The sequence below is a fragment of the Marinobacter sp. SS8-8 genome (assembly GCF_030540945.1).
Lineage (GTDB): Bacteria > Pseudomonadota > Gammaproteobacteria > Pseudomonadales > Oleiphilaceae > Marinobacter.
The window spans coordinates 172,177-262,991 of record NZ_JASSVN010000004.1; the positions used below are offsets into that span (position 1 = coordinate 172,177).

Annotated in this window: 78 protein-coding genes, 3 tRNA genes and 1 pseudogene (1 of these 82 running past the window's edge); 27 read left to right on the forward strand and 55 right to left on the reverse strand. The window is 56.1% G+C overall.

All coding sequences use genetic code 11. The annotated features are described in order from the left end of the window. The 4 genes from QPL96_RS06300 to QPL96_RS06315 all read left to right on the forward strand — a co-directional run. Positions 1–436 carry the 3' portion of a hypothetical protein gene (locus QPL96_RS06300; RefSeq protein WP_303286366.1) on the forward strand. 1,187 nt of this gene lie to the left of the window's left edge, so only the last 436 of its 1,623 coding nucleotides appear in the window; its start codon lies beyond the left edge, outside the window; its stop codon occupies positions 434–436. Between the two features lie 88 nt (positions 437–524). Then, positions 525–1,784: a glycosyltransferase family 4 protein gene (locus QPL96_RS06305; protein ID WP_303286368.1), complete on the forward strand. Its 1,260-nt coding sequence runs from the start codon at positions 525–527 to the stop codon at positions 1,782–1,784. Beyond that, positions 1,784–2,683: a hypothetical protein gene (locus QPL96_RS06310; protein WP_303286369.1), complete on the forward strand. Its 900-nt coding sequence runs from the start codon at positions 1,784–1,786 to the stop codon at positions 2,681–2,683. The genes QPL96_RS06305 and QPL96_RS06310 overlap by 1 nt, the downstream gene beginning before the upstream one ends. Before the next feature lie 29 nt (positions 2,684–2,712). Next, complete coding sequence (locus QPL96_RS06315; protein ID WP_303286370.1) at positions 2,713–3,639, forward strand: glycosyltransferase family 2 protein; 927 nt, start codon at positions 2,713–2,715, stop codon at positions 3,637–3,639. A gap of 39 nt (positions 3,640–3,678) precedes the next feature. Here QPL96_RS06315 and QPL96_RS06320 read toward each other — a convergent pair whose 3' ends face one another. The 4 genes from QPL96_RS06320 to QPL96_RS06335 form a co-directional block, all read right to left on the reverse strand. Beyond that, positions 3,679–4,632, reverse strand: coding sequence for a UDP-glucuronic acid decarboxylase family protein (locus QPL96_RS06320; RefSeq protein WP_303286371.1), 954 nt, complete (start codon positions 4,630–4,632; stop codon positions 3,679–3,681). A gap of 87 nt (positions 4,633–4,719) precedes the next feature. After that, the gene (locus QPL96_RS06325; protein ID WP_303286373.1) at positions 4,720–5,757 is read right to left on the reverse strand and encodes a Gfo/Idh/MocA family protein; all 1,038 of its coding nucleotides are present in this window, start codon (positions 5,755–5,757) and stop codon (positions 4,720–4,722) included. Then, positions 5,754–6,791: a methyltransferase domain-containing protein gene (locus tag QPL96_RS06330; RefSeq protein WP_303286374.1), complete on the reverse strand. Its 1,038-nt coding sequence runs from the start codon at positions 6,789–6,791 to the stop codon at positions 5,754–5,756. Before QPL96_RS06330 ends, QPL96_RS06325 begins: the two co-directional genes overlap by 4 nt. A gap of 2 nt (positions 6,792–6,793) precedes the next feature. Beyond that, positions 6,794–7,873, reverse strand: a complete 1,080-nt coding sequence (locus QPL96_RS06335; protein WP_303286376.1) for a Gfo/Idh/MocA family protein — start codon at positions 7,871–7,873, stop codon at positions 6,794–6,796. Between the two features lie 153 nt (positions 7,874–8,026). On the opposite strand from QPL96_RS06335, the gene QPL96_RS06340 reads away from it, so the two are divergent. From QPL96_RS06340 to QPL96_RS06370, 7 genes are all read left to right on the forward strand, one after another. Beyond that, on the forward strand, positions 8,027–9,031 hold the full coding sequence (locus tag QPL96_RS06340; RefSeq protein ID WP_303286377.1) for a Gfo/Idh/MocA family protein: 1,005 nt from the start codon (positions 8,027–8,029) through the stop codon (positions 9,029–9,031). A 30-nt stretch (positions 9,032–9,061) separates the two neighbouring features. After that, positions 9,062–9,970 carry a hypothetical protein gene (locus QPL96_RS06345; RefSeq protein WP_303286378.1) on the forward strand — a complete coding sequence of 303 codons (909 nt, stop codon included), beginning with the start codon at positions 9,062–9,064 and terminating at the stop codon, positions 9,968–9,970. Between the two features lie 53 nt (positions 9,971–10,023). Next, complete coding sequence (locus QPL96_RS06350; protein WP_303286379.1) at positions 10,024–11,148, forward strand: glycosyltransferase family 1 protein; 1,125 nt, start codon at positions 10,024–10,026, stop codon at positions 11,146–11,148. A gap of 37 nt (positions 11,149–11,185) precedes the next feature. Then, entirely contained in the window at positions 11,186–12,052 is an 867-nt protein-coding gene (locus tag QPL96_RS06355) for a glycosyltransferase (protein ID WP_303286381.1), read from the forward strand. A gap of 72 nt (positions 12,053–12,124) precedes the next feature. Then, positions 12,125–13,147, forward strand: coding sequence for a glycosyltransferase family 2 protein (locus QPL96_RS06360; RefSeq protein WP_303286383.1), 1,023 nt, complete (start codon positions 12,125–12,127; stop codon positions 13,145–13,147). 84 nt (positions 13,148–13,231) lie between these two features. After that, on the forward strand, positions 13,232–13,876 hold the full coding sequence (locus QPL96_RS06365) for a polysaccharide deacetylase family protein (RefSeq protein WP_303286384.1): 645 nt from the start codon (positions 13,232–13,234) through the stop codon (positions 13,874–13,876). Between the two features lie 184 nt (positions 13,877–14,060). Beyond that, positions 14,061–15,431, forward strand: a complete 1,371-nt coding sequence (locus QPL96_RS06370; RefSeq protein ID WP_303286386.1) for a hypothetical protein — start codon at positions 14,061–14,063, stop codon at positions 15,429–15,431. A gap of 39 nt (positions 15,432–15,470) precedes the next feature. On the opposite strand, the gene QPL96_RS06375 is transcribed toward QPL96_RS06370, so the two are convergent. The 15 genes from QPL96_RS06375 to prpD form a co-directional block, all read right to left on the reverse strand. After that, positions 15,471–16,487, reverse strand: a complete 1,017-nt coding sequence (locus QPL96_RS06375) for a glycosyltransferase (RefSeq protein WP_303286387.1) — start codon at positions 16,485–16,487, stop codon at positions 15,471–15,473. A gap of 2 nt (positions 16,488–16,489) precedes the next feature. After that, positions 16,490–17,716 (reverse strand): sugar-transfer associated ATP-grasp domain-containing protein, encoded by a 1,227-nt coding sequence (locus QPL96_RS06380; protein WP_303286388.1) that lies wholly within the window; start codon positions 17,714–17,716, stop codon positions 16,490–16,492. After that, a complete protein-coding gene (locus QPL96_RS06385; RefSeq protein ID WP_303286390.1) occupies positions 17,716–19,047 on the reverse strand; it encodes a phenylacetate--CoA ligase family protein in 1,332 nt (443 codons plus the stop codon). Before QPL96_RS06385 ends, QPL96_RS06380 begins: the two co-directional genes overlap by 1 nt. Continuing rightward, positions 19,044–20,198 (reverse strand): glycosyltransferase, encoded by a 1,155-nt coding sequence (locus QPL96_RS06390; protein WP_303286392.1) that lies wholly within the window; start codon positions 20,196–20,198, stop codon positions 19,044–19,046. The genes QPL96_RS06385 and QPL96_RS06390 overlap by 4 nt, the downstream gene beginning before the upstream one ends. Next, positions 20,195–21,337 carry an acyltransferase gene (locus QPL96_RS06395; RefSeq protein WP_303286394.1) on the reverse strand — a complete coding sequence of 381 codons (1,143 nt, stop codon included), beginning with the start codon at positions 21,335–21,337 and terminating at the stop codon, positions 20,195–20,197. Before QPL96_RS06395 ends, QPL96_RS06390 begins: the two co-directional genes overlap by 4 nt. A 14-nt stretch (positions 21,338–21,351) precedes the next feature. Then, positions 21,352–22,140 (reverse strand): bifunctional 2-polyprenyl-6-hydroxyphenol methylase/3-demethylubiquinol 3-O-methyltransferase UbiG, encoded by a 789-nt coding sequence (locus QPL96_RS06400; protein WP_303286396.1) that lies wholly within the window; start codon positions 22,138–22,140, stop codon positions 21,352–21,354. 3 nt (positions 22,141–22,143) lie between these two features. After that, the gene (locus QPL96_RS06405; RefSeq protein ID WP_303286398.1) at positions 22,144–23,301 is read right to left on the reverse strand and encodes a glycosyltransferase family 2 protein; all 1,158 of its coding nucleotides are present in this window, start codon (positions 23,299–23,301) and stop codon (positions 22,144–22,146) included. After that, positions 23,298–24,197 (reverse strand): XrtA system polysaccharide deacetylase, encoded by a 900-nt coding sequence (locus tag QPL96_RS06410; protein ID WP_303286399.1) that lies wholly within the window; start codon positions 24,195–24,197, stop codon positions 23,298–23,300. The genes QPL96_RS06405 and QPL96_RS06410 overlap by 4 nt, the downstream gene beginning before the upstream one ends. Before the next feature lie 26 nt (positions 24,198–24,223). Beyond that, entirely contained in the window at positions 24,224–25,546 is a 1,323-nt protein-coding gene (locus QPL96_RS06415) for an outer membrane beta-barrel protein (protein ID WP_303286400.1), read from the reverse strand. Positions 25,547–25,550: 4 nt separating this feature from the next. Next, a complete protein-coding gene (locus QPL96_RS06420) occupies positions 25,551–26,465 on the reverse strand; it encodes a polysaccharide biosynthesis protein (RefSeq protein ID WP_303286402.1) in 915 nt (304 codons plus the stop codon). Further along, a complete protein-coding gene (locus tag QPL96_RS06425; RefSeq protein ID WP_303286404.1) occupies positions 26,465–27,991 on the reverse strand; it encodes an XrtA system polysaccharide chain length determinant in 1,527 nt (508 codons plus the stop codon). The genes QPL96_RS06420 and QPL96_RS06425 overlap by 1 nt, the downstream gene beginning before the upstream one ends. Before the next feature lie 60 nt (positions 27,992–28,051). Continuing rightward, positions 28,052–28,696: an XrtA/PEP-CTERM system exopolysaccharide export protein gene (locus tag QPL96_RS06430; RefSeq protein ID WP_303286405.1), complete on the reverse strand. Its 645-nt coding sequence runs from the start codon at positions 28,694–28,696 to the stop codon at positions 28,052–28,054. A 59-nt stretch (positions 28,697–28,755) separates the two neighbouring features. Next, the gene (locus tag QPL96_RS06435; protein ID WP_303286406.1) at positions 28,756–30,168 is read right to left on the reverse strand and encodes a TIGR03013 family XrtA/PEP-CTERM system glycosyltransferase; all 1,413 of its coding nucleotides are present in this window, start codon (positions 30,166–30,168) and stop codon (positions 28,756–28,758) included. Positions 30,169–30,379: 211 nt separating this feature from the next. Further along, on the reverse strand, positions 30,380–31,105 hold the full coding sequence (locus QPL96_RS06440; RefSeq protein ID WP_303286407.1) for a PEP-CTERM sorting domain-containing protein: 726 nt from the start codon (positions 31,103–31,105) through the stop codon (positions 30,380–30,382). 147 nt (positions 31,106–31,252) lie between these two features. After that, positions 31,253–32,737 carry a 2-methylcitrate dehydratase gene (gene prpD, locus QPL96_RS06445; protein ID WP_303286408.1) on the reverse strand — a complete coding sequence of 495 codons (1,485 nt, stop codon included), beginning with the start codon at positions 32,735–32,737 and terminating at the stop codon, positions 31,253–31,255. Between the two features lie 627 nt (positions 32,738–33,364). Here prpD and QPL96_RS06450 point away from each other — a divergent pair. Together QPL96_RS06450 and QPL96_RS06455 are read left to right on the forward strand one after the other, a co-directional pair. Then, positions 33,365–34,987, forward strand: coding sequence for an FAD-binding oxidoreductase (locus QPL96_RS06450; RefSeq protein WP_303286409.1), 1,623 nt, complete (start codon positions 33,365–33,367; stop codon positions 34,985–34,987). A gap of 116 nt (positions 34,988–35,103) precedes the next feature. Further along, entirely contained in the window at positions 35,104–35,919 is an 816-nt protein-coding gene (locus QPL96_RS06455) for a PEP-CTERM/exosortase system-associated acyltransferase (RefSeq protein WP_303286410.1), read from the forward strand. 109 nt (positions 35,920–36,028) lie between these two features. Here QPL96_RS06455 and QPL96_RS06460 read toward each other — a convergent pair whose 3' ends face one another. The 8 genes from QPL96_RS06460 to QPL96_RS06495 all read right to left on the reverse strand — a co-directional run bounded on the left by QPL96_RS06460 (position 36,029) and on the right by QPL96_RS06495 (position 46,397). Next, positions 36,029–36,883: a THxN family PEP-CTERM protein gene (locus tag QPL96_RS06460; RefSeq protein WP_303286411.1), complete on the reverse strand. Its 855-nt coding sequence runs from the start codon at positions 36,881–36,883 to the stop codon at positions 36,029–36,031. 312 nt (positions 36,884–37,195) lie between these two features. After that, positions 37,196–37,501: an XRE family transcriptional regulator gene (locus tag QPL96_RS06465; RefSeq protein ID WP_303286412.1), complete on the reverse strand. Its 306-nt coding sequence runs from the start codon at positions 37,499–37,501 to the stop codon at positions 37,196–37,198. Positions 37,502–37,558: 57 nt separating this feature from the next. After that, complete coding sequence (prpF, locus tag QPL96_RS06470; RefSeq protein WP_303286413.1) at positions 37,559–38,737, reverse strand: 2-methylaconitate cis-trans isomerase PrpF; 1,179 nt, start codon at positions 38,735–38,737, stop codon at positions 37,559–37,561. A gap of 174 nt (positions 38,738–38,911) precedes the next feature. Then, entirely contained in the window at positions 38,912–41,509 is a 2,598-nt protein-coding gene (gene acnD / locus QPL96_RS06475) for a Fe/S-dependent 2-methylisocitrate dehydratase AcnD (RefSeq protein ID WP_303286414.1), read from the reverse strand. A gap of 85 nt (positions 41,510–41,594) precedes the next feature. After that, the gene (prpC, locus tag QPL96_RS06480; RefSeq protein ID WP_303286415.1) at positions 41,595–42,725 is read right to left on the reverse strand and encodes a 2-methylcitrate synthase; all 1,131 of its coding nucleotides are present in this window, start codon (positions 42,723–42,725) and stop codon (positions 41,595–41,597) included. Between the two features lie 184 nt (positions 42,726–42,909). Further along, positions 42,910–43,797, reverse strand: coding sequence for a methylisocitrate lyase (gene prpB, locus QPL96_RS06485; RefSeq protein ID WP_303286416.1), 888 nt, complete (start codon positions 43,795–43,797; stop codon positions 42,910–42,912). A gap of 157 nt (positions 43,798–43,954) precedes the next feature. Next, a complete protein-coding gene (locus QPL96_RS06490; protein ID WP_303286417.1) occupies positions 43,955–44,635 on the reverse strand; it encodes a GntR family transcriptional regulator in 681 nt (226 codons plus the stop codon). Positions 44,636–45,221: 586 nt separating this feature from the next. After that, positions 45,222–46,397 (reverse strand): ShlB/FhaC/HecB family hemolysin secretion/activation protein, encoded by a 1,176-nt coding sequence (locus QPL96_RS06495; protein ID WP_303286418.1) that lies wholly within the window; start codon positions 46,395–46,397, stop codon positions 45,222–45,224. Between the two features lie 367 nt (positions 46,398–46,764). Here QPL96_RS06495 and galU point away from each other — a divergent pair, with 367 nt between their 5' ends. Next, positions 46,765–47,601, forward strand: a complete 837-nt coding sequence (gene galU / locus QPL96_RS06500) for a UTP--glucose-1-phosphate uridylyltransferase GalU (RefSeq protein ID WP_303286419.1) — start codon at positions 46,765–46,767, stop codon at positions 47,599–47,601. An 18-nt stretch (positions 47,602–47,619) separates the two neighbouring features. On the opposite strand, the gene QPL96_RS06505 is transcribed toward galU, so the two are convergent. Next, entirely contained in the window at positions 47,620–47,856 is a 237-nt protein-coding gene (locus QPL96_RS06505) for a hypothetical protein (protein ID WP_303286420.1), read from the reverse strand. Positions 47,857–48,146: 290 nt separating this feature from the next. Here QPL96_RS06505 and QPL96_RS06510 point away from each other — a divergent pair, with 290 nt between their 5' ends. The 6 genes from QPL96_RS06510 (at position 48,147) to QPL96_RS06535 (ending at position 61,450) form a co-directional block, all read left to right on the forward strand. After that, the gene (locus QPL96_RS06510) at positions 48,147–49,220 is read left to right on the forward strand and encodes a hypothetical protein (protein WP_303286421.1); all 1,074 of its coding nucleotides are present in this window, start codon (positions 48,147–48,149) and stop codon (positions 49,218–49,220) included. 103 nt (positions 49,221–49,323) lie between these two features. After that, positions 49,324–50,412 carry a hypothetical protein gene (locus tag QPL96_RS06515; protein ID WP_303286422.1) on the forward strand — a complete coding sequence of 363 codons (1,089 nt, stop codon included), beginning with the start codon at positions 49,324–49,326 and terminating at the stop codon, positions 50,410–50,412. Positions 50,413–50,565: 153 nt separating this feature from the next. Next, positions 50,566–51,516: a DMT family transporter gene (locus QPL96_RS06520; RefSeq protein ID WP_303286423.1), complete on the forward strand. Its 951-nt coding sequence runs from the start codon at positions 50,566–50,568 to the stop codon at positions 51,514–51,516. Between the two features lie 55 nt (positions 51,517–51,571). Beyond that, positions 51,572–51,648: transfer RNA gene (locus tag QPL96_RS06525), tRNA-Val, on the forward strand. A gap of 329 nt (positions 51,649–51,977) precedes the next feature. After that, positions 51,978–52,943: a universal stress protein gene (locus QPL96_RS06530; RefSeq protein WP_303286424.1), complete on the forward strand. Its 966-nt coding sequence runs from the start codon at positions 51,978–51,980 to the stop codon at positions 52,941–52,943. Beyond that, positions 52,943–61,450, forward strand: coding sequence for a glucoamylase family protein (locus tag QPL96_RS06535; protein WP_303286425.1), 8,508 nt, complete (start codon positions 52,943–52,945; stop codon positions 61,448–61,450). The genes QPL96_RS06530 and QPL96_RS06535 overlap by 1 nt, the downstream gene beginning before the upstream one ends. 42 nt (positions 61,451–61,492) lie before the next feature. Here QPL96_RS06535 and QPL96_RS06540 read toward each other — a convergent pair whose 3' ends face one another. From QPL96_RS06540 to dapA, 5 genes are all read right to left on the reverse strand, one after another. Next, positions 61,493–62,500, reverse strand: a complete 1,008-nt coding sequence (locus QPL96_RS06540; protein WP_303286426.1) for an NAD-dependent epimerase — start codon at positions 62,498–62,500, stop codon at positions 61,493–61,495. 29 nt (positions 62,501–62,529) lie between these two features. Beyond that, complete coding sequence (locus QPL96_RS06545; RefSeq protein ID WP_303286427.1) at positions 62,530–63,264, reverse strand: TIGR04219 family outer membrane beta-barrel protein; 735 nt, start codon at positions 63,262–63,264, stop codon at positions 62,530–62,532. A gap of 32 nt (positions 63,265–63,296) precedes the next feature. Continuing rightward, positions 63,297–64,010: a phosphoribosylaminoimidazolesuccinocarboxamide synthase gene (gene purC, locus QPL96_RS06550; RefSeq protein WP_303286429.1), complete on the reverse strand. Its 714-nt coding sequence runs from the start codon at positions 64,008–64,010 to the stop codon at positions 63,297–63,299. Between the two features lie 45 nt (positions 64,011–64,055). Next, on the reverse strand, positions 64,056–65,057 hold the full coding sequence (gene bamC / locus QPL96_RS06555) for an outer membrane protein assembly factor BamC (protein WP_339750310.1): 1,002 nt from the start codon (positions 65,055–65,057) through the stop codon (positions 64,056–64,058). Between the two features lie 131 nt (positions 65,058–65,188). Continuing rightward, on the reverse strand, positions 65,189–66,067 hold the full coding sequence (dapA, locus tag QPL96_RS06560; RefSeq protein WP_303286430.1) for a 4-hydroxy-tetrahydrodipicolinate synthase: 879 nt from the start codon (positions 66,065–66,067) through the stop codon (positions 65,189–65,191). A gap of 74 nt (positions 66,068–66,141) precedes the next feature. On the opposite strand from dapA, the gene QPL96_RS06565 reads away from it, so the two are divergent. Beyond that, complete coding sequence (locus tag QPL96_RS06565; RefSeq protein ID WP_303286432.1) at positions 66,142–66,609, forward strand: peroxiredoxin; 468 nt, start codon at positions 66,142–66,144, stop codon at positions 66,607–66,609. A gap of 7 nt (positions 66,610–66,616) precedes the next feature. On the opposite strand, the gene QPL96_RS06570 is transcribed toward QPL96_RS06565, so the two are convergent. Both QPL96_RS06570 and QPL96_RS06575 read right to left on the reverse strand, forming a co-directional pair. Next, entirely contained in the window at positions 66,617–67,696 is a 1,080-nt protein-coding gene (locus tag QPL96_RS06570; protein WP_303286434.1) for an AI-2E family transporter, read from the reverse strand. Positions 67,697–67,712: 16 nt separating this feature from the next. Next, positions 67,713–67,940, reverse strand: coding sequence for a sulfurtransferase TusA family protein (locus QPL96_RS06575; RefSeq protein ID WP_303286436.1), 228 nt, complete (start codon positions 67,938–67,940; stop codon positions 67,713–67,715). A gap of 165 nt (positions 67,941–68,105) precedes the next feature. On the opposite strand from QPL96_RS06575, the gene QPL96_RS06580 reads away from it, so the two are divergent. Then, entirely contained in the window at positions 68,106–69,584 is a 1,479-nt protein-coding gene (locus QPL96_RS06580; protein WP_303286438.1) for a M48 family metalloprotease, read from the forward strand. Here QPL96_RS06580 and nadA read toward each other — a convergent pair whose 3' ends face one another. The 14 genes from nadA to aspS form a co-directional block, all read right to left on the reverse strand. Then, on the reverse strand, positions 69,585–70,646 hold the full coding sequence (nadA, locus tag QPL96_RS06585; protein ID WP_303286439.1) for a quinolinate synthase NadA: 1,062 nt from the start codon (positions 70,644–70,646) through the stop codon (positions 69,585–69,587). It abuts the gene before it with no gap. A gap of 115 nt (positions 70,647–70,761) precedes the next feature. Then, positions 70,762–70,837: transfer RNA gene (locus QPL96_RS06590), tRNA-Lys, on the reverse strand. A gap of 69 nt (positions 70,838–70,906) precedes the next feature. Then, a tRNA-Lys gene (locus QPL96_RS06595) sits at positions 70,907–70,982 on the reverse strand. 85 nt (positions 70,983–71,067) lie between these two features. Beyond that, on the reverse strand, positions 71,068–71,814 hold the full coding sequence (gene ybgF, locus QPL96_RS06600) for a tol-pal system protein YbgF (protein ID WP_303286440.1): 747 nt from the start codon (positions 71,812–71,814) through the stop codon (positions 71,068–71,070). A 16-nt stretch (positions 71,815–71,830) separates the two neighbouring features. After that, positions 71,831–72,400: a peptidoglycan-associated lipoprotein Pal gene (gene pal, locus QPL96_RS06605; protein ID WP_303286441.1), complete on the reverse strand. Its 570-nt coding sequence runs from the start codon at positions 72,398–72,400 to the stop codon at positions 71,831–71,833. A gap of 67 nt (positions 72,401–72,467) precedes the next feature. Further along, a complete protein-coding gene (gene tolB / locus QPL96_RS06610) occupies positions 72,468–73,781 on the reverse strand; it encodes a Tol-Pal system beta propeller repeat protein TolB (RefSeq protein WP_303286443.1) in 1,314 nt (437 codons plus the stop codon). 16 nt (positions 73,782–73,797) lie between these two features. After that, positions 73,798–74,778 carry a cell envelope integrity protein TolA gene (tolA, locus tag QPL96_RS06615; protein ID WP_303286479.1) on the reverse strand — a complete coding sequence of 327 codons (981 nt, stop codon included), beginning with the start codon at positions 74,776–74,778 and terminating at the stop codon, positions 73,798–73,800. Between the two features lie 79 nt (positions 74,779–74,857). Next, positions 74,858–75,304, reverse strand: coding sequence for a protein TolR (tolR, locus tag QPL96_RS06620; RefSeq protein ID WP_303286444.1), 447 nt, complete (start codon positions 75,302–75,304; stop codon positions 74,858–74,860). Positions 75,305–75,350: 46 nt separating this feature from the next. Further along, positions 75,351–76,040, reverse strand: a complete 690-nt coding sequence (gene tolQ / locus QPL96_RS06625; RefSeq protein WP_303286446.1) for a protein TolQ — start codon at positions 76,038–76,040, stop codon at positions 75,351–75,353. 3 nt (positions 76,041–76,043) lie between these two features. Beyond that, on the reverse strand, positions 76,044–76,505 hold the full coding sequence (gene ybgC / locus QPL96_RS06630; RefSeq protein ID WP_303286448.1) for a tol-pal system-associated acyl-CoA thioesterase: 462 nt from the start codon (positions 76,503–76,505) through the stop codon (positions 76,044–76,046). Next, positions 76,498–77,529, reverse strand: a complete 1,032-nt coding sequence (gene ruvB, locus QPL96_RS06635) for a Holliday junction branch migration DNA helicase RuvB (protein WP_303286450.1) — start codon at positions 77,527–77,529, stop codon at positions 76,498–76,500. The genes ybgC and ruvB overlap by 8 nt, the downstream gene beginning before the upstream one ends. Before the next feature lie 146 nt (positions 77,530–77,675). After that, positions 77,676–78,305, reverse strand: a complete 630-nt coding sequence (gene ruvA, locus QPL96_RS06640) for a Holliday junction branch migration protein RuvA (protein ID WP_303286451.1) — start codon at positions 78,303–78,305, stop codon at positions 77,676–77,678. A 30-nt stretch (positions 78,306–78,335) separates the two neighbouring features. After that, positions 78,336–78,863 (reverse strand): crossover junction endodeoxyribonuclease RuvC, encoded by a 528-nt coding sequence (gene ruvC / locus QPL96_RS06645; RefSeq protein WP_303286453.1) that lies wholly within the window; start codon positions 78,861–78,863, stop codon positions 78,336–78,338. An 81-nt stretch (positions 78,864–78,944) separates the two neighbouring features. Continuing rightward, a complete protein-coding gene (aspS, locus tag QPL96_RS06650; protein ID WP_303286454.1) occupies positions 78,945–80,753 on the reverse strand; it encodes an aspartate--tRNA ligase in 1,809 nt (602 codons plus the stop codon). A gap of 338 nt (positions 80,754–81,091) precedes the next feature. On the opposite strand from aspS, the gene fabR reads away from it, so the two are divergent. Next, on the forward strand, positions 81,092–81,724 hold the full coding sequence (gene fabR / locus QPL96_RS06655; protein ID WP_303286455.1) for an HTH-type transcriptional repressor FabR: 633 nt from the start codon (positions 81,092–81,094) through the stop codon (positions 81,722–81,724). On the opposite strand, the gene QPL96_RS06660 is transcribed toward fabR, so the two are convergent. The 6 genes from QPL96_RS06660 to QPL96_RS06685 form a co-directional block, all read right to left on the reverse strand. Beyond that, entirely contained in the window at positions 81,721–82,155 is a 435-nt protein-coding gene (locus tag QPL96_RS06660; RefSeq protein WP_303286456.1) for an HIT domain-containing protein, read from the reverse strand. The genes fabR and QPL96_RS06660 overlap by 4 nt on opposite strands. Positions 82,156–82,186: 31 nt before the next feature. After that, positions 82,187–83,530, reverse strand: coding sequence for a UDP-glucose/GDP-mannose dehydrogenase family protein (locus QPL96_RS06665; RefSeq protein WP_303286457.1), 1,344 nt, complete (start codon positions 83,528–83,530; stop codon positions 82,187–82,189). A gap of 27 nt (positions 83,531–83,557) precedes the next feature. Continuing rightward, on the reverse strand, positions 83,558–84,553 hold the full coding sequence (galE, locus tag QPL96_RS06670; protein ID WP_303286458.1) for a UDP-glucose 4-epimerase GalE: 996 nt from the start codon (positions 84,551–84,553) through the stop codon (positions 83,558–83,560). A 9-nt stretch (positions 84,554–84,562) separates the two neighbouring features. After that, entirely contained in the window at positions 84,563–85,063 is a 501-nt protein-coding gene (tadA, locus tag QPL96_RS06675; protein WP_303286459.1) for a tRNA adenosine(34) deaminase TadA, read from the reverse strand. A gap of 140 nt (positions 85,064–85,203) precedes the next feature. Beyond that, a complete protein-coding gene (locus QPL96_RS06680; RefSeq protein ID WP_303286461.1) occupies positions 85,204–87,117 on the reverse strand; it encodes a cation-translocating P-type ATPase in 1,914 nt (637 codons plus the stop codon). After that, complete coding sequence (locus tag QPL96_RS06685; RefSeq protein ID WP_303286462.1) at positions 87,117–87,518, reverse strand: metalloregulator ArsR/SmtB family transcription factor; 402 nt, start codon at positions 87,516–87,518, stop codon at positions 87,117–87,119. The genes QPL96_RS06680 and QPL96_RS06685 overlap by 1 nt, the downstream gene beginning before the upstream one ends. A 241-nt stretch (positions 87,519–87,759) precedes the next feature. Between QPL96_RS06685 and QPL96_RS06690 the strand changes: the two genes are divergently transcribed. The 4 genes and pseudogenes from QPL96_RS06690 (at position 87,760) to QPL96_RS06705 (ending at position 90,308) form a co-directional block, all read left to right on the forward strand. Next, positions 87,760–88,053, forward strand: coding sequence for a hypothetical protein (locus tag QPL96_RS06690; RefSeq protein WP_303286463.1), 294 nt, complete (start codon positions 87,760–87,762; stop codon positions 88,051–88,053). Between the two features lie 222 nt (positions 88,054–88,275). Then, positions 88,276–88,578 (forward strand): annotated as a pseudogene (locus tag QPL96_RS06695) (acetoacetate decarboxylase family protein); the annotation flags it as partial. 1 nt (position 88,579) lies between these two features. Further along, the gene (locus QPL96_RS06700; RefSeq protein WP_303286465.1) at positions 88,580–89,086 is read left to right on the forward strand and encodes a DoxX family membrane protein; all 507 of its coding nucleotides are present in this window, start codon (positions 88,580–88,582) and stop codon (positions 89,084–89,086) included. Between the two features lie 262 nt (positions 89,087–89,348). Next, positions 89,349–90,308, forward strand: a complete 960-nt coding sequence (locus tag QPL96_RS06705) for a cation diffusion facilitator family transporter (protein WP_303286467.1) — start codon at positions 89,349–89,351, stop codon at positions 90,306–90,308. Positions 90,309–90,815 lie beyond the last annotated feature (507 nt).

The following is a 90,815-nucleotide window of genomic DNA, read 5'->3' on the forward strand; positions in this document are numbered from 1 at the left end:
GCCGAGGCTGAAATACCTCCTGGCTGGCGGGTATGCGCTGCTTCTGGCGATTATCAGTGTACCGGTCATGACCACCATGGAATATCCGCAGCTGGAACGCGGCGTTACTCATCCCGATGCACAAGCCATGTTCCGGTTTATCAGGGAAGAAACCGCGCCGGAAGATACCATCGTCTTTATCAAACCCAGGATTATGGCATTGATGACTGGCCGCAACAGCGCAACCTGGCCATCGAGGAGGTACAGCACTCCCGAGCTCATGAACCACTTCTTCGACGCGGTGAGAGCCGATTACTACGTTGATATGAACCTCGCTGCGTGGATGCTCCCACTTACCGATTCGGAGCGCCCAAGCAACTGTTTCAGATCGGTTTTCAAAAACGACTACTTCGTTGTTTACCGTTACGGTAAACGATTCTGCCCGGAGCTGGAGTGACTGATCCATTTGCAATGCACACCTGCCCGGTGGGAAGCGGAATCAACCGGCCCCAACCATCCAACGTTCACCAGATACGGGGGTAATTGTGCGGCTCTGCATGGTGACCACCTTCTACCCGCCGTACAACTTTGGCGGGGACGGCATATTCGTCCGGGAACTGGCTCTCTCACTGGCCAGGCTTGGGCACTACGTCCGCGTTATCCATTGCGAGGACGCTTACCGGCTCGGTGCGAACCCAGGCGATCCGGGGCTCCCCCAGCGATACGACGATCAGGGGGTAGACGTATGCCGGCTGAAAAGCTCCATGGGCCCACTATCTCCGTTGCTGACCCAGCAACTCGGGCACCCCGCCCTGAAAACCCGCGCCCTTGCGGAGCTGCTCGAGGACGATTTTGATGTTATCAATTATCACAACATTTCGCTGATTGGCGGGCCTGCCATACTCTCTCTGGGTAACGCCCTGGTAAAGCTCTACACCCTGCATGAACACTGGCTGGTGTGCGCTACCCATATATTCTGGAAAAACGGCGCCCGGCGCTGTGACTCCCGTCAGTGCCTGCAATGTTGTTTACGTTCTGGCATACCGCCCCAGATCTGGCGATACACCGGCCTGACCAAGCGTCATCTCGAAAAAATTGATTGTCTGATTGCGCCCAGTCAATTCACTGCAGACCAGCACCAGCAACTCTATCCCGGCGTTCCGATTCGCATTATCCCCCTTTACTCACGCCTGGAACCATCACAGGAAATAATTGGCACATGGAGTGATCAGGGACCTCCCCGCTTTGTCTACAGCGGTCGCATCACCGCATCCAAGGGCGTGGAATCCTTGCTTGAAACATTCACGGCACTGGAGGATTACCAGCTGATACTGGCCGGTGAAGGTGATGCCCTGTCGCGATTAAAGGAGCGTTTCGCCCAGTACCCGAATATCCATTTTGCCGGCAGGCTTGATGAAACGGCCCTGATCCAGCTTTACAGCAATGCCACAGCACTGCTGTTTCCATCGCTTGCGCCCGAGACATTCGGCTTGACGGCGGTTGAGGCCATGGCCTGTGGCACTCCGGCAATTGTCAGGGATGCCGGTGGCTGCGCGGAAATCATCGAAACAACCGGAGCCGGGTTTGTTTATCGACAGGACAATGAGCTTCCTGCCTTGCTACACCGGATCGTCCGCGAGCCCGGTTTGCGTCAGCAATTGTCAGAGCTGGCACAGAGCGCAAGCAGGAAACTCTACACCCGTCAGCGGTATCTGGATGATTATCTGGCCGTGATTGACGAACTGCGGAGAAGCCGCCCGACAGCAGGCGAGCAACCTTCCAGGACACTTCAGAGCCATAACTGATGAGAGACCAGCCCGCTGCACCCGAACCACGGCTCATGATTGCCATCGCCGCCAGTACACAGGGCGATCATGCCGGCCTTCGTGAAAGCCTGGCGAGCGCCGGGTTACTGAATCAGCCCGATATCAGGGTATGTGTTGCACAGGTGGACGAGCCGGCTATGGATAGCCCGGACGACAACCTGTCGCTGTTCAGATTTTCCAGCCACACGCCTTTTTTTGAACAGTATGCGACTATTATCCGGCAGACCCGAAGCCGCTATATCGCTCTGTTGGACGCCTCCTGCCCTCCCACGGAAGGGTGGCTTCGTGCAGTGCGTCAGAGGATGCGGGACGAGACACCGGTGTTTTATGGTCCGGTCAACAGTGGCTGGCCTGGCAAGGATTTCCGCAACATCGGTTATCTGATAGAATACGCCCAATTCCGGGAGCCCCTCGATCCAACATTACCGGAATATCCGGGTAATAATATTGCGTTTCAGCGTAAGTTGCTCCAAGACGTCCCCCTCGTAGGCTCGGGTTTCCAGAAAACCTTTTTCGTGCGTCAGGTGCGGGATAAACTGGGCATCACACCCTTTGCATGCAACGACATGTCCGTAACCTATCGAAAGCAGTTTTCATGGGGTTATTACCTGCGCAGGCGCTACTGCCATGGACGCCTGTATGGCGCAAGCCATGCCGAAATACTGGGTTATCGCCGCCTCCTCTACGCGGTTGGAATACTCATACTCCCCTTGCTTCGATATAGTCGTATACTGCGAGCGTCAAGGCGGGCGCCCGTGCTGACGGGTAATGTACTGCGCTTTTCCGTTCCCATTCTGGTTTCCGAGTGTGCCTGGTCCGTGGGAGAGTGTGCCGGTTATATGGCTGGGGCCCCAGACGATGGGGTGTTTCTCGATTAGAGTTAACAAGGAGGAGTTTTACATTGCATATGCAAAACGAAAATGACAGGGCCGTTACCTATTCCGTCGTCATCGGTCGGGTCAGCACTGAAGATGACGAACGAATACTGGAAACTCTTGAGTCTCTTGACAATCAGGATGAAGATCCATCACGGGAAGTGCTGCTTGCTGATCGAATCAGCGATCATGTTTCACAGCGGATTCGCAGCGAGTATCCGGACGTCAAGATCATCGAATGTCCACCAACAACGGACCTTCCCACCATGCGCACGTTGGCAACGAAGCAGGCAGCGGGAGATTTCGTGCTGGTGACCGAAGATCACTGCGTGCCGCCCCGGGACTGGCTAAAGCAGTTTGCCCGGGCATTTGCCGAACACCCCGAGGCTTCCGCCATTGGCGGCAGCGTGGTTAATGGCGTAACGGATACAGCGCTCGACTGGGCCACCTTCCTGTGTGAGTACGCGCCCATGTCTCCCCCGATCAAGAGCGGACCCACCCCAAACCTTGCAGGCATGAATGTCGCCTACCGGCGCAAGATTTTCGAGGAGGTGGACGAGCAGATACTGACATCCGGATTCTGGGAAACCACCTTGCACCCCTTGTTGCACAAGCAGGGGCACATCCTTGTCGCCGACGACAGGGTGCGTATTTTTCACTGCAAGAAATTCAGTCTTGGTCTGTTCCTGCGGCAGCGGTTTGTCTATTCAAGGTACTATGCGGGGATACGTTTCGCCTCCGGGCAGAAAGCGAAGCGGCTGACCTACGCAATGGCATCGGTTGTCCTGCCGCCGCTGTTAACCTTCCGGTTTTTTCAGAACGCGCGCCATAAGGTCAGTGTCCGCTCCCACCTGACCAAGGCCGCGCCTTATTTAATGTTGTTTTATCTTGTCTGGGGTGTTGGGGAAGCCTGGGGCTACCTTTTTGGGCCGCGGGATGCCCTGCAAGAGATCGAATAGCGGCACGGGATTCGGGCAATAATTTCGTGCCGCGGCGCATTACAGATCGGGGTTCCCGGCCAAAAGCTCTTCAAAATAGGCTATCGTTTTTGTCAGCCCTTCCTTTAATTCAATCGTTGGTTGCCAACCCAGTTCGGTTCTGGCTTTGGTGATATCCGGACAGCGTTGCCTGGGGTCGTCCTGGGGCAGCGGCAGGTAGTTGATGCGCGACCCTGAGCCGGTAAGATCAATGACATGTTCCGCCAACTGTTTGATCGTAAACTCGTTCGGATTGCCCAGGTTGGTGGGGCCAATGATGTCATCCGGCGTACGCATCATCCTGACAAAACCATCAATCAAATCATCGCAGTAGCAGAATGATCGCGTCTGACTGCCGTCACCGTAGATGGTGATAGCTTCATTCTTCAGAGCCTGCATAATAAAATTCGAAACAACGCGCCCGTCGTGGGGATGCATACGAGGTCCGTAAGTATTGAAGATACGAACAATCTTAATGCTCAGCTGATGCTCTTTCCTGTAATCCATGAATAGCGTTTCAGCGCAACGCTTGCCTTCGTCATAGCACGAACGCGGACCTATCGGGTTAACATTGCCCCAATAGTCTTCCGTTTGCGGATGAACCGTGGGATCGCCATAGACTTCGCTTGTGGACGCCTGCAATATTCGGGCGCCAATGCGTTTGGCCAGGCCAAGCATATTGGTACTGCCATTGACATTAACCTTGGTGGTCTGGGTTGGGTCCCTTTGGTAATGAACCGGACTGGCGGGGCAGGCCAGGTTATAGATTTGATCGGCCTCCAGGTAGAGGGGAAAACAGATGTCATGACGGATAACCTCAAAATAGGGGTTATCCAGCAAATGAATAATATTGCGCTTTTGCCCGGTGAAGAAGTTATCAACGCACAAAACCTCATTGCCTTCGGCCAGAAGGCGCTCACAAAGATGACTACCGAGAAATCCTGCTCCACCGGTTACTATGATCCTGTTTTTCATGTTACCTGCCCACTTGTTTAAATCCCGTTAGCACCTTTATTGCTGCAGTGTCGGGCCTGGCTCGCTTTTAGCCCGGGCGGTCCAGAGTTACAACACTGTTACAACACTACGGTCCCTGTCGCTCTCATAGACAGCATTTGGTATTGCAATACTGCGGAGTCCGTCTTGCGCTGTCGCGATAGCACCCGCCGGCCCACCGTTCGCCAGGCTGACAAAATCGTGAAACTCCTCGACAAAGGTCTGCACAACGGTCGATTGCCAGCCCTTGAATTTTTCCCGGAAAATGGCGGGTATGTAGAAGTTTCTCTTCTTATGGGCCTGCCCCCCTGGTTTGTCCATCGTAATGATGGTCGAGCTCATCGGGGCGTAATAAGCGCGAGCCATGCCGAGATCGCCGTAGGCTTCAACACAGAAGTGATAGCCTTTCCATTCGGTCCAGCTACTGTGGAGACTTCCCATGATGCCGGACTGAGTACGAAGGTGGACAAAGGCATTGTCCTCGGTGCGGTCAAGTTGCCAGGTTTTGGTGCTGATCATGCCCGAGACATCGCTTACCCTGTCGTCCATCAGATAACAGATCAGGTCCAGGGTATGGATGCCATTATCCATGAGTGTGCCACCACCCATCTTATCCTTGTCGTACATCCATTCCGATTTGAATTCGGACAGACCTGTATGCCCGGCGAAGCCTTTTACATAGCGTAGCTGGCCCAGAGCGCCGCTTTGGATGGCGGCTTTCACGTCCTTGATGGCCGCGAAATAGCGATGGTTAAAACCGACAGTCAGCCGTTTTCCGCAGCGTTTGGCTGTTTCAACCATCTGCTCACATTCCGCAAGCGAGCTGGCCATCGGTTTTTCCACGATAACGTGTTTTCCGTTTTCCAGTGCGGTCAGCGCAAGATCTTTGTGAAAGTGGGTGGGTGTGGAAATGATGACCGCATCGCAGGCATCCGACTTCAGGAGCTGTTCTGCGTCTTTGAACACACTGACATGATCGGGCAGCCTGGCCAGTGCGGCGGGATCGAGGTCGAATGCGGCCGTCAGCTCACATTCCGTGGACACCTCAAGTGCCTGTTTGCGCACCTCGCCAATACCGCCAAGCCCTATAAGTCCAAAGCGCATCATGCCTGGTCAACTCCCTTTGATTCCACCGAATAGGGTGACTTGCTCAGTATCATCTCGAATGCTGGCCCGACCCAGATCAGCAACTGCCGCACCAGGGGCAGACGAGCGAATACGATGTAGGTTTTAATCAGTAGCCTGTCAATTGCCGGGTAATTCCCTTCCTCATCCAGAGCCACCATCCTCGGAGATAGCATTTGGGTGCGTAATCCGATTTGCCTAGCATAGCGGATGACGCGCCCTGGTGAAATCAGATTAATAAAGCGCAGCGAGTCAACGCCTCGCAGACGCTGTACCAGCCGGCTACGCAGTTTTCCGGGAAAGTAACCGACAGCCCAGAGCCTCGTGCTCGGATGGGGGCCAAGGCAGAATTTATTGCTGCCGGCAAGCCACAACTTGCCGTCTGTTTTTAGCAACCGCCCCAGTGCCACCAGGGTTTTGTCCACCGAGTACACATTTTCCAACAGATCGGTCGCGGTGATTCTTGAAAAATACCCGTCGGGGAACGGGGGGGCCTCTATGTCCGCACACACCAAGGTCGCTGCTATCCCCTGCTCCTTCAATCGCTGCTGGCAGATGACAAGCCAGCGTAAAGCTATATCCATCCCGTAGATGTGGGAGCAATTCTCCGCGGCCGCAATAAGCGCGCCTCCGGTACCACACCCTGCATCCAGGAAGACATCGCCAGAGGAAACGCCCAAGCGAGCCAGGCTTTGGCGGGCCTGCTCAGGGCCATTGTAGTGATACGCTTTGTAGCGGGTTGCCAAGGCTGGCGGAACATCGTCTGTGATTTCATAGTAATAATCCAGCATGGCGGAAAAATTCTGCTCAATTTCCGTGGCCAGGCGTTTCGCTTTTGCGCGCTCCTCTTCCAGACCAAGGTAAGGATCGGACCTGATGCGGAAATCAGCGATGCCGAAAATAACAGGGTATTCCCTGTTGCAGTATGAGCACTGATAACAATCTGCCTTCGCTGACAGCCGTGTTCGGCATTGCGGGCAGACAAAAAGACCTTCATCTTTCGCACTTAAGTGCACGCTCAGCTCCAATGCTCGGCAAACGGGACAGGCTTGCCCTGATCGTTGGAGGTGTAGGCCGCCAGCATCAGTGCCAGTGTCTTGATGTTGTCCTGTGCGCTACAGGCGGGGACCCTGCCATTGTCTATCGCATCAATAAAGTTTTTCAGGAGCTTGCTGGTGGCGTTGGCAAAAATATCGAGCGGGTCACTGGCAATCTTCGTGGCTTTCTCGGCGTGATACTCAAGGGCTCTGCCGCCCAAGGAAATATCAAAACCTACGTAGGGCTTGCGATCACCGCCGCGAATGCCGGCGGTAAACTGCACGTTGCCGCCAAACTCTGTTTCGATGGTGGCCTTGCTGCCGTCAAGTCTCAAGTCAAGATAACGGTGCCTGCCCCGGGTAAGTCGGTCCAGTGTGATCTGCGCACTGCGGCCACCGGAAAAGTCGAGTTGGATCAGGTTCAGATAATCCGGCCCGTTCGGGTTAGAGGGTTTTGGCATTCTGGCACAGATTTGCAGTGGCTCCTCGCCAAAAAAGTAGCGGCACAGATCCAGCACATGGATGCCGAATTCCTTGCAGGTGCGCTGGGGATCGTTTCCGCGCCAGCCTGCCTCCGTTTTCTCGTTAACGTAAAAACTTTGTTGAGCGTTAATAAAAAGCAGATCGCCAAAATCGGGGCTGCCAATCTTTCCTTTCGCGGCCTCATAGATATTCATAAAACGAAACTCATTGTTGACTACGATCCAGCGTTGCTGTTTTTCAGCCAGAGCGATCAACTGATGCGCTTCATCCAATGTCGTGGTGAAAGGTTTTTCGCAAAAGATATGGCAGCCGTACTTCAGCCCCTGCCCTGCCAGCTCATAATGGAACCGGGTGGGGCTGGCAATGGCGAGGATATCCGGCTTTGTTTGCTCCAGCAGGGTGCTGACATCTTCGTACAACGGAAACGGAAATGCACCCTTGCCTGCCGCAGGCGTTATTGCCGGATCATGGCCACCAACAAGCTCCAAGTTGGCAAGTTTGCTATACGCGGGCAAGTGAATAGTTTTTGCAGCCGCCCCTAACCCCACCAGGGCGATTTTTTTTTGGTTTGAAGTCATGATTGCTACTCATGAGAGTTAACGGCATTAAACCACCACAGTTTGCCACAAAACTGTACGACATGTTTTTTGGCCGCTACATTGAAAGGGTTTGGGGTTTTCCCTGTGAGGAGCTGGCATCAGGCTGGGTGGCGCTATAGTGAGCAACTAAGTATGCATGAAAGAGAGCAACTGACGGTCGCGATTGTGGGCGCTGGGCTCATGGGCAATTGGCATGGGCATGCGGCCAGAAAAAACGGCGCAACGATAACGGCTGTTATTGATCCTGACCTGGATGCAGCGAAGGTGCTTGCCGCCCGGTATGGCGGCCGAGCCTTCGCTGACTTTGAACAAGCACTTGAACATGCCCGGTTCGATATAGTGCATCTCTGTACACCACTGAATACCCATGTGTTACTTGCAAAACAAGCGCTGACGGCCAGGAAACACCTGATCATGGAAAAGCCCGTGGCGCCTACACGCAATGAAGTTACTGAGCTGCTGGATTTGGCAGCAGGCCAGAACCTTTTGTTATGTCCGGTTCATCAGTTTGCTTATCAGCACGGTATCGTGTCAGTAAAAAATGAACTGGCTCGCCGAAGCAGTGGCCCTTTGGCGGTGACATTTGATTTTGCTTCAGCCGGAGGCGTGGGACGCCAGGCCCATGAATTGAACCAGATACTGATCGAGATTCTGCCTCATCCCTTGTCTGTTTTGTCGGAGGTCTGGCCTGAGGCTCCGCTGGAGAAGGAATCCTGGTGTGTAGATAACCCGAGGGCCGGGGAACTCTTTGCGTATTGTCACCACCAGGGGTTTCCCGTATCAATCAAGCTAAGTCTGAATGCCCGGCCCACACAGTGTAAAATGACGGTTTATCATGAGCAGGGAGCCCTGCATGTCAACCTGTTTCATGGTTTCGCGGTTTTTGAATCGCCTGCCGTTTCCCGGTTCCGTAAAATCATTTCGCCATTTTCCCTTTCCTTGAAGACACTTTTTGCGGCAACCGGCAATCTGTTAAGACGTTCTCTCAACCGGGAACCCGCCTACCCCGGCTTGAGGTCACTCATCGCGCAGTGTTATCAATCGATAAAAACGTCAACACACGGGCCGATCACTCGCGATGATTGTATTGCCGTCGCTACAATATCCGAGTTGGTCGAGCACAAACTCTCGCCTTAAATCATTATCCGAAGCTGGCCGTCAAATAATATGAGCTCATTCACGACCACTCACTTACGTTTCTCTATCGTCGTTATTGAACTTGTGGGCGGCGAAGCGTTGGCGACCTGTCTTTCGGCATTGCAGAAATTTGATGTTGAAATCATTGTCGTATTGAAAGAAGCCTGCCCTCAATTGCAAGCCCGGTTTGATCACGTGCGCTTTGAAATACAAAACGAACCCGTGCCGCTGCGGCGAAAAAGCGGCGTCGCTCTCGCCAGCGGTGATGTGGTGGCCCTTATTGAAGACACGACACTTCCCGGTGACAGTTTGCTCAATGGCCTGGTGAGCGCATTTAAAGATGATAATACCCTCGCAGCATCCGGCCCGGTGTTGATTGCAAACCATCTGCCAAGCCGTTACCAAGCCCTGGCGTGCACAGAATACGGACGATATCACCCGAGCGTAATATTTGACCACCCTCATCAGCAATCCCAAAAAACAGTGGAAAGATTGCCAGGGAATTTCATCTGTTATCGTCGAGAGGCACTGGCCTCGATATTGAACGAACACAGTGAGGGCCTGGTCGAAGGGGTGATAAACCAACGGCTGTTGTCAAAAGGCGGCTCACTGGTCATGGAGCCCATGCTGGCCAATACCTATAATGCTGAAGACCCGTGGAGCGGGCGCCTTGCCACCCGCTTCCATCATGGCTGGATCTATGCCGGTGGGCAGGCAGAACAGAAAAACCTGTTTGCGTGTGCAGTGCAGTTGTTCAAGTCACTGTTATTGCCCGCAGTGTTGTCTTTCCGGGCAATTCGCTGTATGCCTGGAATGAATGGGATCAGGCACCCACTGAAAGTCCGCCTGTGGATCTGTCTGCTGGAAACCTTCTGGTCAGCTGGCGAAGCAGTGGGTTCGGTGTCTGGCGCACCCAAAAACATGGAGCATTGGCGTTGATGCGAATCGGGATAGATGCAACCTGCTGGTGGAATCAACGCGGCTTCGGGCGAATGGCGCGAGAACTGTTGTCGGCTATGTTTGCGCTTGATTCCGAGCACAGATTCTATCTATTTGTTGACCAGGCGCCGACCGAATCAATGAACTTACCCAATATCGAAATCGTGCAGGTATTTCCCGAAAGACCGGCGACAGATGCCGCTGTTGCCAACTCCAGCCGTTCGATTGGAGATATGGTGCAGCTGTATAAGGCGGTATCGAATGCTCCGCTTGATTTGATGTTTTTCCCGGCGGTTTACTCATGGTTCCCTGTCCCGCTGAAGCTACCCACGGTGGTGACACTGCACGATGCCATTGCCGAGCACTTCCCGGAAATGATTTTTCCTGACTGGAAAGGCCGGCTTTTCTGGACGCTAAAGGTGAAGCTGGCCTTGTGGCAATGCCAGCGGGTGATGACCGTTTCCCATGCAGCAAAAGCCGAGATCGAACAGTACCTGGGAGTGAGAAGTGAGTCGATTGATGTCATCAGCGAAGCGCCCAATAAACTGTTTCGTCAAATAGACAATCCGACCGCGTGCCAGGACCTGCGTCGCCGAATTGGCCTTCCCCTGAACGGCGAGTTGATTGTGTATGTCGGCGGGCTGGCACCACATAAAAATTTGCAAGGCTTCCTGGAGGGCTTTGCGTTGGCCAGAGAAAGCCAGCAACTTGAGAATGTGCACGTTGTGCTGGTGGGTGACTACAACGGTGCCGGTTTTCATTCCAACTATGGCGAATTGCAACAACTGGCGAATGACAGGCGCTTAAAAGGCCGGGTTCATTTTACCGGCTTTATCTCTGACGAGGACCTGGTTATTTTATATAACGATGCCATGGCCGTGGCAATGCCCTCTTTTTCGGAAGGATTTGGTTTGCCTGCCGTCGAAGCGATGGCCTGCGGGACACCGATCCTGTCCAGCAACAAGGGCGCGCTGCCTGAAGTGGTCGGTGATGCGGGGCTATTTTTTGACCCCTACGACATCACATCCATCAGTCGGGCGATAAAGGACATGTCAACTGAACACGACCTGAGACATAGACTGTCAAACGTTGCCGTTTCAAGAGCCGGGACATTCACCTGGGAGCGGGCAGCGGAGCTCGCCTTGCGGCACCTGGAAGGGGCGGCTCTGCGTGGTTGAGGATACGGACCGTAAGTTGTCGAAAAGAAGATACGATTTGACGGTCATCGTCGCTGAAGAAATGGCCTCGGCCAACCTTGAGGAGATTTTCAGGCATTTACAGCCAGAAAAATACCCCTGCGTTGAATTTCTGATCTGTAGTGGCAGTGACGACTCCTTGCTTGACGCCGTACCGGACAGCCAGAATGTCCGCATTATTCACGCCCAGTCCGATAGCAGGATACCACTACTATGGCGCGATGGCATTCGTGCGGCCCAGGCAGACAAGGTCGCACTGACCACCGCCCATTGCATCCCCTCGCAAGACTGGATCAAACAGTTACTAGCCTGCCCACTGGAAGGGGGTCAGGTCGCCGTTGGTGGCGCAATTGAAAATATCGAAAACGATACCGTGATCGGGCGGGTGATTTACCTGTTACGATATGTACGCTACACCAGATCGAGACCAAGCGGCCGTGCGGACGACCTGGCAGCCGACAATGCACTTTACCGCAAAGCCGATATACTGGCCCATGAAGACTTGTTGGAAGCCGGTTTTTGGGAGCCATCGTTTCATCAACGATTTCTGGCCGAAGGCAAGTCGATGGCATTTGATAACAACCTGGTTGTTGTCCACAGGAATTGTTACAGCGCGAAACAGTTTATACAGCAGCGTTATAGCCACGGCGTCGAGTTTGGCATGGCGAGGGCGAAAACCATGAGTACCCCAAAACGGCTAACAATGATTGCCCTGTCTCCTTTAATTCCGCTGGTGTTTACCCGGAAAATAATAGCCGCCGCTCGACGTGATAAACAGTTTAACCTGGGTTTGAATCGCGACATGTTCTGGCTGCTGGTGTTTGTACTGGCCTGGTCAATGGGTGAAACCGTCGGCTACGTTAAGAGACAGGCGAGTCAATCGTAATCAGTCTCCGTTAGGTTTCTTACAAAAGATAAAAATGGACGGATGGCAATTTTTATTATAGGAGTCTGAAGCATGGATGGTCAGGAAAAATCACCAGAAGACAAAAAACCGCTGTCAATCAGTGTCATTATGCCGGTCTATAATGGTATCGACTTTATCCGGCAGAGTTTGCCGCCGCTGGTGGCAATGAAGGAACGCGGCGAAGTGCTTGAGGTGATTGTCGTGGATGATACCTCCAGTGATGATACACCTCATGTGGCCCGCAGCCTGGGGGCACAGGTAATGCCCTCCGGAGGTCGTCTTGGGCCGGGCGCTGCCCGCAATGTGGCCGCCAGGGAGGCAAAAGGTGATATCCTGTGGTTTATCGACGCCGATGTCGTTGTTCATGACGACGCCGCCAGGGTGATGCTTGCGGGTTTCGACGAACCTGGTGTGGTGGGTGTCTTCGGCTCTTATGACGACAAGCCGCCCGCTCAGAATTTTCTTTCCCAGTACAAGAATCTGGTTCACCACTATTATCACCAGCGCGCCAGAAAAGAAGCGTCTACGTTCTGGTCAGGGTGTGGCGCGATTCGAAAAGAGGCCTTTCTCAGACAGGGGGGCTTTGACGTTGAAATGTTCAAGAGACCTTCGATTGAAGATATCGAGCTGGGGTATCGGCTGCTCGAATCAGAAGGAACGCTTCTGCTATTGACCAACCTTCAATGCACGCACCTTAAGGAATGGCGCCTCATCAACCTTATTCATACCGAAGTGTTCTGCCGGGCAATTCCGTGGGCCAGATTAATGCTAAGCCGGGGCGGTCTGGATAACGATTTAAATGTAGGTGTTAACGAGCGGATAAAAGCGGTTTTGGCCGGTTTTCTGGTTCTGACTACCCTCTTTGCGCTTGGGGGCCTGCTATCCTGGCTCTACCCTGTATTGGTTGTGACCGTGGTCGTTTATGCCAACTGGGATATCTTGCAATTATTCTATCAGCGCAAGGGGCTCTGGTTTGCACTGAAAGGCCTGTTATTTCACCAGGTTTATTATCTCTATAGTGCGTCTGCATTTGTTTGGGCACTGACCGGAACCAAACTGGGAATACTGAAATAAACTTGCATGAAAGCCATCCTTACCTTTCACAGCATTGATGACCGGGGCTCAGTACTTAGCTTCCCCCCTGCCAGGTTCGCCAGGATGATCACGGAAATCCTGGATAGTGACGTTAAGATCTGTACCCTGGATCAATTACTCAGCCCGACTATCGATAACGCCCTTGCCATTACCTTTGATGATGGCATGCGTTCCGTCTATAGCAACGCCCTGCCCGTATTAAAAGATACGAACATACCATCGCATCTTTACCTGACGACGGGCCATGTTGGTGGCAAGAATAACTGGCCTACTCAGCCCGCCGGCGCGCCAGCCTTTGAAATGATGAACTGGGAAGAGATCGAAGCCTGTGTCGAAGCCGGCATGCAGATCGAAAACCATACCGTATCGCATCCCAATTTATGCCAGCTTGACCAAAAGCAAATTGAAGACGAGTGTGAAACCGCCGACCTGAGTATCGAAAAGCAATTTGGCCGCCGGCCCAGGCATTTTGCCTACCCCTACGGACTATACGATGCACGGGTTGCCGGGATCGTCGGCCAGAAATACCAGACCTGTGTGACGACGGCGTTACTGCCGTTAGGGCGGAAGCTCAGAGCCGCCGAGCTACCCCGGTTAGACAGCTACTATCTGCAAAATCGGCGGAACTACCGTCGCTTTTTTTCTCCCACAGCAAACAGTTATTTACTCCTGCGTCACGGGCTGCGTGTTTTTCGGAGTATGATTTAGGAAGAACCTGGGGGCCAAAGCCGCAAGGCCTGTGGTTTTGCTACAGGCCTACGTAAATTTGTGTTAAACAGTATCTAAATGCGTAACGTCTCGTCGTGTCGAGGTTATTCCATGCCGCTTGTCTCAAAACTCAACGCTGAGGCACCATACACTTTCCGAAATCGCTAATACAGTGAGACTGAAGATGACCCCGACTGACAAGAACACTCTCCTGTCGTTTTGTGCCGCCGCGACTTTTGCAGTGGGCAGCTCGCTGGCATGGGCCACACCCGCCATCACGGGCATACAATCCCCACCCATCACCGAACTAACCCAGGGTTCAACCATTACGATTACCGGCTCGGGATTTGGCTCAAAACCGCAGGCTGCACCTATCCTATACGACACTGTTGACGCCGCCTACGAAAATGGCGTTCTCAATCCCAGGCACAGTCAGCTTAGCAATGGCGACCTCATCCTGGGCACCAATGAAAACCCCGATTCTATATGGGCAGGGCCATCAAGTACTGCTTTCGGCTCTTCCCGCGTGCAAGTTACCTCTGATCGGCCCACCCGACACGCCAATTCCTCTGAACATTACTACTTCAAAGGTTTTAACGGCTTTGTGGGTAAACCGGTCGCTTACGGCGGAAAATCGGGATTCGACACACCTGTCGACGAACCACAACTTTACGTTAGCTGGTGGTACAAACCTAAGTACTCTCCCAGCCTTTACTGGAGAATCGACCCATTGAATCAGGAAGGAACATTTGTTCCCGGTGAAAAACTCGCCATTAACGGAAACTCAGCCACCTTTATTGGTATTGATGACGAAGGGATGATTAATTTGGCCTTTGATAATCTTGTAAATAGCAACAACCTGAAAGGTCAACTGCTAAGAGGCTCGCAGTCAAACGCTACAACGATATTCCCGGATATTTTTAAAGGGGGGGGCGATTTCGGATATCTGGATCCTGGATCACAGAAATATTTAAGGATAAGAGAAGATGCTAACGGCAAGATTGGGATAGCTCTATCTTGGACCCAAATGCACCAGAGTTTGAGCGGCTACAACACATCTGATGTTCTGGTAAACTGGGCAAAGCGAGTCCTTGAAGGAAACCAATGGCATTTCATGGAGTTCATGATTGATACCGATAAAGGGACCTTCAAAATCAACATAGACGCACAACCGCTGACGAGCTTTAACTTTGATCCAAAATTAGCCTTTGAGGGTGAATGGAGTCCTACAGTCGCACTTCTTGGCCTTAATGGAAAAGTAGGGCATTTGCAAGAAAGCGATTTTGATGATATCTATATAGACAATTCGTTCCAGAGAGTTATTATTGCTGATTCAAAAAATATACAAGAGGCAGGTTATACTGAGGTGCAATATCCAACATCCTGGTCAGATACAGCCATAAAGTTCCAACTCAACAAAGGATCACTACCTGAAGCACAGGAAATATACGTATTCGTATCAAACAGAGATGGTGATTTTAACTTGGAAGGTTACCCACTGTTGTGCCAAGATTGCTCGTCTCCACCTGCAAGGATAGAGATAAACGTTGACTAAGTATAAGTATAGCCTGCTTTTCGGGATAGGAACTCGCTATTACAGTTTTCCAGTGCTATTACCAGTCAAACTCGAAATTTTTGACTTAATAGTAGCAAACTGTTTATTCCAACTTAATTCCAGTTCGCATTTTAGCTCCTTAACTTCGCTTTCGAAAGTTTCACAATCTTTAAAGAGAGACTCAATACCTTCAGTTATTGATTGGGCGACAGGCTCAACGTACACAGCTCCCTTGTTAAAATAATTTATGATAGTTTTCTTGTGAGATAATACCATGGGCTTATTTAATGCTACAGCTTCGTATGCTCCACAGTTAAGAGTGTAGTCTAATGTTGTTAAAACCATCACTGCATCGACTGCACTCAAGTAAATCAGATAATCATCTTCTTCCACAAAACCAAGGAGCACCACATTCTGAGGAACATGGTCAGGTTGAAGATTGGCTTTTCTATAATTTCCAGAGACATAGATAATCCAATCAGACGGCATAAGCTTTGCGGCTTCGAACACTTCCCGAAAGGGCTCATCATCGCTAAATGTACAGATAAAGAACACCTTCAATCTGCCCTGAAGCTTTTTCTTTTGTAGCCGGCCTTGAAAATCTGGAATCTTGTCCGGCAAAACAACGCCCCTCCCTCCCATGCAGTCCACAAATTCTTTTAGGAAAGGGTTTGTAACAATCATTAAGTCAGAATGCCTGATAGTTATATTGCTAACCATTCTATAAAAAACCCACTTGAGTTTATAACTCCTAGAGTGGCGAAAAGCGAAATTCGTATGCCGATCAGCTACGAGATAGAAGCCCAACATATTCTTCATCGTACAAAGAAAAAGATTAAGAATCATAGATGGATTCTGACAAATCACAACTTTTGGTCTATTAGCAATTAAGAATTTCAGTGTTTTAAAACAAAGAACGGAATACCTGAATTTTCTATATTTTTTTATTCCAATCACTTTGTATTGAGCAGAAAAATTTTCCGCTAAAACCCGGGAACGACGGTGATCTTCCCAGGTTATCCATACTGCTTCTGTGTTTTTTTCTGCGTCGTTCAATTCTACTTTACCTCAAAAGAAGCATGCCACTCTTCGATTAATGATATCTGTCTTTTGCAAAAAATTAGTTTGTAAGACATAAAAAGTTCATATACATCTTTCCTCGAAAAAAGTGGACCACAAATACCCTCCAAGCCTACATTATCGTATATTGAATTAATCTCAATTATTACCGGCCCTGAATTCGTTATAGCGATATCCATTCCAATAATTTTATGATAGTTTATTTTTTTCTGGACAGCAGAGGCAAGGGACCTAACCTGATTCCAACAAGGTATCGCGAAGTCATTAAATAGTATGCCTGAGTCTGGATGCTTAGGAAATAATTTACCAGCTATGTTTTGTCCAGGACCAGATAAACAACCCTTCTGAATGTCTATTTTTACCGCCAAACCACCCTTACTGAGGTTGTCTATCAAAGAGGAACTGGAACCAAATCTCATGTATGCTCCTAACTCTACAACCTTTTCCATTTTATCAAGGGCGGTCACGAATCGAACAGTATTTATTGACTTTGAAACACGATTTAGCCGTTTATGTTGCTCAATACACTCTTGAACTATCATCGACTCTACAGCGTGGGAAGGCTTGCGACCAGATGAAAATAAGCTGTTTATTTCTTGTCCTGAAACCTCAAAGAAAATTATGCTATGCCCACCTTTTCCATCCACTGGCTTAACAACAATACGCTTACTCAGAGTATTGCTGGTTTCCATCAACTGACGCAGCACACTTTCTATATTTTCTCCCGGAGCAATAATCTTGTATTCTTTTGGCGTTGGAATACCATTTAATATACAAATATCATGGCATAACCTCTTATCCTCATAAACGACTCGATACCTTGGGGGCTGCAAAACTCGATAAAGACTTCTCCGCTGGAAGGGATTGTAATTTGAGCCCCAATATAGAGCCCACTCCCGAGGCTTCTTTTCCCAAAGACGACATTGCTGATAATGATCTGGAAATGTCTTAAAAACAAAAAATATGTACAGAAAATCTTTCCAGACACCGGTTTTTGATTTCTTACAAACCTGCCAGTCAATCAGAAAGGCGTAGGCGTACGGTAGAAACAAAAAGCGTATTACCTGCCTGAGATACGGAACCAGGCCGTCAATAAAACAGCCAAAAGAAATTATAATATATATGTAAATTTTTTCGACTTTGTTTCTGCCGTTGAGTTCATCAATTTTTAGGCGTGGTGATCCTGGCTCTTTATCACAGTTCATTACGCAATCCTTTCCACCAATCTTAATTTTCCAGATGGCTCTCTTGGTATATACCCAACTCTTTCAAATTTATAATCAAACGAGGCATCAAACCGATCTTTAAACTCATGCAAAAGGTGAGCTCTTACTAAACTGAAAATCTCTGAGCTAGCTGAAATGGATAACCTGATATTGCTGCCATTTTGTGTTATTTTGAAAGCTCTTACAGGCAACCCTATCTTTTTCAAATCCTCGAACATGTATAAGAAAAATTCACCATGAAACCGTTGACCTTTGCTGTTTATTAAAATGTCGTATTCTCGACCTTGGATACCGAATATCACTGGCAACGATAATCCGCAGCAACAGTTTTTATCTGATAGAGTGATATAATCCTTTAACCGGTAACGTATTAGTGGCATTGAAAAATTGACGAGATCAGTAACAACAGCTTCACCGGGCTCACCCACTTTCACAGGGTCCCCGGATTCACCCAAGACCTCCACAATCATGTTCTCTGCGGAGAGGTGTAAACTCCGTTGCTCGCATTCATGGGCTATTGTTCCAAGTTCTCCACAGCCATATTCGTTGTACACCCTGCACTCAAAAATCGTTTCTATCTGCTGTCGATCCGGCTCTGTGAGCGCTTCAGCGGTAGTGACAATTGCCTTCGGCTTTAGGACCCCGCGCCTGCCTGCGCGCTCGACGTAGTCTGCGAACTGACGGATCATTGATACATAACCGTAGAAATAATCAGGCTTAAACTTCAGCAATTCCAGAAAATATTTATCAAGATCATCCTCCGAAAAAGCGAATGCAGACAACCGCTTGCGATGTGCAACATAGTCAATGAGCCTTGCTCGGCAATAGTCCTTCTTAGTGGCCGGTATGCCCCAGAAGCGGGCCTGTTTGTCTCCAATACCGATCCCGGCCCAATGGTAACCTCTCCAGGTAGCCGCCAGTTCATGAGCCATGCCGACACTGTCCTTTCTAAGCGTGACCGGTGCTCCAGTGGAGCCACCAGTCGTCTTGTAGCGGGTCAAAAGCCCGGTTTTTCTTGAGTACATCTGGTCCGCATGGTTACGAAGGAAGTCCTTCTCCAGTAAAGGAATTTCACGAAGCTGTTCGAGTGAGGTCAGCGGTAACTCCGGGAGATCCGCGTAATGAGGAACCTTTGTCTTAGCATGCTGTAACAGCCGGTTCAACCTTTCCAATTGCAACCTTTCAATCTGATCCTGTGACGCATACTGGGTTTCCTCCAGTGCCTTCAGATGCCGACCAATCCATTCTCCGCGCAACAGGATCACGGGGTAGTAGATGCCATACTTGAAAATCAAGTTACTGATACTCAAGGAGCTACTCCTGGTTCCGAGGGCTTCTTTTGCCCAAGCAAGACCGAGTAAGCGCTCCGATATTTTTTCGCCATGGCAACGGCTGTATATCGGGCTTCAAAGGCCCGTATCCCAGCCCTGCTATTAACAAGGACATTATGACGATCATTGACGGCCCTTTTGATGCCTTCAAAAAGTTGGTTATCAGAGTTGGTTTGTACCAAAATACCAGCCCTGCCTTGTTCCAATACTTGAGGTATGCCGCCCACTGCTGTGGACAAAACCGCTAATCCTGCTCGCATTGCTTCCAGCAGGGTAATTGGTAATCCTTCTGTCAGCGAAGGTATCACCAACAAATCAAATTGCTTCATCAGTCCCGGCACATCATTCCTGTAGCCAAGCAGGCGCACTTTTGACTCAAGCCCAAGGTTTGTGCGCAACTCCTCCAACTCCGAGCGTCTGCCCCCCTCCCCCACAATACACAGTCCAAGTCGCATTTTATTGAGTGGTTCCCGGGCCATTGCGCGCAGGAGCGCCGAGAAGTTTTTTTCCGGTGAGAGCCTGCCCACTGCGAGGAGGTTGAAGGTGTTGCCTTCCAGGAACTGCTTCAGCTCCGGTTCCAGGTTCGCCTCCTGCTCCCCGGGCGGCAACTCGGGAAGACCATTTTCGATAACCGCGATTTTGTTTTTGGGCAGTCGGCGGACCATTGGCAGATCAAGCATATGGGGAGCCACCAAGCATACCCTGTCCGTCAGTCGCAAAAAGAATCCGTCCATTTTTTCATAAACCCACAGCTTGCTGAACCTTGGCGCATTCACGTAGCCATGGAGGGTGGTGACTAATGGGATACTGAGGCCCGCCAGTTTTTGCGCACCCATTAGAATATTGAACTTGTAACCATGGGAGTGGATGATCCGGTAGTCATTGCTTCTGGCCCACCGGGCAATCCTGGCAGACTCCCGAAGGTTCAGTCCCGGCTTCATACGCCAGGGGGTTATTGGCAGATTTCTGCGGCGGGCCTCCAGTTCGATGGCCTTTTCGCCATCTTCGTGGGCACCGGCACTCAGGAGCATAGGGCTATCGCCCATTTTAATCTGCTCTTCCATGAGATTGAGAACCACTTTCTCCGCGCCATACAAGCCCCCACTGTCAATCAGATGGAGAACCTTCAACTGGACCTGCCTTTCTCAAAAGCTGCAGACATGGAATTTTCAGATTTGACTGCAGCAAGTGTTAAGTTTGAGCCAACCTTAGCTCTCTCATATTTATGCTTGAGCGACAGAAAACGTTTTTCCAGCAGGTGATAAGATAGCGCTGCCAGCATACAGCTGATCACTACACCTGCTACCAGTTGTAATGATTCGGGCAAAAAATTGAGTTTGTTGCCCGCCTGAATGCCCCAAACGTGCCATAGGTAGATCGGATAACTGATAAGCCCCAAATACACAGAAATAGGATGGTTAAGCCAGCTCCAAACCCGCCCTTGGCTCAGGCGCATCAGTTGGAGCAGCAATACCCCCAGCAGTATTGCATCCACAGTAAAGGCAAGCCCATAGGTGTAGTCGCTGCCGGTAACCTGGCGGGAGATGGTAAGCAACACCAGGGTGATGAGAGGCATCCAAAATCGACTGCTTAGCTTGTCAGCCAACTCCAGAAAGTATTTTTTTTCAAGCAGGAAAGCTAGTGCGCAACCAATAGCGAGGTTATCAAACCTAGTGTCAGAGGCGTTATAGACATACGAGGTTCCAAAATCCAATATGGAGAAGCTATAGGTTCTCCAGACCATAACTATGATACTTACAACAACCAGAAAACTGATAACAAAGTTCTTGCCTCGCTGTATCAGAAAAATGAATGCCAGTGGCCAAAGTAAGTAGAACTGTTCCTCGATAGCCAGTGACCACAAGTGAGCGAGTGAGGAAGTGGAGTGTCCCTCCAGTGCATTGTAGTAGTTCATCAGATAGAACAGCCCGGGCAATATGACATCCTTGATATCGTCATTGCCGCGAAACAGATCCCAGCCGATAGATGCAAACAGAAATACATAATACGCCGGGAAGATCCTGAGCGACCGCCGCATGTAAAAATCACGGAGAGATATACGGCCTGCTTTCTCGTGTTCCTTGAGTAACAACCATGTGATCAGAAAGCCGCTAAGTACAAAAAATCCCGCTACGCCATGGCGAGCCGAAAAGAATGACCCGACACCGGAATGGGCCAGCACCACTGCCATTACAGCAATCATTCTGAAGCCATCAAGGCCCGGAAGCTTTCGCGATGCAAGAACGCTGGCCAGTGTTGGCAAGTTCACGGAATACCCCTTCCCTAACTCGAACCTTGACTGCACTTTTTCAATATGACCGTAACTCTATTAATAAACAACTCTCTCAATATTGGTATATGAGAAAGAAAATCCAATCCTTTTATACACCTAAAGTTTCGGTAAACAACTTCCAAGCGATGGTTTTTGCAGAGTTTTTCAAATTTAGACAGGCTCATTTTATTTAACCCGGACTCCACTTCTTCGTATCGTCTTGCGCCATCATTGCGATACTTTTTTCTCACCTGCATCACAGCCTTTTCAGGAAAGAGTATGTTTACCCACGGGAGCTTACAAAAAAAATGCATATGACTTCCGTAAGGAGCGTACCAAGGAGGCCCAAACGTAATCATCAACTGGCCATCCTCATGAATAAGGCCCTTCATTCTCTCCAAAACTTCACTCGGCTCCGAGTAGTGCTCCATGGCATTTTGTGAAATTACCGCGTCGTATTTGCATTCTTCGCCTTTGTAGTTGGCTGAGAATACTACCTTGTCCTTATTTCCTGCACATTCTTGGGCATGTTTGGTGGCGTAATCTATATATTCCTCGTTCACATCGAGCCCCAATACCAGTTTGGCACCCGCATTTGCGAGAGCGGCTGTCTGGAAACCAAGACCACAACCGAAATCGACGACTGTCTTTTCTTTTATCCAACTATCGAAGCCGGGAAATTCACTTCGCAACAGATTCAGCTCCTTGCCTGTCAATTCCTTTTGCGTATCGCTCCGGATTTCCCTGCCAACTCGCTCCGGCGGCAAACTGAACGCTTCTATAATTCTTTCACTAATCATGATTTACCCCTTCCTTGGATTCCAGATAACCTTTTTCTCTCCCCTGAAAAACGCAACACACGCTTTGTAGGAAGCAAGATTCAGAAGCATGAAATAGTAAGGTATGGAATAAACCGGGGAGAGGGCTTGTCCCCCGGCTTCTTTCTTGCGGCCCTGCCAGGCAAGAAGTACAAACGCCACATATCCCAGGGCTGAGAGGGTGTATATGCCGGCCTTTGGCGCCAGGTAAAGCGTTGCCAATGCAAGTGTGACCATCGGCACGAATGCGCCGTACCTCAACAGCTTATGAGAAATCATCTGCCAGGCAAAAAGGCTATTATTCACAGGGTTCATTAAATGTTTCATATCCTTCAAAGCCCAGAGTGCCCGCAGGCTTACCCGCACCCGCATGCTGAATTCACTGCCGCCGTCGGTTAACGCTTCTTCCTTCAATAGAGCCTCGGGCTCATAAACCACACGGTAGCCCTGCTCCACTACCTTTAATGGCTGCACGAAATCGGGCAGTTGGTCTGCGCGCAGGGGGTGGTAGAGTTGCTTTCGCATGGCGTCGATTCCGCCATCCACGCCCACCACGGAACCCACCTTTGTTTCCTGAAGGCGCAGCCAGTTTTCGTATTTCATGTAGGCGCTGCAGCCGTCGCCTATCAGGGAGCCGTCCTGGTGTACGTAAACCATCTTGCCGGTGACGTAACCCACGTCCGGGTCGTTGAAATTGCGGACCAGCATTCGCAGGGCCTGGGTATCCCACCGGGAGTTTGCGTCGGAAAACAGCAGGATTTCGCCAGTGGCGTTCTGGTTCAGGGTATTCAGGCCGGATGTTTTACCCTGCCTGGGTACCTGCCGGAACAGGCGAATGGAACAGGCGGCGTCTTTTGCGACTTTTTCTACGATCTGGTCTGTGCCGTCGTCAGACTCATCGGAAATTACCAGAATTTCAAGCTGGTTACCGGGGTAATCCAGTTCCAGCTTGTTTCTGAGGGTGTCTTCGATGTCTTTGGCTTCATTGTAGGCCGCGATGAGGATGGAGACTTTTGGCAGGTCGCGGTCTGATTTTTGCACCGGTTTCGGCCTGACCGAAGCGACAACTTTCACCGCCAGCGGATAGCCAAAGTAGATGTAAAACAGCAAAACTATCGAAAGCCAGAACACGAACTGCATCATGCAATCCCGCCTGCGGCTTTCAGCCCGCTGGGCTCCCGGGGCTCACCGCCCAGAACGCCCTGGGCGCGAAGTACGTTGCTCACGGTGGTGAATGGGAAATGGCCCAGCAGTTGGTCCAGCCTGTGTTCGCACACATCCAGGTTATTGTAATGCCGGAACCGGGAGAACCATTTAACGTCCAGCCGCGGCTGGCCTGGGTCAATTTCCCACGGGTGAAGGTAGAACACGAACGGCTGGCCCTGACGGTTGATGCTGCCCAGGCCCCAGCGGCTGAACCAGTAGGGAAACAATCGGAAATAGCCACCGCCGGCGATCGGCAGGGTGTAGCCGGGCAGTTTCAGGGTGCTGAGCGGAAACTCGGCCAGTTTATAACCCTTGTCCGTAGTGAGTGTGTGAGGCCAGCGGGGGGTGCCAGGCATGCCGTAGCGGTCGTGATGAACGGGGAATATTGAGGAATCCCAGGCGAACCCTTCCTCGGCCAGAATATCCAGTGCCCAGCGGCTTTCATTGGTAATGGAATAGCTTGCGGCCCGGTAGCCGGTAATGGGTTCACCGGTAATGTTTTCCAGGACGGCTTTGGAGCGCCGGGTTTCTTCGCGGAAAACCTCAGGGGTCTGGTTGTAGATAAGCTGGTGGCTGTAGCCGTGACTGGCAATTTCGTGGCCTTCTTTCCGGATCAGGCGAACCAGTTCGGGAGACTTTTCTGCAACCCAGCCCAGGGTAAAGAAGGTAGCCCTGGCCTTGTGACGGTCCAGCAGGCTGAGAATGCGCTGGGTGTTGGCTTCTACCCGGTATTCCATGGAATGCCAGTCTTCCCGGCGGACGGCTTCGGCCAGTGCGGCAACCTGGAAGTAGTCTTCAACATCAATGGTCAGGGCGTTTTCAATCGCGCTCATGGTCATCACATCCTTGCGGCGCCGGTTTACAGAAGCCTGTAGTCAACACTTAACTGCACCCAGTTCTCATCATAGGTCTGTGTTTCGATGTCGCTGTCGCGCTCATACCGGCCCACTCTTGCGGCCCACTCAAGGCGGCGCGAGGAGCGGTAGGTCAGGCCCAGATCAAGGCCGGTGGTCTGATAATCGGCTCGGTCTGCCTTGTAGGTCAGCAACTCATACTCGCCAGAGGCGACCGCGGACAGCTTTGGGGTCAGTCGTCTGGTATAACCGGCCCTTACCCCTGTTCCGTCCCGCCGGCCTCCGGCGACGGATCTCGCTCCCAGGTAGTCGGAGCGGTTGGCGAAGGCGGAGACAGACAAGGAATCACCGTTACTGAATATTTTGTCCAGGCCGGTTTCAATACTGGTGGCTTCAAGCGTGTTACTTTCTTCCAGCTCGAAAGTGAATTCATTGAAGCGAATGTCGTAATTCGATGCCCGGTCCGTGAACTCCCGGGAGGCCCTGAGATAGAGCGTTCCTCCGGAGTTCAGTGAGCGTGTAAGGTTCAGGTCACCCACCACCCCGCCTGAATTCTGCTCAAAACTCCCAAGTGTGGTATTTATTTCACTGACCCCCAGGGACCCACTCAATGCGGTTGTGGCCCAGCGCTTGCTATAGGTGCCACTGAGTGTGCTTCTTCGGATCTGCGCGCCGGTGTCAAGCTCCGCGTCGCTCACCGAAGCGGATAAACCGGCGGAAAAATCCGGCGAAAAAAGGTGGCTCCAGGCGATGGCGCCGATGAATCTGTCACTGTCTGGATAGGACAGAGTACTGTTATTATTTCTGTTCGGGTCTGAGAGGTCGTTATACTCTGTGTTCTCATAACTTGAGGATAACTGAACCGAATCCAGCAGTGACAGTTGCCAGAGATAGCTGGGCCCGGTTCGGAAGACATTTTTCCGGGTCCGGTTGTCGGGTGTGTTGCTCAGGCGACGGGTTCGGGTATATTCCCGGGTCTGGTTGTCGACTTCCCAGGAAAGACCCTGTGCAAGTTCACAGCTGCCTGTAATGCCTGCGTTAATTCCTGTTTGCGGCTCGTAGGTATTCTGCGAGTACACCGAATAGGATAATTCGCCGTTCGCGCTGGCAATACATTTTCCGGGATCGGTCTGGTAGTTGCCCCGTAAGGTAAACCGGTTTTCAATATCGCTCTGCTGTTGATCCGCCCTTCTGGCGATGTTGTCGCTGTATCTGGGCCCAAAGCCCACATACAGCTCCGGAGGTGTAGCCAGTGTAACCGGCGAGCTGGCCAGAAGGGCCAGCCCCAGCGAAGGCCGCAGCTTCGCGGCGAAAGACCTGAACGCCATTGCCTTAACCATTGATCACCGCACCCACAAATTTATCCGGATTGAACGCCAGGGCCGCATTCTCAATCTTGCCTGGCGTCAGCTTGCCGTGGGGGACCACCAGCATGCCGTAATCGCAAAGATCGGTCAGAATCCGTGCGTCCGGAGAGTCGGAAATGGGCGCCGTATCCAGCACAATGAAGCGATCTGGATAGCGGCGGCGGATGGCCTGCAGGAACTGCTTCATGCGAAATGAGGTAAAGAACTCCGCTGGCGTTTCGCGTTTGCTGCCTGCCGGTATCAGGCGCAGGCGTGGAATGCCCGTGGGATAGATAATCCGGCCGATGTCGTAGTCCGGGTCTTCCAGGAAGTCCGTCAGCCCGGTTTCGGCGGCCAGGTCCAACTGGGCGTGCAGTGAGGGGGCGCGCAGGTTGCAGTCGATGATCAGCGCGGTTTTGGACTGGTCAAAGGCAAATGCCGCTGCCAGGTTGAGGGCCATGAAAGAGGTTCCCGCACCTTCACAGGCGCCGCTGACCACCATGGTGAAGTTGTTGCCACCCGACAGTTCCAGCAGTTTGGTACGCAGGTGGCGAAACCGGTTGACGAGGGCCCGGTTTTGGGATTCCGGATAAATGATGCGCCGCTCGTCCATGTCGTCGCGGGTGAGCCGGCGGGGCTCCTGCATCTTGACGATCTGTTTGCTGATCACGTACTTGTCGACAGCACCGGGGCCCAACTCCAGGGAACTCGGTACCAGCATGCGGGAGTCATCCCAATGGGAGAAATCGTTGCCGTGCCCGCTATCGGAATCCGCACCCTGTTTCTTCAGATCGCCTGTGCGTTCCCTTGCCTTGAAATCCGCTCCACCGCTGTTGTTATCACGCGCCCGGGTACTGGTTTTCATCTCTTCCCTTTCCCTGTCCCGTTTTTGCTCTGTCATTAAATAACCCCCATCAGAGCAGCACCGGCAACACCGCCATAGGCAGCTACAACCAGCACGGCGCATACAGCGACGGAAACGGTTAAAAATCGGTCCCTGCGTTTCTCGTAGGGTGTTCGTACGTGGGGCATCTCTGCCAGCACGGGCAGGCCAATACCGTCTTCAAGCTGTTTCCGGGCCCGTACACGGGGGTCTATCTGCAGTGCGCCGGCCGCAAGGCCGAACGGGGCCAGGGCTCCGAGAATCAGGCCAGCGGAAGCAAACAGCTGGAACTGCGGGCCAACCGGGTCCAGGGGGAATTGAGCGGTTTCGTTGATGCGGAAATTCAGGCCCTGGCCTTCGATGTCCAGGTACATGGATACCCGGGCTTTTTCGCGGCGTCTGAGCAGGTCGTTGTAGATCTGTTCGTTGACCTCCATATCCCGTGTGAGCTCTGAATACTGTGTCTTGTTTTCCTGGATACGCGCCATCCGTTCTTCCTGCTCCGCGATCAGATTCTCAAGCGAATTGATGCGTGATTCCTGGGTGCGGATACTGGCGCGGGTTTTGGCAACTTCCGCGCTGATGTCCTGGTACAGAGGATTGACCAGTTGATCGCCTTCACTGGCAGCCAGGCCCAGTTCACCACTGAGGGCTGCCCTGTCCCGTTGTTTTTTCAGCTCGGCAATCTGTTCCTTCAGTACCACAATATCCGGGTAGGTGTCGTGGTACTGCAGCCGCAGTTCGTCAAGCTGGGTTTCCTTCTCGCGAATTCTGCGGGTGTAGGAATCTGCCGTTCTGGCCTGGCTGAGCATGGGTTGCACGTCGCCCAGTTGTGACTCCAGGGATTCGGCCCGCGCCATCAGTTCGGAGCGCTCCAGCTCGGCCAGTTCCAGTTCACGGCGCAGGTTCGCCATGCGGGCATTGGCTTCGCTTTCCGTTCCGTCAACATTCTCGGAGAGGAACTTCTTCAGTTTTTGTTCAACCCCGGCAAGTATGGACTCGTAATTCTTGACTTGCTTGTCGATGAAGTTGTAAGCGTTACGGCTTTCCTTGCGTTTGCTTTCCGAATTTTCGGATATAAACAGTTGCCCCAGGCGTTGCGCAATGCGGAAGGCCTGCATGGGCGACTCGGAGGTATAACCAATACTGAAATAGCGGTCACCACGGGGACGCACATTCATGTTAGTGCGAAGCATGCCGATTCTGCGCTCGAGTTCCTCGTCGGTCAGTTGGTCAGCATCCTGGCCGAAGATGTCCTTGTCTTTGGCAACCTTTGACATGACATCCCGGGACCAGAGCATTTCCCGGGCTACGGAGCTGCGCTCGCTGATCTCGGTGGTTACGGCACTGCCTTCCATCAGCGGGCGAATAATATTCTGGTCATCCACAAATATCACAACCTGAGACTCATACTTGTAAGGCCAGACAAACCCTGCCCCCAGTACGGCAAAACTGACAATTGTGAACAGGAAAAAGGCCAGCCACTTACGCGAGCGGACCTCTCTGATTATTTCCGAAGGAATCTGGTTTAATGGAAGTGCCATCTCTAATTACCTGTTGATAAACAGTTCCGCGCCGGCTTCAAACAGCGGTTGCAGCCAATCCTAGAAATTCCGTTCCGGCACGGTCAGGATATCCCCGGGTCGCAGGCGGTAATTGGTGGATACATCACCCTTGCTGAGAATGTCGTTGAGTCGAACGGGAATGGCCACCATCCTGTTGCCCAGTGAGCGGTACAACATGGCGTCGTTGAGGTTGGCAAAGGGGTTTGCACCGCCTGCGCTCAGCACCATGTCCAGGACCGTCATTCCGGACCTGTGGGGCACGGAGATGGGCTGGCTGACCGCGCCGGTTACCCGCACCCGGTTGTTGAATTCCTGGCTGCCCATGGACTTGACCACCACGGTTACCTGGGGTTCACGGATGTAGCTTTTAAGGCCTTCCTCGATTTCATTGGCGAGCTGTTCCGGCGTTTTACCGGTGGCCTGGACATCGCCAATAAGGGGCATGGATACCCTGCCGTCCGGGCGTACGGGAACGCCGATGCTGAGATCCGCATTACGCCAGACCGAGATCTGGATTTCATCCGTTGGGCCGAGCACATACTCCTCGACCCCCGTTGATGTCTGCAGGCTGAGAGCTTCGTTGATGTCTTCCTGAGACGATGGCTGAGGCCCGGCACAACCCGTTACAAACGCTACCGCCGTCACGGAGATCAGCAGTCCCCGCAGTGAATACTTCGATGACATTGTTATTCCTCTCTGATTCCGTGTCTGTTTCCGTGTCCCGGGGAGGGCAGGTCCCGAAACTACCTTGATCCTTTCTTGAACAGTACCACCTCTACTGTTTGAATTATAATCAATAAATCCAGCAACAGGCTTTGATTCTTGATGTAATAGAGGTCGTAACAAAGTTTTTCCCGCGTGTCTTCCTCGTTGCCCGCGTACGCAAAGCATAGCTGGGCCCAGCCGGTCAGGCCAGGCTTTACGCGATGGCGCTCACTGTAAAACGGTATCTTTTCAGACAGCTGCGCCACGAACACCGGCCGTTCGGGGCGCGGGCCCACGAAGGCCATGGTGCCATTGAGAACGTTAAAGATTTGCGGCAGTTCGTCGATCCGTAATTTTCGGATAACCTCACCCACCCGGGTTACCCGGGTGTCGTTTTTGCTGGCCCAGACTGCTCCATTTTTCTCAGCATCGTTAATCATGGAGCGGAATTTGTACACTTTGAAGACTCTGCCGTTAAGCCCTACCCGTTCCTGGCTATACAGCACCGGCGCCCTGAAGCCATCCTCTGCTTTTATGGCTATGACGGTAAGGATCATCAACGGCAAACTCACAAGCAGGAGCGTTGTTGCTGCCAGGATATCCAGTGATCGTTTACCAAATCCGAAGACCGACGAGACGGTAAAACCATCGGTAAAAACCAGCCAGCCCCGGGTGACCATTTCCAGCGCAACTTTACGACTCTCCCGCTCATAGAAAGTCATACCGTCAACAATTTTTACGCCCTCCATCTTGCATTCCAGCAGGTCTTCCATGGGCAGGCCCTTGCGGCGATCATCCACGGCTACCACAATTTCACTGACCGGGTTCTTGATGATGAATTGGTGAAGTGTGGTGGGAATGTTCAGCAGGTAGTCGTCGCGGATCTCAACCGGCTCGTCCGGCAGGGGGACAAACCCCATCAGGATGAACCCCTTGCGGTTCAATGGCGCTTTAAGGTCTTCGTGAATCTGCCTGGCGCGAAAGCCAGCACCCAGTACCAGCACCTTTCGTTTGAAGGCGTCCTTGCCCACCGTGTCGAAGAAGATTGAGCGCGCGATACCGATCAGGAAAAAGCCGAACACAGACCCTGTTGTCAAAACACCGCTTTCACCGAGGTACCACAACCAGTCTGCTGCCAGCAGGTAGGCAAAACCGTTTAAAGGAATGCTGATAATCAGCGCCATGATGGTGCGGAGCATCATGCCCGACATGCCCTCCTCCAGGCGCGACTGGTGAACACCAAGCGCCACCATCACCAAAAGGTTCATTGCCGAAAAGACAACCGCTGATGGCAACAGAAATCGCAGGTTTTCAAGGAAGAAGGAAAGGTCGCCGAAGTAGCGAAAAAATACCGTCAGGGCGAAGGCAAACGCCAGCAGCAAAAAATCAATCAGGCCGAGGATGACATACGGAAGATGGATGTAATGCCTGAACAATCTGACGTGGGCCACGCCAACTCCTTTTGCTGCTCACAACAATGAAACAACGCATCCAGTGCGTTTACATACAGCGTTATATGAACAGCAGTGTACTGTAAATTCCTGTAACTGCAACCAACGGCAAACAGAATGAGCGTGTCAGCCGTTCAGGGTGCGTTCAGAATGTAAAGAAAACTGACAACACACGGCGCCCGGGTTGTCAGTTTCTTCTCTGTATCAGGCGTTACGACCGCTTGCGCATGCGGGCCAGAAAAAGCCCCAGGAGACCGAGCCCAAGCAGCGCCAGGGTGCCGGGCTCCGGGACCGCAACGGTACCGACGGTTACGTTATCCAGGCCGTAGCCGTCATTCGGTTTATTGGAAAAGATGGACACGCCGCCAAGGCCTACCGAGTCAAAAATCGAGATGTAAAAAATCGTGCCGTTACCCAGGGCTGTTCCGAAGATGTCGTTGAAACTGAACCCCACGCCGCCAATCGAGAACCGGCCACCCGCATCGTTAGGATCTGTCATGTAGAACCCCATGGCATTGTAACCCGCAGCCGGCGAGATGCTCATTTCCCTGGCGTCCATGCTGTCCAGCCAGTTGTCACCGGATACCGGGTAGCGCCCGCTGAAAGGCGTTGTGCCTGCATCCAGAACGGCAAGGCCTTTCGTGCAGGTGTAACCGCCACTATCGCAAAGGCCGCCGGAACCCGGCACCGCGCTGGTAAAACTGCCGACACCCACCTGGGAGTTAATGGAAACTGACTGATCACCAGGGTTGTAAAAGGTATTGTTGTCGAACGTTTCGGTGAGATAGCCGCCGCTCAGGGTTGCCAGGAAGTTACTTTCGGCCTGGCCAGCGGCGGCTCCGCCCTGGGGGCTGACGGAAAGAATGGGTGCTGCGGAAACCCAGGAGCAGGCGCCAAAGAGTAGTCCGGTCGCAATAATGGCTGTTGCCTTGTTCATATCAGTACTCCGTTTCACTGATTAATTCGCCTTCGCCGGAGTACTGAAGGCACATTTCGCGCCACAATGATAACTGTTTAAATTTCAGCTTGTTATGAAACCCTTACCCACAAACTGTAAATTAAACCGACACCCACTGTTTCATATTCAGATCACAAAAAGCCCGACAAACTCATGCACTGGCGTGCCTTCCAGCGCTTTCTGATCCTTGCAGAGCTGGTAGATCCGGTCGCAACGCTGGCCAGGGAACCGGGTGGCAAGGTTGTTGTTGAATTTGTCTTCCAAGAGCGGAATCCCCTCCTTCCTGCGGCGACGGTGGCCGATGGGGTATTCAACCGCGACCTTGTCCGTGGCGCTGCCATCCCTGAAGAACACCTGAATGGCGTTGGCGATGGAGCGTTTGTCTTCTTCCAGGTACTCACGGGTATACCTTTCATCTTCCACCACTTCCATTTTCTCCCGAACCCGGTCGATAAGCGGATTGGCTTCGTGGAAGCTGTCTTCGTAGTGTTCCGCGGTGAGACTCCCAAAAATCAGCGGGACAGCCACCATGTACTGAAGGCAGTGATCCCTGTCGGCCGCGTTCGCAAGCCTGCCCTGCTTGGAGATGATGCGGATGGCGGATTCGTGGGTGGTGATGACAATCCGGTCGATCTCGTCGAGTCGGTCTTTGACCTGGGGGTGCAGGGCTACTGCCGCTTCCGCCGCTGTCTGGGCGTGGAACTCCGCCGGGAAGGAGATCTTGAACAGGATGTTCTCCATCACGTAGGAGCCCAGTTCCTGGGGTAAAGAAAACTGACGCTTATCCTCGGGCTTTAACTTCTGATCTTTGTTGGTCTTGCTGAACAGCACATCATAGAAGCCCCATTGGGGGGCTGTCAGTGCGCTCGGAATGCCCATTTCTCCTCGCATGGCGATATCGGCCAATCGTACCGCGCGGGACGTGGCATCGCCTGCTGCCCAGGATTTCCGGGAGCCTGCATTGGGCGCGTGGCGGTAGGTTCGCAATGACTGGCCGTCTACCCAGGCGTGGGAAAGTGCCGACAGCAATTGCTCGCGGTTAGCGCCCATCAGTCTGGCGGTGACGGCCGTGGAGGCCACTTTGACCAGGACCACGTGGTCCAGCCCTACCCGGTTGAAGGAGTTTTCGAGCGCCAGCACACCCTGGATTTCATGGGCCATGATCATGGCCCCCAGCACGTCCTTCATGGTCAGCGGCTCTTTGCCTTCCGCCACCCTTTTCTGGGAAAGATGATCAGCAACCGCAAGAATACCCCCCAGGTTGTCGGACGGATGCCCCCACTCGGCAGCAAGCCAGGTGTCGTTGTAGTCCAGCCAGCGGATAAGGCAGCCAATATCCCAGGCCGCTTTCACCGGATCCAGCCGGAAGGAGGTTCCGGGAACGCGCGCGCCATGGGGCACTACCGTGCCTTCAACAATCGGGCCCAGGTGCTTTGTGCATTCGGGAAACCTGAGGGCCAACAGGCCGCAGCCCAGGGTATCCATCAGGCAGTTGCGGGCGGTCTCCCAGGCTTCCTTGCTTTTGATCCGGTAGCCGAGGGTGTAATCGGCAATCGTCTGCATGAGCTTGTCGTAGTCGGGGCGTTCGTTGAGATCAAATGTTGCTGACATGGCGGTGGCTCCTTCGGTTTTGGTGTCCTCTAACCACAGATTAGCGCACCCGACACCAACGCCAAAATACAGCGAGAAATGCCGGGCACCATTCGGTTCCGGGTCCCGGATCTGGTTTACCAACCAGGCCTGACTTGGTCTACTCAAACAAAAACCAGCGAGCCGTCATCAACAAAGGCTTAAAAACGCATAATGTTAAGCCTGAATTACACTTTTCTAAAGAATGTAAATAAAACTGACAACCAGAAAGCCGATATTTGTAGCATTTTATTTACACACTCTTGTGCACATCTGTTAATTTTAAATATCTGTTTACATCAACTACATCTTCCTAAAATAAATTTTTTATTTAGTTATAATTCAATAACTTATAAAATAGGTTCGAACCGAGCCCGACCTTGGTTAAATTGTTTTAATGAACAGGCCCCCGCCGCATTTCTCTATTTTTACTTCAACTGCTTGTTTGCACTTCAGTTCTTTAAAGTAAATCGTTTTCAAAGCCGTAATGGTACAACATGGTTTTGCCGACCTTATCTCGCCTATAATCTTCGCGCAATTAATGAACAACCCGTTAGCAAACGCTAACGAAGCATTCATGGAAGTTATCGATAACCCGTGGAAATACCAGTGACTCGCACCACCATCGAATCTGCCATTGACGAATGGGCCGCCATTCTGGGTGAATCCGGCGTCGTTGTGGCTGGCTCAGCAGAGTTTGGCGCCTCCACAATAGGAGCAAAACGCTCTATTCCGGCTGTGCTCCGCCCAGAGAACCAGGAGCAGGTCGCCGCGGTTCTTCAGGTTGCGCAACGCTGGCAGGTCGCGGTCTATCCCGTAAGCAGGGGCAATAACTGGGGCTATGGCAGTGCCAACCCGGTTGAAGACGGCTGCGTCATCCTTGATCTGAGCCGGCTTGACAGCATTTCCGGTTTTGATCCTGAAATGGGCGTTGTCACGGTTGGGCCCGGCGTAACCCAGGGTGCCCTGAGAGACTTCCTTGATAACCATGAGGGCGATTATCTCGTTCCGGTGACCGGCGCGGGCCCCACTTGCAGCATTCTTGGCAATGCGCTTGAGCGAGGTTACGGCATCACGCCGATTACCGACCATTTTGCGGCGGTGACAAAGATTGAAGCGATCCTGCCCGACGGCACCCTTTACCGGACGCCGCTCAGCGAGCTTGGCGGTGCGGAAGTGGACGGGCTTTTCAAATGGGGCCTGGGCCCTTATCTCGACGGGCTTTTCAGCCAGGGGAATTTCGGCGTGGTTGTGAATATGACCATCGCCCTTGCGCCAGCACCCGACACCGTGACCGCGTTTTTCTTTTCCACCAAAGACGACGCCAGGCTGGAAGCGCTGGTGCCCACCGTCAGGGCAGTGTTGCGAGCGCTCGGCGGTTCGGTTGTGGCGATTAACCTGCTCAACAGCCAACGCATGCTCTCGATGATGACGCCCTTCCCTGAAGACAGGGCCATTGATGGTGTTCTGCCGGCTCACGAAGTCGAAAATCTCGCCAACCGTCATGGCGTTCCTGCGTGGAGCGGGGTTGGTGCGATTTATGCCTCAAAGGAAGTTGCCCGAGCGGCCCGACGCACGCTACGGCGGCTTCTGGGCCCGGTAACCGACCGTCTCGTTTTTATCAACCGGCGAAAAGTTGACCTGGCGCGGACTATTGTCCGCATGCTACCCGGCAGGCTGGCAACACGGGTCCAGGGCATGGCGGATACACTCTCGGGGGCGCTGGAAATCATGCATGGCACCCCCAACGACGTTGCGCTGGCGCTGGCTTACTGGCGCTCGGGTACCCTGCCCGAGACCGGGCAGCCCAAAAACCCCGCACGGGATGGCTGTGGGCTTATATGGTTCGCACCGCTGGTTCCGATACGGGGGAAAGACGTTCGCCGCTATGTCGATATGATTGAACGAATTTGCCCGCAGTATGGTGTTAATCCGCTCATTACCTTGACGACAGTAAATGATCGCTGCTTCGACTCTACCGTTCCCCTTCTGTTTGATCGGGGTGACGCGAAGGCGACAGCGCGGGCGAATGACTGTTATCGCGCCCTGTACGAAGCCGGGCAGAAACAAGGCTTCCTGCCCTACCGCCTCAACATCGATGCGATGAGCACCCTGAATACCAGTGGCTCTACTTTCTCCAGACTGGCCAGTCAACTGAAAGCTGCGGTCGACCCCAATTTCATCCTGGCGCCGGGACGTTACGTGCCCGGGATCAAGCATTCCGAGGTCTGATGAGCGGTAACCTCGATACACCCGTAGTCCGCCGTCAAGTTTGGTTAAACGGCGTTTTCTTTCACTGCGACTATCGCCATAACAACCCCTGAGCGGGAAGGAATGAGGACCTGAAAATGAACACAGGGTTTGCACTTCGGCATGAAACAGAAAACACAGATAACCAACAAACTCACAAAGACGTCAGTACTATTTTCAACTCAGTATTCAAGGTCGAGTTGGCGACGTCTCCAGAGGTGGTTAACGAGGTCTTCGAACTTCGGTACCAGGTTTATTGTATTGACCGGCCTTTCGAGGACCCCGATTGCTTCGCTGATAAACGCGAGCACGATGCCTACGATCCGCGATCCGCACACGCGCTGATCCGGCACCGGATAACGGGAGACAGCGTTGCCACCGTTCGTCTCGTTATGACGGGCGACCACCCGGAAAACCTGGAACAGGGCGATTTTCCAATGGAAGGCCACTGCATCCACCGGATGGGCCAACAGGCACGGAACGCATTTGCAGCCGCACCCCGCGCGCAGATCGCAGAAATATCCCGGATGGCGGTCAGCCGGGAGTTTCGGCGCCGTCTCAACGAGGGCGAATCGGCCTCTGGCACCAGCGATTCTGTCTGCTACAGTGATTCGGAAAATGGCAAACGCGCCATGCCCTACATCAGCCTGGGGCTTTTCGCCGCGATTCTCCAGATGTCGGTCAGGCATGGCATCACCCACTGGATGGCGGTCATGGAGCCGGCACAGCTGCGCCTGTTAAAGCGGTTTGGTGTGGAGTTTGATCACGTGGGACCGGTGCTGGAGTATCACGGCCTCCGCCGCCCTGCCTTCACCGAGGCAGCGTCACTGATTGACGGTATCAGGAGGCGTCGTCCGGATGTCTGGTCGCTGATTACAGACGCCGGACGGTACCTGCCTGCAAAACCGAACTGAACCTGGCGATTTCGGCTTAGGGAAACGCTCGAACTGAAAAGGCCCCCGCTTGTTGGCGGGGGCCTTTATTCTACCGGCACTCTCATCTAAGCACTAAACTGCTCAGACGTTATGCCTTTGCTGCTTTTTTCCTGCGTGACAGGCCAAGTCCGGCGAGGCCCAGGCCCAACAACGCCAGGGTGCCTGGCTCAGGTACGCTAACCGGTGTAGCCTCGATACGGAACGAGGTCTCAAAAGAGTTGGGGCCGCCCTCAGGAGTCAGAAGACCAAGACATCCGTTAGCAGCCCCCGCAGCCGCACAGGCAGTATCAGGCAGCGTCATCAGCCCAGCGAGATCAAGGAACACCGAGTAGACGTAGCCCTCCATGGTGAACTGCTGTGGGGGAAGGGCGCCACCGGTATAGGGGCCCAAACCGTCAATGTCGGTCAGGGTGAAAATGTCACCGCAGGGCTGGGCTAATCCATCGGCACAGGACCCACTGCCCGGGTTGTTCGGCGTTTCCGTAAAGCGACTGTTGAAGGTAATCGAGGGCAGCACCTCGGTACTGCCAACACCCATCGGTGTAAGCGGATTCAGGGTGAGCGTGGAGGTCAGGTCAAACGTTAGCAGCGTATCAAAACTCGAACTGATGGTGTTGTTATTATGGGTAAATACGCCACCGCTTACGGGGCCCATATTGGTTTCAAGTTTTGGAAGCATACCATCCGTTGTGGAATCGACATCGGTAATCGAGACAGACGACCGACTCGCAGCTGTTGTTCCACCCCATGAAATCACATTTTCGTTGCTGGTATCCTGGGTACCGGGGTTGGTGCTCCCTTTATTAGTGAACGTTGCGTTCTCGAACTTGCTGTCGACCGTATAGTCCCATGTGTTAACCATCACCGCGCTGGCAGATGCCGCGCCCAGTGCCAAAGGCAGGACAAGCGTAGATAGAAGTGTTCTCTTTGATGCAGTGTTCATGGTTATCTCTCCTTGAATTGTGAACGCTGGCAGCTGGAATTCAGGCAAGCACGTCAGCGGTACACAGCAGTCTGCATCATCCATACCAAATATTTAAAATGAATACGTTTCAGTAACTTAAATTTTCAACCTGATGAATATGGAGATGCGGGTGTAAGTATCTTCGACATCGGATACACGTAGTTGCATCGCCTTCGGCGCCATGTGTTTTTTAGAGAGGTATTCAAATGGGATGATTTATAACAAAAACATTTAAATGGTTTTTTTATAGTTAATCCATGATTAAAAACACATTTGAACAGCCGACTGGCCTCAAAATTCGTAAAGTACGCTGACGCTGTACGATTTGCCAATACCGGCTGCCGCACCCAGAGACCCCTGAGTGCAACCGCAATATTCCCTCCACACTTTCAGAGGGTGTTCATCTCCAGACACGAGGCGCTTAGCGATAGCCACAGGAATGCTTTCGTCCTCTCCGGCGGAAAGTTCAGCCATCGCAACATCGGCATCCTGAATATCACACGCATCCTGTGCCATCTCAAGCAACTCTTGATACTCGGCATAGGGAATGACTGCGTATTCGGGTTTTCCCGATTTTTCAATAATCTGCACGCTCATTTATAAATATCTCCTCTGGCACCGACTTTCAATACCAGTAAAATCAGCTCACCATTGTCAGACCGAATCCCCAGGCACTTTCACCCAACCTTCCATTAACACCCTCGCACTGCGGCTCATGATGGCTTTGGTGGCGGTCCACTGGTTATTCACCAGACTGGCTTCTGCGCCAACCTGCAGGGTGCCGGACGGGTGACCGAAGGTCACTGAGGTGCGGTCGCCACCACCGGCGGCTTCATTCACCAGGGTTCCCGGAATGGCTGCAGCAGTAGCAATGGCTACGGCGGCTGTGCCCATCATGGCGTGATGGAGTTTGCCCATGGAGAGTGCCCGGACCAGTACATCCACATCCCCTTCCCCGATCTGTTTGCCGCTTGATGACACGTAATCGGAGGGTTTGGCCACGAAGGCGACTTTCGGGGTGTGCTGGCGATTGGCGGCTTCCTTGATGTTCTGGATCAGCCCCATCTTCGCGGCGCCGTGGGCGCGGATGGTTTCGAACATGGCCAGGGCTTTCGGATCGGAATTAATGTCGTCCTGGAGTTCGGTGCCCTTGTACCCGATGTCTTCGGCATTGACGAAGATGGTTGGTATGCCGGCATTGATCATGGTGGCGTCCAGGGTGCCCACGCCAGGCACCTCCAGGTCGTCCACCAGGTTGCCGGTGGGGAACATGGCGCCTTCGCCATCGGCCGGGTCCATGAATTCCACCTGGACTTCCGCCGCGGGGAAGGTGACGCCATCCAGTTCGAAATCGCCGGTTTCCTGTACTTCACCGTTGGTGATGGGCACGCGGGCGACGATGGTTTTCTTGATGTTGGCCTGCCAGATGCGCACGGTGCAGATGCCGTTTTCCGGAATTCGGTCTTTGGCAACGAAGCCACTGTTGATGGCGAAGGCACCTACGGCAGCGGTCAGGTTGCCGCAGTTACCGCTCCAGTCGACAAATGGCCTGTCAATCGAGACCTGGCCGAACAGGTAGTCGACATCGTGGTCCGGCCGGGTGGGCTCGGCCAGGATGACGGTTTTGCTGGTGCTGGAGGTAGCGCCGCCCATGCCGTCGATCTGTTTCTGGTAGGGGTCGGGGCTGCCGATCACGCGCAGCAGGAGCTTGTCCCGGGCTTCGCCTGGAGTCTGGCAGGGTTCTGGGAGGTCCTGAAGGCGGAAGAACACGCCTTTTGATGTACCGCCGCGCATGTAGGTGGCGGGGATTTTAATTTGGGGAGCGTGGGTCATTTTTCTGCTCTCTTGGTGAAGACGGGGTCAGATGAAAATTTCATCTGACCCCTTTGTCGATGCTATGGGTGCGGTGAACATGGGGTCAGAAGAAGGCTTTCTTCTGACCCCTTCTTCAACCCCGACCTCGGAGTTTGAAAATGGGGTCTGACCCCACGGGGTCAGACCCCTTGTTCACGCTGCGCCCTCGGACTGCAGGAAATCCTCGGCAAAACGCTGCAGTACGCCGCCAGCACTGTAGATAGACACTTCTTCGGCGGTGTCCAGGCGACAGGTCACTGGCACGTGTTCGGTGCTGCCGTTCTTGCGGTGGATCACCAGCGTCAGTTGGGCACGGGGCGCCGGGGTGCCTTCTACGTCGTAGGTTTCAGTGCCGTCCAGGGCGAGGGTCTTGCGTGTGGTGCCTTCTTCGAACTGCAGGGGTATGACGCCCATACCGATCAGGTTGGTGCGGTGAATCCGCTCAAAGCCTTCGGCCACAATCGCCTCAACACCGGCCAGAGCCACGCCCTTGGCGGCCCAGTCCCGGGAGGAGCCCTGTCCATAATCGGCGCCGGCGATGATGATCAGCGGCTGTTTGCGCTCCATGTAGGTTTCGATGGCTTCCCACATGCGGGTGACCTTGCCTTCCGGCTCGATCCGCGCCAGGGAACCCTGCTTCACGTTGCCGTTTTCGTCCCGGACCATTTCGTTGAACAGTTTCGGGTTGGCGAAGGTGGCACGCTGGGCCGTCAGGTGATCGCCCCGGTGGGTGGCGTAGGAGTTAAAGTCTTCCTCCGGCACGCCCATCTTGTGCAGGTATTCACCGGACGCACTGTTCATCAGGATGGCGTTGGACGGCGACAGGTGGTCCGTGGTGATGTTGTCCGGCAACACCGCCAGCGGGCGCATGCCCTTGAGGGCTTTCTCACCCACCATGCCACCTTCCCAGTACGGCGGGCGGCGGATGTAGGTGCTCTGCGGGCGCCATTCATACAGCGGGTTGGTGTTGGCCTGGGCATCCCGGGTGATGTCGAACATCGGGATGTAGGTGCTGCGGAACTGCTCGGGCTTGACGCTGGATTTCACGATGGCATCGATTTCCGCATCGTCCGGCCAGATATCCTTCAGGGTGACGGGGTTGCCGTCCTTGTCATAACCCAGGGCATCTTTCTCAATGTCGAAGCGGATGGTGCCGGCGATAGCGTAGGCAACCACCAGCGGCGGCGACGCCAGGAACGCCTGCTTGGCGTAGGGGTGAATCCGGCCGTCGAAGTTCCGGTTACCAGACAGTACCGCGGTTGAGTACAGGTCCCTGTCGATGATTTCCTGCTGGATTTTCGGGTCCAGGGCGCCGCTCATGCCGTTACAGGTGGTACAGGCAAAGGCGACCACACCGAAACCGAGGTTTTCCAGCTCGGGCAGTAGCCCGGATTCTTCGAGGTACATCTTGACCGTCTTGGAACCGGGCGCAAGCGAGGTTTTTACCCAGGGCTTGCGGGTCAGGCCCAGCTTGTTGGCGTTGCGGGCAATCAGTCCTGCCGCCACCATGTTGCGGGGGTTGCTGGTGTTGGTGCAGCTGGTGATGGCGGCAATGATCACCGCGCCATCCGGCATCTTGCCTTCTTCCTGTTCCCATTCACCGGCAATGCCGCGCTCTGCCAGCTCGGACGTGGGCAGGTGTGCGTGCGGGTTGGAAGGGCCGGCCAGGGTGCGGGTGACTCTGGACAGGTCAAACTTCAGCACACGCTCGTATTCGGCGTTTTTCATGCTGCCTGACCAAAGGCCGGTTTCTTTTGCGAACGTCTCTACCAGGGCAGCCTGATCGTCTTCACGGCCGGTCAGTTTCAGGTAATCGATGGTCTGGCCGTCAATGTAGAACATGGCCGCAGTGGCACCGTATTCCGGGGTCATGTTGGAGATGGTGGCACGGTCGCCTACAGTGAGGCTGTCAGCGCCTTCACCATAGAACTCGAGGTAGGCGCCAACCACGCGCTCCTTGCGCAGGAACTCGGTAATGGCCAGCACCATGTCCGTGCTGGTGATGCCGGGCTGAATTTTGCCGGTCAGCTCAACGCCGACGATATCCGGCAGGCGCATCATGGAGGCACGGCCCAGCATCACGCTCTCGGCTTCCAGGCCGCCCACGCCCACGGAAATGACACCCAGGGCATCCACCATCGGGGTGTGGCTGTCGGTGCCTACGCAGGTGTCCGGGTAAGCAACGCCATCACGAGCCTGCACCACCGGGGACATCTTCTCCAGGTTGATCTGGTGCATGATGCCGTTGCCGGGAGGAATCACATCCACGTTCTTGAACGCGGTCTTGGTCCAGTTGATGAAGTGGAAGCGGTCGTCGTTACGGCGATCTTCGATCTGGCGGTTCTTTTCGAAGGCATCTTTTTCGAAGCCCGCGTGCTCAACGGCCAGGGAGTGATCCACGATCAGCTGGGTGGGAACCACCGGGTTGACCTTGGCGGGGTCGCCGCCTTTCTCTGCAATGGCATCACGCAGGCCCGCCAGATCCACCAGTGCGGTCTGACCGAGGATGTCGTGGCAGACTACCCGTGCCGGGTACCAGGGGAAGTCCAGGTCGCGCTTGCGCTCGATCAACTGCTTGAGGGAATCCGCCAGCATCTCCGGATCGCAGCGGCGAACCAGTTGTTCCGCCAGGATCTTGGAGGTGTATGGGAGTTTGTCGTAGGCGCCGGCCTGGATGTCATTCACAGCCTGGCGGGTGTCGAAATAGTCCAGGTCGGTGCCTGGGAGATTCTTGCGGTATTCAGTGTTCATGGTCAGCAACTCGGTGATGTGGACATGGGGGTCTGACCCCGCACTGTGAACATGGGGTCTGACCCCACGGGGTCAGACCCCTTTTTCACGGCCGCTCGTCGATCGGCACCCACTTCGCATCCGCCGGGCCGGTGTAATCCGCGCTCGGGCGAATGATGCGGTTATTCTCGCGCTGCTCTTTGACGTGGGCGGTCCAGCCGGAGACGCGGGACATCACGAAGATCGGGGTGAAGAGTTCAGTCGGGATGCCCATGAAGTGATAGGCCGAGGCGTGGAAGAAATCGGCGTTACAGAACAGCTTCTTCTCGCGCCACATAACGGCTTCGCAGCGCTCGGATACCGGGTACAGCACAGTATCCCCCACTTCGTCCGCCAGCTTTTTGGACCACTGCTTGATAATGGCGTTGCGCGGGTCGGAATCCTTGTAGACCGCGTGACCGAAGCCCATGATCTTTTCTTTACGCTCCAGCATGCCCAACAGGCCTGCTTCGGCTTCGTCCGGGGTCTGGAACTTCTCGATCAGCGCCATGGCGGCTTCGTTGGCACCGCCGTGCAGCGGGCCTCGCAGGGTGCCGATGGCGCCGGTTACACAGCTGTGGATGTCGGACAGCGTGGAGGCGCACACACGAGCCGTAAAGGTAGAGGCATTGAATTCGTGCTCGGCGTAGAGGATCAGCGACACGTTCATTACACGCTCGTGCAGTTCACTGGGCTTCTTGCCGTGAAGCAACTCCAGGAAGTGCCCGCCGATGGAATCGACATCGCTGTCGGTTTCAATGCGCACGCCCTCGTGGGCGAAGCGGTACCAGTAAGTAATGATCGACGGGAAGATCGCCAGCATGCGGTCGATCTTGTCGTCCTGCTCGCTGAAGTCCTGTTCGGTTTCCAGGTTGCCCAGCATGGAGCAGCCGGTGCGCATCACGTCCATCGGGTGCGCGTTCTTGGGTATCTGCTCCAGCACGGTTTTCAGGGCAGCCGGCAGGCCCCGCAGGCTCTGGAGCTTTGTCTTGTAGGCAGCCAGCTCCTGGCGGTTCGGTAGTTTGCCACGCAGCAGCAGGTAGGCGATTTCCTCGAACTGGGCCTTTTCTGCCAGATCGGCGATGTCATAGCCGCGGTAAGTCAGGCCTGCGCCGCTCTTGCCGACGGTACACAGTGCGGTTTCACCAGCTACCTGGCCCCGAAGGCCGGCGCCGCTCAGTTTTTTTGCTTCAGCCATTGTTGTCTCCCCTCTATTATCAGGGGGCTGACCCAATCGGGTCTGACCCCATTTTCAGTCTTAAAAACGGGGTCAGAAGAAAGCGTTCTTCTGACCCCAATTTCAGCTCTAACATGGGGTCATGAAGGTGGGGTCAGATGAAAATTTCATCTGACCCCGTTTTCATCTGACCCCGTTTTCAGTCTTAACCCTTGCTCTGCTGGAACAGCTGGTCCAGCTTCTGTTCGAAATCGTGGTAGTTCAGGAAATCATACAGTTCCATCCGGGTCTGCATCAGGTCAACCACGTCTTTCTGGTCGCCCTTTTCCAGGATGTTCTGATACACCGTCAGGGCGGCCTTGTTCATGGCGCGGAAGGCGCTGAGCGGGTAAAGCACCATGTCAGCGCCGGCATTGGCCAGCTCTTTGCGGTTATACAGCGGCGTGGCGCCGAATTCGGTGATGTTTGCCAGGATGGGCGCATCCAGGGCTTCGGAGAACGCTTTGTAGTGTTCAAGCTCGGTGACCGCTTCAGCGAAGATGCCGTCCGCACCGGCTTCGATGCAGGCTTTGGCACGCTCGATGGCGGCTTCCAGGCCTTCTTTCTGGAAGGCATCGGTACGGGCCATGATGAAGAAGTCTTTGTCTTCACGGGCATCGACCGCGGCTTTGATACGGTCTACCATTTCTTCCTGGGAGACGATTTCCTTGTTCGGGCGGTGACCGCAACGTTTCTGGGCGACCTGGTCTTCAATATGGACCGCTGCTGCGCCGGCACGTTCCATTTCACGGATGGTGCGGCCGATATTGAAAGCGCCACCCCAGCCGGTGTCGATGTCGACCAGCAACGGAACGTCGGTGGCCGCGGTGATGCGGCGGACATCCTCAACCACATCATTCATGGAGGTCATGCCCAGATCCGGCAGGCCGTAGGAGGCGTTGGCCACGCCACCACCGGACAGGTAGATTGCCTGGTGACCGACTTTCTCGGCCATCATGGCGGCGTAGGCGTTGATGGTTCCCACGATCTGCAGGGGCTGGTTTTCTTTCAGGGCCTTGCGGAAACGGGCGCCCGGGCTGAGTTTGTTAGACATGGTGTTGGCCTCTCTTGGTTTTTTGTGAACTTGGGGTCAGACCCCTTTTTAGCCTGCTGATTTGGTGCGTGAAGTTGGGGTCTGACCCCGCGGGGTCAGACCCCTTTTTCAAACTCGGAGTTAGACCCTTCTTCACACTTCGAGTCAGACCCCTTTTTCAGATCGTCAGATCGCCTTCCTGGATTTTTTTCTCGATATTCAGGCGGGCGGCGTTTATGTGTCTTTTCATCAGGAACTCGGCGAGTTCGCCATCGCGCTGGGCAATGGCTTCGACGATACGCCGGTGTTCCCCCAGCGCCCTATGGGGGCGGCCGGTGAAGGTGCTTAACCGGTAACGGTACATCCGCACCATATAGTAAAGATCACCCAGTAGCATCTGGGCCAGTTTGGTGTTGCGGCTACCGGTGGCGATGCGGTGGTGGAAATCGTAATCGCCTTCAGCCTGGTAATACGCCTGGCCCTGGGCTTCCTCAATCATTTGTTCGTGGGTATCAAGGGTGCGCTGAAGGTCCGCAATTTCCTGGTCGGTCATGCGCTCGGCGGCCTGGCGTGCCGCCAAGCCCTCCATCACTTCCCGGATTCGGTAGAGTTCCATCAGCTCCGAGGCGCTCACCGAAACCACCTTTACCCCGGCGTGCGGGCGGCGTACCAGTAATCCACGGGATTCGAGTCGACCAAGGGCTTCCCTCAAAGGGCCACGGGTAAGATTGAAACGGGAACAGAGTTCCACTTCGCCGATTTTCTCGCCGGGGATGAGATCGCCTTTCACGATAGCCGTTTGAAGACAATCAAAGGCTTCGTCTGCGCGAGTGTAGGTTTGAATGATGGCTTCAGACATACTTTGTCAACAATAGTGACTGGAATTATCCGAAATTTACGCTTTAGAGACGATATTGTCAACAATCCATCGAACAAAGATTGATCATCGTGGATATGGCACCCTCACCTCCCCAGCACCACCCCGCGGCCACGGGGTTAACTTCCTGTTTCTCCATGCCATACACTTTCTTGCTCTGTCGGCACCATGTCCTGCTATCGCCAGGTTTCTGCCATTACCTGGTCGCCCGGCTTTAACTATTTTTGCTTAACAAGGTGATGCGCCAGCCCCTTCTGAGCCGCAACACGCCACCAGGGGTCCAACAGCTCCGCCCTCCGGGCGAGGCGGACATTTCGTGCCAGCGCCTGGTGAAGACGATTGGGCCTCGGGCGTACTACCCTTCTTCCACCGCTGTCGCGCCTGGCAGCACGGGCAATTGAGCGGTACCCATGTGTAGAGAAAGCACGGCAACGTGAGCAGCGTGAGCAGCGTGAGCAATCTTGCCCCTGAGCGCTTAGTTCTCCAACCCCATTAACATTCCTTGGAATAGTAATGGGGCACCTGCGGTCGGAGCATACTCAAGTGACAACGTCTTAAGGCTCGGGGGTCAGATCCCCATGGACAGCGAGAACCGCACGTCCGGATAATCGGGCATTGTCAGGGCCATGGTGGAGGCACGGATCATCCGGCCGACGCTGACGTTGGCCGTAAAGGCCCGGCCCTGCATCTTCAGTGAGACCTGGCCGGCGCTGGCGTTGCCGTGGCGGCCTGTCTGGGCCCCGTAATCGGGAATCCAGCCCTGCAGCACGGCAAAATTCACACTGGACAATACGCCGTCTACGTATGGCATGGGCCAAGCAGGGCTGGCAGTATCGAATCTCAGCCAGCCACCTCTGAACACAGAAATGGACTGACCATTGAAACCGGTAAGCATGGACGGGCCGGCGACCGTCAGGTATTCCGACGACGGGAGATCTTCATCCGCAAACTGATACCGTCCGTTCACCCGCCAGTTCCACTGGAACAGTTCATGCTCAATAGAAGCGGACACGGCGACCTTATAGAACTCCCTTTCGTCTACCATGTCATCACGCGACGGATAATCGGTTGCAAGGAATTCGCGGCCACTCAACGCCAATATCCGGGTGTTGGCAACCAGGCCGGCTCCCAGCTCACGACCTCCGTTTGCCTCCAGGCCAATGGACGAAAGTTGGTAACGCGATTCTGAGACCAGGCTGTCTTCCTTAAAAAATACGCTGTCTCGCCCCCGATGCCAGGCAATGCCATCAAAGGCCATGCCAAACCGGGAGAATAGCGGTCTGCTCGCCCCCAGACCGAACACACGGGATTCACTGCTGGCGTTAAAGCGGCGACCAGCATTGCTGGCAGCATACTCGTAACGGGATCTCCCCGCCTCGATCCGCAACTGATTCGCCCCTGCCGGGAAACGATAGCGGAATGACGCGGCACTGGAATCGGTCTCGTTCTTGTAGGACCGGCCATCACGGTAGTCGAACCCAATAGCATCACTCTCACCGAGCAGTCTGTCTGCGGCAACGCCCACAAAGCCATCGATGCCATCACTGTTCAGTTCCGTCTTGCCGGAAAACTTCAGCCGGGACCTCAACCAGTGTTCGCGCTCCTCCCGGAACGCGTCCACACTGCCGGCTAAATTGCTCGAATAGGGCTGCCAGCCATTGCGAAGCCACGAGCCGCCGTCTTCGGCGTAGAGAGGCTGACTGACTATGCACCACAACAGTGCAGTTAAAAATGGCGATTTCAATGTGATAAGGTCCTGCCAGATAGCGCCGGCCGCAGCCCAAAAGGAAAGCTGCTTAAGCTAAATAATTTTTCATACTAGGAATGTATTGCACCCGGGACGATAAATCCAGTGGCCGTTTCCAAAATTTACAAAGTGAATATGTCGATAATACAGCCACCTACTGATGCAATTGAAAGTTTTTTCTATTCAAATCAACAGACAATCCCGAAGGTGACATGGCGTCTTTTTTACCGATCTTTACATTTCAGTACCGGGGCCTCCATTCAGGCCAACAATCTGGTTACACTTGGCATACTTTATGAGTCCCCCTTCACGGACAACCGACTGGCAACAGGCGGTGACCCAAGCAAATATAAGGACAAGCGTTATGATCAAGAAGTGCCTGTTTCCCGTAGCCGGCTACGGTACCCGCTTCCTCCCGGCAACCAAGGCAATGCCCAAGGAAATCCTCCCGGTGGTGAATAAACCCCTGGTTCAGTATGGCGTTGAGGAAGCCGCCGAGGCCGGCATTCACGAGTTCGGCTTCGTAACCGGGCGAGGCAAGCGGGCTATCGAGGATCATTTCGACATCAGCTATGAGCTTGAGCACCAGATTGCAGGATCTGGCAAGGAGGATCTGCTGACATCCATCCGTGATCTGATCGATCACAACAGTTTCGCCTTTACCCGTCAGAATGAAATGAAGGGTCTGGGCCACGCCATACTCACCGGCCGCAATCTGGTGGGCGACAACCCGTTTGCGGTGGTTCTGGCAGACGACTTCTGTATCGGCCCCGAAGGGGGAGACGGTGTTCTGGCGCAGATGGTGAAGCTTTACAACCAGTTTCGCTGCTCTATCGTTGCCATTGAAGAGGTGCCTGCGGACGAAACCCACAAATACGGTGTGATTGCCGGCGAATCCATGAAAGATGGGCTTTACCGGATAACCGACATGGTTGAGAAGCCGGCTCCGGAAGACGCACCCAGCAACCTGGCCATTATCGGCCGCTACATTCTGACGCCGGACATTTTCGAGATTATCGAGCAAACGCCGGCTGGCAAGAACGGTGAAGTACAGATTACCGATGCCCTGCTGGAGCAGGCAAAAAAAGGTTGCGTGCTGGCTTACCAGTTCAAGGGTCGCCGTTTTGACTGCGGTAGCATCGATGGCTTTGTGGAAGCCACCAACTACGTTTACGAGAACATTTACAAGAAAGGCAAGTAAAAGCTCCGGGCCGGATGATCAGCGACCCAGAATCTGAAGAATCATTCGCCGGTTTTCCGCGGTTGTCCTGCGGAACCGGCGAAGCAGTTCCACCTCCTCTGCTGTCAGGTGCACCCGCTCAAGTTCTTCCTCCAGCTCATCCAGCGACAACAGCAGATCATCGCTTTTATCGAGGGCAATTCCAGGCAGTTCAAGTTGCCCGTCGTATTCAGGCTTGCCTGGCTCCCAGTGCTGAATGAATTGCAAGTGCTGCATAGCCATGTACCTCGTCATTCAAACCAGGACCCCAGCCCCGGTAAATGCCCTGCGAAGTGAATCAATCCGGAAATGTAACGCACAAACCGCTTAGCGCACAATCTGCCTGTACCGGATATAGCACTGCCAGCGCCGGGCACTGGCACAGCGGGCATGAAACTCAACGGCCCGGGAATGTGACCCGCCGCTCAATCCGGGCAGATTCTGTTCCATAAACCGGCCAGAATTTTGGTGTGCGCCGCAAAGCCCGTTATGTTTAGGGGCGCTGGAACAAGAAAGAGACCTGATGCATGACCCGAAAGGCGCTACTGCTTCTGACACTGGTATCCACCAGCGTGGTCGGGATGGGGTATATCCTGTCTGACAAGAATCGCCCTGCGTTTCGATGGTTGACTACCCTGGCCACCGGAGCGCCCTCCGCACCTGTGGAGAAAGCCGCCTCCACAGCCCCTGTCGTTTTACCCTCCACTGACCCGACGCCGAAGCCACCCTCAGGCAACGCCCTTGGCTTTATGCTGGCCAGTGTTGCCGAGCAGTACGAACAGTCTACTCGCTACCCTGCCTGGTCCATCCCGCTCAGCGACGCTCAGGCAACCGCCTACCAGGGCAATCGCTACGAGCCGGTCAGCCTCCCGCTGGAGGGTGATGGGCAATTTACCGTCACACTCGAGAAATACCGGTTCACCCGGGGCGAGACGATTCTTGTCGCCGCCGCCATCCAGGGCGCCCAGGTTGTTGGCCGCTCGCTCACAGCAACTCTTGAAAAGCCGGACAGCCGGCAGACTGTTGCCAGTATCACCCTGGAGCAAGCCGGCTCGGCGGGCTATTTTGAGGGAACGCTGGAGGCCAGCGAGGAGCCCGGAGAATACCGCCTGATCGTCGAGGCACGCCTGGACGCGCGGCCCGTTCGTCACGCATCACCGCTTACCATCGAGCCTTATCTCGGCGATTTCGGGGGGCTCGGCGAGCCTTACGTGAGTGACAACAACCTGATCATTCCGGTTAGGTTCTCGCCCGAGGAGCCTGGTTTCTATGCGCTCTCCGCCCAGTTGTACTCGGGTCAGCGGCCTGTCGCCCAGTTGCAGGTGGAGCAGCGGCTGGACGGCACATCAGACACCGTCAACCTCAAAGCCCACGGCACCGTGTTAGCCAACGAGACTGAGGCTGGTCAGTTCCAGCTGCGCCACATCCAGATACGCCAGCTGCCCGCCAGACCCGGCGACCGGACCAACTATGCGTTTGGGCCCAGGAAAGGCTACGTATTCACACCCCCGGATCTCGACAACCTGACGGATACGCCGGCGGTGAACCCTGAATCGGAACAACGGGCGGTGCTGCTCCGGCAGCTTGCCGACAAGTTCTGATCGCAGGGCCCCGGCCCTGCACCGGCTTGACCCCGGGTTGTACCGCCGAAATTGGCGGAGAAGCGTCTTTTCACAACAACAACTCAGCAAAGACGGAGCTAGCATGACAACAACAAAGATCGGAAGTGCCTGCAAAGCGGCCCTGGCGGTCGCCATCACCGGCAGCCTGTTTGCCGGAACCGCCCAGGCCCGGCTGGCCGGGCACAACGTAATCCTGGTGCACGGCTTCCAGCAGGAAGACCTGGCGAACCCTCCGGCAAACCTCCAGGAAGTCAAAGATGCCGGCGAGGACTACTGGCGAACCTTCTGGCTGTCCCGTGCCGAAGCCCGCATAGACTGGGGCAGCAATGGGCGAATCGAGGGTGGCATTGCCCAGCAGGCCTATGAGCAAGTTCGACAGATCAGCCAACAGGGCCTGTGTAATGACTATTGCGTCATCGTCTCTCACTCCACCGGCGACCTGGTTATCCGCTACCTGCTGGAAAACCAGGCCCGCTGGCTTCAGTCCGAAGGCCTGCAACCCCTGAAGATACTGGCAGCCCTGGACTACTCCGGTGCGGGCGGGGGTACCGAACTGGCGAACCTGGCAATGAGTCTTGCCTACAACGACAGCTGGTACAACTGGCCCCTGCGTGCAGCTGTGAAGGCATTCACCGGTATTGAACCCGAACCGGGCAAACTGGGTGTGGTGAACGACCTGCAAACCAACATGGCCCGCAACCTGGCTGTGAGCCCGAACTCGATTCCGCGGTTGCGTTTTGTTGCGGGTGGCTCCTCCTACGGTGGCATCACCAAGCCCTTTATTGCAGGAACCGACGACGGCGTGGTGCCTACACATTCGGCCTGCGGGGCCACCACGGCGGACGGGATCGATTCCTGCTCTTCGGGCATCAGCCTCGCCGGTAAGATTACCAGCCAGAATGGTCCTGATGGGCTTTACTACAATCACTACCCGGTACTGATGAATGAGGGCGTCACCCACAGCGGTGTGCTCGGGTCCGAAACCGGGAACATTTCGGTGCCGGTGGTGAACAACACCACGCTGAATGGCCTGCGGGTGGATTTCGCCAGCCGCACCTACAATCAACGGGCCTGGTGGCAATGGTGGGGGTCCGGTGACCGGTATATTGAGGTTCCGGGGTCAGACCAGACCGACATGTCCAACCTTGTATACAGCACTCTCAACAACTGAACCACTGAAACAACGGTTCAACAAGGCATACTGCGGCTCAGGGACGAGCCCTTCCGGTCTCGGTAGTTTTACCCATCTTTTCTTTTTGGTTCGCAAACTATACATTGGTGCGCTTCCCACTGACTCTCCGGTTGCCGGCAAAGCGATTACCCGATGTCTGACGCGCACAAATCCGATCTGTTACTGGTTGTGGTCACCCTGTTTGCGGCTATCAGCTGGATGTTTTCCAAAGAAGCGGTTCTGCTGATGCCTCCGCTGATGTTTATGGCAGCCAGGTTCCTGATTGCCGGCGGGATGCTCGCTTTCTTTGCCCGCCGCTCGCTGATGGCCCTCAGCCTGGATCAGGTTCGCCGCAGTATCGGTGTGGGCCTGGTGTTCGGCACCGCCATGACTTTCTGGGTAATGGGCCTGTTTCATGGCACCAGCCTGGGTGAAGGCGCGTTTCTGACCAGCCTGGGCGTTGTCATTGTGCCTGTCATTGCCCGGCTGGTATTTCTGGAAGCGCAGCCGCCAAGCACCTGGCTGGCAATACCCATCGCCGTTGCCGGTCTTGCCCTGCTCTCGCTGAAAAACGGTTTTCGGCCAGAAGCAGGCCAGGTCTTCTTCGTGATGGCGGCAACCATCTTCGCCCTGTATTTTACCCTCAACACCCGGGCTGCCAACCAGAGATCCGTGGTGAACCGGCTTGGCAAAACCGTGGAAAAGCACCGGGTGCCCGCCCTGCCCCTGACCGTATTGGCACTGTTGACGGTCGGCCTGCTGACCCTCACGGAATCCATGATTCTTGAGCAGTGGCAGCCAACCCTGAGCGAGCCGCACCCTCTGCTGGCCTGGTGGGTTGTGGCCAGCGCGGTGATAGGTACCGCCGGACGCTTCCTGATCCAGACCTATGCCCAGAGCCTGTCCGCAAACAGCCATGGCGTAGTGATTCTGGTCCTTGAGCCGGTCTGGGTGGCCCTGTTCGCCGCAGGCTGGTTTGGCGAGACCATGACAACAATCCAACTGGCCGGCTGCGGCCTGATTTTCGCAGCGTTGATCGTGAACCGCTGGGCCGTGCTGAGCCGAGTTATCAAGGCGAAACTTCGAAACCAGAAAACCGCATAAAAGTGGTTGACCAAGATCGGCGAAATCCGTATATTTCGTCCCCGTTGCAGGACACAGGACCATAGCTCAGTTGGTTAGAGCGCTACCTTGACATGGTAGAGGTCCCCAGTTCGAATCTGGGTGGTCCTACCAATGTTCAACAAAGTACATTGATCCTGCACTCTTCTTTGCAAACCTCCTCAATACCGACCTAACGCAGTACCAGCCTTAGCTGCTATTTTTCTTGTTCTTTGATCCCCATGCCTTCCTGTACAGCAAGCGACGTCGCCCTCATTTAGAAAGGGTGGATTACCGTTGCAACGGGCCAGCTCTGAGACTATAAGTGTTAGGGTCATTCCATGGATTCAATGCTTCAACACTAAGGAGCGGACCGGGCGTTTTGCAGGAAGCACCTCCCATCAAGTTTGTTGTCTGGTTATTCCCTGTGCCGGTGCTCTGAAGACTGAGCGAGGGGCACCGCTATGTTTCAACGCATTGTCGTACCGCTGGACGGCTCCTGTCTGGCTGAATGGGCGCTGCCTCATGCCATTAATCTGGCCAAGGCTCTCGACATAAAACTTGTGTTAATTCGCGTCCTGCGGCAGGAAAATGACAGTCACCATCACTACCCTGCCGACCCTGTCGCCTGGGATGCATTGCAGGCAGAGGCCGCCGCGTATCTCGACTCAGTGGCTTCAAGACTGGGTGCTCTGGGGCTGCAGCTCGAGACAGCCACACTGGAAGGCGAGCCGGTCGATCAAATCATCAGCTTTGCCAGGAAGGACGGTCAGACCCTGCTGGTAATGACCAGCCATGGCTTTGGGGGCATCAGCCACTGCATGCTCGGCAGCGTGGCCCACAAGTCCATCCTTCAGGCCCACGTGTCGTTTCTTTTGGTACGTGCATTGAGCGATCAGTGTAATCCCCTGCAGGAGTCCCATTACAACCGGATGACAGTTCCCCTCGATGGCAGCAGCCGGTCCGAGTGCGTCTTGCCCCTGGTTGAAATGCTCTCTCGCCATAATGAAAGCACTGTTGATCTGGTCTCCTTTGTACCCTCGCTTGGCCATCACTATCAGATTGCCAGGGACGATCCACGGCTCGATACAGTCAGGGAGCTCGAATCCGAATTCAGGGCCCGCATCGAGGAAAACCTGACACACATCGCAGACCGCTTGAAAAATGAGGGGCTTCATGTTCAGTCGAAGGTTGAGGTTCGGGACTCCCCGATATCGGCTCTCTGGGAAATGACCCGCAAGGGTCAGTCCGACCTGGTGGTGATGGCCGCCCATGGGAACACCTGCGTCAGCCATTGGCCGCTGGGCGCCCTGCCCCTCAATGCACTGGTCTATGGTGAAACCCCCTTGCTGGTCCTTCAGGATCTCGAACCCGATGCAATCGAACTCACCTTTACCGAAAAGTCCGCGCGTGAAGCCTGGGGGCACTGATGGCCCTAAACAACGAAAAAAGTCGGCGGCCGGATGGCAGCGTCGATGCCGGGGAGATGCTGGCCGACGCACCAGGTGCTCAGCAGAGCCCGTGGACAGCCATCGGGCCGGGCACACGCAAGGCTCACCGGGCACTGGGCGACACCCTGAGCCGCTATGCCCACCGGCTGGACCGAGTCCATCTTGAGCTCTATACCCTTAGAAACGATCTCTCCGCCGCAGCGCCCTGGATTGACTGGTATATTGACAACGAATATCTGATACGCCGGATTCTGCGCATGTTACAGCGGGACCTGTCGGCCGATTTTGTTGCTCATCTGCCCGTATTCGTGTCCGGGCCAATGGCCGGCCAGACCCGCGTTCAGGAAATCGCACGCGTGGCACTGGAGCGCTCGGAGCAACGGTTCGACGATAACGTCCTCGAGACTATGGTGCTGGAACAAAAAGGTACCGCCCCCCTGAACACAGCAGAACTCTGGGCGCTGCCGCTGCTTCTGCGTTACCAGGCCCTGATGCTGGTCATGGAGACGGTTCAGCGGCGATCAATTGACCTGGCCTCCCGTGACTCACACCGGGGCATGGTCGAAGTTGAAAGCCGTGACCTGGTGGCCGATGGCATCCTCACCCTGCACCGGATTGAGCGCACCAGTTGGCAAGAATTTTTCGAACGTACGTCCCAGGTTGAGGCCTTGCTCAGGCAGGACCCGGCAGGGGCCTACGGGCTTATGGATTTCAGTACCCGGAACCGCTACCGCACCCGGATTGAACAGCTGGCCCGACGCAGCAAAGCAGATGAACTTGCAGTCGCACGATGCGTGTTGAACCTCGCCCGGGACGCCAGCAAGGTGGAACAGGCATCCACACCTGCATCCGGTCACATCGGTTACTTCCTGCTCGGCGAGGGATATCGGATACTGGAGCGGCAGATCGATGTTCGTCCAGACCGGGTCAGCCGATCAAAGCGCTGGCTGGCTCGTCATCGCCAACCGCTCTATTTCGGCTGCCTGTCACTGACAGCGCTTATACTGTTTGCCATCCCCGCTGCCTACGCGTTCATCCGGGGCGGTCTCTGGCAGGCTCTACCGGTCACCCTGGTGGTGGCGGTACCCGCTTTGGTTCTGGCATCGATTCTGGTGAACTGGCTAGCCACTCTGACCGTGCCCGCAAGGGTTCTGCCCAAGCTCGACTTCACCGACGGCATTGATGCTGATCACAAGGCGGTCGTATGCATGGCCCTGCTCATCGCCAGGAAAGAGGACGTTCAGAGCGCCATTGACCAGCTTGAGCGTCATTACCTTGCCAATCCAGACAACCAATTGCGTTTTGGCTTGCTCACCGGCCTGTTCGACGCCACCGAAGAAATCACGCCGCGGGACAAGGGGCTGCTGGCCCGGTTGCGAGCAGGCATTGGGTTGTTGAACGAACATTACAGCGATGATGGCCACGCCCCGTTTTTCTGGATGCACCGGGCCCGAAGGCTCAACCCGCAAGACGCCATCTGGATGGAGTGGGAGCGTAAGCGCGGCAAGCTCAAGGAATTTAATCACTACATACTGACCGGTGAACGCGGCTCTTTCACCGACGTGGCGGGTGATGTCGAGTGGCTGCGACAGGCGCGGTACGTCATTACCCTGGACGCCGATACCTTGCTGCCTGTAGACGGGGCGCGGCGTCTGGTTGGCACCATTGCCCATCCGCTGAACCAACCGGTATGGGATGAAGAAACCGGCGAGATCCGCTCCGGTTACAGCATTCTGCAGCCCCGTGTTGAAATCAATCCCATGACCGCTACCCGCAATATTTTCACCCGAATCTTTTCCGGTGACCGGGGCCTGGACCTTTACACCCTGGCCGTCTCGGATGCCTACCAGGACCTGTTCGGCGAGGGCATTTTCACGGGCAAGGGGCTCTACCAAGTAGCCGCGTTCGAGACCAGCCTGCGCAATGCGGTGCCGGAAGGCTCCGTACTCAGCCACGACCTTTTCGAGGGCATTCACGGGCGCACCGCACTGGTCAGCGACATTGTCATGTACGAGGAGTATCCGCCCGAATACCTGTCGTTCGGTCGGCGACTGCATCGATGGATACGCGGGGACTGGCAGCTGTTGCCCTGGCTGTGGCCAACTGTTCCGACGGAAACCGGTGAGCGCATACCCAACCGACTGTCCGGGTTACACCGGTGGCAGCTGGCTCACAACCTGCTGCGCAGTCTTCAGGCGCCCTGGCTTTTGCTGCTGCTGTTAATGGGCTGGTTTGCGCTTCCCGGCTCACCGCTTCACTGGACGGCTCTGGCCATGCTCACCCTGCTGGTCCCAAGTTTAACGGGTTTCGTTGGGCTGGCCCATGCCACCGTCCGCAGGCGGCGGGCAGCGCAGCAGATTCAGAACCTGAAGGGCGATCTGAAACGATGGCTGCTCGTTGTCGCCTTTCTGCCCCAGGAAGCCGCACTCACCCTGGATGCCGTGATTCGCTCGGTGTACCGCAGCCGCGTCAGTCACCGGCGCCTGCTGGAATGGACACCGGCAGCTTTGGAGGCCGGGCGCACCGGCACGTCCACGCCATGGAAATATTGGCGCGCCATGTGGGCAGGACCGGTCAGCGCGCTGGTCATTACACCACTGCTGGCCGCCAGTACACCCATGACGCTGATCTACGCCATCCCCATTCTGCTGCTCTGGCTGGCGTCACCGCAGTTGGCCTTCCTGGCTCGCCGGGACCGAAAACCGCCGATGGAAAAAATCCGTGCCGAAGACCGGACACACCTGAGAAGACTGGCGCGCCGCACCTGGTATTTTTTTGAACGGTTTGTCGGGCCGGAAGATCACTGGCTGCCTCCTGACCACTTCCAGGAGGAGCCCAAGGGTGTCGTTGCTCATCGCACCTCACCCACCAACATCGGCTTGCTTCTGGTCAGCAACCTGACAGCCTATGACATGGGTTATGTGGATGCGCAAGAACTGGTCATCCGCTCGCGCAACACGCTGCGCTCCATGGAAAGCCTGCCAAGTTTCCGAGGCCATATCCATAACTGGTGCGACACCCATCACCTCACAACCCTGCCGCCAGCGTATGTGTCGACCGTGGATAGCGGCAACCTCCTCGGTTCTCTGCTGGCGCTGAAGCAGGGGCTGGCGGGACTTGAGGACGATCCTGTCTGGCGCTTCAACCAGTTTGAGGGGCTGCTCGATGCGATCGGCGTGCTTGAGGACTCGCTCCAGGATCACCCGGGAACAGCCCCAAGGCGACACCTTGCCAGGGCGCTGGTGGACATTCGCAAACGGGTCATTGATGTCCGCCTCGCGCCCCGGCAATGGCCCGACTTGATTGAGACACTTGCAAACCGCCTGGTCAAGGGCCTGGACCCGGCTGTGCAGGGCGTTTTGCTCGAAACCCCATCGCTGCCACCGGAGGTTTTGGCCGACATGCGGCTTTGGCTGGAGCGGTCACACCATCACCTCGAACGCATGTTTCAGTGCCGGGATCAGTTTCTGCCCTGGTGGTCGGCACTGGACACCTGGCCAACGGTCAACAAGGGTGAGCTGACGCCCGAGCAATATGAAGCCTGGCTGTCACTGGAGCAGTCACTCCTGCAACCCCCGACCTTCCATGGGCTGACCACGATGGAGTCGCGGCTTCAGCCTTTGATTGACCAGCTCACGGACCCCCGCCAGGACGGAGCTTTGACTACCAGCCTGCAGCGTTGGCTACAACCTCTTTCAGGCCACATCAGAAAAGCGGGCGAGGCCGCCAGTTCCCTGCTTGTGACGGCCCAGCAGCTGGCCGATACCTGCGAGAACTGGTTCGCCAATACCGATATGACCTTCCTCTACGACCGGGAAAAAAAGGTGTTCCGCATTGGGTACAACGTGGACCTAGGCAAACTGGACGACAACGCTTACGATCTTCTTGCCTCGGAAGCCCGTCTGGCCAGCTTTCTGGCCATCGCCAAAGGCGATGTTTCCGCCCATCACTGGGTCCACCTCGGCCGGCCGCTGACCCGCGAGCAAGGGCAGCCATTGTTGCTGTCCTGGAGCGGTACGATGTTTGAGTACCTGATGCCCCAGCTGTTGATGCGAGAGCCGGCAACAACACTGCTCGGTCTGAGTGCCCGGGGCGCCATTGACCACCAGATCCGCTATGCCACGAGCCGGGGCCTGCCCTGGGGCATCTCCGAATCGGGCTACTACCTGCTGGACGGCGCCCAGAACTACGCCTACCACGCTTTCGGGGTGCCGGAACTGTCGCTTCGAAGCAACAAGGGAATCGAGGATTGGGTTATCGCGCCCTACGCAACCTTTCTGGCCCTGTTCTGGCGACCAAAAGCCGCCTTCGACAATCTCCGGCACCTGGAGAAACTGGGCATGCTGGGGCGTTATGGCTTCTTCGAAGCGCTGGATTACACCGAACGCCGGATGGATGTGGGCAGCTCATACAGCATCGTGCGCAGCTACATGGCCCACCATCATGGCATGTCGCTGATCAGTCTGGGTATATCCCTGAGTCCGCAACATGCGATATCGCGATTTTCACGGGACCCGCGGGTCCAGGCCTGCGAACTCTTCCTGCAGGAACGGGTCGATCTGGATGCAGACATCGAATACCCGACCCACAGCGAGGAAGAAGTCAGCGTCAGAGGCACTCAGGAAGCCCCTGCCATCACTCCCTGGGAAATTCCGTTGGATAGCCCGACACCACGGGTTCATCTGCTGTCCAATGGCCGGCTGAACGTCCTGGCGTCGAGCTGGGGTGGCGGTGGCACCCACTGGAATTCGGACGCCATTACCCGCTGGCGGCCAGACAGCACCCTGGAGCGATGGGGAAACTGGCTCTATGTTCAGGATCTCGACAGCCGCGATATCTGGTCCATTCCACGAGCGCCGGTGAAGGGCATGGGCCTCCGGGAGCATGTGCGTTTCCATAGTCATTGCGCCGAGTACCAGCGCCACGACCAAAGCCTGATACAAACGCTCGAAATAACGGTGTCACCCTGGCACGACGTTGAATTACGACGCATCACGATCACCAATCACGGCGATCAGTCGCGACACCTGAGATTCACCAGTTACGCAGAAATTGTGTTGGCCGACCCCCGCGCCGATAGCCAGCATCCGGCCTTCGGCAACCTTTTCGTTCATTCCGACTATGTATCTGCCCGTTCACTGCTGCTGTTCGAGCGTCGCACCAGGGACCCGGATGACCAGGCACCGGTGGTGGGTGAGGTCATTATGGGCCTGTCCGGTGTGCTGACACCCGATGCCATGGAAACGGACCGGGCTGCCTTCCTCGGTCGCGGCGGTTCCATCGCTCATCCGCGGGCACTGGAAGCAGGCAAGGTTTTGTCCGGCTCGCTGGGATACACCCTCGATCCGGTTGCCGTCTTGCAGAAAACCATCCACATCAAACCCGGAACATCCGTCCAGCTCGCCTTTCTGCGCATTGTCGGAGACAGCCGCGACGATGTGCTGGCAACCGCCACACGATTTGCTTACTGGCCGCGCGTTCAGCGAACCTTCGACGAGGGTCAGGCCCAGGCCAGTCGGGATCTCTGGCGCAGCAAGCTCAGCAGCGACGAATTCCGTACCCTGACTGCCGTAACGTCCGCGTTGCTGTATAACCAACCGAAACTTCGGGCGCCGGTACCGGTACTGACGGAAAACCGGCTTCAGCAGGCCAACCTATGGGGTGTGGGCATCTCCGGCGACTTCCCCATTGTGGTGGTACAAATCGGTCGTGAGGCGGATCTCGAAACCGCCCACCTGCTGCTGAAAATCCACTCGTTCTGGCGCAAACGCAACTTCAAGGTTGACCTGATCCTGCTGAATACCGGGGACACTGGTTACGAGGGCACCACACAAGATACCGTCCGGCGGTTGCTGGCCCAGCACAGTGCCGAGCCTTTTGTCGGCAGCCGGGGCGGCGTTTTCCCGCTCACTGCCGATGCACTGAGTAAGGAAGAAGTGGTTCTGTTACAAACTGCCGCAAAGGTGATGCTGGATGCCACATCCGCGTCGCTATCGCACGCGCTCGATATGCTGGAGCACGGTGAGTCCCCTCTGCCAAGATTGCGGGTGCGGCCGTTCGATGCCCTGCCACCGATCACTTCGCAGTCGCTCCCGCCCCTGCCACCTCTGCGTTTCGATAACGGCCATGGCGGCTTCACCACCGATGGCCGGGAATACATAATCACCGTCAGTCATCGTACGCCGACACCAGCACCCTGGATCAACGTGCTTGCCAACCCGGCATTCGGCTCGATCCTGTCGGAATCCGGCGGCGGCTTCAGCTGGCACCAGAACAGCGGAGAAAACCGGCTGACGCCCTGGCGCAACGACCCCACTCTGGATGAGCCGGGCGAGTGCCTTTACCTCCGGGATGAGGAGACCGGCGCCGTGTGGGCACCGACCTCCAGCCCGGTGCCCCATGAGTCCACTTACCGAGTCAGCCATGGCGCCGGTTATACCCGCTTTGAACATATCCGCCATGACATCGGGAGCCGGATGACCGTCTTTGTGCCGCCCGACGACCCACTCAAGATCGTCCAGGTAACCCTTGGCAACCGCTCGGACCGGCAGCGGCGCCTGACGCTGACTTACTACGCAGAATGGGTTCTGGGCACCCGCCGGGAAGAGACCGGCCAGTATATCCAGCCGGCTTTCCTTGCCGAGCAGCGTGCACTGATCGCAGCCAACCCCTATAACCCCGACTGGCCCGAACAAATCGCCTTTCTCGCTACCGACACTCCCGTCCACGGCTACACCACCGACCGCAGCGAATTCCTGGATCGCCAGCGCGGTCTTGAAAAGCCGGCCGCTTTAAAGCGAGTGGGTTTGACCAACCGCGTTGAACCGGGACGTGATCCCTGTGCCGCGCTTCAGGTGTATGTGGATCTGCCGGCATCCGGCGAGCAGACTGTGACCTTCTTCCTTGGCGCCGAAAACAATTTTGATGCCGCCCTGACACTGCTGAACCAGTACCAGAAGCCTGACGCCGTCGCCAATGCATGGGAGGCCACCAACCAATACTGGGACCAGGCCCTGGGCGCGCTGACATTATCCTGCCCGGATGACAGTGTTGCCTTCATTTTCAATCGCTGGCTGCTCTACCAGACCCTGGCCTGCCGTATCCACGGTCGCAGTGGCCTGTACCAGTCCAGCGGCGCGTTCGGTTTCCGCGATCAACTGCAGGACTCCATGGCCACGCTGCATGCCCGCCCGGATGTCTGCCGTGCCCAGATTCTTGCCGCCGCCGCCCGCCAATTCCCCGAAGGCGATGTTCTGCACTGGTGGCATCCGCCTCACGCGCGGGGTGTTCGCACGCGGATTTCCGACGACCTGGTCTGGTTGCCCCTGGTGGTCAGCAAATATCTGGAAACAACCGGTGACACCGGGCTTCTGGACGAACCCGTACCCTGGCTTGTGGGGGATCCGCTGGCCGACAACGAGGCGGAACGGTATGCGCAGTTTGAGCCTTCAACGGCCACCAGTTCGTTGTACGACCACTGTTTGCGGGTACTGGAGCGTGCTGACCGTCTAGGTCCCCATGGGCTGCCGCTGATTGGTGGCGGGGACTGGAACGACGGCATGAATCGAGTTGGCCTGGGTGGACACGGCGAAAGTGTCTGGATGGGCTGGTTCCTGATTCAGACCCTGCAGCGCTTCGCGCAGGTCTGTTCCGGCCGGGGCGATGAGGCCACGGCGAACAATCTCAGCGCCCGGGCAGCCGGTCTGGCCAATGCCCTTCATCAGCAGGCCTGGGACGGAGACTGGTATCGGCGGGCTTACTACGACGACCAGACCCCGATGGGCTCCGCGGGGCAGAAAGCCTGCGAGATTGATTCCATTCCTCAGTCCTGGGCGGTTTTATCCGGCGCTGCCGAACCCGACCGTACCCGACGCGCCATGACATCAGTCTGGGAGAGACTGGTCAGGACGGACCCGGGCCAGGTGCTTCTGTTTACGCCTCCGTTCACCGGCCGGGGCCAGGGCCAGCCTGACCCCGGCTATATCGCCGCCTATCCACCGGGTGTGCGTGAAAATGGCGGTCAGTATACCCACGCAGCCTGTTGGGTTGGGCTGGCATTCGCTGCCCTGGGCGATGCTGAGCGCGCCAGCGCTGTGCTGGACTGCCTGAACCCGGTCAGACACGGGGATTCCGCAGAGCGGATCGGGCACTATCAGGTGGAACCCTACGTGCTGGCTGCCGACATCTACGGCGAGCCTCCCCATGTCGGGCGCGGTGGCTGGACCTGGTACACCGGCTCCGCCGGCTGGCTCTACCGTTTTATTCTCGAAGGCATTCTCGGAATCCGGCGCGTGGGTAAAAGCCTGCAGGTGTCGCCATGCCTGCCGCCACACTGGCCGGGGTACACCCTGGACTACCGATTCGGCAAGAGCGTTTACCACATCAGGGTACAACGCCGCACCGAATCAACGTCCGACATCGACGGGCCCGGTTGTATTGCACTTAAGGATGATGGGGCCGAGCATACAGTCGTGATTGATGTCTGACGCGCGGTGGGCACCGACCTTATATTTCAATCACCTGTGTAGTCAGACTCTGTAAAAATCCCGATACCAGTCCACAAAGTTGGCAACCCCTTCGTCAACCGTGGTTGACGGCTTGTAGCCCACATCTGCGATCAGGTCATCGACGTTAGCGTAGGTCGCTGGCACGTCACCGGGCTGCAGGGGCAACAGGTTCTTTTCGGCTTTCTTCCCCACTCTTTCTTCAATAATCTCGATAAAGCGAGACAGCTCCACCGGGTTGTTACTGCCAATGTTGTACAGGCGATAAGGTGCTTTGCTCGTGCCCGGATCAGGGGTTTCGCCACTCCAGCCCTGGTTTGGCTCGGCCACGTGATCCAGGGTGCGGATCACGCCCTCCACGATGTCATCAATGTAGGTGAAATCCCGGCGGTGGTGGCCGTGATTGAAGACATCGATGGGCTCGCCAGCCAGAATTTTCCTGGTAAAGATAAACAGCGCCATATCCGGCCGACCCCAGGGGCCGTAGACCGTGAAGAACCGGAGGCCGGTGGTCGGCAGGTTGTACAGATGGCTGTAGGTGTGTGCCATGAGCTCGTTGGCCTTCTTGGAGGCTGCGTAGAGACTCAGGGGGTGGTCCACATTGTCATGCACCGAGAAGGGCATGGTCTCGTTGGCACCGTACACGGAGCTGCTGGAGGCGTACACCAGGTGTTTCACACCGTTGTGACGGCAGCCCTCGAGGATGTTCATGAAGCCAACCAGATTGGCGTCCACATAGGCGTTCGGATTGTCGATGGAGTAACGCACCCCGGCCTGCGCCGCCATGTGCACCACCCGCTCCGGCCTGTGCCTGACAAAGAGCGCTTCCATGGCGGCCCGGTCAGACACATCCTCGCGGACTTCGGTAAAGCCCGCTTTGCTGGTCAGCCGTTCCAGGCGAGCTTCCTTCAGGTTCACATCGTAATAGTCATTGACGTTATCAACGCCAATGACTTCATCACCCCTGTCCAGCAGTCGGTGAGCCAGGTGTGACCCAATAAAGCCCGCAGTACCGGTTACGAGAATCTTCAAGCGTCTCTCCTTTGAACGAAAGGCCGGCCTTAGAATGAAACGCCCGCACTCACAAACGGCCCGCCGATTTCCACATCCAGCCGGTCGTTGCCGTCTTCGTAATCAATGGACATCTGGCGATAGCCGGCCCGGAACCGCAGAAGTGCTATTTCATACTGGCCGTAGACGTTGAAATCGAGCAGCGAATCGCCGCCATAGCTGATGAAGTTGCCTTCCGTGCCCACCGATACGCCGGTGAACGGCAGGTCGAAGCGGGCAGCAAGGTAGCCCATGGGGATAACGGCATCAACGCTGGTTTCGCTGGTGGCCAGGCCATTTACTTCCTGCACTGTGAGATCACCGGCAAGATCACGGGCGGTCAGGCCTAGATCCAGGTTAACCCAGTTATCGAGTACTTCGTAATACAGGGTCAGGTCCAGTTGCTCAAGGTCGAAATCGGATTGGACCCGGGCATTGCCGGGTATGTCAATAAAGCCCGAAGTACCCAGTTCACCACGGCCACTCTGTTCAACCAGCGTGTAGTTTAACCGGATATTCGGCAATACCGGAACCGGATGCTCCAGGTACAGCGAGGCGTTGGCAGTGGAATCGCCGCCCAGGTTCAGGTCGTTTTCGACATCGACCACGTCGTTGTTCGTCGCAGCCTTACCGGACAGATCGGAATCCCAGTAACTTACACTGGCACCCAGACCAACCACGTCCGCCTGGGACAAAGGCGCCACCAGAATCAGTGAACCGCCCACAGCAAGCATCAGTTTACGCATGACCCACCTTTCTATTTTGTTGTCAGTTTCAATCAGTCGAACCGGATTCCCAGACGGCGCCCGACTTCCTCGTAGCTCTCGATAACCTCGCCCAGGCCCTGGCGAAAGCGGTCCTTGTCCATTTTCCTGCGGGTTTCCCTGTCCCAGATCCGGCAACCGTCCGGACTGAACTCATCCCCCAGTAAGATCTTCCCTTCACTGCGACCGAATTCCAGCTTGTAGTCCACCAACAGCATACCGGCGTCGTCAAACAGGGCCTTGAGCACATCGTTCACCCTGTAGGTGAGCTCTTTCATCTGAGCCAGTTCATCGGCTGTTGCCCAGCCAAAACTGATCGCCAATGACTCGTTGACCATCGGGTCATGAAGCGCATCGTTCTTGAGAAACAGCTCGTAGGTGGGCGGGGTCAACGCCTGGCCCTCTTCCACACCCAGGCGCCGACACAGACTGCCGGCGGAGATGTTGCGAACCACACACTCAACCGGAATCATGTCCAGTTTTTTTACCAGGGATTCGGTGGAAGACAGCAGCCCTTCGAAATGAGTAGGCACGCCCGCTGCTTCCAGCTTTTCCATGATGAACGCATTGAACCTGTTGTTCACCATGCCCTTGCGGTTCAGCTGTTCCTTTTTTTCGCCATCAAAGGCAGAGGTATCATCACGGAATACCATCACGAACCGTTCAGGGTCGTCAGTACGGTAGACGGATTTCGCCTTGCCGGCATAGAGTTCTTCACGTTTTTCCATCAGGAGTCTCCGAAAAGCGGTCGCATCAGGTGGCCGCTTTCTGAATCAGTATAGGTAATCGAACAGTTGCGTGAGCAGATCCGACGTTGACCGGCTGCCCGTGTAATCCGGCAGGCGCTCGGCAGAAATGACAATTGCATCATCACGCTGGCTCAGGTTCACAGTGTGGCTATGCCTGGGGGCTTCCTTGTCACGGAACCAACTGAACCAGCCCGGACTGCGCTCATCTTCGGTACGGAAATCAACCTGGAACCACCCTTCAGTGCGGTTCAGGTCTACAACCGGGATGCCGGAATCCGTAAGCGCGCGACTGACTTCCGCCCAGGCGCGGCCGTAGTCCAGCTCCACACGGATAGCAATGGCCTCTTCATTCTCCAAGATCAGGCGGACCACAGGATCCCTGGCCATCCCTGATGCGGCACGGGAAAAGGATTTGCTCTCTTCCCGCACCCTGAGAAATTCGCCCATGTCCGCCAGCAGGCGTTTCTGCAAGGCCAGAGCCTGCTCCGGAGGATCGGATGCGCCGCTCCAGGGAATCAGCTCGTCCGGCTGACCGGCAACTTCCAGCTTACGCACCTGAATTTCCGTGGTTTTGCGCCGAACGCCAGGTGTTATGCGGACCTGAAGGACCACTTTCTGCTCTCCGGCCGAGGGATCGTCAGACAATTCCACCAACTCACGGGCACGCTTGCTGAAGTTGGCCAGTTCACTCTGCAGAATTCCCAGTTGCGGACTGTCGAAGCCAACACCAAGACCGCGTTCCGCCAGATAGGTGCTCATTGCCGGCCAGATCCTGCCGGGCACATCGTTCACCAGCAACCAGACGCTGCCATCAAGCTCTTCGATCACATAATTCTCATCGAGGATATCGGAGGTCATATCCGGTGGCCGGGGAATCTCGGTTGGATACATTTTGCTGGCGTCGGCCAGTCGGACGTCACGGATTGGCATGGCCTGGCTGAAACGGGAACCATCGGCCGTTTCCGGGAGTTCCAGCGGTTGCCCTTCCCTGGCATTTACATAATGCTCGGATCGGTCTTCAATCATACCGCATCCGGAGACTGTTGCCACAAGCAACAGCCCGCACAATACAACAACGGGTTTAGCCATGAAGGTATTACCGGTTCCTTGTAGAACCTGCATCTGGTTACTCCGGGTCGGGGACGATTTCAGCAAACTCAGAGTACACCTGAGGCCTTGAGAGCATCTTCCACTTCGCTGTGGAACTTTTCACTGAGCGGTGTCAGCGGCAGGCGAATGCCTTCGCCGATCATGTCCATTCGATGCAATGCCCATTTCACGGGAATCGGGTTGGCTTCCAGGAACAGCTTCCGGTTGAGCGGCATCAGCAACTCGTTGAGGCGCTCTGTTTCCTCACGATTGCCTGCAATCGCCGCTTCGCACAGCCGCGACATACTCTTCGGAGCAACGTTAGCGGTAACGGAGACATTGCCTTTGGCGCCGGCAAGCATCAGTTCCGCGGCTGTGGCGTCGTCGCCGGAGTAGACCGCAAGGCGCCCGTCCAGAGCCTCAATCAGTTCGGCACCCCGGGGTAGGTTGCCGGTTGCATCTTTAATACCCACAATATTGGGAATATCCGCCAGTCGCAGTACGGTCTCGTTCAGCATGTCACAGGCGGTCCGGCCCGGCACGTTGTAGAGCATCTGGCTGATGCCCGGGACGGCTTCGGCAATCGCCTTGAAGTGCCGGTACAGGCCTTCCTGGGTCGGCTTGTTGTAGTATGGCACCACCAGCAGGCAGGCATCGGCACCCAGCTTATGGGCTTCGGTGGTCAGCTCAATGGCTTCGCGGGTGCTGTTCCCACCGGTACCCGCAATAACCGGAATCCGGCCGTTCACGCGTTTAATGATGTGGCCGACAACCCGGCAATGCTCTTGCGGATCAAGCGTTGCGGATTCGCCGGTGGTACCGACAGCGACAATACCGTGCGTGCCGTTTTCCATATGAAAGTCGACCAGTTTGTCCAGATCCTCCCAGTGAATTTCACCGTCTGGATGCATGGGCGTGACCAGTGCGACAAGGCTACCCGTAATCATAAAAGCTCCGTCCGAATAAAACCGATATGGTAATGTTGAGCACGAACTGACACAAGGGAATTAAAGGAGATGTCATGCCATCCGTCGAGTTAAACAAACCTGTTCCGGATTTTGAAGCCGCGGCCACGGGCGACCAGACCATTCGCCTGGACGATCTCAAAGGGCGGAATGTCGTTATTTATTTTTATCCGAAAGACAACACCCCCGGCTGCACCACTGAAGGCCAGGACTTCCGCGACCGAATGAAACAGTTTGAAGAACTGGACACCGAGATTCTGGGGGTGTCACGGGATGGACTGAAAGCACACGAGAATTTCAGGGCAAAACACGAGCTTCCTTTCCACCTGATTTCCGACAAGGACGAGGCGTTGTGCAAGCTCTTTGATGTCATCAAACTCAAAAAGCTGTATGGCAAGGAATACACGGGGATCGACCGCAGCACCTTCCTGATCGATCAGGAAGGTGTGCTGAGAGCCCAATGGCGTGGCGTCAGGGTAAAGGGCCACGCGGATGAAGTGCTGGAGACTGTGAAGGGGCTTTGAGCGCCATTCAGACCTTTTCGCTATCCGGCGAAGGAACGGACTCCTTCACCGGCCAGGCGGAAAACACAGCCTTGAGCATGGTGGCGAGCGGAATGGCAAAGAAGACACCCCACAGGCCCCAGATGCCCCCGAAAAAGAGCACCGCCACGATGATGGCGACCGGATGCAGGTTGTTCACTTCCGAGAACAGCACCGGAACCAGCACATTGCCGTCCAGGGCCTGGATGATTCCGTAAACGGCCATCAGCCAGATAAACTGGCTGCCCCAGCCGAAGGCAAACAGTGCGATTACCGCCACGGGAATTGTCACTACCGCGGCTCCGATGTAGGGAATCACCACGCTCAAGCCAACCAGCAGGGACAGCAGCGCGGCATAGGGCATTCCGAGCAGCTTGAAGGCGATGTAGGTTGCTCCGCCGACTATGACAATTTCCAGCGCCTTGCCGCGAACATAATTGGCGCACTGCAGGTTTACCTCGTGCCAGATCGTCAGCATCATCGGGCGCTGGGGCGGAAGCAGCCTGGCAATGGAGCCAAGCAGGATCTCCCGGTCTTTCAGGAAGAAAAACACCAGGATGGGCACCAGTACCATGTAGATCAGCAACGCCACCAGATCCGGAATACTGGACAATGAAAAGGACACCAGCCATTGAGTGAACTGGCCCACTTCGGTGCTGACCTGCTGGTAAACCGCACCGACAGCGTCAGATGAAATCAGATGCGGGTACTGCTCCGGCAACAGCTCAAGGTAGGACTGCAGCTCGCGGATAATCCGTGGTGCCTCCCCGGCCAGGGCGCTGAGCTGAACCCAGATCAGCGGCAGCAGACCGAACAGGAAACCCACAAGCACGCCAAGGAACACCAGGAACACACCGAGGATGGAGACCATCTCGGGAATGCCAAGCCTGTTGAGCTTGGTGACCAGCCCCTGCAAAATAAAGGCGATGATGAGCGAAGCGATGGCCGGGGCCAGCATGGCACCAAACCAGATAACAAAGACTGTTCCTGTTACCAGAATCAGGAACAGGATGACCGCTTCTTCATCCGAAAAATATTTATGCGCGAGACCGCGTAACGTCCTGATCATTGACAACTCCGAAATATTAGCCGCCGCACTTTATCACAAACCGGTATTGCCCGGCGGCCTCAGAGCTGCTCATCAGTGTATGCCGGGAAAGCTTCAAAAACGCCGGGATGTCCCGGGCAGAGCCGGCGTCGGTGGCGATAACTTCGAGCTCCTCACCGGGCGCCATGGTGTTCAGTTCCAGTTTGGTTTTCAGCAGCGGCATCGGGCAACGCAGCCCGGAGGCATCGAGGGATCGGTCAACCATACAAACGAGGCACCATCACAGTCACTATAAGCGGATTTAACAAGCAGGCATTATGCCGACAGTGATAATGTATTGCATCACAATCCTCTTCAAGGAGGGGATAAGAACTTTTTATCGTAACCCGCTGTCCAACCGGCGATTCAGACCAAAGGCAACCGGCACTACATGATTCCAGACCAATCCCGCCATCGGGCATTCCTGACGTTCGGAAGCGCCGCGCTGCTTACCCTCACACTGCTGATCATGTCCCTGCCAGCCCGCGCCCAGGAAAGCAGACTCCCCAGTATTGGCGGCAACGGTGGCGGCCTGATCGCGGGCCAGCAGGAATCGGATATCGGCCAGCAGGTGATGATCTCCATTCGTCGCTCGACACCACGCATCACGGACCCACTGGTTTACGATTACCTGAGTGCCATTATATACCGGCTGGTACCTTCCGCCCCGCTTCAGAACCGCGATCTTACGCTGACACTGATCGACAGCCCGGCCATTAATGCCTTTGCCGTGCCAGGCGGTATCGTCGGGGTGAACGGAGGCCTTTTCCTCAACGCCGCAACCGAGCAGCAGTTTGCATCGGTACTGGCCCATGAACTTGCGCACCTCAGCCAGCGGCATTTCGCCCGCCGCATGCAACAGCAGGAAACCAGCGCGCCCCTGACCCTTGCGGGGATGATTGCAGGAATCATACTGTCAGCAGTCACCCAGTCCGATATCGGGATTGCCGCCATTGCCGGCACCCAGGCCCTGGCGGTCCAGAACATGCTTGCCTACAGCCGGGCCAACGAGCAGGAAGCGGACCGGGTTGGCCTGGACATACTGGCCACCGCCGGGATGGATCCCAGCGGAATGCCGGAGATGTTTGAAATCATGATGCGTCAGAACCGGATGCAGGGAAACCGGCCGCCCGAGTACCTGTCCACGCACCCCCTGACCCAGAGCCGGGTCGCAGACACCCGAAACCGTGCCGAACAGTATCCCGATGAAGATATCCGGGACGGGCAGGAGTATCATCTGATGCGCAGCCGCCTGCAGGTTCGTTACGCCCCCTCTCCGGAGATCGCGGTCGAAACCTTCGAAAGCTACCTTAAGCAGCCGGATGCGCAGCGAAACGACGCCATCCGGTATGGTCTGGCGGTCGCGTACACGGAAGACAGGCAGTATGAAAAGGCCGCTGACATCCTGAACGACCTGCTGGCAGGAAATCCCGGGAGGATCACCTTCCAGGTGTCACTGGCGGAGGTGCGGCTTGCCCAGAACCGACCAGACGACGCCAGGGCGATCCTCATGGGAGCCTTGGCAAGAAATCCGGGCAATTATCCGATTACCTACGCCCTGGCCGAAACCGAAATTGCCGACGGCAACGGCCTCGCGGCGGCCGAACACCTCAAGCAACTAACCCGCAAGCTGCCGGGCCAGGAGCAGCTCTGGCTGAAGCTCGCCGAGGCCGAGGGTATGGCACGGAACATCGTGGGCGTGCATCGGGCCCGCGCGGAATACGACGTCCTCATGGGGGATCTGGAGGCCGCACAGCGACAACTGAGGCAGGCACAGGAGAAACTTCCCGCAGGCGCGCCCCAGAGGCAGGTCGTAACCGAACGGCTGGCAGAAATCACCAGCCGCCTGCAGGCCCACCTCAACTACTGATCAGGCGTTGCCGGCGGCCTTCAGGTTCATGCTTGCGGTAAAATCGAGCATGCGCTGCAGCGGCTTCAGCGCCCGCACTCGCAGGGCCGGGTCCACATGAACTTCCTGATCACCCTGCTCCAGTACATGCAACAGGTTCTCCAGACCGTTCATCGCCATCCACGGACAATGGGCGCAGCTGCGACAGGTTGCGCCATTACCGGCCGTTGGTGCTTCAATCAGCGTCTTGTTCGGTGCCAGCTGCTGCATCTTGTAAAAGATGCCATTGTCAGTGGCAACAATGAATTTTTCATTTGGCAGCGTCTGGACCGCATGGATCAACTGGGACGTTGAACCCACCACGTCGGCCATGTCCACGACCGCATCCGGAGACTCCGGGTGCACCAGCACCGCGGCATCCGGGTAGAGCGCCTTGAGATCTTCCAGGCCACGGTACTTGAATTCCTCATGGACAATACAGGAACCATCCCAGAGCAACATGTCGGCACCGGTCGTCTTCTGAACGTAATGTCCCAGGTGTTTATCCGGCGCCCAGAGAATTTTTTCGCCGCGGGCGTCAAGATCTTCGATAATGGCCTGGGCACAACTTGAGGTAACTACCCAGTCTGCCCTCGCCTTGACTGCGGCAGAGGTGTTGGCATAAACCACCACGGTACGATCCGGATGCTGGTCACAGAACTCCGAGAACTCGTCTTCCGGACAACCGATATCCAGGGAGCAGGTCGCCTCAAGTGTGGGCATCAGCACCCGCTTCTCCGGATTCAGGATCTTGGCGGTCTCCCCCATGAAGCGAACACCGGCCACCACCACCGTCGACGCCGGATGCTGATTACCAAACCGGGCCATTTCCAGGGAATCGGCGACACAGCCGCCGGTCTCCTCGGCAAGGCGTTGAATGTCCGGATCCGTGTAGTAATGCGCCACAAGCACCGCATCCTGAGTTTTCAGGGCGCACTTGATACGGGCTTCCAGGTCTGCCTTTTCGCTGGTGCTGAGCGGCTTCGGCTCGGCGGCATGGGCCAGGTGTTCCTGGACAAGGATACGGTCTTCAGCGTGTGTCATTACGGCATCTCTGTGTTGCATTTTCAGGGGGAGTATTACCTAGGTAGGATCGTATACGCAAAAAAAAAGAGCCCGAAGGCCCTTTTTTCACAAAAACCCGGAGGTTTCTGTTAGCTGGTGGGTCGTGAAGGATTCGAACCTTCGACCAATTGGTTAAAAGCCAACTGCTCTACCAACTGAGCTAACGACCCATGACTGCTGATCAAAGCCTGTGGCCTCAATCCATGCCGAACGATTCAGCCCGCCCGGTATTTCGTAATTGGTGGGTCGTGAAGGATTCGAACCTTCGACCAATTGGTTAAAAGCCAACTGCTCTACCAACTGAGCTAACGACCCAAACGAGGCGCATATAGTAATGATTTTTGGGCGCTGATCAACCCCTTTTTTTCAGGTTTCTCAACATTTTTCCCATGCGGGGAGCTCAGATGTTTCCTGACGCCAGATACTTCTTTGCCAGCTCTGCAGCACTGCTGGCGGGGTAATTCTCAATCACCATTTTCATACGGCGCTGCGCCTCAGCCTTTTCACCCAGGCGGTCATGAGTCACGCCCAGCTTGTAAAGCGCATCGGGCGCTTTCCGGTGATCGGCAAAACGGGTGGCGACGATGGTGAATGCCTGCTTCGCCTGTTCCAGCTGCGGCTTGACCAGATAAACCTCGCCCAGCCAGTAATAGGCGTTTACGGTAAGGTCGCCTTCCGGATACTTATCGATAAACTCGTAAATCCGGCTGATGGCCTCATCATATTTCTTCTGGTTGCGGATAAGGTCCTGAATCTGTTCGTAGGCCTTGCGCTCTGCGGCACCGGGCTGGCGATACTCCCTGACTGCCGGGGCCGAACCGGAATTGGCCGGATTCGGACCCGTTGAGGGCTCGGTCGCCGGGGGCGATGCCAACTTCTCAGACAGGTCCAGGATCCGCTGATCCAGGTCGATATACCGGTCGCGCCCCTGCTCCTGCAGGCGGTTAATCAGATGCCTTTGCTCCTCCACTTCACCCTGAAGGCGCCTGACTTCGCCCTGAAGCTGCTGGATCATGTAGAACAGCTCAGCCGTGGCCTGGTTGCTGTTGGTGTTGCGCTGAACGTCCTGAGCCGATTGCGCCAGGGCTGCCCCCGCCTGCCCGAAGGCAAACGGGAGCAACACTGTCGCCATGAGTGTATGTCTCATGGTCCTTCCTGTGTAATTACTCAAACACGAGTTCCACACGACGGTTCTGGGCCCACGCACTTTCACTGGAACCCATCACTGCCGGCTTCTCTTCGCCATAGCTTACGGTTTCAATCTGTCCCCGTGAAGCACCATTCACAATCAGGAAGCGCTTAACCGCGTTGGCACGGCGCTCACCAAGGGCCAGGTTGTACTCCTTGGAGCCGCGCTCGTCGGCATGGCCTTCCAGACGAACATTCCGGCCCGGATTGTTGGCCAGGTAGCGGGCGTGGGCCACCAGGACGTCACGGGCTTCCGGCTTGATTTCCGCGGTGTCGAAATCGAAATAGAACACGGTGATCTCACGCAGCGCTGCCTGCTCGGCCTGTTCACGGGCGGCCATACGCTCTTCTTCTGTCATTGCCGAGGAGGAAATGCCACGCTGATCATCACCGCCGTACACGGTAGAACCGCCTTCCTGATCCACAGCCCCGACGTCTGAGCCGTACTCGCCGTCTTCCGCGGTTCCGCCGGTCGAACTACAGCCGGCAACCAGGCCTACGGAGAGCAAAAGTGCAAATGCCTTGAATTGAGCTGAAAACTTCATAATCTTTTCCTTTCAGTTGATTGACGTTATTTCTTGAACCATTACCGAAGCCGGTCGGGCTATGGCATCAGCGAACCAGAGGTCCCCAGGCCGGGTCCCGAACCTCCCCCTCGGAACCCGGAAGACTGTATGCCGCCCCGCCATCGGACGATATGACGGTAAGCACGCTGGTGCCATTCTGGTCGGTTGCATAGATCAGCATCCGGCCATTAGGGGCAACACTTGGAGATTCATCAGACTCTGTCCGGGTGAGGATGGTTTCCTCCCCGGTTTCGAGGTCTGTACGGGCAATTTGGAAAGCGCTGTCACGCTGATGTACATAATAGACAAATTCTCCGCTGCTATCGGCCCGCGGGCGGGCGTTGTAACGGCCACCGAAGGTAATGCGCCGGGGTTCGGCACCGGGTGTTTTCATGTGATAGATCTGGGGTCCCCCCGAACGGTCGGAGGTGAAGAAAATTCCTTTGCCACTGGCGTCCCAGTTCGCTTCGGTATCGATCGCCCAATGGTTGGTCAGCCTGGTCAACTGGCCAGTGTCCAGATCCATGCGGTAAATCTCCGCATTACCGTCCCTGGAAAGCGTCATCAGCAGCGACCTGCCATCACCGGACCAGGCAGGCGCCGAGTTAAGACCCGGGAAATCCGCAACCTTTGTACGCTTGCCACTGACAAGTTCATGCACGAATATCACCGGTTTTCCGGTTTCAAAGGAGACGTAGGCCAGCTTTTTGCCATCCGGCGACCAGGCCGGCGACAGGATCGGCTCCTGACTTTCCAGCCGGATGCGGGCCCGCTTGCCGTCCACATCGCTTACCTGCAAACGGTAGCGCGGCTTGCCGTTGGCGGTATCCAGAGTCACGAAGGCAAGCTGGGTCGAAAATACCCCGGGCACGCCGGTAATTGCTTCGTAAACCTTGTCGCTGATGTGGTGGGCAAGGGATCGCATATTGGACGCGGGCGCTGCCGCCGTTTCACCCAGAATCCGCTCCTCGCGGTTTACGTCGAAGAGCTCGTAGCGGGCCTGAACCCGGTCGCCACTGCGGGTGAGCCCGCCAACAAGCACATAACGCTGGCCTAGCAAACGCCAGTCCCGGAAATACACTTCTTCCCGCCTGGATGGCAGGCTCAGCATCTTTTCCGGTGGCAGGGTGCGAAATTCGCCTGTCATGGTGAGGTCCGCCTGAACAATACTGCCGACCTTGTCTCCGGCGGGCAGCTGACCAGACTCGGCGAATGGAACCACAGCGACAGGTATGGCGGAATCCGCACCCTCGGTTACCCGGATCAGCAGTTCTGCCCGTACACCTGAGACGGCGACGAATACCAGAACGATTGCTGCCAGCATTGGCTTTGACAAGTTGTTCCAAATCCCCTGTGTCATGGTGTTATCCGTATCCTTATCGCAACCTGCGTGGGTTGAACTCTATCGTAAACTGTCGGAAATACCGTTCAAACGTATCACGCTCGCTGGGTATCGGGTAACGGCTCAGGGAGCGTACAGCGCCCAGAGCTGAATTGTCGAAAGCGGTATTGCCACTGCTGGTGACCAGTTTCACACTGGCAAGTTCACCCGTAGGCAGCAGCGTGATCTGCAACCGCGCTGTCATCTCCTCGGTGGCCGACGGCGGCGGATACCACGCCTGGCTGAGCCTTTCCCGTATCAGTGCCTGATACTTCTCACTCTCGGACAGCATTTGCGCTTCTCTGGCCTTTGCGGCTGCCGCCTCTTGCTGGCGGCGAGCCTCCGCCTCGCGCGCTCGCCGGGCTTCATCTGCCTGGGCTTCCAACTGCTGCTCCCGGAGCTTCCGTTCCGCCTCAAGACGCTTGCGTTCAGCCTCCTGGCGCGCCAACTCTTCCTGGCGCTTGCGCTCCGCCTCTTCACGCTTGTGCTGCTCTTCCTGCCGGCGCTTCTGTTCCTCAGCCTTCTTTCTGGCCTCTTCCTGCCGCCGCTTTGCTTCCTCAGCCTTCTGGCGTTCGCGCTCTTTCGCCTCAGCCTCGGCTTTTTGACGGGCGGCTTCCTCTTCACGCGCTTTCCGGGCCTTCCGTTCCTTTGCCTCGGCTTCCTGTTGCTCACGCTCCTTCTGCTGCCGGAGCCGCTTCTCCTCTTCCTGTTGCTTCTGCTGGGCAACCCGGCGTGCCTCTTCTTCCTGGCGTCGCTTCTCGACCTCTGCCTGCTTGCGCTGTTCCTCGGCCCTGCGATCCTCGTCCCGTTTTTGCTGGTCCACCGGATCCACTATCGCGCTTGGCTCTGGTTCCTGCAGCGTGATCAGGCGTGCCGAGATGCTTCTGGGCGGCGGTTCGTGTTCCGGCGAGCTCCAGGACCAGCCTGTCAGCGCAATGCCAACGATCAGCACATGAAGCATTACCGACAGCACCACCGGCGACTTCCAGGGCGGCACTCCGGTTGTGGTTACTTCGCGCTGGTTATCTCTCACAACACTCCTGCCCGCACCGGTGTCACTTGTCGTCCCGGGGTGATTCAGTGATCAGGCCAATACTGCTGGCACCGGCACCCTGCAATGCCGCCATCAGACGGACCACCGTGCCATATTCAACGTATTCATCGCCACGGACCAGAATTTCACTGGAGGAGCGCTGAGACAGAATTTTGGCGACCTGCTCCCGGACTTCGGCCAGCGACATCGGATCGCTGCCCTTATCGCCCACTTCCACGTAGTAGGCACCGTTAGCGTCCACAGAAACGATGACCGACTCGACGTCTTTATCCGCCTGAATCGGATCAGAGGTGGTCTGTGGCAGATCCACCTTGACGCCCTGAGTCAGCATCGGTGCGGTCACCATAAAAATAATCAGCAGCACCAGCATCACGTCAATGTACGGAACCACATTGATTTCCGACATTGGCTTTCGCCGATGTTCCGGCATCATTCCCATGCCTTTCATAAACTTTGGCTCCTGCCCCGACTCCTGCCCTCAAAAGGTGCAGCCATCACGCGGCGCTCTTTTCAGTCTGGTGAACACGGCGGTGAAGAATACTGGAGAACTCATCCGCAAAGGTTTCATAATTCTTCAGCAGTGCATCGGACATGGCGGAAAATCGGTTGTAGGCGATCACCGCCGGAATTGCCGCAAACAGACCCATAGCGGTTGCAATCAGCGCTTCGGAAATACCCGGGGCAACGGTTGCCAGCGTCGCCTGCTGCACCTGGGCCAGGCCGCGAAATGAATTCATGATGCCCCATACAGTACCGAACAGGCCCACATAGGGGCTTGTCGAGCCGACCGTTGCCAGAAACGGAAGGTGGACCTCCAGGCGCTCCTGCTCGCGGGAGAAGGCAACACGCATTGCCCGCTGAGTGCCTTCCATCACGGCATCGGCATCACGGCTTTGCTGGCGCAGCCGGGAAAATTCCTTGAAACCGGCCCGAAACAGCGATTCCATACCAGAAAACGGTGTCGGTTCAGCATTCACTTCCCGGTACAACTGGCCGAGATCCATACCAGACCAGAAACGGTCCTCAAATGCCAGCTGCGCCTGTTTGGCTTTTCGGAACACCTGAAGGCGCTGGAAAATAAGCGCCCAGGACATAATTGATGCCAGGGCCAGCAAAAGCATGACCAGCTGGACCAATACACCGGCGTTTGCAATCAGGTACCAGACTGAAAGTTCTGAATCCACCTCTTACTCCTGGCTCATTCTGTGAGTTGTTTCAGGAGGCTGGACATTCCTGTCCAGCAGTTCCCGCATATTGTCCGGCAGGCGACGGGGGCGGCCGGTGTCCAGGGAGACACAGGCAACCCGTACTTCACCGTCGCAGAGCAGTTTCCGGTCCGCAGCGCGACTGACCCTCTGCCTGAAGTCCATCCACACCCGGCCGAAAGCCACTGGCTCGGCCGTTACCAGCAGTTCGTCGTCGAGCTTCGCCGCTACAGAGTAGTGGATAGACAGCCTCTGCACGACATAGCTGATATTTTCGGCAAGACCCGCCCTCAAACCAATACCACAACTGCGCACCCACTCGGTCCGGGCCCGCTCCATGTAATGAAGATATTTGGCATGGAATACAATGCCTCCCGCGTCCGTGTCTTCGATATAGACCCGGACCGGCAATTCAAAACCCGTTTCTGCCGACTGTTCAACCAAAAAGATCGTCCTCCCTGCCCGATTTTGGTGGGGTAACCCCGAAATGCTGGTAGGCATTGGAGGTGACCATGCGACCCCTCGGCGTACGCAGCATATAGCCCTGCTGGATCAGGAAGGGTTCGAGCACATCCTCGATCGTGCCCCGCTCCTCACTGATGGCGGCGGCAAGGCTCTCCACCCCCACGGGACCACCATCAAACTTTTCAATCATCGCCAGCAACAGCCGGCGATCCATATGGTCGAAGCCCTGACTGTCCACTTTCAGCATGTTCAGGGCCTGATCAGCAATGTCAGAGGTGATACGACCATCGGAGCGGACTTCGGCAAAATCACGGACCCGGCGCAACAGCCGGTTGGCGATCCGCGGGGTACCCCGTGACCGGCGTGCAATCTCGAACGCACCAGCTTCATCGATAGAAACCGAAGACAGGCGGGCGGATCGGACAATAATACGGGTGAGATCTTCGGTGTTGTAGAACTCCAGGCGCTGGACAATGCCGAAGCGGTCTCGCAATGGCGATGTCAGCAAACCGGCACGGGTGGTGGCCCCTACCAGGGTAAACGGCGGCAGATCCAGCTTGATTGAACGGGCGGCCGGGCCTTCACCGATCATGATGTCCAACTGGTAATCTTCCATGGCCGGATACAGCACTTCTTCCACGGCAGCGCTGAGGCGGTGAATCTCGTCAATAAAGAGAACGTCGCCCTCCTCAAGGTTGGTCAGCATCGCCGCTAGATCCCCGGCCTTCTCCAGGACCGGGCCCGAGGTTGTCTTGATGGACACCGCCATCTCGTTGGCAATGATATTGGCGAGGGTGGTTTTACCAAGACCGGGCGGGCCGAAGATCAGCACATGGTCAAGAGCTTCCTGGCGTCCACGGGCGGCTGAAATAAAAATATCCATCTGTTCACGGACGGTCGGCTGGCCAACGTATTCGGCCAGTAAAGCCGGGCGAATCGCCCTGTCATGCACTTCTTCGTATTCGCCGGCCCGGGCCGAAATCAACCGGTCGGATTCGATCATGGCATCACCCATAGTGTGGGAATCAACATCGTGCCTCGCCTTCTATCCGCTGCGATTTGCCCGCTGCTCCAGGCTGCCCCAATTGTACAAAGGGGTTTGAGGGTGTCACGTTACGCTCTCTACAGGTTCGCGACAGGTTTCGGTGATCAGGCCGGAATCATGTTGCGCAGGGCCAGCCGGATCAGGGTCTCGCTGCTCATGCCCTCCTCTGTCACCTTGCTGATGGCCCTGGCCGCTTCCTGGGGCTTGTACCCCAGCGCAATCAGCGCGGCTTCCGCCTCCTCTGTCGCCGCTGCCCCGCCAGATGCAGCGTGTCCGACCACCTGGCCCACTCCTGTCGTTTCCGGCGACGTTGGCACGAATTGTCCTTCAAGTTGCCCTATCCGGTCGGTCATTTCAATAAGAAGCCGCTCAGCCGTCTTCTTACCGACCCCGGGCAGCTTGACCAGCGAGGCGGAGTCCCGGTTTTCCACACAGCGGATAAACTGTCGGGCATCGAGGCCGGAAAGAATACCCACCGCCAGTTTTGGCCCCACGCCATTAACCCTGATCAACAGGCGAAACAGATTCCTGTCCAGCCGAGAGGCGAAGCCGTAGAGGCTCTGGGCATCTTCCCGGACGGCAAAATGGGTGTGAAGGGTAACTTCATCGCCCGTTTCAGGCAGGTGAAAGAAGGTGGTGTAGGGAATGTCGATTTCGTAGCCAAGGCCAGCGCACTCTATCAGCGCCTGGCCCGGAGCCTTTTCAACCAGAATACCTCGGATACGACCAATCAAGGGGTATCTCCTGTGGCTCTTGTGAGCTGTTTACTGTTGCCGCACGCGACCGCTTCGAACCTTTCCGGCACCACTGGCCACCCGCAGGATACTCTGACTCATGTGAGCATGACACATCGCAATTGCCAGGGCATCGGCGGCGTCCGCCTGGGGTTTGCGTGAGAGTGAAAGCAACACCTGGACCATGTGCTGGACCTGAGACTTGTCTGCCCCGCCCCTGCCGACAACTGCCTGCTTGACCTGCCGGGCGGAATACTCGTGAACCGCGAGGCCACTGTTGGCGGCACTGACGATAGCGGCCCCCCGGGCCTGGCCCAGTTTCAGGGCCGAATCGGGATTGCGCGCCATGAACACCTGCTCGATGGCAAATTCTTCCGGACGATACTCGCCGATCAGCGTGGCCAGACTTTGGAAAATGGTTTGCAGGCGCTCTGCCATGGGTTTCTCACCCACGCGGATGCAACCACTGTCGATGTATTCGATGTGCCGACCTTCCACACGGATGACGCCGTAACCGGTAGTTCTCGATCCGGGATCAACGCCCAGAATTATCGCCACATCAATGCCTCTGCCTGGTCACAGCGACTCTGACAGTCGCCCGGGCGCAGAGCGCAAGGCCCCGTACCCATTGCTCACAATTCAGTTATTACCCTCGCCTGATTCGGCCTTGTTGCCTTCCACCGGTTTTGCTGGCTTACGCAGACGGATGTGCAACTCACGCAGCTGTTTCTCGTCCACTTCGCCCGGCGCCTGAGTCATCAGACAGGTAGCGCTCTGGGTTTTCGGGAAAGCGATCACGTCACGAATGGACGTAGCGCCGGTCATCAGCATCACCAGACGGTCCAGGCCGAAGGCCAGGCCACCATGAGGCGGGCATCCGAACTTCAGGGCGTCGAGGAGGAAGCCGAACTTGGCCCGGGCTTCTTCCTCACCGATACCCAGGATACGGAACACCGCTTCCTGCATTTTCTCGTCATGGATACGGATCGACCCACCACCCAGTTCGGTACCGTTCAGCACCATGTCATAAGCGCGGGACAACGCACTGGCCGGATCTGCCGCCAGGTCTTCCGGGCTGCAGGAAGGCGCGGTGAATGGGTGGTGAATCGCGGTCAGGCCACCGTCCGGGGTTTCCTCGAACATCGGGAAATCCACGACCCAGAGCGGTGCCCATTCGCAGGTCAGCATATTCAGATCGTGACCGATTTTAGTCCTCAGCGCGCCAAGGGCTTCGTTGACCACGGTTGCCTTGTCGGCGCCGAAGAACACGATGTCGCCGTCTTCGGCACCCACTCGCTCCATGATCGCCTGGGCCACGTCGGCGCCCAGGAACTTGATGATCGGAGACTGCAAACCCTCTACGCCCCTGGACAGGTCGTTGACCTTGATATAGGCCAGGCCCCTGGCGCCATAGATGCCGACGAATTTGGTGTAATCGTCAATCTGCTTACGGGTCAGCTCGCCACCCCTGGGTACACGCAGGGCCGCCACACGGCCCTTCGGGTCCTTGGCCGGGCCGGCGAAGACCTTGAAGTCCACACCCTCAACCAGATCATTCACATCCAGCAGTTCCAGCGGAATACGGAGGTCTGGCTTGTCGCTGCCGTAGCGCTGCATGGCCTCGGCATAGGGCATTTGTGGGAAGGGCGGCAACTCAGCATCCAGCACGTCTTTGAACAGGGAACGAATCATGTCCTCGTTCAGGCCCATAAGGGTCTCTTCGTCAATGAAGGAGGCCTCGATGTCCACCTGGGTAAATTCCGGCTGACGGTCCGCCCGCAGGTCTTCGTCCCGGAAGCACTTGGCGATCTGGTAGTAACGGTCCACGCCAGACACCATCAGCAGTTGCTTGAAGAGCTGGGGCGACTGGGGCAGCGCGAAGAAGGAACCTTCGTGGGTACGGCTGGGCACCAGGTAATCACGGGCGCCTTCCGGTGTGGCGCGGGTCAGGATGGGGGTTTCCACATCCATGAAGCCGTTGCTGTCAAGGTAGTTACGGATGTAGCTGGTTACCCGGGAGCGGAAACGAAGACGGTTGATCATCTCCGGACGGCGCAGATCCACATAACGGTAACGCAGGCGAACGTCCTCACCCACATCGACATGCTCGTCCAGCGGGAACGGCGGCGTTGCCGCGGCATTCAGGATGGCCAGCTCCTTGCCCAGCAGCTCAACCTGCCCGGTAGGCATGTTGTTGTTCTCGGTTCCGGCAGGACGACGGCGCACGCGGCCCTTAACTTTGATGACAAACTCGCTACGGACTTTCTCCGCCAGGGCAAAGCTTTCAGGGGTGTCAGGGTCGACAACCACCTGAGACATACCATCCCGATCCCGCAGATCCAGGAAGATAACCCCACCGTGGTCACGACGGCGGTGGACCCATCCGCAAAGTGTGACTTCCTGATCAATGTGGGATTCGTTGATCCCACCGCAATAATGACTGCGCATACCGGTTCCTGTTCGTTACGTTTAATGTATTCGTAATATGTTCGTCTTTCGCCGCCTCGGCTGGGGCGGTGCTTTCCGAAACACGCTGTGGATACGTCCCTGTACGCTCTGCTCCGCCATCCATGGCTCCGCAAGGTTTCGGAAAAGCCCACCACACCCGGCGCTACGTTGTTCGTGCCCGCTCAAAAAATGTCGCGACCATAGCGGAAAAGCCGCCCATTATAAACACAATGGCGCTGAAAATCAGGCGTGCTGGCACGCAAATGAGGCGACCGGATGACTGTGGGTTGGCAGCCGGCTAGAATGCTGCCTTTTCTACCAGCAGATGGAGTCTGAACTTGGCCACCAGAGCGGAGCAGAAACTGAAAACACGGCGAGCGCTGATGGACGCTGCACTTGCCCAGTTAAACGCTGACCGGGGCTTCGGAAGTCTCAGCCTGAGGGAGGTTGCCCGGGAAGCGGGGATCGCCCCCACCTCTTTCTACCGACACTTTGCCGAACTCGATGAGCTGGGGCTGGCGCTGGTGGATGAAGGCGGCGTTGCGCTTCGGCAACTGATGCGCCAGGCCCGCAAACGGATCGCCCGGGACGGTGGCAGCGCCATTTCGACATCCGTGGAAACCTTCATGGAGTATTTGGGCAACAATTCCAACCTTTTCCGGCTGATGCTGCGTGAGCGTACGGGGGTTTCAACCACATTTCGAACAGCTGTGAAAGCGGAGATTGACCATTTCGTGACGGAACTGGCCGATGACCTCCGGCGGGTCGCGGACGAGCAGGGCAAGCCACTTTCCGAAGCCAGATTGGTGGCGGAAGCCATGGTGACACTGGTATTCAACCAGGGTGCCGAGGCGCTGGATGCGACTCCGAAGGAGCGTGAGGAACTCAAGGTCAAGCTGAAAACCGAGCTACGGATGATTCTGGTCGGCTCCCAGACGCTGGCAAAATACCAGGCTCGTTCAGGGCGCTAGACGCCCGACCGGAGTTCCAAGAGCACCGGACCAAGCCGGTTGCGGACCAGCTCCAGCTCCTGATCGGTATAAGGCACCGGCGCCTGCGTGCCCCACACCGGGCCTGGCCACGCCGGGTCGCCTTCGAAACGCACGATATGGTGAATGTGAAGCTGGGGCACCATGTTGCCGAGGGCGGCGACGTTCATCTTGTCGCCGCCGAACACGTCCATCATGGCCTCGCTCAGCGCTGATGACTCCCGCACCAACTGGTGCTGCTGATCCGCCGGCAACTGGTAAATCTCCCGGACACCGGCAACAGCCGGGACCAGAAGCACCCAGGGCCAGGCACTGTCATTCATCAGCCGGATCTCACACAGCGGACTATTGCCGAGACCAATGGTATCGGCATTTAACCGTTCGTGTAACCGGAAGTCCTCTGGGCCGCTCATGATCGCCCCCCCTTGTTTGCTGCCAATGTGATTACTGCGAATGGAACTGGCTGCGGCCACGGCCGATGGCGTAGTAAATCAGACCGTAACGCTCCAGCATCTCCGGCTCGTACAGGTTGCGACCGTCGAACACGACCGGCTCACGGAGAGAGGAAGCGACCGACTCGAAATCCGGTGAACGGAACTCCTTCCATTCGGTGCAGATTGCCAGCACATCCGCGCCCTTGAGTGCTTGCTCTTTGGTACCGCAGAGGGTCAGACCGTCCTGGTCACCGTAGATGCGCTGGGTTTCTTCCATGGCCTCGGGATCAAAGGCCTGAACGGTGGCGCCGGCTTTCCACAGGTCTTCCATCAGGGTACGGGCGGACGCTTCGCGCATGTCGTCAGTGTTGGGCTTGAAGGCCAGCCCCCAAATGGCCACGACCCTGCCCTTCAGGTCGCCACCGAAGTAGTGACTGATCTTATCGAACAGGACGTGCTTCTGGGCGTAGTTGACCGCCTCAACCGCGTTCAGCAGCCGCGCATCGTAGCCACAGTCACTGGCCGTCCGGGCCAGCGCCTGTACATCTTTCGGGAAGCAGGAACCACCGTAACCACAGCCGGGGTAGATGAAATGATAGCCAATCCGGGGATCGGAACCAATACCACGACGGACAGCTTCAATGTCCGCGCCCAGTCGTTCGGCCAGGTTGGCGATCTCATTCATGAAGCTGATCTTGGTAGCCAGCATGGAATTGGCGGCATACTTGGTGAGCTCCGCAGACCTCAGATCCATGAAGATCATACGGTCATGGCTGCGGTTGAACGGGTAATAGACTTCCCGCAGCAGTTCTGCCGCCCGCTCGCTGTCGGTACCGACAACAATGCGATCAGGCTTCATGAAATCATTGATGGCCGCGCCTTCCTTGAGGAACTCGGGGTTGGACACCACATCGAAGTCCAGCTCCAGCCCACGGCGGTCAAGCTGGGCCCGAACCGCTGCCCCGACCTTGTCACCAGTACCAACCGGCACCGTGGACTTGTCCACGACCACCTTGTAGTCGTCCATGAATTCACCGATGGACCGGGCCACAGCAGTAACGTACTGCAGATCCGCTGACCCGTCCTCATCCGGAGGCGTGCCGACCGCAATAAACTGCAAGGTCCCGTGGCCGACGGCTTCTTCGGTGTCTGTGGTAAAGGAAAGACGCCCTGCCTCGACGGTGTGCTTCACAATGCTGTCCAGACCTGGCTCGTAGATGGGAATCTGGCCATTCTTCAGCTTTTCGATCTTGGCCTGATCAACGTCCATACACAGAACGTGATGACCAACATCCGCCAGACATGCGCCGGTCACAAGCCCTACATAACCGGTTCCAAAAATCGTAATTTTCATCCGTTAAATCCCAATACAAACAAGAAATTAATGGGTGTCGCTGGTTTTTTTCTTCTGCCAGATTGCTTCCCAGGCCAGAGCCGTTCCCACAATAGTGTCCAGGTCATCGTAATCAGGTTGCCATCCGAGGGTTTGCCTGATTAACGTGTTATCCGCCATCAATGCCGCCGGGTCGCCCGCACGCCGGGTGGTTTCGGTAACTGGAAAATCGACGCCGGACTGTGTTTTCACAACATCAATCACTTCGCGAACCGTAAACCCGCGACCATAACCGCAGTTCATGACCTTCGAACGACCGCCGTCCGCCATGTAATCCAGCGCCATGACATGCGCTTTGGCCAGATCTTCAACATGGATGTAATCCCGGATGCAGGTGCCGTCGCGGGTGTCGTAGTCGGTACCGAAGACACTCATGCCTTCGCGCTGGCCGGTGACGCATTCACAGGCCACCTTGATCAGGTGGGTCGCCTCGGGTGTAGCCTGGCCGAGCAGGCCGCCAGGATTGGCGCCTGCCACATTGAAATAGCGCAGGATCACGTAGTTAAGGCCGGAGGCTGCGGCCAGGTCCATGATCATCCGTTCGCTCATCATCTTGGAGGCGCCGTAGGGATTGATGGGGGCCAGCGGCAGATCCTCGGTCAGCACCGTCTGCTCAGGCATGCCATAGACGGCCGCAGTGGAGGAAAACACCATGTAAGGCACTTGGTGCTTTTCGACCGCTTTCAGAAGATTCAGGGTATTGCGAGTATTGTTGCTGTAGTATTTCAAGGGGTTGGCAACGGATTCCGGCACCACAATGTTGGCCGCAAAATGCAGAACCGCCTCAAACCGGTGACGGGAGAACAGATCCTCGAGCGCCGCCTCATCGCCCAGATCCCCAACCACCAGTTCGCCAGCGGTGACCGCCCAGCGGTAGCCTGTGGAGAGATTATCGAAGACCACGATGTCGTGACCGGCCTGGCCCAGCTGACGAACCACATGACTGCCAATATACCCGGCACCGCCGGTAACGAGGACTTTCATAGGCGAGGACTACTCCTTCCCTGAAGGTTGTTTGCGAAGGCGCCGGATTTCCGCCCGCCGCCGACTGAAAAATTCAGTGATCGCCTCACTGCACTGATCGGCCAGAACACCGCCGACCGCAGTCACACCCCAGTTCAGATGAGACTCTTCCAACGTCCGGCGTGCCGATTCCACCGCCCCGGCCTTCGGTTCGGCAGCGCCGTACACAAGGCGGCTGATGCGGCCATGGACAATGGCACCCACACACATGGTACAGGGCTCCAGCGTAACGTAAAGCGTGGCGCCAGGCAGCCGGTAATTGCCAACCCGGGCGGCCGCATCCCGCAACGCCCGGATCTCAGCATGGGCGGTCGGATCGCAACCGGAAATCGGCGCATTGAAACCTGCCCCGATCTCCCTGCCGTCGAGCACCACCACGGCGCCTACCGGCACCTCTCCCCTTAGTGCGGCCTCCGAGGCAAGCTGCAGAGCCCGGGTCATCCAATATTGATCGGTTTCTGTTCGGGACATTGTTTTTCGGGCCTGGCATCGGTTAAGCCGGGGTCAGAAGAAAGCCTTCTTCCGACCCCTTGTTCAGGCGGGTTCCGGTTATTCTCACTCAATCGTAAATAAACCGCAAAAAGCCAGCAGGTCGGCTTGATGCCCACCCGCTAGGCCTTCAACATCCGCAGGCCGCTGGCGATCACCACGAACTCGCTGACTTCATGGGCGAGCACGGCGATGGGTAGCGAAAACACCCCGCTGATGGCACCGACGATCAGGACGCCGATCACAACAACGGACAGGGCCAGGTTCTGGCGGATCACGTTCCAGTTGCGGCGACTGAAACGGATCAGGTACGGCAGTCTGGAGAGATCGTCGGCCATCAAGGCCACGTCCGCGGTTTCCAGCGCCACGTCGGTACCGGCCGCACCCATAGCGATACCCACGTAGGCGGCGGCCAGTGCCGGGGCGTCATTGACACCATCACCCACCATCGCCACACGGCCGTATTCTTGGTCGAGTTCTTTCACTTTGCGGGTCTTGTCTTCGGGCTTGAGTTCGGCGAACACCTCGTCGATACCGGCCTGGGCGGCGATAGCTTGGGCGGTGCGCGGGTTGTCACCGGTCAACATAATGACTTTGTGAATCCCGGCCCGCTTCAAGTTAGCGACAGCCTCCGCCGCTTCCGGCCGCAAGGGATCGGCGATGGCGATGAGGCCGAGCGCCACCTGGCTGGTGCCGATGACGACGACCGTATTACCTGCAGCCTGCAGTTCCTCGATACGCGCCTCGGCCTCGGCCAATGCTACCTGTTTTTCGGCAAACAGAGCCGGACTACCGATGAAATATTGCTCGCCCTTGACCCATCCCGTGGCGCCGGCACCCGTCAGAGACTGAAAGTCTTCGGCAGGCAGGGCCTCGATGCCTTGCTCCATGGCGCGATCCAGCACTGCGCGCGCCAGTGGGTGCTGGGAGCGAGCTTCGAGTGCCGCGGCAATGCCGAGCACACCCGCTTCATTGCCGCCGTTCAAGGGTAAGATATCGGTAACCCGCGGTTGGCCCAGGGTCAGTGTACCTGTCTTGTCCAGAGCGACAACGCGAATCCGCGCCACGTTTTCCAGGTGCACGCCACCCTTGACCAGAATACCCTTGCGGCCCGCGGTGCCGATGGCCGCCACCAGGGTGATGGGGATGGAAATCACCAACGCGCAGGGAGCAGCGGCAACAATGAATACTGTAGCGCGAGTCAGCCATTCTTCCCAGCCCAGGCCAAGCAGCCCCGGCACCAGCGCCAACAGGACGCCGACGCCGAGTACAACCGGGCTATAACGTTTGCCGAAACGCTCGATAAAGCGTTGGCTGCGGCCCTTGCTGGCCTGAGCCGCTTCCACCAACTGGATGATGCGCGCGAGGGTGTTGTCGACCGTGGTCTTGGTGACCCGCACACTGAGCGCGCCCTCGCTGTTGAGGGTGGCGGCGAACACGGTATCACCCACCGCTTTTTCCACTGGCACTGATTCGCCGGTAACCGGGGCCTGGTTGAGGCTGGAGCGACCGTCGATGATCTCACCGTCGGTGGCCACCGCCTCGCCGGGATGGACGATGAAGACATCGCCAACCTGAAGGTCTTCGACGGGAACACGCATCTCCTTGCCATCGCGCGCCACCAGGGCGGTCTTGGGCGCCAGGTCCATCAGTGAACGTACAGCATGGCGGGTGCGCTCCGCCGTGTAGCCTTCGGCCGCCTCGGAGATGGAATAGAGAAACACCAGGCTGGCGGCCTCGGCCCACTGGCCCATGAGACCGGCAACGATGGCAGCCAGGCTCATCAGCAGCTCGATACCGATCTCCCGCTCTCTGACCAGTTCCTCGAAAGCCTCGCGACCGAAATACCAGCCGCCGATGATGACGGACAGGAGATACAAACCGGTTTCCGGCAACGACGCCAAACCCAGCTTGCCGCCGATAAAACCTACCGCCAGCAGCAAACCCGAGGTTGCCGAGGTCACCACCTGCGGATTGCGCCAGGGTGGCGGCATCGCCTGCCCGGCTTCAACGGTGGCGCAACCCGGGCGAGCCATTACCTAGCTTCCGCCTTCAGGTCATTGGTCAAAATACCCACCCGGCAACGCCCGCCTTCGCGCAGGCCCATACGTTCCTCAAAGCGCGTGAGATCCGCCTGAAAGACCTGCTCCGGATCCGGTAGCGCACACACTGTCGCCGTCAGCTTCTTCATATAGAGGGGTTTGGTTACCAGGCGATGGTAGATCCAGCTTCCGTCCTTCTGGGCAGACAACAAGCCAGACTGGCGCAGGATCTTCAGATGGCGAGAGAGTTTGTAGGCCGGTTCCTTGAGACTATCGACCAGCTCGCACAGGCAGGCCTCCTCCCCCGTTGTCACCAGCAGGCGGATGATGCGTAGCCGGGTCCCGTCGGCCAGGGCCCGAAACAGAGTCTTGGGTTGAATTGTCAACGTATGCATAGTTGCACTTTAATGCAATTGTTTTCGCCATTCAACTCTAGCCAACGCGCAGTTCGATGCCTTTTGCCAGGCTTGTGACAACCCCCATGAAGCTATTCGTGCCCACGGCATCAAACTGCTCAAAAAAATTCCTAATGAACGCTGCAACTCCTGAGATTCCCGACCAGTCAATACAAACATTGACAATCCCTGTATTTCGGCCAAGCATTCTTTGTGGAAGTGCTTGCACCTGGAGGCCATTATGCACATATCACTAACCCCCAAACTGGAATCTCGCGTTAAAGCCAAAGTGGAAACCGGCCTGTACAACAATGCCAACGAAGTCATCCGTTTTATGGAAACCCATGAAGACTGGATTCACGAGATCAAACTGACCCGACTACGTGAGCAGCTGAAATTGGGAGCAGACCAACTAGACCGTGCAGAAGGTATCGCAATCGAATCAAAAGTGGCGCTCGATGCTGGATCACTGGGCCGCCGGACGAAACGATGTCTAGCGAACGCTGTCCCACCCGGATTGGAAGGCAAGGCATGACGCTGCAGAGCGCGTGAATGTCTTCGACCTCACCGCATAAAGCGTCGCAGGACTGTCACGTCGATCTACGTCAGGCTCCTGCATGTACGGCGTGATCAATGAGGCATTTGAGTCGGACGAAGATCACATACTTGCCAATTCGTCCAACCCGTGATTAAAAGGATAACCAACCAATGAACCCGCCAACGCTATCAAGAACGCCTTCGCGATGTCCCTGAACCCCTTCAGGTCACCGAGCCAATTGTGAAATACGAATTCATCCGCATGCCGGATAGTACAGGCTTTGGCGACTACACTGAATCCGGCCAGGTCATTCCCTTGGAATTCTAGGGGCGCAAGGGAGCCTATGTGCATGCAATGCTCCTCAACGACGACGGCCCGATTGCCGGCGGCCGCGGGATCTGGAGATTTCCCAAGAAACTGGCCGAGCCGCAGCTACGGGTGGAGAAAGACACGAGCACGCTTTGCCACGGCTGGCACATGGAGTATTGTAACTCCAGAAACAGTTATTATGAGGAAAAATAAAATGTTAGTTCCACAACCCCGTGCCAAAGGTATTGGCATTATTCGCATATTGTTCGGCGTCATTTGGCTGATTGACGCTCAGTTCAAATGGCGGCCTGGTTTCATCAACGACATGTCCAGCTATCTTAGTGGAGCGTTGACAGGTCAGCCGACATTGGTGAAGGCCTGGATAAATTTCTGGATAGAAGTTGTGAGTGTGGACCCGGTTGCTTTCGCGTATTTCGTGGCACTCGCGGAAACAACGCTGGCGTTCGCCCTCATTTTTGGCTTCTTGTCCAACCTTGCCTATCTGGGCGGATCTGTTCTGGCGTTTGGCATCTGGTCAACTGCTGAAGGATTCGGCGGCCCCTATGTCGCTGGGACAACCGATATCGGTGCGGCAGTGATCTACATCTTCGTATTCGCCCTACTTTGGCAAACGCGTGCCGGCCTCTATTTGGGATTGGATCGACACCTCGGCGAGCGGTTCGGCCCTCTGGCATTCCTGGCTTCCGGTCGGGTGACGTGAAACCGCACAGCACCCGACAAGGGCAACTCACTTGCCTGAAGCGGCGTCGGAAATATGCTGCAAAGCACCATTCAGTCTGGCAGGTGGGGCTCTCTCCTGAAAGGTGGATCTCTTACGAATTGGTATATTCCCCGGTAGCATAGCGAATGATCCGAGTGACAAAATCCTGCCTTGTCCGCCGCGCTGAACTGGCGCTGTAACAATAGCAGGAGATCCAGTAAAGTCAGAACTCCTCTCACCCGAATGAAAGGAGAACCGCAAGATGGTTGTTGAACTGAGTGAACCCGGCCGGCGTGGCGACGACGACAAAGACCGTGGGTATCCTTCCAGCAAGCACGGCGGCGGAACCTCCGCCAGCCGCCACAAGGGAAGCCTGGAATGGACGCTGGCAATGACGGGCACGTTTCTTGTTGTTGAGGTTATCGGCGGGCTTTGGACGGGCAGCCTGGCGTTGCTGGCCGATGCCGCGCATATGGCAACAGACGTGGGCGGGCTGTTCATGGCGCTTGTTGCGGTGCGCTTTGCCGAACGACCGGCCACGCCTCAGATGACCTATGGATTTGTCCGCACCGAGGTGCTCTCGGCGCTGGTCAATGCCGTCGTACTTCTGTTGGTCACTGCCTTCGTGCTGCGCGAGGCGTATTTGCGCCTGTCCGCGCCGCCCGAGATTCTTGGTGGTCCGATGCTGGCGGTTGCGGTGGTGGGGCTAATCGTCAACCTGATTTCGATGCGGATACTCCACGCCGGATCACAGGAGAGTCTAAACCTCAAAGGGGCCTATTTCGAGGTGCTGGCCGACATGCTGGGCTCCGTCGGGGTGATCCTTGCGGCGCTGGTGGTGTTGCTTACCGGCTGGACCATTGCCGACCCGATCATCGGCGCAGCCATCGGGCTCTTTATCGTGCCGCGCACCTGGATCCTGCTGAAGGGGGCGCTGCGCATCCTGCTGGAAGGGGCCCCTGCCCATATCGATGCCGGGCTCTTGCGCCAGCGGCTGATCGAAATGCCCGGCGTCACCGAGGTACACGATCTGCACGTCTGGTCCCTGACCTCGGGCCTCGACGCGATGAGCGGCCATCTGGTGGTGGACGACATGGCGCGCGCGGGCACCGTGCTCGCCGCCGCCCGGGAGGCCATGCACGAGGACTTTGGGATCACCCACGCCACAATTCAGATTGAGGATGCCGCGGCGGCCGAAACCGAAGAAGCAACCCATGCTTGAGGGCGTATGGACATATTTCGGAGGACGTTGCCGCACACCCCAAGTGACCCGGGAAATCCTTGTCTTGGCCGCATGTCATGCAATGACGATCCCATACCATGTGAACGGGCATGTCCGGTGATCATTTCATCGTATGGTCCAATCGGTCGGCCCATTTTTCTGAGTTCGGCCCGGGGCTGGTGCTGCCGGCCATGCCTGATGCTTCCATCCATACGTCAGTGAATTCGACGTAAATCCATATAAATCATTCGGTTATTCCGATTTTCCGATTGCTACCGACAGACACCCATAGTAAATGATGTGTTCCGCCGAAAGCAGGTTTCCGGCGGAACAGGGCTTGACGTCCTGGTCCCGCATGGCGGGACCAGGATTTGTGCTATTACTTCGTAACTATTCAGCTGCCTCCCCGTAAAAAGCCCTGTTAGCCCCGTTCCGGTGCCGACATAAAAGCCGGCTCACGCCCGGTAAACAGCTGCGTCAATACCTCGGAGGCACCCAGGTTCTGTT

Bases quoted from the DNA above. Each gene is read 5' to 3' on its own strand.
- QPL96_RS06320 (WP_303286371.1), bottom strand. From the start codon at position 4,632: ATGAAAAACAGGATCATAGTAACCGGTGGAGCAGGATTTCTCGGTAGT.
- QPL96_RS06460 (WP_303286411.1), bottom strand. From the start codon at position 36,883: ATGAACACTGCATCAAAGAGAACACTTCTATCTACGCTTGTCCTGCCT.
- QPL96_RS06310 (WP_303286369.1), top strand. From the start codon at position 1,784: ATGAGAGACCAGCCCGCTGCACCCGAACCACGGCTCATGATTGCCATC.
- galE (WP_303286458.1), bottom strand. From the start codon at position 84,553: ATGAAAGTCCTCGTTACCGGCGGTGCCGGGTATATTGGCAGTCATGTG.
- acnD (WP_303286414.1), bottom strand. From the start codon at position 41,509: ATGAACACTGAATACCGCAAGAATCTCCCAGGCACCGACCTGGACTAT.
- QPL96_RS06405 (WP_303286398.1), bottom strand. From the start codon at position 23,301: ATGATGCAGTTCGTGTTCTGGCTTTCGATAGTTTTGCTGTTTTACATC.
- QPL96_RS06360 (WP_303286383.1), top strand. From the start codon at position 12,125: ATGGATGGTCAGGAAAAATCACCAGAAGACAAAAAACCGCTGTCAATC.
- nadA (WP_303286439.1), bottom strand. From the start codon at position 70,646: ATGACACACGCTGAAGACCGTATCCTTGTCCAGGAACACCTGGCCCAT.
- tolR (WP_303286444.1), bottom strand. From the start codon at position 75,304: ATGAAAGGCATGGGAATGATGCCGGAACATCGGCGAAAGCCAATGTCG.
- QPL96_RS06455 (WP_303286410.1), top strand. From the start codon at position 35,104: ATGAACACAGGGTTTGCACTTCGGCATGAAACAGAAAACACAGATAAC.
- QPL96_RS06415 (WP_303286400.1), bottom strand. From the start codon at position 25,546: ATGGCGTTCAGGTCTTTCGCCGCGAAGCTGCGGCCTTCGCTGGGGCTG.
- QPL96_RS06425 (WP_303286404.1), bottom strand. From the start codon at position 27,991: ATGGCACTTCCATTAAACCAGATTCCTTCGGAAATAATCAGAGAGGTC.
- QPL96_RS06420 (WP_303286402.1), bottom strand. From the start codon at position 26,465: ATGACAGAGCAAAAACGGGACAGGGAAAGGGAAGAGATGAAAACCAGT.
- QPL96_RS06370 (WP_303286386.1), top strand. From the start codon at position 14,061: ATGACCCCGACTGACAAGAACACTCTCCTGTCGTTTTGTGCCGCCGCG.
- QPL96_RS06505 (WP_303286420.1), bottom strand. From the start codon at position 47,856: ATGCAGCACTTGCAATTCATTCAGCACTGGGAGCCAGGCAAGCCTGAA.
- QPL96_RS06530 (WP_303286424.1), top strand. From the start codon at position 51,978: ATGTTTCAACGCATTGTCGTACCGCTGGACGGCTCCTGTCTGGCTGAA.
- QPL96_RS06335 (WP_303286376.1), bottom strand. From the start codon at position 7,873: ATGACTTCAAACCAAAAAAAAATCGCCCTGGTGGGGTTAGGGGCGGCT.
- QPL96_RS06380 (WP_303286388.1), bottom strand. From the start codon at position 17,716: ATGAACTGTGATAAAGAGCCAGGATCACCACGCCTAAAAATTGATGAA.
- prpF (WP_303286413.1), bottom strand. From the start codon at position 38,737: ATGACCCACGCTCCCCAAATTAAAATCCCCGCCACCTACATGCGCGGC.
- QPL96_RS06510 (WP_303286421.1), top strand. From the start codon at position 48,147: ATGACCCGAAAGGCGCTACTGCTTCTGACACTGGTATCCACCAGCGTG.
- pal (WP_303286441.1), bottom strand. From the start codon at position 72,400: ATGAAGTTTTCAGCTCAATTCAAGGCATTTGCACTTTTGCTCTCCGTA.
- bamC (WP_339750310.1), bottom strand. From the start codon at position 65,057: ATGATTGAAGACCGATCCGAGCATTATGTAAATGCCAGGGAAGGGCAA.
- QPL96_RS06400 (WP_303286396.1), bottom strand. From the start codon at position 22,140: ATGATTAGTGAAAGAATTATAGAAGCGTTCAGTTTGCCGCCGGAGCGA.
- QPL96_RS06430 (WP_303286405.1), bottom strand. From the start codon at position 28,696: ATGTCATCGAAGTATTCACTGCGGGGACTGCTGATCTCCGTGACGGCG.
- prpD (WP_303286408.1), bottom strand. From the start codon at position 32,737: ATGTCAGCAACATTTGATCTCAACGAACGCCCCGACTACGACAAGCTC.
- ruvB (WP_303286450.1), bottom strand. From the start codon at position 77,529: ATGATCGAATCCGACCGGTTGATTTCGGCCCGGGCCGGCGAATACGAA.
- QPL96_RS06700 (WP_303286465.1), top strand. From the start codon at position 88,580: ATGTTAGTTCCACAACCCCGTGCCAAAGGTATTGGCATTATTCGCATA.
- prpC (WP_303286415.1), bottom strand. From the start codon at position 42,725: ATGGCTGAAGCAAAAAAACTGAGCGGCGCCGGCCTTCGGGGCCAGGTA.
- QPL96_RS06490 (WP_303286417.1), bottom strand. From the start codon at position 44,635: ATGTCTGAAGCCATCATTCAAACCTACACTCGCGCAGACGAAGCCTTT.
- QPL96_RS06345 (WP_303286378.1), top strand. From the start codon at position 9,062: ATGAGCTCATTCACGACCACTCACTTACGTTTCTCTATCGTCGTTATT.
- aspS (WP_303286454.1), bottom strand. From the start codon at position 80,753: ATGCGCAGTCATTATTGCGGTGGGATCAACGAATCCCACATTGATCAG.
- QPL96_RS06440 (WP_303286407.1), bottom strand. From the start codon at position 31,105: ATGAACAAGGCAACAGCCATTATTGCGACCGGACTACTCTTTGGCGCC.
- QPL96_RS06340 (WP_303286377.1), top strand. From the start codon at position 8,027: ATGCATGAAAGAGAGCAACTGACGGTCGCGATTGTGGGCGCTGGGCTC.
- QPL96_RS06685 (WP_303286462.1), bottom strand. From the start codon at position 87,518: ATGCATACGTTGACAATTCAACCCAAGACTCTGTTTCGGGCCCTGGCC.
- QPL96_RS06535 (WP_303286425.1), top strand. From the start codon at position 52,943: ATGGCCCTAAACAACGAAAAAAGTCGGCGGCCGGATGGCAGCGTCGAT.
- QPL96_RS06690 (WP_303286463.1), top strand. From the start codon at position 87,760: ATGCACATATCACTAACCCCCAAACTGGAATCTCGCGTTAAAGCCAAA.
- QPL96_RS06575 (WP_303286436.1), bottom strand. From the start codon at position 67,940: ATGGTTGACCGATCCCTCGATGCCTCCGGGCTGCGTTGCCCGATGCCG.
- QPL96_RS06515 (WP_303286422.1), top strand. From the start codon at position 49,324: ATGACAACAACAAAGATCGGAAGTGCCTGCAAAGCGGCCCTGGCGGTC.
- QPL96_RS06465 (WP_303286412.1), bottom strand. From the start codon at position 37,501: ATGAGCGTGCAGATTATTGAAAAATCGGGAAAACCCGAATACGCAGTC.
- QPL96_RS06570 (WP_303286434.1), bottom strand. From the start codon at position 67,696: ATGATCAGGACGTTACGCGGTCTCGCGCATAAATATTTTTCGGATGAA.
- QPL96_RS06680 (WP_303286461.1), bottom strand. From the start codon at position 87,117: ATGGCTCGCCCGGGTTGCGCCACCGTTGAAGCCGGGCAGGCGATGCCG.
- QPL96_RS06325 (WP_303286373.1), bottom strand. From the start codon at position 5,757: ATGATGCGCTTTGGACTTATAGGGCTTGGCGGTATTGGCGAGGTGCGC.
- ybgF (WP_303286440.1), bottom strand. From the start codon at position 71,814: ATGAGACATACACTCATGGCGACAGTGTTGCTCCCGTTTGCCTTCGGG.
- QPL96_RS06705 (WP_303286467.1), top strand. From the start codon at position 89,349: ATGGTTGTTGAACTGAGTGAACCCGGCCGGCGTGGCGACGACGACAAA.
- QPL96_RS06660 (WP_303286456.1), bottom strand. From the start codon at position 82,155: ATGAGCGGCCCAGAGGACTTCCGGTTACACGAACGGTTAAATGCCGAT.
- QPL96_RS06580 (WP_303286438.1), top strand. From the start codon at position 68,106: ATGATTCCAGACCAATCCCGCCATCGGGCATTCCTGACGTTCGGAAGC.
- tolB (WP_303286443.1), bottom strand. From the start codon at position 73,781: ATGACACAGGGGATTTGGAACAACTTGTCAAAGCCAATGCTGGCAGCA.
- QPL96_RS06350 (WP_303286379.1), top strand. From the start codon at position 10,024: ATGGCGCGAGAACTGTTGTCGGCTATGTTTGCGCTTGATTCCGAGCAC.
- QPL96_RS06565 (WP_303286432.1), top strand. From the start codon at position 66,142: ATGCCATCCGTCGAGTTAAACAAACCTGTTCCGGATTTTGAAGCCGCG.
- QPL96_RS06665 (WP_303286457.1), bottom strand. From the start codon at position 83,530: ATGAAAATTACGATTTTTGGAACCGGTTATGTAGGGCTTGTGACCGGC.
- galU (WP_303286419.1), top strand. From the start codon at position 46,765: ATGATCAAGAAGTGCCTGTTTCCCGTAGCCGGCTACGGTACCCGCTTC.
- QPL96_RS06365 (WP_303286384.1), top strand. From the start codon at position 13,232: ATGATCACGGAAATCCTGGATAGTGACGTTAAGATCTGTACCCTGGAT.
- tadA (WP_303286459.1), bottom strand. From the start codon at position 85,063: ATGTCCCGAACAGAAACCGATCAATATTGGATGACCCGGGCTCTGCAG.
- QPL96_RS06520 (WP_303286423.1), top strand. From the start codon at position 50,566: ATGTCTGACGCGCACAAATCCGATCTGTTACTGGTTGTGGTCACCCTG.
- QPL96_RS06410 (WP_303286399.1), bottom strand. From the start codon at position 24,197: ATGAGCGCGATTGAAAACGCCCTGACCATTGATGTTGAAGACTACTTC.
- prpB (WP_303286416.1), bottom strand. From the start codon at position 43,797: ATGTCTAACAAACTCAGCCCGGGCGCCCGTTTCCGCAAGGCCCTGAAA.
- purC (WP_303286429.1), bottom strand. From the start codon at position 64,010: ATGGAAAAACGTGAAGAACTCTATGCCGGCAAGGCGAAATCCGTCTAC.
- QPL96_RS06545 (WP_303286427.1), bottom strand. From the start codon at position 63,264: ATGCGTAAACTGATGCTTGCTGTGGGCGGTTCACTGATTCTGGTGGCG.
- dapA (WP_303286430.1), bottom strand. From the start codon at position 66,067: ATGATTACGGGTAGCCTTGTCGCACTGGTCACGCCCATGCATCCAGAC.
- QPL96_RS06315 (WP_303286370.1), top strand. From the start codon at position 2,713: ATGCAAAACGAAAATGACAGGGCCGTTACCTATTCCGTCGTCATCGGT.